We start from the raw sequence: 115,343 nt of genomic DNA on the forward strand, positions 1-115,343 counted from the left end.
AAAGCAAAACAGTATTATTATCTCCAAAAGAACAGTAATACATAAGGGCATCAGGGTTGTTTTCAATCTGATTTGCCATATATTTTACAATTCCTTGAGAATCGTCAGAATTTACAGTCTGTAATGATGTAATCATAGTTTGAAGAAAAGTTTCCTGCTTGTTTACCCATCCATAAATGATTTCAGCATTTTTGTCTGCTGTGGAAATGGTATTATCCCTGGAATCTTCAAACACCTGATTTCTAAAGGTGTTCATATTAAACACCTCAGACAGTACCACCAGGATAATTATTACTAATCCCATTAAAATTGAAAGCTTCAAGCTAAGAGAACCTTTCGCTTTTATATTTCCTTTTTTAGAATTGGAATCTGACATCTTTGTTTACCTCCTTAAAACCTCTATTTTATATATTTTGTCAGTTGATTATTTTTCACGTTATTATTCTGAAAATTTTATCGGTTCAAATATCGTTTTTATAAAACAAAATTAGTAAAAAATAAATATATGACAAAAGTAATTGCTGTAATATTTTGTTATTGTTAACAAAAATACAGGTAAAAGATTTTAAAAATGTAATTAGTTAGATAAAAACACATTAAATATAAAAATGTCACAAAATCCAGTAAAATAAAGAAAAAATGGTAAAGAAACCTTCTAAAAAGTATTGACTTTTTTTTGCGTGATGGTTAGAATAGACTTACCGAAAGAAATGAGACGAAGTTTCATGAATACGGGAGGTGATATTTTTGTTTAAAACCACTGTGAATGTGGAAGGTATGCAATGTGGAATGTGTGAAGCTCATGTAAATGATGCTATTAGAAAAGCATTCCCTCAGGCGAAAAAAGTAAAGTCGTCATGCAAAAACAAAATAGCCACTTTTTTAACACCTTATGAGGTGAAAACCATTGATGTTAAAAGATGTATAGCTTCCAGCGGATATGATTTTATATCTTCCTCTACAGAAGCCCTTAAAGAAGAAAAAAAGTCATTTTTTTCGTTTTTTTTAGGGCGAAAGTTAGAATAATCTAACTGCTGTTTTAAAATATGATATAACAAACCTTTGTAATAATAAGATAAAGAGGTTTATTAATAAAGAAAAATGAAAAGGAGAAATTATGAGTATCAGAATCGCACTTATAGGAAATCCTAACTGCGGTAAGACCACCATGTTCAATGCTTTTACCGGAGCAAATCAATATGTTGGAAACTGGCCGGGAGTTACGGTAGAGAAAAAGGAAGGAAAATTAAAAGGTGACAAAGATGTAATAATCACTGACCTTCCGGGTATTTATTCATTGTCACCATATACTCTTGAGGAGGTTGTCAGCAGGGATTATCTCGTTGATGAAAAGCCGGATGCCATTATAAATCTGGTAGATGCTACAAACCTTGAGCGTAACCTTTATCTTACAACTCAGATTGCAGAACTTGGTATACCTATGGTTATTGCATTAAATCTTATTGATGTTTCAAAAAAACGAGGAGATGTAATTAACATAGAAAAACTTGGTCATGCAATTGGAGCTAAAATTGTTGAAACTTCTGCACTTAAAGAAGAGGGTCTTGATAAATTGGTTGCAGAAGCCGTTTCCCTTGCTAAAAAGGGGGGGAGTGTTACACCTGCCAAGGTTTTGGATCCTGTAATTGAAGATGCTATCAAAAAAGTTGATAAAATTCTTCCTGAGGATGTAGTAGATAGGACCATGCGCAGATGGTATGAAATAAAACTTCTTGAAAGAGATTCCAAAATTGCTGACAAAATTAAATTAACAGCAAGTGTTAAAAACAATATAGAAGATATTACAAAAGAATTGGAAAAAGATTTTGATAATGATGTTGAAAGCATTATTACAAACGCAAGATACGATTACATCGTAGATGTAATTAAGGGAACATTTAAAAGAGCAGGAGATAAGACTACTCTTTCAGATAAAATCGACAGCATTGTTACAAACCGTGTTTTAGGTATTCCGATTTTTGCCGGTATAATGTTTATAGTTTATTATATTGCAGTTTCAAGTATTGGAACTATCGTTACTGACTGGACGAATGATACTTTGTTTGGAGAGATTATTCAGCCAGGTGTTGAAGGATGGTTAAATGGCTTAGGCGCAAATGAGAATATTGTAGACCTCGTAGTAAACGGTATTATTGGAGGAGTTGGTTCAGTATTAGGATTTGTTCCTCAGATGGCAATTCTTTTCTTATTGCTTTCTATCCTTGAAGATATTGGATATATGGCAAGAGTTGCATTTATCATGGACCGTATCTTTAGACATTTTGGATTATCAGGAAAGTCATTTATTCCACTTCTTGTTTCTTCAGGATGCGGTGTTCCTGGTATCATGTCTACAAAAACCATTGAAAATGATAATGACAGAAGATTAACCATTATAACAGCAACTTATGTTCCTTGTGGCGCAAAACTTCCGGTTATTGCACTTTTTGCCGGTGTAATTGGAGCAAAAGCCGGAGCATGGTGGCTTGCACCTTTAATGTATTTCATTGGTGTTTTAGCCGTATTAATTACAGCTATTATTCTTAAAAAGACAAAACCTTTCCATGGAGAAGCAGCTCCTTTTGTAATGGAACTTCCACAGTACCATTTACCGGCACCAAAGACTATTTTGATGCATGTTTGGGAAAGACTTTGGGGATACATTAAGAAAGTTGGAACTGTACTTTGGATTGCCTGCATGGTAATGTGGTTCCTTTCAACCTACGGAATTGGCGATAATGGATTTGGAATGGTTGATACAGAGCAAAGCTTCATGGCGATTTTAGGTAACCTTTTGGCATGGATGTTTATCCCACTTGGCTTTGGAAACTGGCAGGCAGTTGCAGCTACTATTTCCGGATTTGTGGCAAAAGAATCAATTGTTTCAACAATGTCAATTCTTTCAATGGCAGGTCAGGATTTGATAGATGATGTTGAAACTTCAAAGGCTTTATGGGAAGGTGTTAGAAACACAATGTTCCCGACAGCCGGTACAGCAGGACTTGTAGCAGCATTTTCATTTTTAACCTTCAACTTGCTTAACTCACCTTGTCTTGCAGCTATTTCAACTCTTGCAAAAGAGATGAACAGCAAAAAATGGACATTTGGAGCTCTTGTGATTCAAAATATTAATGCTTACCTTATAACATTGATGATTTATCAGTTTACTATGCTTATTCTTTGTGGAAGCTTCGGTATTGGTACAATTGCAGCTGGAATTGTATTAGTAGGATATCTCTACGGAATATTCAGACCGGATCCATACAAAAATATGGTAAGAGCGACAAAGCGTTCTGTTGCATAAGTTAAAAAAGATTTTAAAGGATGTGAATTTCCATGACTAATGCAAACACTTTTAATTCCATGATAATTGTACTTTTGATGTTTATGTTTCTTTATTTTCTTGCACTTGGAGTATATGAAACAATAAAAATCATACAAAAAAGAAAATATCGTAAGGCATTAAAATCAGACGGTGTTGAATCTTCTTGTAATGATAAAGACAAAAACATCATGTAAAGTAAAATGGAGGTAAAAATTTATGATTGATATATTAATACTTTTTGTTTTAGCAATATTTGCCTTGATTTCTATCAGGAAAATCATGATAGATAAAAAGAATGGTTGTGCAGGTTGTGGGGGTTTATGTAGTAGTGGAAGTTGTCCTTCTTACAAGGTTCCTAAGGAGGTTAAGGATTTCCACAAAAAATATAAAGAATCTAATATTTAGTCGATATTATTCCTTATTATATATATTCAAAAGAAGGGCGGACTCCCATAAGAGTTCGCCTTTCTTTGTATGTAAATATATTTTTGCCTATACAGAATCAAAATGTAGTAAAAGGAATGTATTTTCGCTATATTGTGTTGGTTTACGCGCCAGGTTATTTTTAATATAATAATGTACTAGATTATGAGTTAAAAAAGGAGTGTAACAATGAATAAAAAATTTAATTACGGCTATGTAATGGTAGCATTAGCTTTTTTAATAGCTTTTATTGGAAACTATATGCAATATCAGATGACACCATTATCAGCTACTATTATTAAGCAGTATGGACTGACATCTGCGCAGTTTTCAAGTCTCTTTACTTCACCGATGATACCGGGAATATTATTCAGTCTTATTTCAGGTATTTTATGTGACAAATTTGGTGTTCGTATCTGCCTTGCTGCAACCAGTGTAATAGGTGCTGTTGCACTTATTTGCAGAGTATTTATCACATCATATTCCGGACTTATGGCAATTATGATAATTGCAGGTATCGGGGTAACTTTCTTAAATTCAAATATGGCAAAAATCTTAGGCGGATGGTTCAAGCCTGAAGATACCGGTAAAATGTTAGGTTATATCTTAGTTGGTTCATCTGTGGCTACAGGTATTGCTACAGGTACTACAGCACTTTTCCCAAGTGTTAAAGCAGCTTACACTTTTGCAGCTGTTTTATATGTAGTTATCGCTGCTTTATGGATAATATTTGCAAAAAATGGAAATCCGGAAATTTTAGAAGCTCAAAAGAAAGCTGAAAAGACTTCTGTACTTGCTGACCTTAAGATAGTAATGGGAAATGTTAATGTATGGAAAGTTGGTATTTGTAATATGTTCTTAATGGGAGCATTGGTTACAATAAGTTCATTTTTACCACTTGCTTTACAAAATGAAAAGGGAATGAGCGTTGCTTCATCAGGTCTTATTACTTCAATTATTCTTTTTTCAGGAGTTTTAGGTATGATTTTAGGACCTATCGTGGCAGATAAAATCGGAAACTTCAAAATTCTTGTTTTTGTTGCTGAAACTATCGCAGCAGTAGGTTGTGCATTTGCATGGCTTTTACCTGTTGGACCTCTTATGTATGTTGCAATGTGTATAACTGGTTGTTGTATTAATGCTGCTTTACCGGTAATTACATCTATTCCTATTCAGTTAGATGGAATCGGTCCTAAATATGCCGGAACAGCTGGTGGTGTAGTTGCTACCATACAGCTTCTTGGATGTGTTGTAATTCCTACATATGTTATTGCTAATATTGCCGGTTCAAATTATTCACTTATTTTAATGTTAGGCGGTGTTAGTGCATTGATTTCAGCACTTGCTGTATTTACATTACCTAGATTAAAAAGAAACTAGAATTTAAAATTTAAATAAAAGGCAGAATTGTATATTTATGATTCTGTCTTTTTTATTGTTAAAGCAAATATTGATTCAGGTAAAAATTTTTAAGGACACAGAAAATTCAGACATATTTTTTACAATGATGCTATAATTAAAATCAGAAAGCTATGTTTGGAAAGGATGGTTATAATGCTTAGACTAAAAATACTTGTAGTGGATGATGAGGCAAGAATGAGAAAACTTGTAAAGGATTTTTTTGTTAAAAAAAATTATAATGTTTTAGAGGCCTCAGATGGTGTCGAAGCTTTAGATATATTTTTTGAAAATCAGGACATTGCTCTGGTTTTACTTGATGTGATGATGCCAAGAATGGATGGCTGGCAGGCTTGCCGTGAAATAAGGCAGTACTCAAAAGTACCTATTATAATGCTGACTGCAAGAGGTGAAGAGCAGGATGAGCTTTTAGGTTTTGAATTAGGAGTAGATGAGTATATTTCAAAACCTTTTAGTCCTAAGATTTTGGTTGCAAGGGCAGAGGCTCTTTTAAAAAGAAGTAATATGATTACTGAAGAAAATGCCCTTTTGACGGCGGGCAGTATTGAATTAGACAAAACAGCCCATGAAGTCAAAGTAGACGGAAAAAGAATTGAGCTTAGCTATAAGGAATTTGAATTATTGGCATATTTTATGGAAAATTCAGGTATAGCCCTTTCAAGGGAGGTTATTTTAAATAATGTATGGAATTTTGATTACTACGGAGATGCCAGAACCATAGATACTCATGTTAAAAAGCTAAGAAACAAACTTGGTGAACGAGGAAATTATATTAAAACTATATGGGGAATGGGGTATAAATTTGAAGCAGAATAATTTAAAGGAAAAGATATACAGGTATGCTCATTCTATAAAGGTTCAAATGGTTCTTTCTTTTATGGTGATACTGTTTTTTGCCATTATTTTATGCACTGTTGTAAACAGTGCTTTTTTGGAAAAATATTACATTTATGTTAAGGAGGATAAACTGGTTTCTTCCTATGAAAAGGTAGTTCGTATAGTAAGTAATGGAGATATTTCGGATTCTGAATACGATGATGATGTAGATGAGATATGCACCAGTGGAAATCTGTCAATGCTTGTTGTATCTTCTTCTATGAATGTCATAAGAACTTCTGCTGCCAATACAAAATCATTAATAGGGCAGTTTACCTATACCCTAAAAGCTTATTATGCCAATGGTCAATCAGATAAGGAATATTTTGTGGCAAAGATAAAGGATGCAAATTCCGGAGTGGAGTATCTTATATTGTTTTCAACCATTTCCGAAGATACTTATCTGTTTTTAAGTTCACCGATACAAAGTATTAGAGAAAGTGTGCAGCTTTCCAATAAATTTCTTAAATACACTTGTCTTGTAGCACTTATATTATCAGGTATCCTGATTATAATAATTTCAAGAAAAATTACAACGCCTATACTGGAGATAACTGAGATTTCAAAGCGTATGACAAAGTTGGATTTTGAGGCAAAGTACACCTCCGGAGGAAAAAACGAAATTAGTATTCTTGGAGAAAATATTAATAAATTATCAGAAACTCTGGAAACCACAATCTCGGAATTAAAAACTGCAAATAACGAGCTTGAAAGAGACATTGAGAAGAAGGAAAAAATTGATTCCATGAGAAAGGAATTTTTATCAAATGTTTCCCATGAATTAAAGACTCCTATAGCTTTAATTCAAGGCTATGCCGAAGGTCTTAAGGAATGTGTTAACAACGACGATGAAAGCAAAGACTTTTATTGTGATGTAATTATGGACGAGGCCGGAAAGATGAATAACATGGTTAGAAAGCTTTTGACCTTAAACCAGTTGGAATTCGGAAATGATGTAGTTTCAATGGAACGCTTTGATATAATTGAGTTAATAAAAGGCGTGATTATGTCGACAGAAATATTAAGAAGAGATAATGGTATAGAATTAATATTTAATGAAAAAGAGCCGATATATGTTTGGGCAGATGAATTTAAAACTGAAGAAGTTGTGACAAACTTTTTGAGTAATGCCATAAATCATGCAAAATATCAAAAGGTCATAGAAATCAAAGCTATTGTAAAAGAGGATGGCGTGAGGATTTCCGTGTTCAATACGGGGGATAATATTCCAAAAGAAGACTTGGATAGAATATGGGATAAATTTTATAAGGTTGATAAAGCCCGTACCAGGGAATACGGTGGAAGCGGCATTGGTCTTTCCATAGTTAAAGCGATAATGGATTCTTTTCATAAGGATTTTGGCGTGATTAACTATGAAAACGGAGTAGAGTTTTACTTTGAGTTAGATTGCAGTGTTTAGTTTTATATGCTTTTTTCCATTTTTTTTACAAAATGATTTTGCCTTTAAAGTTTGGGAGACGATAAAATGAAAAAAATATGTTTGGCGATATGTCTTTTAGTTATTGTTTCATTAACGGGATGTGGTCCCTTTGGAGAATTAACTGAATTGACAGAAGATGAGGAACAGGCTATTGTTACTTATTGTTCTGACACTGTTTTAAAGCATACAAGATCTAATAAGGCTGTTATTTATGGTAGAGATACTATTGCAGCCTATGTTGCAAAAAAGAATGCTTTAGAGGAGTCAAAAAAACTTAGAGAAGAAAAGCTGAACAATAAAAAAGAAGAGGATGTCAGTCCTGATGAATCATCAGAAAAGGATTCAGGTTCAAAGGGTGATAACACAAAAGACAATACCGATAAAGATAAGGAAGAAAAAACAAATAAACTGGAAGAAATATTAGGATTATCTAATATTGAAATAAAATATAATGAATATGAAGTTGCTGATTCTTATACTTCAGAAGTCTTTACTCTTAACCCGAGTGAAGGAACGCTTTTGGTAATACTTAAGTTTACATTGGCAAATAATACTGCTGATGATATTGCTGTAAACCTGGCATCAAAACAGGCATCGTATAATTTAACGGTAAATGGAAATATCACAAAAGATGCGCTATTAAGTATCCTACCAAATGACCTAATAACCTTTAATACAACTATTTCGGCTAATGCAACATCAGCCGGAGAACTGGTATTTGAAATACCGGAGGATACAGCAAAAGCTATTAAGGATATATCGTTATCAGTAAGCGTAAATGGAAAGAGTAGCAAGGTCAAATTAGATTAAATGTTGCATATTATTATGTTTAACTTACTTCAAGGAGGATGGTACGATGGATACTAATATATTATTGGAGAATGGTACTAATGAGTTAGAGGTACTGGAATTTACACTAGGAGAAAATCATTATGGAATTAATGTTGCAAAAATAAGAGAAATACTTTCTTATCATCCTGTAACACCGGTTCCAAATGCAGACCCTTGCATAGAAGGAATATTCATGCCAAGGGAAACTATGATTTCTGTTATTAACTTAAAAAGATGTATAGGACTTGAGGAAGATGAATCCGAAGGTTTGTTTATTATTACTAATTTTAATAAATTAAATATTGCATTTCATGTAGACACTGTTATTGGAATTCACAGAGTATCCTGGGCAGAGATTATTGAGCCGGATGCCACTATTAATAATGCCGGAGCAGGTGTTTCAACAGGTGTAATAAAAATCAATGATAAACTTATTGTTATTCTTGATTTTGAAAAAATTGTTACAGATATTTCACCTGAAACCGGACTTAAAGTTACGGATATGGATAATCTTCCTACGGACAGAGAGCCAAGAGACAGAAGTAAGTCACCTATTATTATTGCAGAGGATTCACCGCTTCTTAGTAAACTTATTACAGATTGTATCAAAAAGGCCGGCTATACCAATATCATTGTTAAACCAAACGGTCAGGAAGCCTGGGATACATTATGTGACTTCAGGGATGAAGGAACATTGGATGAAAAAGTTCATCTTATTATAACTGATATTGAGATGCCTATTATGGATGGTCACAGACTTACAAAACTTTGTAAAGAAGATGATGATATTAAGCATATTCCATTGGTAATTTTCTCATCTTTAGTTAATGATGAGATGAGACGAAAGGGTGAGCAATTAGGTGCAGATGCTCAGCTGACAAAACCGGAAATCGGTAAATTGGTTGATGCTATAGATGAGCTTATAGAGAAAAAAGAAAGAGAAAAAGCAGAAAGATAGATGGCAGGTGTCAAAAATAAAAAAATAGGGAGGTGAGCTTTTGGCAGACGATACAGAAAAATATCTGGACGATCTTTTGTCAGACTTAGGTGATGGCGCAGATGACAGTTTGGATAATATCTTTGGCGACAAGGCTTCTGAAGATGAGTTTCTAAAAGAATTTGAAGCCTCAATAGATGAAGAGGATTTAGAAGATGACTCTTTTGCCAATGATGATTTAGACTCTCTTGTGTCAGATTTAGGACTGGATGAAGATGTTCCGGAATTAGAAGATGATTTATCGGCAAAAGCTTCTGAAGATTTTGATGAACCTGCTGATGTAATAGAAAAAGGACCTGAATTGGATATTCCACCTGTGGAAGATGAATTGACCGATTCTATTGAGCCTTTACCGGGGCTTGATGAGGGAATGCTGGGAGAAGGAGATTTGTTTTCAGACATTATGGATGATGAACCTATTCCGGATGATCTTCCTTCTGAAGAAGCGGATTTGGGAGATTCTGATATTTCAGGGGGAGAAGACCTGACGTCAAGTGATTTAGAGCTTCCTTTAGAGGACATGGAAAGCGACGACCTGTCTGATGCAGGAAGTCTGGAAGACTTGCTGGGGGATTCTATGGACATATCTTTAGATGATTCAGATTCTGATGTAGCAACTGCTGCTGAAGAGATAGAAGTTACAGATGACTTATCAGATAAAAGCGTAACAGATTTGCTTGAAGATATGGGGGATGGAGAATTGTCAGATATGTTAAAAAATGATGAGAATGATATTCCCATTACAGATATGGAAGAAAGTGATCTTAGCTTATTTGAAGGCTTAGACAGGGATTTGGACGGAGATCTTAAAGGTGAAGATATTGGTCCGGTTAATCTGGAATTAGGAGTCGGACAGACAGATGAACTGCCTGATTTAGATGAAGTTGCAGCGTCAGACGGAGAGGCAGCTTCAGATTCTAAAGATGATGAAGAACCTAAAGGACTTCTTGCAAAAATTCTTTCTATATTTAAAAAGAAAGATGATGGCGAAGGAGAAGGGGATAAAAAAGGTAAAAAAGAAAAGCCTAAAAAAGAAAAGAAAGAGAAGCCTAAAAAGGAAAAGAAAGATAAAAAAGACAAAAAGGATAAAAAAGAGAAAAAGGAGAAGAAAGAAAAGCCTAAAAAAGAGAAAAAACCAAAGAAGGAAAAGCCAAAGAAGCCGGAAGAGCCAGAAGAAATTCTTCCACCTATTCCTAAGATAAAAATCTTTTTGGTAGTAGTTTTAGGCGCTTCCCTTACAGGTCTCTTTCTGTTTTGTATGAATATGTTCGGATATATGTTTAAGATTTCCCAGACAAAAGCATATTATGAACAGCAAAAATATACACAAGCCTTAGCAAGACTTGGCGGTGAAGAAGTAAAAGAGGAGGACCAGGAGTTATATGATAGAATCAGACTGATGGCTCTTATTACCAGAGAATATGATTCATATAAATCCTACAAGAAAGTTAAACTCCACGCTGAAGCTTTAGATGCCGCATTAAGAGTTGTAAAAAGATACGACAAATACTATGAGGATGCAAAGAAGCTGGGACTTTCGAGTAATTATGCAGAATTATTAAAAACAATTGAAACTTGCCTTTTAGACGATTATAATGTTTCTATAGATAAAGCAAGAGAGATTTTAGCTATTGAAGATATGGAAGATTATTCAGTAGAAGTTTATAAAATTTCAGATGCTATCTATGGAAAAGATGAAGATTGATTTAAAAGGATGAGAAAGATGATAGCAATAATTGATTATGATGCAGGAAACATTAAAAGCGTTGAGAAAGCTATTGAGTTTTTAGGAAAGGAAGCAATAGTAACTAAAGACGAAAAAGAAATATTAAAAGCTGACAAGATTATACTCCCAGGGGTGGGTTCCTTTGGGGATGCCATGGGAAAACTTAAGGAGTATGAACTTGACAGCATCATAAAAGAAGCTGTGAACCAGGATATACCTTTTTTAGGTATATGCCTTGGCTTGCAGCTTTTGTTTGCCTCTAGTGATGAATCTAAAGGTATTGAGGGACTTGGTCTTTTAAAAGGCAGAATTAAAGCTATTCCGGCAAGGGATGATTTAAAAATTCCTCATATAGGATGGAATTCTTTAGAACTTTCTAATGATGGAAAATTGTTTAAAGGAATTGATAACGAATCCTATGTTTATTTCGTTCATTCATTTTATCTTAAGGCAGAGGATGAAGCAATAGTAAAAGCATCTACGGAATATGGAGTAAAAATACATGCATCGGTAGAAAAAGATAATATTTTTGCCTGCCAATTTCACCCGGAAAAAAGCGGACAGGTAGGATTAAATATTTTGAAGAATTTCATTGAATTAAAATAAAATATTTAAAAAGACAAATATGAGGAGAGAAGAAATATGCATACAAAAAGAATAATTCCATGCCTTGATGTAAACGATGGACGTGTGGTAAAGGGAATAAATTTTGTTAATTTAAAAGATGCAGGTGATCCTGTTGAAGTTGCAGCTGCTTATGATAAAGCCGGAGCAGATGAGCTTGTTTTTTTGGATATAACAGCATCGAGTGATAAAAGATCTACAGTGGCAGAACTTGTCCGAGCAGTGGCAAAACAGGTATTTATACCATTTACAGTAGGTGGTGGTATCAGGACAGTTGAAGATTTTAAAACGATTTTAAGAGAAGGAGCAGACAAAATATCCATAAATTCTGCAGCTATTAACAGACCGGAACTTATAGCTGAAGCTGCTGATAAATTTGGCAGTCAATGTGTAGTTGTAGCTATTGATGCCAAAAGAAGAGCAGATGGCTCAGGCTGGAATATATATAAAAACGGTGGAAGGATAGATGTTGGAATAGATGCTCTGGAATGGGCAAAAAAGGTAACTGATTTAGGGGCTGGTGAAATACTTTTAACCAGCATGGACTGTGATGGTACCAAAGCCGGATATGATATTGAACTTACAAAAGCTGTTTCAGAATTGGTATCAGTTCCAGTTATTGCATCAGGAGGAGCAGGAAATTGTCAGCATTTTTATGACGCCTTAATCACTGGAAAAGCAGATGCCGCACTTGCAGCATCCTTGTTTCATTACAAAGAACTGGAAATAAAGGAAGTGAAAAAATATCTTAAAGACAGGAATGTGTCTGTAAGGTTTTAATTTGTATATAAAAATTTGAAAAGAGGAAAAATATAATGGAAAAAACTTCAAATGATTGGTTTTCTCAAATCAGTGAAGAATTTAATAAACCCTATTATCAAAAACTTTATTCATTTGTTAAGGAAGAATATGCCACGCAGGTTATCTATCCTCCTGCAAATGAAGTATTTTCAGCCTTGGAGCTGACAAAGCCGGAAGATGTAAAGGTGGTTATATTGGGGCAAGATCCCTATCATAATGAAAATCAGGCTCATGGTCTAAGCTTTTCTGTTAAACCTGGGCAGGATATTCCACCATCTTTGAAAAACATTTATAAAGAATTACATGAGGAATTGGGCTGTTATATACCAAATAACGGTTATCTTGTAAAGTGGGCCAAACAAGGGGTTTTGTTATTAAATACAGTATTGACGGTAAGGGCTCATCTGGCAAATTCTCATCAGCACAAAGGCTGGGAGGAATTCACAGATGCAATTATTGAAAAAGTAAATCAGCAAGACAGAAGTCTGGTATATATGCTTTGGGGAAGCCCTGCCAGAAAAAAAGCTGCTATGTTAAATAATCCAAAACATTTGGTTTTAGAAGCATCACATCCCAGTCCATTGTCTGCCCACAGAGGCTTTTTTGGTTGTGGTCATTTTGCAAAAGCTAATGAATTTTTAAAAGAAAATGGCATTGAACCAATAGATTGGCAGATAGAAAATATATAAAAAATTACAATAATATGTAAGCGATTTTATAAGATTTCCTGAAATACAATAATAATATAAGGAATTATTGATACAATTAGTACAATTAGCACGAAAGACCTGTTTTAGTTTGTGAATCATGCATGTTGAAGTGAGTTTATGCATTTAGTATAGTCTTTTTATAGTAAATTTATGGGTATTAAAAATAAATAATCAGCTTAGCTAGTAATATTTTGGGGAAAATTACTAAATAAGCTGAAATGAAGATTAGTCACTTTAAGGAGGGGTATGACAATGGCTATGACTAAAAGAGAAAATGCAATGGCTATTTATAATGGGGAGCAACCGGACTTTTACGGGGATTTTATGGAGGCAATGGCTCTTATTCCTGATCCGATTCTTCTTAGCGATTTAGTACCACAAGATGGCGAAGAACATCTGGATTCATGGGGAACAACATATATCTGGCAACCAGGGGCGCCGGGAGCGCATCCACATGTTACAAATGAAAACGCTGTTATAAAAGATATTACAAAGTGGGAAGAACAGCTTAAGGTTCCGTCTGTTAAGGGACTTGACTGGACAATGGCTGAAAATATGGCAAATGAAGTAAACAGAGATGAAATGTTTGTAGGCTTTTTGTGTGGGGGAGGTTTATTCGAACGTTCTCATCATCTTATGGGCATGATGAATGCTTTCTATAATTACATGGATTATCCAGACGAAATGAAAGCTATGCTTACAGTAATCAAAGATTACAAAATAGAAGTATTAAAGGAAACAGCTGCCCATATACACCCTGATGTTGTATTTTTCCATGATGACTGGGGTTCAAAACAAAATCTTTTCCTTCCACCTGATGTATGGAGAGATATTATAAAACCGTTACATGCTGAAATAGTGCAGACAGCCCATGACTTAGGAATGATATTTATGCATCATGCTGATTGTATCTGCCAGCCTGTAGTAGAAGATATGGTAGAAATTGGCATTGACATTTGGCAGGGAGTTATTGCTCAAAATGACATTCCTTATATTCAGGAAGTTACAAAGGGTAAACTGGCCATGGTAGGAGGAATTGACGGTCCCAAGATTGATGTGGAAAATATAACTGAGGAAGAAATTAGAGCAGAAGTTAGAAGAGCAATAGATACATATTGCCCAGCTGGAAGATTCTTCCCTTCAATTCCTAATGGAATATGCTTTAGAGAATGGAATAATGAGATATTCTTGGATGAATTGCATAAATATGGACGCATTTATGCACAAGAACATCCAATCAACAAAGCTGTAAACTAGAATAAAACGAAATCTAATTAATTTATAAATGTCTAAACTCAAAAAAAGAACTTCCGGCTCGCAGAAGTTCTTTTTTATTGAATTAGTTGTTTTCACTAATATAGGTATCTTGAATATTCTTTTTTGCTGTAGAAAGCATAAGTTTAATTCTGTTTAACTGGTTTACCTCGCTGGCACCCGGATCGTAGTCAATGGCAACAATATTTGACATAGGATACATGCTTCGGATTTTTTTAATAACTCCCTTTCCAACAACATGGTTAGGAAGGCAGGCAAAAGGCTGGGTACAAACAATGTTTCCGGCACCTTCATGGATTAATTCCAGCATTTCTCCGGTTAGGAACCAGCCTTCACCGGTTTGATTTCCAGTAGAAACTATTTTTCTTGCTGCTTTTGCAGTATCCTGAATTCTTGCAGGAGGAGTAAAGCGTTTACTTTTTTCAAATTCTTTTCTGGCTGCGCTTCTAAGCCCCTCTAAGAATTTAATCCCAAGATTTGCATATGCGGCAGATGAAAACTTAAAACCTAAATATTTGGCTTTAAAATTCTGATTATAAAAGCTGTACAGTAAAAAGTCAGTCAAATCTGGGACAACAGCTTCTGCACCTTCTCTTTCCAAAAGGTCAACCAGGTGGTTGTTGGCAATTGGTGAGAATTTTACAAGTATTTCTCCTACGATACCAACTCTTGGTTTAACCATATCTTCGTAAATTGGTAAGGTATCAAAAGAGTGAATTATGCTTCTGCAAATCCTGTTATATTGCAAATGGGACAATACTTTTTTGGAACTGATGAATTTTTTACAAACTTCAGCCCATTTTCTGTATAATTTGTCAGCGGAACCCTTAACCTTTTCGTAAGGACGAACTCTATAGAGACAACGCATGAATATATCTCCAAAAACAAGACCGTAAAGAGCTTTTTGTAAAACGGTAGGAGTAATCTTAAAACCAGGATTAGCCTCAAGACCGCTTAAATTTAAGGAAATAACCGGAATATCCGGATATCCTGCCTTGGCTATGGCTCTTCTGATAAATCCTATATAGTTTGAAGCACGGCATCCACCACCGGTCTGGGAAATAATAATGGCGGTTCTTTCAAGGTCATATTTTCCTGAAAGAATGGCATCCATTATTTGTCCTACAACTATAAGAGAAGGATAGCAGGCATCATTGTTTACATATTTAAGTCCTGTATTGATAGAAGAGCGGTTGTCATTTGTCAATAGCTCAACATTATAGCCACTACTGTTTAATCCTGTTGCAATAAGCTCAAAATGTATAGGTGACATTTGAGGACAAAGTATAGTGTAGTTTTTCTTCATATCCTTTGTAAAAATTACCCTTTTATAAGCAGATGAAACAGGATGGCATTTAATATTTTTTCTTTCCCTGACTTTAATAGCTGAAAGAAGTGAACGGATTCTGATTCTTGCAGCACCTAAGTTATTTACTTCATCAATTTTTAAGCAGGTATAAATCTTACCGGATTTTGATAAAATATCATTTACCTGGTCAGTGGTAACTGCATCCAAACCGCAACCAAAAGAATTTAACTGTATAAGATCTAAGTTATCCTGAGTTTTAACATAATTGGCTGCTGCATATAACCTTGAATGATACATCCACTGGTCTAAAACAATTAGAGGTCTTTCAACCGGTGCAAGGTGACTTACGCTGTCTTCTGTTAAAACAGCAAGACCAAAAGAATTAATCATTTCAGGTATTCCATGGTTAATTTCCGGGTCAATATGGTAAGGTCTTCCTGCAAGAACAATACCTCTTATATTTTTGTCTTTTAAATATTGAAGGGTTTCTTCACCTTTATTACGAATATCATTTCTGGCTTTTTCAAGTTCTGTCCATGCCTTTGATACCGCATTTTTAATGTCTTCGGAAGGAATGTGATTAAATACCTTAACAAGTCTTTCATAAATGGTTGTTTGTGATGTAAACGCAATAAAAGGATTTAAAAATTTAACCTTACCTGAAGTAATTGATTCCACATTATTTTTAATATTTTCAGAATATGATGTAACAATCGGACAATTATAATGATTATTAGCATTTTTAAATTCAGTTCTTTCATATGGAATGCTTGGATAAAAAATGAAGTCAACATTTTTAGAAATAAGCCATTCTATATGTCCGTGAGCAAGTTTTGCCGGATAACATTCTGATTCACTAGGGATACTTTCAATACCTTTTTCGTATATTTTATGGCTGGAAACAGGTGAAAGAACAACTTTATAACCTAAATCCGTAAAAAAAGTAAACCAGAAAGGATAATTATCATACATGTTTAAGACTCTTGGAAGTCCCACAGTTCCCCTATAGGCCTGGTCTGTGTTAAGAGCCTTGTAATTAAAATATCTTTTTCTTTTATATTCAAAAAGGTTTGGAAGTTTGTTTTTATTTTTTTCTTCTCCAAGACCTCTTTCACAGCGGTTTCCGGTAATAAAGGAACGATTGCCGGAGAATTTATTTACGGTCAAAAGACAATTATTTGTACATTTTCCACAATGTTTAAGCTCTGTTGTATATTTTAATTTTTCAATATCTTCCAATGATAAAATAGTTGTAAAAGGTTCGTCTTCGTATCTTTCTTTTGCCACAAGAGCAGCGCCAAAAGCTCCCATGATTCCTGAAATATCAGGTCTTGTAGCATGAACTCCTGCGATTTCTTCAAAAGTTCTAAGAATTCCGTCATTATAAAAAGTACCACCCTGAACTACAATTTTTTCACCAAGATCCTTAGGGTCGGTAAGTTTAATTACTTTAAAAAGGGCGTTTTTAATAACAGAATAGGCAAGCCCTGCTGAAATATCAGCGACTGATGCTCCTTCTTTTTGCGCCTGTTTAACTTTTGAATTCATAAATACGGTACAACGGGTACCAAGGTCAATAGGATGCTTTGCAAATAATGCTTCTTTTGCAAAATCTTTAACTGAAAAATTAAGGGATTTAGCAAAAGTTTCAATGAAAGAACCACATCCTGATGAGCAGGCTTCGTTAAGTAAAACACTGTCAACAACATGATTTTTGATTTTAATGCATTTCATGTCCTGACCGCCAATGTCTAAAATACAGTCTACTTCCGGTTCAAAAAATGAAGCAGCATAATAATGAGATACTGTTTCAACTTCACCTTGTTCCAATAAAAGAGCTTCCTTAATAAGAGCTTCTCCATAACCGGTTGAACAGGAATGAACTATTTTAGCCTTTTTTGGTAAAAGTGAATATATTTCTTTTAATGATTTTAAAGCAGTAAGAAGGGGGCTTCCGTTATTATTGCTGTAAAATGAATATAATAATGAACCGTCCTGAGCAATAAGGGCAGTTTTAGTAGTGGTAGAACCAGCGTCTATACCTAAGAAGCAATTTCCTTCATAGGTGGAGATATCACCTTTTTTTATTTCAGCATTAGAATGATTAATTAAAAATTCCTTATATTCGTCTTCTGATTTAAATAAAGGATTAAGTCTTTCAACTTCAAACTCCATCTTAATAGGTGTAGCCAACCGGTTTTTCAATTCTGATAAATTTACGAAACTTTCTTTATCGTAATTTAAAGCACATCCTATGGCTGCAAAAAGATGCGAATTTTCAGGGATAATGGCATGCTCATCATCCAGTTTTAAAGTTCTTATAAAACAATTTCTAAGTTCTGAAAGAAAGTGAAGAGGACCGCCTAAGAAAGCAACATGTCCTCTGATAGGTTTTCCGCAGGCAAGTCCACTTATGGTTTGATTAACAACAGCCTGGAAAATAGATGCAGACAAATCCTGTCTGGTTGCTCCCTCATTTATAAGAGGTTGAATATCAGTTTTTGCAAAAACCCCACAACGGGCTGCAATAGGATATATATCTTTATAATCTTTAGCGTATTCATTGAGGCCGGCGGCATCTGTTTGAATAAGAGAAGCCATCTGGTCAATAAAAGAGCCTGTACCTCCGGCACAGATTCCGTTCATACGCTGATCTATGTTTTTTCCCTGGAAATAAATAATCTTGGCATCTTCGCCCCCTAATTCAATGGCAACATCAGTCTGGGGAGCGTAATGTTTTAACGCTGTGGATACAGCTACAACTTCTTGTACGAAAGGGATTCCAAGATATTTGGAAAGGGTCAATCCCCCTGAACCTGTAATAACAGGGTGAACTAACATATCGTTTGTTTTATTTAAAGCTTTTGCAAGCAGGTCTGCAAGAGTTTCCTGTATATTTGCAAAATGTCTTTGATAATCAGAAAATAAAACATTTTTTTCTCCGTCAAGCAAAGCAACTTTTATAGTTGTTGAGCCGATATCGATTCCTAGAGTATTTATATTTTTGAGATTCATCTCCAACCTCCTGTTTAATTATTTGCTATAAAAAATTATAGACAAAACCGATAGTCTATTATACGACAAACTTATTTTAAATACAAATGAAATAAAATGAGAATTGATTGACAAATATATCTATTGTTTATATAATTTCTCAGTATAAGTTTACAAACAATTTAAAAAATTTTATTTAAAATCTTTACAAATCATTGATTTTAAAGGCTTTTAAAGGTAAACTAAATAAGAAATTTTTTATTAAGGAGGATAAGAATGGACTTTATTAGTAAAATGGAAAGAAAATTTGGAAGATTTGCCATTCCTAATCTTACAGCCTGGTTAATTGGTGTGTATGCTGTGGGATATCTTATATATTATTTAGCTAATCCACTTTTATATTATCTGTATCTTGAACCTTATATGATATTTCATTACGGTCAGGTATGGCGTCTTGTAACCTGGATATTTACGCCACCTTCCGCATCGAATATTTTTGTGGTTTTGATTATGATGTTATTTTACTATTCTATAGGAACTAATCTTGAAAACACCTGGGGTGCTTTCAGGTACAATTTATATCTGATAGGTGGTATGCTCTTTACTTTAATTGGAGCTATTGTGATGTATTTTGCCCTGGGACAGCCGGTTTTACTTGGAGGATATTTCAGCACTTATTACATTAATACGTCAATATTTTTGGCCTTTGCAGTATTATATCCAAATATGCAGGTTCTTCTATATTTTATCATTCCGATAAAAATTAAATGGCTTGCATATCTTTATGGAGCGTATCTTATATACGATATAATAACTGCAAATATTGTTGGAAAGGTAGCTATTGTTGTTTCTATGCTAAACTTTTTGATTTTCTTCCTTTTGGTACTTAAAAGAAAAAAATCAGGAATTTACGGTAATTATAAAAGCTATAACTCCCAAAGAGCCAGACGGGATTTTAAAAGGGATTTCAATAAAAGATTTAACGAAGGTTCATTTGGTGGAAATACAGGCTCATTTAATCGTGGAAGACAACAGGTTACTAAGCATAAGTGTGCCATTTGTGGACGAACAGAAAATGACGGTGATGAATTAGAATTTAGATTTTGTTCAAAATGTAATGGTAATTACGAATACTGTCAGGATCATTTGTTTACTCATGTGCACAGGAAATAGAAAAGGTAAGGTTATGAATTATAAAAAAGTCAAGTTGATTATTATGGGGGTTATGATAGGATTGTCTCTTACATCTTGTCAAAAAGATAACGGTTCAAACAGTAGTAGCAAATCAGCAAGTGATATTGTTTCAGATACAAAGCAGGATTTGTCAGATGATAGCTCATCATTATCACAAAATGAGGAGGATAAGATTGACCCTAAATTGTTGGAGGATAGAGAGGTAGATGTTTCTACATTATCCATACAAAATTACGGGAGTTTTCTGGTAGTAAATGATACCGCCTACGAATATTACAGCTATAACGACGAAATAACAGGGAATTTTGCTGCAAATATAAACAGGGCAGTGGCTCTTGCACCAAATTCTAAAGTGTATTCAATAATAGTTCCTACCAATTACGAAATTTCTTTATACAAAAATGTAAAGGAGATGTATCCTTCTTACAATCAGAAGGAGGCTATAGAAAGTATTTATAGCCGTCAAAACGCCGGTTCTATAAACATTGATATTGTGGATACATTAAAAGCTCACAGGGACGAATATATTTATTACAGGACTGACCATCATTGGACCAGTCTTGGGGCTTTTTATGCCTACCAAAAATTTGCAAAAGAAAAAGGAATTAAATACAATTCACTGGATTCTTTTGAAGAAGTACAGTTTCCAGGTTTTTTAGGAAGCTTTTATACGGAATCAAAATCAAGTGCATTATCGGCAAATTCTGATGTCGTTTATGCATATAAACCAAATTCTACTAATGAATTGGAATTTTATGACGAAAATGGTAATGTGACAAATTGGAATATAATAGAAGATGTTTCAAATTGGAACGCAGGTTCTAAATATAACACATTTATTTCCGGAGATAATCCTTTAGTTAAAATTACAAATCCAACTTTATCAGATAATAGCAGTATAGTTGTTATCAAAGAATCTTATGGAAATGCTTTGGTGCCGTTTTTAGTTGATCACTATCAGCATGTATATGTTATTGACTATAGGTACTATAAGAATTCGTTTTCTTCATTTTTATCAGAATATCCGGTGGATGATGTGTTATTTGTGAATTATTTATCAGCATCCCTGTCATCCTCTAACGTATCTAGAATGCAAAACTTTTTACGCTAGTGATAATTTGTTTTGCATTTTGCACTAAAAAAATGAAATTGACTTATATATTTAAAAAAATATGTGGTTGTTTTTAATAAAAACATTGACTTTTGTATTAATTTAAAGTTATACTTTATTAAGTTAAAGTGCGACATTGATAAAAAATGACTGAGAAACTATTGATTTTTGTATCATATATACATATTATATATGGCAGGGCTAGTTATAAGATGAATTTTTTTATTCAATTTAACCACATTTATTAAAAATCATTAATTTTTAATGTAATTAGCAAGGAGGAACAATTAGTATGGCTAGAAAAATGTCGACCATGGATGGAAATCATGCTGCAGCTCATGCATCTTACGCTTTTACAGATGTTGCAGCTATTTATCCAATTACACCATCATCAGTTATGGCTGAAGCTACTGACGAGTGGGCAACTCAGGGAAGAAAAAACATTTTTGGGCAGACAGTACAAGTTACTGAGATGCAATCTGAGGCAGGAGCAGCAGGTACAGTGCATGGTTCACTTACAGCCGGAGCACTTACAACAACATATACTGCTTCACAGGGTCTTCTTCTTATGATCCCGAATCTTTACAAAGTTGCCGGTGAAGGTTTACCGGGTGTATTTAATGTTTCAGCGAGAACATTAGCATCACATGCATTATGTATTTTTGGTGATCATTCTGACGTATATGCATGTAGACAGACAGGATGCGCAATGCTTTGCGAATCCAGCGTACAGGAAGTTATGGATCTTACTCCGGTTGCACATCTTAGTGCTATTAAGGGAAAACTTCCATTTATCAACTTCTTTGACGGTTTCCGTACTTCTCACGAAATTCAAAAAATTGAAACATGGGATTATGAAGATTTAAAAGATATGGCAGATATGGATGCTATCGACGAGTTTAGAAGAAATGCTTTAAATCCAAATCATCCATGTGAGTTAGGTTCTGCTCAGAATCCGGATATCTTCTTCCAGACAAGAGAGGCCTGCAATGGTAAGTACAATAACATTACAGAAGTTGTTCAGATGTATATGGACAAGGTCAATGAAAAAATAGGAACAGATTATAAGTTATTTAACTATTACGGAGCTGCGGATGCTGAACATGTTATCGTTGCTATGGGTTCAGTATGTGAAACAATTGAAGAGGTTATAGATTATATGACAGCTGCCGGAGAAAAAGTCGGTCTTGTTAAAGTAAGACTCTACAGACCATTCTCAGCTGAAGCTTTGGTTAAGGCTATTCCTGATTCATGTAAGAAAATTACAGTTCTTGACCGTTCAAAAGAGCCTGGAGCAATTGGAGAACCACTTTATCTTGATGTAGTTGCCGCTCTTAATAAAACAAAATTTGACGGAGTTGAGATTTTTAGAGGAAGATATGGTCTTGGTTCTAAAGATACAACACCTGCTCAGATATATTCAGTATACAAAAACACAGAAAAGAAAGAGTTTACAATCGGTATCGTAGACGATGTAACAAATCTTTCTCTTGATATTATTGAAAATATTAATACAGCTTCCGAAAATACAGTAAGCTGTAAATTCTGGGGACTTGGAGCAGATGGTACAGTTGGTGCAAACAAGAACTCCATCAAGATTATTGGTAACAACACTGACATGTATGCTCAGGCATATTTTGATTATGATTCAAAGAAGTCAGGTGGTGTAACTATTTCACATCTTAGATTTGGAAAAGAGCCTATTCGTTCAACCTACCTGATTTCAATGGCAAACTTTGTTGCTTGTCATAACCCTGCATATATTACAAAATATGATATGGTACAAGATATTGTTGACGGAGGTAAATTCTTATTAAACTGCTCCTGGAACAGTGAAGAGTTAGAAAAGAATCTTCCAGGAAGAGTTAAAAAATATATCGCAGAACACAATATTGAATTATATACAATTGACGGTATCAAGATTGGTAAAGAAATCGGTCTTGGAGGACGTATCAATACAGTACTTCAGTCAGCTTTCTTTAAGCTTGCAGGTATTATTCCTGAGGCTGATGCTATTAAATATATGAAAGAAGCTGCAAAAGCTACTTATGGTCGTAAAGGTGATAACATCGTTCAAATGAACTATGATGCTATAGACAGAGGAGCACAAGATGTTGTTAAAGTTGATGTTCCTGCGTCCTGGAAAGATGCTGTTGATGATGCAGCAGCTTCAGAAAAACCATTAGAAGGAAAACCGGAAGTATTGGCATTTGTTAATACAATTCAAAAAGCGGTTAATTCACAGTCAGGTAACAAGCTTAAAGTTTCAGAAGTAGCTGCTTATGAAGACGGACACACTCCATCAGGTACAGCTGCATACGAAAAGCGTGGTGTTGCAGTAGATATTCCTGTATGGGATTCAGAAAACTGTATCCAGTGTAATTATTGTTCTTATGTATGTCCTCATGCAGTTATCAGACCTGTTGCTCTTACAGAAGATGAAGTTAAAGCAGCTCCTGAAGGAATGAAGACAATACCTCTTACAGGACTTAAAGATAAATATCAGTTTACCATGACAGTATCTGCATACGATTGTACAGGATGCGGTTCTTGCGTAAATGTATGTCCTGGTAAGAAAGGAAACAAAGCCCTTTCAATGCAGTCTTTTGCTGAAAACGAAGGTTCTCAGGCAATTTATGATTACGCTGTTAAACTTCCTAAGAAGGCAGATGTATTTGAGAAATTCAAAATTGATTCAGTTAAGGGTAGTCAGTTTAGACAGCCACTTCTTGAGTTCTCAGGAGCTTGTGCAGGTTGTGGTGAGACACCTTATGTTAAATTACTTACTCAGTTATTTGGAGATAGAATGTATATAGCAAATGCTACAGGTTGTTCATCAATCTGGGGTAACTCATCACCTTCTACTCCTTATACAACTACTCCGGAAGGAAAAGGTCCTGCATGGTCTAATTCACTTTTTGAAGATGCAGCAGAATTTGGTTATGGTATGTTCTTGGCTCAAAGAGCTTTAAGAGATAGTCTTAAAATAAAAGTAGAGGCTATTGCCGATAAGACATCTAATGGTGATGTTAAAGCAGCAGCTAAAGAATACATCGATACATTCGGCATTGGTATCACAAACGGTGATGCTACAGACAAGCTTGTTGCAGCTTTAGAGGCAGAAGGAAGTCAGGAAGCAAAAGAAATCATTAAAGATAAAGACTTCTTAGCTAAGAAATCTCAATGGATCTTTGGTGGTGACGGATGGGCTTACGACATCGGATTTGGTGGTGTTGACCATGTACTTGCCAGTGGACAGGATATTAACATCCTTGTACTTGATACCGAAGTATATTCCAATACAGGTGGACAGTCTTCTAAATCCACTCCGACAGGTGCTATTGCTCAGTTTGCTGCTGCCGGTAAAGAAGTTAAGAAGAAAAATCTTGCTGAAATAGCAATGAGTTATGGATATATTTATGTAGCACAGGTTGCCATGGGTTCTGATTACAATCAATGTGTTAAGGCTATGGCAGAAGCAGAAGCTTATCCTGGCCCATCACTTGTAATTTGCTATGCTCCATGTATTAATCATGGTATCAAGATTGGAATGTCTAAAGCTCAGACAGAAGAGAAGAATGCCGTTGAAGCAGGTTATTGGCATTTATTCAGATTCAATCCTGAACTTGTTGATAAGGGAGAAGCTGGATTCATCCTTGATTCCAAGGCACCTACAGGAGATTATAAGGCATTTTTGAATGGTGAAGTTCGTTACAATTCACTTGTAAGAGCTAATCCGGAAAGAGCTGAAAAACTCTTCGATAAGTCAGAGAAAGAAGCTAGAGATAAATATTCTCATCTTGTTAAACTTGTTGATTTTTACGGAAAAACCGAATAATTCAATAGATAGTAATTATTTCAATTAAAAATTTGGGACAAAGTTCAGGTTTTGGGCTTTGTCCCACTTTTAGTGGAAATATTTCTTTATATTAAATTTGTAAAAAAAATCAAAACATGCGTTTGTTTTATTGATTTTTACAGGTCTCAATGTTATAGTGTTATAAGTTGCGAATATTGTACAAATAATTTACTAAGTGGTGAAATACTTCCTTTGTGGAATGGTATAAAAATGATAATCGACTTAACCTTAGTAAAAATTTAATTATGTGATATAACCATATATTGGAAATAAATTTAAGGTAAAAAAGGAAAATGAATTGATGGAGGTTCTAAATGCAAACTATGATTTCAGAGCAATATGAAGTAGTAAAAGTTGAAAAATTAGCAGATATTAATTCTAAAGGATATCTGTTAAAGCATAAAAAAAGTGGAGCCAGAATACAGATTATTTCAAATGATGATGAGAATAAAACATTTTATATCTGTTTCAGAACGCCACCTGAAAACAGTTGCGGAACTACACACATTATCGAGCATTCTGTTTTGTGTGGCTCAGAAAAATTCCCTGCAAAAGACCCTTTTGTTGAATTGGTAAAGGGTTCCTTAAATACTTTTTTAAATGCAATGACCTATTCAGATAAAACAGTATATCCTGTTGCAAGCTGTAACGATAAAGATTTTCAAAATCTTTGTGATGTATACTTAGACGCAGTTCTAAATCCGAATATCTCTAAAAGACCGGAAATATTCAAACAGGAGGGATGGCATTATGAGCTAAATTCTAAAGATGAACCTCTTGCTGTTACAGGTGTAGTTTACAATGAGATGAAAGGTGCTTTTTCATCTCCGGAAGGAGTATTAGACAGGGAAATACTTAATTCTCTTTTCCCGGACACTGCCTACTGTTACGAATCAGGAGGAAATCCTGAAGAAATTCCAAATCTTACATACGAAATGTTTTTGGATTATTATAAAAAATATTATCATCCATCTAACAGTTACATTTATCTTTATGGTGATATGGATATAAATGAAAAGCTTGAGTGGCTTGATAAAGAATATCTTTCCAAGTATGACATGACCGAAATTGATTCTGAAGTCAAAATTCAAAAAGCTTTTTCACAAACAAGAGAAGTAGTAAAGGAATATTCCATTTCTCAAGACGAAAATGAAAATGATAATACATTTCTTTCATATAATAAAGTAATTGATTATAATTCTGACAGAGAATTGGAACTTGCCTTTTCAATCCTTGAATATGCCCTTGTATCATCTCCGGGAGCCGTTATAAAAAAAGCTTTACTTGATGCCAAAATCGGTAAAGATATAATAGGAAGCTTTGAAAATGGAATAATTCAACCTTATTTTTCCATTGTTGCAAAAAATTCTGAAGAGTCAAAAAAGGAAGAATTTATCAGGATAATAGAAGATGTTTTGAAAGACCAGATTAAAAACGGTATTAACAAGAAAGCACTTTTAGCAGGAATAAACATTACTGAATTCAGTTACAGAGAGGGTGATTTCGGTAATTTCCCTAAAGGCTTGATTTATGGTTTAAATAATCTTGAAACCTGGCTTTATGATGATAATCAGGCTTTTGAAAGAGTATGTGAAGGAAAATTATTTGATTCTTTAAGACAAAAAATAGACAGTGGTTATTTTGAAAAAATTGTAGAAAAATATATTTTAAATAATAATCATTCTTCAATTGTTATTGTAAAACCGGTAAAGGGTCTTACTGCTAAAAACGATGCCTTGTTTAGTGAAAAACTTGCTACTTATAAAGCTACATTAAGTGATGAGGAATTGGAAAGACTAGTAGAAGATACCAAGGCATTAAAGAAATATCAGGAAGAACCATCTACTAAAGAAGAATTAGAAAGTATACCAATGCTTTCTATAGATGACATTAAAAAAGAAATAAATCCTTTAAATAATGTCGAATTAAACATTGAAAACACAAAAGTTTTATGGCACGATATGTTTTCCAATAAAATTAATTACATTAAGTTTTTATTTAATGCCGGAAATATTAAAACACAGCATATACCATACCTTTCAATTTTAAAGAATATTCTTTGCTCAGTTGATACAAAAAATCACGATTACTCTCAACTTTCAAATGATATTCATATAAATACCGGTGGTATCGGCTGTGCTATAAATATTTTTTCTGATGTTAAACAAAAGGATGATTTCAGCGTTTATTTTGACTTTAAAACAAAGGTATTATATGAAAAAACAGATTTTGCAATTAAGACCATTGCAGAGATTATCTCAGGTTCAAAATTTGATAATAAAAAAAGAATTTACGAAATAATAGCTGAGATAAAATCTCACTTACAGACATCCCTTTTGGCCTCCGGTCATATTTATGCCATTGAAAGAGCAAGTTCATACTATTCAAAAACCATGAAATTCCATGAGCTTATCAGCGGAATTGAGTATTATCGCTTAATTGATGACTTAGAGAAAAATTTTGACGATAGATATGATGAACTGGTTTCAATTCTTAATGAATTAATTGTTACAATTTTCAGAAAAGAAAATCTAATGGTAAGTATTACCTGCGATGAAGAAGGTTTAAATATTTTTAAAGAAAATTATAATGAATTACTGTCTTCATTATTTACTGAAAACGTTGAAAACCAAGGCTTTGAGCTTGATTGTCAAAAGAAAAATGAAGGATTTAAATCCTCTTCTAAGGTATCCTATGTGGTAAGATGTGGAAACTTTAGAAATTCTGGTTTTGATTATACAGGCTCCTTAAGAGTATTAAAGGTTATTTTAAGTTATGATTACTTATGGCTGAATATTCGTGTTAAAGGCGGTGCCTACGGTTGTATGAGTGGATTTTCAAGAACGGGAGATATATATTTTGCAACCTATAGAGACCCGAATATTAAAGAATCCAATGAAATATTTGATAAAATGCCTGAATATCTTGAAAAATTCGATGTTGATGAAAGAGATATGACAAAGTACATCATCGGGGCAATAAGCAGTTTGGATACTCCACTTAATCCTTGTGCAAAAGGTGAGCGTTCTTTTGGTTCATATATGATGAACATAAGCGAAGAAGATTTACAGGCAGAAAGAAATCAGGTTTTAAATACCAAAAAAGAAGATATCAGAAATTTAAAAGAGATGATAGAAAAAGCTCTTTTGGAAAATTATCTTTGTGTCGTTGGAAACGAAGAAAAAATAGAAAAAGAAAAAGATTTATTTGATAATGTTTTGAATTTAATGTAATAAAAAATACTCTAAAACATCAGTTTATTATTAAATACTAAGGAGGAAAAATGGACTCAAACAAGAAGTCGGGATTTGTAACATTAATAGGGCGTCCTAATGTAGGAAAATCTACTTTGATGAATAAAATAATAGGACAAAAAATAGCCATAACATCAAACAAGCCACAAACCACAAGAAACAGAATTCAAACAGTTTATACCTGTGATGAAGGTCAGATTATTTTTGTTGACACCCCTGGAATACATAAAGCCAAGAACAAATTAGGGGATTACATGGTTAATGCGGCCAAAAAATCATTTAATGAAGTTGATGTAATTTTATGGCTTGTAGAGCCTTCGGACTTTATCGGAGCAGGTGAAAAAAGCATTACTGAAGATTTATCAAAGGTAAAAGTGCCGGTAATACTCGTAATAAACAAGATGGATACAATTGTTTATAATGAAGTCTTAAAATATATTGATACCTACAGAAAAATTTATGATTTCGCAGAGATAATACCGGTTTCAGCTAAAAAGGGTGATGGTATAGATGATTTAATTTCAACTGTTTTTAAATATCTTCCATACGGCCCTATGTTTTATGATGAGGAAACGGTAACAGACCAGCCTGTTAAACAGATTGCGGCGGAAATGATTAGAGAAAAAGCCCTTCATAGACTATCAGAAGAGATACCCCATGGTATCGCAGTAGTTATTGAATCAATGAAAGAAACCAAGAAAAGCGTTGAAATTGAAGCTACGATAATCTGTGAGAGAGACTCTCATAAAGGTATTATCATTGGAAAACAGGGCTCCATGCTAAAACGAATAGGCATTGATTCAAGAAAAGATATCGAACATATGCTGGAAAAACATGTTAATTTAAAGCTGTGGGTTAAAGTGAAAAAAGATTGGAGAGACTCAGATTTTCTTATTAAAAATTTCGGTTATGATAAGAAAGAGCTGGATTAAAAGTGGACAATAAAATTACTTTGAAAGGCATGATTATAAAGGTATCTCCTGTAGGAGAAAAAGGGAAAAGGCTGGTGCTTTTGACATTGGAAAACGGTAAAGTCACAGTGTTTGCCAATAATGCAAAAAAAGCAGGCAGTAGCCTTTTAGCCGCCACGAATCCTTTTGTTTTTGGTAGTTTTGAAGTATATCAGGGCAAAAATTCTTATACACTTTTAAAAGCAGATATTGATGATTATTTTCTTGAAATAAGTGAAAATCTGGACAGGACCTATTACGGTTTTTATTTCCTTGAAATTTGTGACTATTATTGCAAAGAAAACAATGATGAAACAGAAGTACTGAAACTTTTGTATCAGTCTATTAAAGCATTATGTACGGATAAGATTGAATACAAATTAATAAGAAGAATTTTTGAATTGAAATTACTGGTACTAAATGGAGAATATCCCAATGTATTTTCCTGTGTAGAATGCGGAACAAAAGAAAATCTTCTTGCATTTTCCATAAGAAAAGACGGTTGTATTTGTAAAGAATGTGCAAAACTGTATGGAGAAGACAGCAAACTTCTGGAAGCTACCATATATACAATGCAGTTTATTGTATGTCAGTCTATTGCTAAATTGTATACTTTCAGGGTTAGCGAGCAGGTATTATTACAGTTAGAAAAAATTATGGATCAGTATTTGAGAAAATATATAAATTATGAAAAGCTTAACTCTTATCGTTTTCTTTCCTGATGATTAATCTTTGCATAATACTACTAAAAGGTGTATACTTACAAAAGTATGTTTAGGAATTTAAAATGGCTTTATATATGCCAAAACGAAGGAGGATTTTTAATGAAACGCTTATTGAGTTTGTGTTTTGTTTTTTTAATGACACTTTCTTTAGTGGCCTGTTCACCAAAAAACTATGATAAAAGTACATTGGTTATAGGAGAAAAAGGGCAACTTACCGAGGCTGTTATAGAAGAGTTTGATGAAAAACAGCTAAGTAGTGATGATCTTAAAACTTATATTGATGAAGAAATTAAAGCATATAATGACAATACCGGAGAAGAACGTATTAAAATTGAAAGTTTTAAAGTAGAGGATAATATCGCTAAAGTATATTTAAAATACGATTCTGTGAAAGATTATGCAGCTTTTAATAATGTTACTCTTTATGCAGGGACTGTAAAGGAAGCGCTTATAGCTGATAAGAATTTTGATGATGTAACATTTAAAAGTGTAAAAGAAAAGAAGCAATCCGGCTCATATAAATATGAAGATATAGAAGATGAGGTAAGTGAGTTAAATGTTTGTATTGTTGATGAGTGTACAAATGTTGAACTTCCTGGCGAAATTGTTTATATTTCAAATGAAAATGTCAAGGTGACAGATGATAAGAATGTCACTATCAAAGAAAATATTCAATCAGAATCATCTAATGATGAAACACCGGATGAATCAAATAAAGATGAGAATAAAACAAATATATCTGATGAAATCTTAAGTCTAAAACTTAAGTCACCGGTTATCATTTTTTATAAATAATATTGTTTAGTAATTTGGAGGGCAAAATGGAAAAAACATTAGAAAAAATAGTAGCATTAGCTAAATCGAGAGGATTTGTTTACCCTGGTTCTGAAATCTACGGAGGACTTGCAAATACATGGGATTACGGAAATCTTGGTGTAGAATTAAAAAATAATGTAAAAAAAGCATGGTGGCAGAAATTTATTGTAGAAAGTCAATATAATGTAGGAGTAGATTGTGCCATACTTATGAACCCTCAGACATGGGTTGCTTCAGGACATTTAAAAGGATTTTCAGATCCTTTACTTGATTGTAAAGATTGTCACGAAAGATTTCGTGCCGATAAGATGATAGAAGATTTTAATGAGGCTAATAACATTGAAATGGAAGGCAGTGTTGACGGTTGGAGTAATGAACAAATGGTATCATACATTAACGAACATAACATTGCATGTCCATCATGTGGCAGTCATAACTTTACTGATATAAGACAATTTAATCTTATGTTTAAGACATTCCAGGGTGTAACTGAAGATGCAAAAAACACAGTTTATTTAAGACCGGAGACAGCTCAGGGTATCTTTGTAAACTTTAAAAATGTTCAAAGAACTTCCAGAAAAAAAATTCCTTTTGGTATAGGTCAAATTGGTAAATCTTTCAGAAATGAAATCACTCCGGGTAACTTTACATTTAGAACAAGAGAATTTGAACAGATGGAGCTGGAATTTTTCTGTGAACCTGATACAGACCTTGAGTGGTTTGATTATTGGAAAAAATTCTGTATAAAGTGGCTTCAGGATTTGGGAATCAAACCTGATGAAATGCGTTCAAGAGACCATTCTAAAGAAGAACTTTCATTTTATTCAAAAGCTACAAGTGACCTTGAGTTTTTATTCCCATTTGGTTGGGGAGAACTTTGGGGTATTGCAGATAGAACAGATTATGACCTTACAAAACATCAGGAGACTTCAGGTGAAGATCTTACATATTTTGATGATGTTAAGAAAGAAAAATATATACCATATGTAATTGAACCATCACTTGGTGCAGACAGAGTGGTACTTGCTTTCCTTTGCAGTGCATACGATGAAGAAGAATTAGAAGGTGGAGATGTAAGAACCGTACTTCATTTCCATCCGGTTTTAGCACCTGTTAAAATTGGTGTCCTTCCACTATCAAAAAAATTAAATGATGGTGCTTTTGCAGTTTATGAAAAACTTGTAAAGAAATATAATTGTGAGTTTGATGATAGAGGAAACATAGGAAAACGTTACAGAAGACAGGATGAAATAGGAACTCCGTTTTGTGTAACCTATGATTTTGATTCTGAAGAAGACCATGCAGTAACTGTTAGAGACAGGGATACTATGGAGCAGGTTCGTGTTAAAATAGACGAACTTGATGCCTATTTCGCAGATAAATTTACATTCTAAACCTGTTGTATTCTTGTGAGAGATTGGAGGCTATAACATGATTCAAACATCAATCTTTTCAGGCTTTTTAGGAGCCGGAAAAACAACTTTAATTAAAAAACTTATAAAAGAAGCATATGTAGGTGAAAAAGTAGTACTTATTGAAAATGAATTTGGTGAAATAGGTATTGATGGCGGATTTTTAAAGGATGCCGGTGTAGAAATTACAGAAATGAACTCTGGCTGTATTTGCTGTTCTCTTGTTGGGGATTTTGGAGAAGCCCTATTAAAAGTATCAGAGCAGTTTCATCCGGATAGAATTGTTATAGAGCCGTCAGGAGTTGGAAAACTTTCTGATGTTATGAATGCTGTAAATAATGTAAGTCAAAAAGCTGGAATCGAGCTCACAAGTGCTGTTGCTGTGGTAGATGCAAAAAAAGTGAAAATGTATCTTAAGAATTTTGGTGAATTTTATTCTGACCAGGTGGAACATGCCACAGCTGTTGTATTTAGCAGAACACAATTATTAGATGATAAAAAACTCAAAGAAGTAGTTGATATGCTTAGAGATTTAAATAAGGAAGCAGAATTTATCACAACTAACTGGGAAGATCTCGATGGAAAGGTTATTTTAAATGGAATAGAGCATAAAGATGATTTGATGAAGGAAATGCTAGAGGAAGCAATAAAGGCTCATCATGACCATGAACATCATGACCACAATCACGAGCATCATCATCACGATCATGATCATTGTGACCACGATCACGAGCATCATCACGATCATGATCATTGTGACCATGACCACAAACATCATCACGATCATGACCATTGTGACCATGACCACGAACATCATCATGATCATCACCATGCTGACGATGTATTTACTAGCATTGGAAAAGAAACTACGAATAAATATTCAAAAGAAAAACTTAAGGAAATTCTTGAGGAATTGTCTAAAGAAGACAATAAAGTTGGTACAATTTTAAGAGCAAAAGGTATTGTTGCTTCTACTGATGGAGAATGGTTGCATTTTGACCTTGTTCCTGGGGAATATGAAGTCAGAACAGGCAGCGCTGATTATACAGGCAGAATTTGTGTTATTGGTGTAGATATTGATGAGAATAAAATCTCAGAAATATTTGATTTGAAATAAAGGTGTGATTTAATGGAAATACCAATTTATATGTTTACCGGTTTTTTAGAAAGCGGTAAAAGTAGTTTTATTAAAGAGACGATGGCAGATGAGGATTTTGCTGGTGGCAGAAAAATTCTTCTGATTCTTTGTGAAGAAGGAGAAGTAGAATTTGAAGAAGATTTTTTGAAAGAATGTAATGCCGCAGTTGAGGTGATTTCTCATTCAGATGAACTAACCACAAAGTTTTTTATAGATGCTGCAAATAAGCATAAACCTGAATTTATAATTATAGAATATAATGGAGTCTGGAATCTGGACGACATATTAAACCTTCCACTTCCAAGCCAGTTTGTATGGGCCGAGATTTTATCAACTATTGATGCCTCTACTTTTGAGGGATATGTTGCCAATATGAGACAGATGATAATAAATCAGGTCAGGGAGTCAGATGTAGTAATATTTAATAGATGTACTGAGGGTACTCCAAAAGGAAGTTACAGAAGAGTTATCAAAGCTGTAAATATGCGTTCTCAAATAATATATGAGACTGTTGATGGACAAATTGACGATGCTGCGGACGAGGAACTTCCTTATGATATAAATTCAGACAAGATTGATATACTAGATGAAGATTACGGCATATGGTATCTTGACGGGATGGAAAATCCTGATGTATATGATGGGAAAAGCGTGACTTTTACGGCTATTGCTTATAAATCTCCTAAATTAACTAAAAATGAGTTTGTGCCTGGAAGGTTTGTTATGGCTTGCTGTGAAGAGGATATTGCTTTTTATGGATTTATTTGCAAATATGACGGTCAGGTTGAATTCGAAGATAAAGAATGGGTTAAGGTGACGGCAGATATATCTGTTGAAAGTCGAAAAGAATATAGAGGCAAAGGGCTTGTTCTTAATTTGAAAAAACTTGAAAAGACTGAGAAGCCAGAGCAGGATTTATTATTCTTTGGATAAAATTATTGGAGATTATAAAAAATGGAAACGATTAAAATCAAATATTTTTCTGATGAAATAGAAAAACTAAGATATATTGAGAACAAATCAGACTGGATTGATCTTAGATGTGCAAAGGACATGACAGTAAAAAAAGGAGAATTTGTTCTTATACCTTTAGGAGTTGCCATGGAGTTACCTAAGGGGTATGAAGCGTTGGTAGTACCTAGAAGTTCTACTTTTAAAAATTTTGGATTTTTACAGGTAAATTCAATGGGAGTAATTGATGAGACTTACTGTGGTGATGACGATCAATGGTTTTTACCGGTATTTGCTACAAGAGATACTCAGGTTAAAGTAAACGATAGAATTTGTCAGTTTAGAATAGTTAAACATCAGCCAACCATTGAATTTAAAGAAACAAATGAGTTGACCGGACAAAACCGAGGAGGTTTCGGAACAACCGGAGTGAATTAATAAGTAGTAGAAGAGGTCGTTAAGCATTAAGCCTAACGACCTTTTTTTATAAACATTAATACTATTGCAAGATACATTATTTACATAATTCAGTTACTATCTGATTTATAATCTTTCCGTCTGCTTTGCCCTTTAAATCAGCCATTACTGCTTTCATAATAGAACCCTTATTTTTGCTGGCTACTAAATCTGAAAAGTTCTTTTCAATGTATTCTTTTACTTCATTTTCACCCATCATTGCAGGAGCGTATTCTTTAATAATATCAAAACGCGCTTGGTATTCCTCTAAAAGATCTGTTCTTGATGCTGGACAGGTATCGACTTGTTCTTTAGCGGTTTTAAGCTCTTTTATTAGTACTTCATCTACCAGGTCATCAGTGATATTATCTCTGACTCCCTTATCGATAGCAGCCTTTTTAACAGCTGAAATCATGGCTGAAATACCTTCTTTTCTTACTTTATCGCGTGCTTTCATTGCCGCAACCATGTCTTTTTGTAATTTCTCGAAATTCATTATGATTATCTATGATGCAGACTGTAGAGACTACATCTTTCTCCTTTCTGTAGTATAAAAATATATACTTATTTTTAAGCGATTTTTGACAAAAATATAATAAACAAACAATTACACTAATTATCCGTTTGAGGATATTTATTGTCAAAAAAAAATCCAATATCCATTAATCATTATAATCATTTTGTGATAATAATTAAAGGGGAAATAATTTGTATATTTAAAATATTAAAAGTTTATTGCTGTAAACCTATGTAATTTTTAAAGAAATAACGATACATATTTCAAGAATAAATATATTATAATGATTGGATATTAATGTTAATAGTAGATTTAATTCTATTATTAAAATTTCTAAAACAATACCGTTTTTTTATTTGTAAAGTTAAAAAATGTTTTTTTGATAAGGTTTTTAAAAATTATAATTAAATTTAACTATTTACAGATTTTAAAGATGGTTGTAGAATGTAATAACAAGGGTTACATAACTTGGGATAAATGCTTTAAAGATAAAGAGGATATTTAAAGCATCCTATGGATATAGGTGAGTATGTAATTCCACGAACAAAGGGTTTGGATTACTGGTTTATGTGTGTTGTTGTCAAAGTTTTTTATTTTGGCAATGTGTTTTACAGGGAGATAGTAGGTTTAATGGATGATGAAAAACTAAGCTTTGTGCTTGAGAACAACAGGATGTCGATTTACGATTGTGACTTTAGCGATTTAAAAGTGAAAAGAATATCAAATTGTTTTGATTATGATTTTACTTTTTTAGAATATTTTTTAAGCAGTAACCTAAGTTTATTTAAGAAACTGAAGTTTTTGGATAATGAAAAAATAGAAATATTTAATCGTGTAGTGAATGCCATAAAAAAAGGTGAATCAGACATCGAGGTGTATACAGATTTGTTGACAAATGATGCAGGTATCAGATATTCAAAAGTCTGTATACATTTTGAGTATCTTCATAATAGGTTAAAAAACCTGATACTTATTATTACGGATATTAATGAAATTTTAAGACAGCAAACACCGGAAACGGTCAAAAGAAAAAAAGCCTTTCTTAATGGTGATGAGAAGATTTCAGAATATGTGACTAACAGTGAATTTTTCTCTAAAATAAGTCATGATATTAAAACACCGTTAAATGGTATCATGGGAATGGCTCAGATTGCACTTAGTCAGGAGATGGATGAACAAAAAGACAGGTGCATTGAAAAGGTAATTGAAGTTGGAAACTGCATTGTAAAGTTATTAGATGATGCATTAGAGGTGAATTCCATAGAAAAAGGTCAGACTAATCTGAAAAAGGAAGAATATTCTTTAAATCAATTGTATTCTTATATTCGAAAGACTGTTGGAATAAGTCTGGTTAATAAGAATATTGATTTTGAAATTCAGGATAATGATCCAGAATTACTTATGAATGTGGACAGAACAAGATTTAATATGTTATTTAAAAATTTAATGGGTCATATTTCTGACTTTTGTAAAGAGGGAAGTAATATTACCATTAAGCGAACAGAAAACACTAACAAAAATGGTTGTGTTTATCTTAATTTGGATTTGATATGTTCTGATCTTGATGTTGATTGTGATTTTGATAGTGGCTTTTTAGAAAGTATGGAAAGAGCCTGTTATAAGAATGATTGTGAAGATCAAGGCAACATTCTTGATCTTGTTTTGGCAAAAAAATTATTAAGATTGTTAAATGGTGAAATAAAATTAAATAAGTCAAAAGACACAGTAAAGAGAATTAGCATTAGTTTACCGGTTGATTTAGAGGATACTTCTAAAGATTTGTATGTGGATTCATGGAAAGATTATTTTTCGGGACAACATTTTTTGGTTTGTGAGGATAATGAAATTAATTCCGAAATAATGGAAATTTTCCTAAAAGAAAATGGCATAGAAGTTGATATTGCAAAAAATGGAGTCGAGGCCATTGAAAAATTTACAAATTCATCTCCGTATTTTTACGATACGATTTTGATGGATATAAGAATGCCTAAAATGGATGGTTTAGAGGCTGCCAAAAGAATCAGAAGTTCGGAAAGAGGAGATGCAAAAATGGTTCCTATTATTGCCATGACGGCTAATTCTTTTGACGGTGATATAGAAATGTCGAAATATGCCGGAATGAATGCACATTTGTCTAAACCTGTTGATTTTAAGAAATTATTTAAGACAATTAAGAATATTGTATAATGTAACATTAAAAATGACTACCGAAAACCTACGCTTTCGGTAGTTTTTTTGTCTAAAAAACAGATATGAGAAATTGTAGGATTAGATAGCAGTTTTCTTTGACATAAAAAGAAATTATGCCGATATAGATTAGGGAGGGTTCGTGATAGTATTAATTAATAAATATATTTTTGTACAAAAAGTTAAAACAGGTGGAAAGATGAATAAGAAAAATATTATTAAACAATGTTTATTTATATTGATATGTATCATAACTGCATTTTGCATTAATAACAATGAAGCATCAGCTTCCCAGTCGGGTATAGCAAAAAGTAAGAAGGGTATTTCGGAATATATAAAAAGAAGTATTCAGGCAGACGCGGATTATCTGACTTCTGCTTCAAGAAGTGTGACAAGTGATTCAAATATCATATATATTAATTCAACTAAAAAAGTCGGAATCAGAGTAAATGAAATCAGGTTTATCAGGTTAAAAGGTAAGTATAAAAAAGTAAAATATACAACTACAAACAGCAGTATTGTAGGTGTAAATTCAAAAGGAAAATTAAGGGCAAAACGACCGGGAAGAGTTACTATAAAGGTCAAAGCAGGAAAAAAAGTATTTAAGTGTGTCATTTATTCATATTGCTCTCAACTAAATTATGCTATTTTAACTGGAAGTTACTCTAATTTAGGTTCTAAAGACAAAAAGATAGCCCGTAAGGTTCATACAATTATTAATAAAAAAATAGATAAATCCTGGAGTAAAATAAGAAAAGTCAGATATATACATGATTATTTAATAAACAATTGTGAGTATGATTATGATAATTATTTAAAAGGAACATTGCCGTCAAGTTCCTATACTGCAGAAGGAGTATTTTTGAAAAAAAGGGCTGTGTGTTCGGGATACGCCAATGCATTTAAACTTTTTATGGACGGACTTGGAATAGAAAATAATCTGATTTTTTCAGCAGCACATGAATGGAATCAGATTAAATTGTATGGTATTTGGTGTCATATAGATTGTAGCTGGGATGATCCTGTTTGGACGGACAAAAGTGCAGAAAGCCGCATTAGTCAGGGGTATCTTTATTATTTACAATATAAGTATTTTATGGTGGATGATTCTATACTTAAAACAGATAATACAGGGGCACATACCTTTAACACCTCCAGATTTAAAAAATGCCGTAACAAAAAATTTCAATATTATGCATTTAATATGCATTTGGGCATGCCGTTTTGCGATGGTCAGGACTATGCTTTTAATAATATTGTTGGTAAGATTAATTCGGGAAAAAGGAAAATTAACATACTTTTAAGACAGGACTTAGATCCCGGAAAGCTAGTAAATGATCTGTGTTGGAGATATGGTGGTAAAATCTCTTATTTTTACAATGCTAGAGTTGGAAATTATTATATTTTTTCAATTTCCCTTAGTTGACCTTTATTGTACAAAGAATTAAAATATATTCAGTATATTAACGATTGCGAAAGAATCTAATGAAGCACACAAAGGAGGATAATTACATATGACTCTTTCTGAATTTTATGACCTGGTTAATAATCATTTGGTATACCTTGATGGTGCCACAGGAACACAATTATACAAAAATAATATGCCTAAAAAGGTATGTGTTGAAAAATGGGTAATGGATAACAGCGATGTTATGAAAAAAATACAAAGGGATTATAAAAATGCCGGAAGTGAGATAGTTTATGCTCCTACATTTGGAGCAAACAGAGCTTTTTTAAAGTCTCATGGATTTGCCGATGAGGTTGATGCCTTAAATAAAGGTCTTGTTAAGATTACGAAAGAAGCCATAGGTGACGGTGTATTGGTGGCGGGTGACCTTACCATGACAGGTATAGGTCTGGAGCCAATGGGTGATGCAGAATTAGAAGAACTTATAGAAGTATATAAAGAACAGATAAAAAGTCTTGTGGAGGCTGGAGTGGATTTGTTAATTGTGGAAACAATGATTTCAGTTGCGGAATGCAGAGCTGCCGTAATTGCTGCAAAAGAGGTAACTGACCTTCCTGTAATGGTTACATTAACTTTTGGAAAAAATAATAAAACACTCTACGGTTCTGATCCGGAAGCAGCAGTAGCAGTTTTACAGGCCTTAGGAGCAGCTGCCATAGGTATAAACTGTTCAGCAGGTCCAAAGGAAATCAAGGGACTTGTGGAAAGGATGCGCAAAGTTGCAACTATACCGCTTATTGTAAAACCTAATGCCGGAATGCCTAAATATGACGAAGATGGCAATGCTTTTTATGATCAGCCGATTGAAGAATATGTGGCAGATATGAAGGATATTGTTAATGCCGGAGCTGACATTATAGGCGGATGCTGTGGTACAGATGAAAGATATATTAAAGCATTAAAGGATTCCATAGGCAGTGATAAACCACATCATACCAATTATTGTGTTGATCAGGATTTTATCAGAGACAAGAATTATTCTACAGAAAGATGTCTTGTAAAAATGGAAAATCTTAATTCTTCTTCGTTTAAAATTCTACAAAAAGATTATAAAAATCCTACAAAAGAGGAAATTCATGATGCAGTCATCGATTCTATAGATGAATTATTATGCACTGATTTTACAGATACTGAGTTTTTAGAGCAAATATTAAGGCTTAATCCTGGAAGAGCTGTATTTTTATCCAAGGGAGAAGAAATCAGTCCGGAGATTTATAGCTTGTTGAAAAAATATGGCACTTTAGTATATTAATGTGTTGACAAATTAACTCAGTGTGATAAAATATGAAAAATCATATGGAAAAGGAATGACTTAATGATGAGAAAAATAGTTTTATCTATTTTGGTTGAAAATACATCCGGTGTGTTAAGCAGAGTTTCTGGTTTGTTTTCCCGCCGTGGATATAATATCGATAGCTTTTCGGCTGGAGTTACCGCAGATTCAAGAATTACAAGAATGACCATTGTTACAAGTGGTGATGAAGAAATATTAGAACAGATTGAAAAACAGGTTGAAAAACTCGAAGAAGTATTATCTGTTACGAAATTAGATTATATGGATTCGGTTTTTAGAGAATTAGCTCTTGTAAAGGTTAGATCTGATGTTAATTCAAGAAGGGATATATTTGCTATTGCAGATATATTTAGAGCAAAGATTATTGATGTAGGAAATGATAGTGTAACTATTGAAATTACCGGTACACAGGATAAGCTGGAAGCTTTTTTATCTCTTATGAAATCCCATGAAATATTAGAGCTTGCAAGAACAGGATTAACAGCTCTTTCAAGAGGCTCAGAAAATGTTCTGGAAGTTATACCTCTTCTTAACAAACGTTATGAATAAGTCGGCTATTGGTTATTATAAATAGTAACCATTTTTATAAAAATTATTACACAGGAGGAAATTAAAATGGCAGCAAAAATTTTTTATCAGGAAGACTGTAATCTTTCAATGCTTGAAGGAAAGAAGATTGCCGTAATCGGGTACGGTAGTCAGGGACATGCTCAGGCGCTTAATGCAAAGGATTCCGGATGTGATGTCATTATCGGACTTTATGAAGGAAGTAAATCATGGGCTAAAGCAGAAGCTCAGGGTTTTAAGGTATATACCGCAGCAGAGGCTGCAAAACAGGCGGACGTTATAATGATTCTTATCAATGATGAGAAACAGGCAGCTATGTACAAAGAATCCATAGAGCCAAATCTTGAACCTGGAAATATGCTTATGTTCTCACATGGATTTGCAATTCATTTTAATCAGATTATTCCGCCTAAGGATGTAGACGTAACAATGATTGCACCTAAAGGACCAGGACATACAGTTCGTAGCGAATATCAGGCAGGAAAAGGTGTTCCTTGTTTAGTTGCTGTAGCTCAGGATGCAACCGGAAAGGCTCAAGAAAGAGCACTTGCATGGGCATTGGCAATCGGTGGAGCAAGAGCCGGAGTACTTGAAACTACCTTCAGAACAGAAACAGAAACAGACCTCTTTGGTGAGCAGGCTGTATTATGTGGTGGTGTTTGTGCCCTTATGCAGGCAGGATTTGAAACTCTTGTAGAAGCAGGATATGATCCTAGAAATGCATATTTTGAATGTGTACATGAGATGAAATTAATCGTTGATCTTATTTATCAATCAGGTTTTGCAGGAATGAGATATTCTATTTCAAATACAGCAGAATATGGCGATTATATCACAGGTCCAAAGATTGTAACAGAAGATACAAAGAAAGCTATGAGAGAAATTCTTAAAAATATTCAGGATGGTTCATTTGCGAAAGACTTCCTTTTGGATATGTCACCGGCTGGCGGTCAGGCTCATTTCAAAGCCATGAGAAAACTTGCTGCTGAGCATCCTGCAGAAAAGATTGGAGAAGAGATTCGTTCCCTTTACAGTTGGAATGATGAAGCAAAGCTTATTAACAACTAAAATAAATATTTTATATATAAATTTGACCCTGCAGTGTTTTGCGGGGTCTTTTTAAAATGATTATCTTGGGTAGGAATTATTGTGATAGAAAGTAATGAATTTTGAGGAAGATTTACTTTGATTTATTGATGAGTTATAAGCAAAACCTATCCACCTTTTGTGAATTGGTATGTCAAGTGGTAATTGGATAAGAGTTTTTTCTGCAAGTTCTGTTTTAACAAATTCTTTAATTACACAGGATATACCCATTCCGATTTTTGCAAATTCAATTAAAAGCTCCATATTGGATACTTCAATGAGTTCATCTGTGGAGATATTATTATATACCAGATAATCGTCAATATATTGTCTTGTCATGTTGTTTTTATCAAGGAGCATTAAAGTGCTTTCCTTGAAAATATTACCCTTTAATCCTCTGATTTTAAGATTTTCTATATAAGCTCTGGAGGCAACAAAAATATCTTCTATTTCCTCTAAAGGAGTAAAAACTATATTATCTTTTCCACAGGGTTTTCCAATGAGTCCTACATCTATTGTCCCTTCCTCTAACATTTTTAAAGTGTCATTTGTAGATTGACAGGATATGGAAATTGTAATATGAGGATTTTCTTTAATAAAATTTTTCAAATAATTAAGCATAATATATTTACAAAGAGTGGAACTTACCCCAAGTCTAAGTGTTCCAATACCCATGGTATTTATTTTTTTTATCCTTTCTTCTCCGGCTGTAATATCCGAAAAGGCTGAATTAATGTATTGATATAAAACTTCGCCTTCTTCTGTTAAAGAAACGCCTCTAGAATTTCTGATAAATAATTTTGTATCCAGATTTTCTTCTAATTTTGATATGGCCTTACTTATAGCAGGCTGACTTGAATAAAGCTCTCTGGCGGCATGAGAAATATTGCCACTTTTTGCAACAGCTAAAAATGCATTATATAAAGATAAGTTGCTTTCCATAGACATTAATATGACAAAATAGTCATAATTCCTTTCTTTATGCTGATATATTTAAAAGTTATATCAGACATAATTATTATGTATTTCAATTATACCATTAATTGTGTTAGTATAAAAGCACGGATAAATTATTCATTTAAACAGTACTTAATGCATAATAACCAATAGCCGAATAATAAAATGCATAGGTACTGTTTTAATGATAGAAAAAGATTTGTCGGAAAAAAGTAACTATGATTGGCATATTATTAAATTGATTAATAATAAGCTGATTAAAATTAGGAGGACGATAACATGGGAATGACAATGACTCAGAAAATCCTTGCAGCACATTCTGGTTTAGACAAGGTTAAAGCAGGAGATTTAATAGAAGCCAGGCTTGATTTGGTCTTAGGAAACGATATTACTTCACCTGTTGCCATAAATGTAATGTCAGGAATGGATGTTAAGGATGTTTTTGATAAGGACAAGATTGCTCTTGTAATGGATCATTTTATTCCAAATAAGGATATCAAATCCGCTGAGCATTGCAAATGTGTGCGAGAATTTGCAAGAAAGCATGATATCACAAATTATTTTGATGTGGGACAGATGGGGATTGAGCATGCTTTACTTCCGGAAAAAGGTCTGGTAGTAGCAGGAAATGTAGTAATCGGTGCTGATTCACATACCTGCACTTATGGCGCTTTAGGTGCATTTTCCACAGGTGTCGGAAGTACGGATATGGCAGCTGGTATGGCAACAGGAAAAGCATGGTTTAAGGTTCCTTCAGCGTTAAAGATTGTACTTAAAAATAAACCGGCTGAATGGATAAGCGGAAAGGATGTAATTTTACATCTTATAGGTAAAATTGGAGTAGATGGAGCTTTATATAAATCCCTGGAATTTGTTGGAGATGGGATAAAACATCTTTCGATTGACGATAGATTCAGTATTTCCAACATGGCCATAGAAGCAGGTGCGAAAAACGGTATTTTTCCGGTGGATGATATAGCTGCTCAATACATGAAAGAGCATTCAGATAAAGAATATACCGTCTACGAAGCTGATGAGGATGCTGTATATGATGAGACAATTGAGATAGATCTTTCAACATTAAAACCAACTGTTTCTTTTCCTCATTTACCTGAAAATACCAAAACTATAGACAATGTAGGTGAAATTAAAATTGATCAGGCGGTTATTGGTTCATGTACCAATGGACATATAACAGACCTTAGAATAGCTGCTCAGATACTTAAAGGTAAAAAAGTGGCAAAGGATGTCAGATGTATTATAATACCGGCAACTCAGGAAATATACCTTCAGGCTATAAAAGAAGGTTTGGCTGAAATATTTATTACAGCCGGCGCAGTAATGAGTACGCCAACCTGTGGTCCTTGCCTTGGAGGGTATATGGGAATTTTAGCAGCCGGAGAAAGATGCATTTCTACCACAAACAGAAATTTTGTCGGAAGAATGGGGCATGTTGACTCGGAAGTTTATCTTTCAAGCCCTGCTGTAGCGGCAGCAAGTGCTGTTACGGGCTTTATTACAGACCCGGCTTCATTATAATAGTAGGAGGCAGTGAATATGAAAGCACATGGAAATGTTTTTAAATATAAAGATAATGTAGATACAGATGTTATTATCCCTGCCAGATATCTTAATTCTTCCAAAGCAGAAGAACTTGCCCTTCATTGTATGGAGGATATAGATAAGTATTTTGTTAAAAATGTGAAAAAAGGCGATATTATGGTTGCTGGAAAGAATTTTGGCTGTGGTTCCTCTAGAGAACATGCACCTATTGCAATAAAAGCCAGTGGAATAAGTTGCGTAATCGCAGAAACTTTTGCCAGAATTTTTTATAGAAATGCCATAAATATCGGACTTGCAATAATTGAATGTCCTGATGCAGCCAAAGAAATCGAAGCAGGGGATGAGGTTGAAGTGGACTTTGACAGTGGTATAATTTACGATATCACAAAAGATAAGAAATATCAGGGACAGGCCTTTCCTGAGTTTATGCAAAAAATAATTAAGGCTGAAGGACTTGTTAATTATATAAACACAAGTGCTTCCTAAAAAATAGCATAATGAATGGATTAATTAGCCTCTATTTTTTCAAATTTATATATACACAACAGAAGCGAAAGCTTCAAAATTAACAGCTTCACCTATTGGTGGAGCTGTTTTTCTTGACTATGCATAATTTTATAAAAATCGAATATTTGTTTGCAATTTGACGATTATTGTTTTATAATATATTTATAATTTTTATATTATTTTTAATGTGGTGTTATTATTTAAACATTTGTCAAAATATCAGTGTATATAACTTCTTAAGATAAGTTGTGAAAGCAGTTTTTGAAGTTAGTACTTTTACAGAATAAGCAGTTTGCTTATATATATTATTTATTAAAAGCTAAAGGAGTAGGAAATGAGATTTTTTCACATATCTGATTTGCATATTGGATTAAAATTAATGAACCGTGACTTAAGAAAAGATCAGGAATATATATTGGAAACTATTGTTGAAAAAGCAATAGAAAAAAAACCGGATGCTGTACTTATAGCAGGTGATATTTATGATAAGGCAGTGCCTTCATCTGAAGCTGTTGATGTATTTGATAATTTTATTTCAAACCTGTCTAAAGCTTTGCCAAATGCAAAAATCATGATGATAAGCGGAAACCATGACAGTGCCAGCAGAATTAATGTTTTCAGAAATATTTTAAGTTCAAACAATATTTATATGATAGGAATTCCCCCTAGATTTGAGGACGAATATATAGAAAAAGTATCATTAAGTGATGAATACGGAAAAGTGAATTTTTATTTATTACCATTTGTAAAGCCATCTATGGTGAAAGAAATAGTGGGAGTAGACGAAAACGGAAATAATCTTTCTTATGATGAAACCTTACACAGATTAATTAAAAGGGAAAAAATTGACTGCTCAGACAGAAATGTTCTTGTTAGTCATCAATTCTATCTTCCTAAAGGAAAATCAGCAGGAGATATAGAAAGATCAGATTCAGAAATAAAAACAGTTGGAAATATAGACCAGGTTAATGCTGATATATTAGAAATATTTGATTATGCTGCATTAGGTCATATCCATAAAAAAATGAAAGTAGGATATGATAATTATCTATACAGTGGAACGCCTATTGCAACCTCAGTCAGCGAGTCAGGACAAGAAAAAAGCATAACCTATGTAAATATGGGAGAAAAAGGAGATATTAAAATAGAGAATATTCCTTTAATTCCTCTTAGAAATGTAAAAATAATTACAGGAGAATTGGAAAAGGTTTTGCAAGAAGCATGTGAAGATTATGTAACCATTGTACTTACAGATAAGAAAGATTTGGATGTTATAGATATGCAGGACAGATTAAGAGCTGCTTTTCCAAACCTTTTGGAAATTAGAAGGACCAGTATTAGAAAAGCGGATTATAGGATTAATATGGATGAAAAAGAAGAATTAGATGCATATAATTTGTGTAATTTATTTTTAAGTGACCTAGACGAAGAAGAACAGATTATTTTAAAAGAAGTTATAAATGAATTGGAATTATAGTAATTTTTTATTGTGTCCTTATTACGGGATAGAAAATCTTTTAATAGTTATTGGAGGAAATTAGAAGCGTGAGACCTATTAAATTAACATTACAGGCTTTTGGCTCATATGGAAAAAAGACAGTTATAGATTTTACAAAGCCAAACCAGAATCTTTTTCTGGTAACAGGAGATACAGGCTCCGGAAAAACCACTATTTTTGATGCAATAGTTTTTGCATTATATGGAGAAGCCTGTTCTATGAACAATAAAAAAGACGGAGCAGAACTTCAAAGTCATTTTATTGATTTAAATACAAAACCTTGTGTAACATTGGAGTTTTCGGAGTTTCAAGGTGGAGAAGATTTAATATACACAGTAACAAGAGTACCAAGACATGTCAGACCTTTTAAGCGAGGAGAAGGTTTTAAAGACGAAAAAGAGACGGTTTCTCTTATAATGCCTGACGGCAGTGAATTTTCACAAAATACCAAAGAAACAGACGAAAAATTATCAGAAATTGTTGGTCTTACCAAGGGGCAGTTTATGCAGGTGGCTATGATAGCTCAAGGTGAGTTTATGGAGCTTTTAAGAGCTGATTCCAATAAGAAAAAAGAAATATTCAGAAAACTTTTTGGAACAGAAACATATCAGAATATTGTTGATGTGTTAAATAAAAGATGCAAGGAAAAACGAACTGCTATTACAAATCTTAAAACAGTTTGTCAAACAGAAGTTGCTCATATAACCATACCCGAAAATAGGGAGAATTCAGAAAGATTAATAGAGCTAAAAGATGATATTTTAAAAGCTGATAATATTAATTTTTTCAGTATTGAGGAGCTTTTAAAGGAATTAAAGATATTATGTAACGAACTGTGCAATGAAAAAGAAATTCTTTCAAAAGAGTATTCTCAAAAAAGTAAATTGCGTGATGAAAAAAGAGATGAACATAATAATGCGGCGACTCTCCTTGGCTTTTTTGAACAATTGGAAAAAGCTAAAAAGGATATAATAGAGTGTCAGAATAAAGAAAATGAAATGGCAGATAAAGCCCTTTTGGTTAAAAATATAAATGATGCTTATGAAGTTGAAGCAGTGTATAAATTATTTGATAGTGCATCTAAAACCCTTAAAGTTAAACAAATAGAGTTAAATGATATCAATGAACAATTACCTTATCTAAAAAGAAATGCACAAAATGCTGAAGTTAATGAAAAAGAAGCAAAAAAATTTAAAGAAATTCAAGATGAACACTATGCGAAACTGGAAGTTGAAATAAAAAAAGAACTTGAAATTTATCAACAAATAAATATTCTTAAAGAAGAAATTGAGGGTAAAAAAGAAGAATTATTAAAAGCACAAAATGCAGCAGAGGATATAGAAAAGGTAATAAAAGAATTTGATGAAAATGTAAAGGAATGGCAGGAAAAATCAAATGAATTAAAAGATGTAAATGTTGCCCTTGAACGCTGGAAAAATGACAAGAAAGAAGAAGAAATCTTAGAAAAAGAATTAAGTGAGATTAAGATTTTACATAGAACAATTACAGATTTAAACGAAACCGCAAAGCTTAAAGAAAAAGAGTTTTTAATTGCCAATAAAAACTATACACAAAAGCGTGATGAATATGAAAACAAACAGATGATTTATTATGCATCTCAGGCCGGTATTCTTGCAAGTAAGCTTATAGAAGGAGAACCTTGCCCTGTTTGCGGTTCTACAAATCATCCCTCACCTTGTAAGTTAAATGATATGAATAAAGACATTACACAGGATATTTTGGAAATACTATCAAAGGAAGTAGATGATTTAAATAAAATAAGAGAGGAAAAATCCGGAGATTCCAAAAGAACAATTGATAGATTAGAATCTGACGAAAAGCTTTTTAACGATAAGATTAACAAGCTTTTTGATCGTATGAGAAACTCTATTAAAACAGTGAAAGTTCCTTTTTTACCATCTATAGACGGGGCAATAGAATGTTTGATAGACTGGGAAGCAATCAATAAAGCAGAAGGAAAGAAAATACAAAATGATTTGGAAACACTTTCAAAACTGGAAAAATCTCTTTCAAGTGCTGAAAATAAAAAAGAGGAGTTAAATAAACAGTTTAAAGAAGCTCAAAACAGGAAAATAGCGGTTAATACCGAGTTTGAAAAATCCAATGCAACTTTGTTAAATCTTGAAAAAAATAAAAAGTATAAATCTGAAGAAGTTGCAAAAGACAAGCTTGCTAATGCCAAAGAAACAAAAGAATACAACGATGCAACTTATGAAGCAGCACTTCTAAACTTGAAAAAAGCTCAGCCTGAATATGATAAATGTAAGGCACTCAAAGAACAATATGAAAAGGAAATTCCTAAACTTATTACGGAATTGGAAGAAAAAGAACTATCTTATAAGAAAATTCTTGAAGAGAGAAATATTACAGAGTCAGAATGGAAAGACATTAAGAAAAAACATTTTAAAAACGAGGTAGATTCGTTAAATAAAACGATAGATGAATACAATAATAAAAAAGCAACAGCCAATGGAATAAAAGAAACAGCTTTAAAAAATATTAATAACAGAAAAAAACCAGATTTGGAAAAACTCCTAACAGAAAAAGAAGAAGCTCAAAAGAGATTTGATGATGTTAAAGAGAAACTTGAAAGTATAAAAAATATTTATCAAGTTGATATGGAAAGTTATGATAAACTTGCTTCTAAGGTTGAAGAAAGCGGGAAAATTGTAAAAGAATATACAAAACTGGATAGTCTTTACAACAGACTTTCCGGAAAAGTTTCCGGAGCCAGAATGGATATTGAAACCTTTGTTCAAAGGTATTATTTAAAAAGAATCTTAAATAGTGCAAATATCCGTTTTGAAGATATGTCAGCAGGACAGTTTGAACTAAGAATGGTGGATGAAGAAAAGGCCGGCGAAGGAAAAAACAAAGGCTTGGATCTTATCGTTTATTCAAATATTACAGGAAAAGAAAGAGCTGTTAATACCCTTTCAGGCGGAGAATCCTTTATGGCTGCCTTATCTTTGGCACTTGGTATGGCAGATCAGATTCAGGAGAATACATCCTCAATTAATTTAGATATTATGTTCATTGACGAAGGCTTTGGCTCTTTAGATGACCATTCCAGAAACCAGGCAGTTAAAGTCTTGAAAAACATGGCAGGAGGTTCTAAACTTATTGGAATTATTTCCCATGTGTCAGAATTAAAACAGGAAATAGAAGATAAGCTTCTGGTAAGTAAAAACGAAGAAGGTAGTCATGTTAGATGGGATATATCTTAACATTCAGTAAGTGGATTTTACTTTCTATAACTAATTGATAATATTTTTCATTTAATCGGGAATATTTTTTACATAATAAAGTACTGTAGTATAATATTTTTACTATTGCTTTTAACAAAAAGACATAAATTTCTGATTGATTAATAGATATACGGATATATATTATATGACTATACAATAGGGAGAAAAGATTATGTTTAACATTCATTTAAAGGGAAAATTTCGTAGTGAAGAAGATTTGAAAGAGGGAAGAGAACTTCCTTATAATGCCATTATGTATGATGAGGGTGATAATATTTGGGAAGTGTTCTTTACAGGATTTATTTGTGGCATACCGGTTTTTGCATTGATGCTTGCAATTATAGTGTTCAGATTTAAAACATTGAATTTTTTCTTGCATTTTAATATAGAAACAATGATTGTATTTACTGTTACCTTAATAATTAATTACCTATTGCAATATGTTCATGAAATAATACACGCATTTTTTTATCCTAAAGAAAGCGAAAAAGAAATTTGGAAATATCCAGAACAAGGTGCCTGGTTTATTTATTGTGATGCTTTGATGAACAGGAACAGATTTATTGCAATGTGCCTTGCACCGGCTATTATTCTTGGTATTATTCCATTTATAATATGGATATTTATTGCGAACTATTTGCCGTCACTTTACAATATTTGTTTTGTATTTTCCTGCGTGTTGCTAGTTCTGGGGGCTATAGGGGATTTTGGAAATGTATATAATACCCTGACACAGGTACCTAAAAAGGCAAAAGTAATGAATTATGGATTACATTCATTTTGGATATTAGATTAGTATAATAAAAACAGGTCAGAAAGTATGATAGACTATCTGACCTGTTAATTTATAATAAAAATGATGAAGTTAAATATCTAAATTGTCATCTAAAGCTTCAGCCGGTATTTTTACATGCTCTCCTCCATATACATATGCAGGACGCATAATCTTTGAATTATTACTTAATTCTTCTAATCTATGGGCACTCCAACCTGAAATTCTTGAAATAGCAAAAATAGGAGTATATAGCTGTGTTGGAAGGCCCAACATTTTATAAACAAATCCACTGTAAAAGTCTACATTGGCACAAACACCCTTAAACATTTTTCTCTTGCTTGAAATAATTTTTGGAGCAAGTTTTTCAACCAGTCTATAAAGGGCAAACTCTTTTTCACATCCCTTTTCCTTAGATAGTTTTTCGGTATATTCCCTAAAAATAAGTGCTCTCGGGTCTGACAGAGAATATACGGCATGTCCCATACCATATATAAGACCGGCTTTATCAAAAGCTTTTTTATCAAGAATATTTGTTAAATATTCACCTACTTCATCTTCATCTGTCCAGTCCTTAACTGTGTTTTCCATATCTTCAAACATTTTAATTACTTTAAGATTGGCACCACCGTGTCTTGGACCTTTAAGAGATCCTAAAGCAGCGGCAATGACTGAATATGTATCTGAACCTGAGGAACTTATAAGTCTTGTGGTAAAGGTAGAGTTATTACCACCACCATGTTCCATATGAAGTATTAAAGCGATGTCTAAAATCTTTGCTTCAAGCTGAGTAAATTTGGAATCAGGCCTAAGGATTCTTAAAATATTTTCAGCTGTAGATAATTCAGGTGACGGAGAGTGAATAAACAAACTGTTTCCGTCGTGATAGTGACTATAAGCCTGGTATCCATATACAGAAAGTAAAGGAAAAAGGCTTATAAGTTCCAGACATTGACGAAGTACATTAGGAATTGAAATATCGTCTGAATTATCATCATAGGAATAAAGGGTAAGTACACTTCTTGCCAGAGTATTCATCATATCTCGACTCGGAGCTTTCATAATAATATCTCTTACAAAGCTGGTAGGAAGAGTACGATAATTGGCCAGCATCTCCGAGAAATCCTTAACATCCTTTTTACTTGGATATTTACCAAATAGAAGAAGGTATGTAGCTGTTTCAAAACCAAAATTGTTATTTTCTCCAATAGATTCAACTATATCTTCAACATCAATACCTCTATAATAGAGTTTTCCATGGGTAGGAATTCTCATATTATCAACTTCTTTTACTGCATTAACATCTGAAACATCAGTAATGCCGACTTTAACACCCGCACCATTTAAGTCACGGAGTCCACGTTTTACATCGTATTTTGCATATAATTCAGGATCTATCTGGTTTGATTTGGTTACCAGATTAGATAATTGTATAAGTTCCGGGGTTATTTCATAAAAACTTGTAGAATACATTGATTACCTCCGTTTGTTCTTAATTTTTATTCTTTTTTAAACCTTCTTTAACTGTCAATAATTGAAGTATATAAAATCAACATAATAAAATAATTAGAAATCATGGGATAAAAACAGGATTACTTACAATCTAAAGTATAAATATGCATTTATTGAAAATTCTATTATTTTATCTGAAGTTCTAATTTATCATATTAATGATAGATTTATACAGTGATATAAATAAAGTAATGATAATAAACACAATAAAAAAAATCAAATCTTTTCTTTTGAGAACGCATATTGCGGATAAATTTTATCAATATCGTAGTATAAATCCAGAAATATTAAAAAAGATAATTAATTATCAATTTTCATTTTAACATGAAACCCTTCCGTTAGACAATAGAAGAGTGAGTTTTTATTAATTTTTATGAATAATTTATAATTTAAGTAAAGCTAAAAATAAAGAATATAAAAATCATACAAAAATCTAATTAACTTGCTCAAATATATTATTATATGTTAATATATACTCGGCAAATATCGAGTGATAAAAATGATTTTTAGAACTCGTTTTCAAGCAAATTAAACAAAATAATCACGTTTTGTATTTATTTTAATGAAAGGAAAAACTGTATAATAATTATTTCATTCAATAAAATTGTTTAAAAATTCATAGGATTTTTGAAATTAGATTATTATTAGTTACTAATTATTATGCAGCAGGGTAGAAAAGAATATGTCTACAAAAGCTTATTACAAGAGAAGCGAAATAGGACCAGGCAAGGTTGGATTTTCTAAGACCCGATCAATTATTGAAGGAGCGTTCTACGGAAACAATGTAGTTAAGGTTAATACCTTAAAAGAAGCTTATCAGCTTGCAAAAGAGTCTCCGGGAACTATTGTTACGGATATGCCTGTATACAGGGGAGAAGAGTTTGGTTTGGAAAAAGATGCAAAAGTTCTTCTTTTTAATGATGGCTCTGTAACGGGAAGATGTGCAGCAGCTCGTCGCATCACAGGAGAACCGGGAGTAGATACGGACAACCTTGACAAGAAGGTAATGGATGCTGTTTACGATACCCGTTATGAAACACTTTATCATGCAGAAGTGTTTATTGGTTTACATCCTGAATTTATGGTGAAGGCACATTTGCTTATTCCTGAAGGAGAAGAAAACATATTGTATTCCTGGATGTTAAATTTCCAGTATATGTCAGATGAATATGTGAAAATGTATAAATCTTCAAAAGAAATCGAAAATGAACCAGATATTTATATATTCTCTGATCCACAGTGGAGTCATCCGGATCATCCTCTTGGACTTACATATTTTAATACAGATCAAAACTGCGCAGCTCTTTTGGGAATGAGATATTTCGGAGAACATAAAAAAGGAACGCTTACCATTGCTTGGGCTATTGCCAACAGACATGGCTATGCATCATGCCACGGTGGACAAAAAGAATATACACTCGATGACGGAAGCAAATATGTTGCAAGTGTGTTTGGATTATCCGGATCAGGTAAATCTACATTAACTCATGCAAAACATGGTGGAAAGTATTCCGTAACAGTGTTACATGATGATGCTTTTGTTATAAATACTCAGACCGGCTCATCCATCGCTTTAGAGCCGACATATTTTGACAAAACAGCAGATTATCCTGTTGATTGTGAGGATAATAAATATCTTCTTACGGTTCAAAACTGTTCAGCTACTTTGGATGAAGATGGAAAAGTAGTTATAGTTACAGAAGATATCAGAAACGGTAATGGTAGAGCTATTAAATCAAAATTATGGTCACCAAACAGGGTGGATAGAATAGATGCTCCGGTAAATGCAATATTCTGGATTATGAAAGATCCTACAATACCACCGGTTGTTAAATTAAAAGGAGCTTCTTTGGCTTCAGTTATGGGGGCAACATTAGCTACTAAGCGTTCTTCAGCTGAGAGACTTGCTCCGGGAGTAGATCCTGATGCATTGGTAGTTGAGCCATATGCAAACCCATTTAGAACCTACCCATTGGTTAATGATTATAATAAATTTAAAACTCTTGTAGCTGATAGAAATGTAGATTGTTATATTATCAATACCGGTGATTTTATGGGTAAAAAAATACCTAAAGAAGTTACCATTGGCATTTTAGAATCAATAGTAGAAAAGAAGGCTGATTTTAAACAGTGGGGACCTTTCTCAGAAATTGAATTTGCAGAAATTGAAGGATTTATTCCTGATATGGAAAATGCTGATTATATTAAAACACTTAAAGCAAGAATGAAAGACAGAGTTGATTTTGTTAAATCAAGAGATACATTCAAGGAAGGATATGATAAGCTTCCGGCTGATGCTTTAGAAGCAATAGAAAAAATCCTTTCAGAGTTAAATTAACTGATTTTATATGGAGATAAAAAAATTAATAAAAATTTTAAAAGCTTTTAACAATAATTGCATGTTTTTTGTTTAAGTTGCATTGAAAAAAATGACTTATTGTTTTATAATGAATAAAATCAATAATGTGCCTGGGGTGTTCGACATAACTGCTATTTTGAACCTACAAATTTTATTCGGGATGCCTACTATTGCTGTTAGGAAGTCAAGCCTTGTAGTTGACCGTTCTGGTAGACTGAGGAACAGTTGCGGTGACCCACCTAGCTGTGGCTAGGCGTCAAAATTGCAGGGAACGGCATTTTGGGTATGTAAAAGCAGCTTAACAGGCTGCTTTTTTCATAGGGGATGTTAGAGTAAAACTTATTTATCTTTATATTGATAATTTTTTCTTGAATTGTTTACGTTAATGTGTTAAAATACAGGAAAATTTGAAGTTTATAAATATTTTATAAATGTTGAGAAGACGTTTAGTAGACATTTTTGCTACTTACAGAGAGAAGAGGTTATTAGCTGAAAGCCTTTTTAAGAAAAGAAAAATGTTGAATTTCCCGTTGGAACAGCTTATCTGAATTTTCTTTATTTTTTGAAATATTAAGATAAGACGTATGGATGCGTTAAATCCTTTAAGAGCCGGATTTTATTCGGAAATTGGGTGGTACCGCGGATATTAGCTTCGTCCCTTTGGGGATGGAGCTTTTTTATTACATTGTTTTTAACAGCATATAGGATAATACCTGTTATATACTTGAAATTTAATTTCGGAGGTTTTAAATGAAGGAAAAATTAGAACAGATTAAAGAAGAAGCTTTTAAGCAGATTGCTGAATCTAAAGAGCTTTCAAAACTTAACGATGTAAGAGTAAATTTTCTTGGAAAAAAAGGTGAACTTACAGCAGTTTTAAAGGGTATGAAGAATGTTTCTGCAGAAGACAGACCAAAGATAGGTCAGTTGGTTAACGAAACGAGAAGTATTATTGAAACAAAGTTAGAAGAGACAAAAAAAGCGTTAGAAGAAGCAGAATTAGAGTTACGACTTAAAAGAGAAACCATAGATGTTACATTACCGGCAAGTAAGCCAATTACCGGACATGCTCACCCAAATCAGGTTGTTTTAGAAGAAGTGGAAGATATTTTTAGAAGCATGGGATATGAAGTGTGTGATGGTCCGGAAATAGAATACGATTATTACAATTTCGAAGCTTTAAATATTCCTGCCAATCATCCGGCAAAGGATGAACAAGATACATTCTACATTAATAAAGATATTCTTTTAAGGACTCAGACTTCACCGGTTCAGGTAAGAGTAATGGAAAAAGGAAAGTTACCAATTAAAATGATTGCTCCTGGTAGGGTGTTCAGATCTGACGAAGTAGATGCCACTCATTCTCCTTCTTTCCATCAGATTGAAGGAATGGTTATTGATAAAGGAATAACCTTTGCTGATCTTAAAGGAACTTTATTAGAGTTTTCAAAAAGACTTTTTGGACCGGAAACTAAAATAAAGCTTCGTCCTCATCATTTTCCGTTTACAGAACCTAGTGCAGAGGTTGATGTTTCCTGCTTCAAATGTGGAGGAAAAGGATGCCGTTTCTGTAAAGGTGAAGGCTGGATTGAGATTTTAGGTTGTGGAATGGTACATCCAAGAGTATTAGAGATGAGTGGAATTGATCCTGAGGAATATTCAGGATTTGCCTTTGGTGTAGGTCTTGAGAGAATTACACTTTTAAAATATGAAATTGATGATATGAGACTTTTATATGAAAATGATATAAGATTTTTAAATCAGTTTTAATTATTTAAGACTATATCTTATGAGATTTGCAAGGAGGATAAATAAGTAGATGATTACATCATATAAATGGATAAAAGATCTTGTTCCCGGATTAGAGGCTACTCCAAAGGATTATGTAGATGCCATGACACTTTCGGGTTCAAAAGTTGAAGGGTTTAAAAATTTAGATGAAGATCTTGAAAATATAGTTATAGGAAAAGTATTAAAAATCGAAAAGCATCCTGATGCGGACAAGCTTGTTATATGTCAGGTTGACATAGGAAAAGATGAAGCAATACAAATCGTAACAGGTGCTCCAAATGTAGTAGAAGGATGTATAGTTCCTGTTGTTTTAGACGGCGGAAGAGTTGCCGGAGGACATGATGGAAAGATTACACCTGGTGGAGTAAAGATTAAAAAGGGTAAATTAAGAGGAGTTGAATCCAATGGAATGATGTGTTCCATACAGGAATTGGGTTCCACTACAGATATGTATCCTGATGCTTGTGAAGATGGTTTATATATTTTACCAGAGGATGCTCCTATAGGTGATAGTGCTCCTAAATATTTGGGACTTGATGATACTATAGTAGAATATGAAATAACATCAAACAGGGTAGACTGTTTTAGCGTAATAGGAATTGCCAGAGAGGCAGCTGCCACATTCAATAAAGAATTAAAAGCACCGGTAGTTAAAGAAACAGGAAACAGCGAAGATGTAAATGACTACATTAAGGTTCAAATTCAGGATAAGGATTTATGCAGAAGATATACAGCAAGAGTAGTTAAAAATATAAAAATTGCTCCGTCACCTGTATGGATGCAAAGAAGACTGGCTGCCCAGGGTATAAGACCTATTAATAATATTGTAGACATTACAAACTATGTAATGGAGGAGTTTGGTCAGCCAATGCATGCCTATGACCTCAATACCATTGAAGATAGACAGATAATCGTAAAAAGAGCCGAAAATGGTGATACATTTACAACTCTTGATGGACAGGAAAGAAAACTAGATGATACTGTGCTTATGATTTGCGATGGTAAAAAACCGGTTGGTATTGCTGGAATCATGGGTGGAGAAAATTCAATGATTACAGATGATGTTAAGGAAATGCTTTTTGAAGCAGCTTGTTTTGACGGTACAAATATCAGGCTTTCCAGTAAAAAAGTCGGATTAAGAACAGATGCATCATCAAAATTTGAGAAAGGCCTTGACCCGAATTTAGCTATTTTAGCTATTAATCGTGCCTGCCAGTTAATAGAAGAATTAGGAGCAGGAGAAGTAATTGGTGGAGTTGTAGATGTTTACCCTGATAAAAAAGAGGGAAACAGAGTAAAATTTGACGCAGATAAGATTAATAAACTTCTTGGAACAGATATTTCAAAAGAAACAATGCTTTCTTACTTTGATAAACTCGAATTAGGTTTTGACGAAAATACAAGCGAAGTAATAGTTCCATCCTGGAGACAGGATCTTTTATGTCAGGCAGATATAGCAGAGGAAGTAGCAAGATTTTTCGGATATGCAAATATTCCATCATCAATACCTGGAAATTCAGCTATGAGCGAAGCTGTTCCTTTATATCAGAAAGTTAAAAAAATAGCTGGAAAGGTAGCACGTATAAACGGATTCTCCCAGGGAATGACCTATTCTTTTGAAAGTCCAAAAGTTTTTGATAAACTGCTTATTCCTGAGGATTCAGATTATAGAAAAGCAATAGTGATTTCCAATCCTTTAGGAGAGGATTTTTCCATTATGAGAACGATTTCTTTAAATGGAATGCTTAATTCACTTTCCTTAAACTATAACAGAAGAAATGAAAATGTAAGACTTTACGAGCTTGGAAATATATATATAGCAGATAAACTTCCACTTGTAAAAAATCTTCCTGATGAAAGAATGCAATTTACTTTAGGTATGTATGGACAGGGTGATTTCTTTGTGATGAAATCGGTTGTAGAAGAATTTTTCCATACCTTAGGTTTAAAGAAAAAGACCATATATTTGCCGGATGCCGACCTTCCGTTCCTTCATCCTGGTAGAAAAGCAGCTATTCAGTATAACGGTAAAAACCTTGGTTTTATAGGAGAAGTACATCCAAAGGTTCTTTCAAATTATGAAATAAAAGACAGAGCCTATGTTGCTGTAATTGACCTTAAAACAATTGAAGAATTTGTTGATTTTGATGTTAAATATGTGGGCGTACCAAAATATCCTGCTGTTACAAGAGATATAAGTCTTGTAGTTCCAAAGGAAATCTATGCAGGAGAAATAGAAGATATTATTGAATCAAAAGGCGGAAAGATGTTAGAATCATACGCATTATTTGATATATATGAGGGAGCACAGATTAAGGCAGGTTTTAAATCACTTGCTTATACTTTGACTTTCAGGTCATCTGAAAATACTCTTAAAGACGATGATATCGCTCCGGCAATGAAAAAAATTATCACTTCATTGGAAGAAAAAAATATTGAATTAAGAAAATAATAAAAATTTATAGTCGTAAGGGACTTTTTAATAAAAGAATTTGTTAAGGAGTCCTGACTATTTTAACCTTGACGATTTGACGGTTTAAAGTTATACACTAATAACAATTTAAAACGTTGTATCAATAAAACATAAAAATAACACAATGGTAAAAAAGGAAGGAGTAAACAAATGAAGAAAAAATTATTATTATTAACCTTATGTGTAACTATGGCACTTTCGTTAGTAGCTTGTACAAGCTCATCATCAGATTCAAAAGATAAGGCAACAAGTAATAAAGAAACAGCTAAAGATGATGATGCTTCTGAAAATACTTATAAAATTGGTATTTGTCAGTTGGTTCAGCATGAAGCATTAGATGCTGCAACAAAGGGATTTGAAGATGCCTTAAAAGAAAAACTTGGTGACCGAGTTACCTTTGATGAACAAAATGCTCAGGGTGATTCCGCAACATGTTCAACAATTGTCAACTCTTTTGTATCTGACGGAGTTGATTTGATTTTAGCAAATGCAACAGCACCACTTCAGACTGCTGCAGCAGCTACATCTGATATACCAATTCTTGGAACCAGTATTACAGATTATGCAACAGCCCTTGATATTAAGGACTGGAAAGGTGTTACCGGAAAAAATATTTCAGGAACAAGTGACCTTGCACCTTTATCAGATCAGGCACAAATGTTAAAAGAATTATTTCCGGATGCAAAAAATGTAGGACTTTTATATTGTTCAGCAGAAGCAAATTCTGAATATCAGGTAGAAGTAATTACAAAAGAGCTGGAAGATTTAGGATATAAGTGTCAGCCATATTCTTTCACAGATTCAAATGACATAGCTACAGTAGCAAAAAATGCAGTAGACAGTTCAGATGTTATTTACATACCAACAGATAACACAGCAGCTTCAAATACACAGGTAATTAACAATATTGCTCAGGAAGCAAAAGTTCCTATCATTGCCGGAGAAGAGGGTATTTGCAAAGGATGTGGTATAGCGACACTTTCAATCAGTTATTATGACCTTGGTTATCAAACAGGTATAATGGCTTATGATGTATTGGAAAACAATGAAGATGTATCAAAAATGGAAGTTCAAACTGCATCAGAAGTAACAAAAGAATACAATCCTGACATTGCAAAAACTCTTGGAATAGATATTCCTGATGAGTATAAAGCTTTAGATATGTCAGAATAGACATAAAATAAGCCTTCGCTTTAATATATGATTTGGATGAATTGGAGGATTAACTTTGGCAACTTTAATAAATGCAATGCCTGGAGCCATAGCCCAGGGACTTATTTGGGGTATTATGGCAATAGGTGTCTATCTTACATTTAAGATACTAGATGTTGCAGATTTGACTGTAGACGGCACCATGAGTCTTGGTGGAGCTGTTTGTGTAGTAGCTGTAATGAATGGACAAAACATCTGGGTAGCTATGGCTCTAGCTGTAATTGCAGGCATGCTTGCCGGTTTTGTAACCGGAATATTTAATACATTCATGGGAATACCTGTCCTTTTAGCAAGTATTCTTACTCAGTTAGGTCTGTATTCTATCAATTTAAAAATATTAGGAAAAGCAAATCAGGCCTTAAGTGTAGACAATTATGACCTACTGGTATCTCTTAGATATATAAAAGATGTTCCTTTCATAAAAAATACAATTTTTGTTGTTTCTGTTTTAATTATTGCAATAATTGCAATTTTATATTGGTTTTTTGGGACAGAAAGAGGATGCTCCATCCGGGCTACAGGGTGTAACCCGGAAATGAGTAGAGCACAGGGAATAAATACTAAGTTAAATACCATACTTGGATTAATGATATCTAATGGTTTAGTAGGCTTAGCTAGTGCTTTATATGCACAGTACCAGGGATTTGCTGATGTGAATTCTGGAAGAGGGGCTATTGTAATTGGGCTGGCAGCTGTTATAATAGGAGGTGTAATATTTGACAGAATTTTCCATAACTTCGCCTTAAAGCTGTTTGCAGTGGGGCTTGGTGCCATTATTTACTATGTGGTATTACAGGTTGTAATCTGGAGAGGATTTGACACAGACCTTTTAAAACTTCTGTCTTCTTTAGTAGTGGCGGTATTTCTTGCCTTTCCATATTGGAAAAAGAAGTACTTTAAGAAAACAATCACTAAGAAGGGAGTAGCAGATGCTTAAGGTAAGTAATATTCATAAAACATTTAATATTGGAACAATAAATGAAAAAACCGCTTTAAATGGACTGTCTTTACAGTTAAATGAAGGGGATTTTGTTACAGTTATTGGTGGTAATGGCGCTGGAAAGTCTACATTATTAAACGCAATTGCTGGCGTATGGGAGGTAGATTCTGGTAAAATAGAAATCGACAATGCAGATGTCACAAAAATGCCTGAACATAAAAGAGCAAGATTTCTGGGAAGAGTATTTCAGGATCCCATGATGGGAACAGCTGCTACTCTTGGAATAGATGAAAATCTTGCTTTGGCTTCAAGAAGGGGTAAACCTAGAGGCTTAAGAAGCGGTATAACAAGAAAAGAAAGAGAAAAATACAAAGAACTCTTAAAAGTTCTTGATTTAGGTCTGGAGGATAGAATAACCTCTAAAGTAGGTCTTTTATCAGGCGGTCAAAGACAGGCCGTTACCTTGTTGATGGCTACTCTTCAAAAACCCAGGTTGTTGCTTTTAGATGAGCACACAGCTGCTTTAGACCCTAAAACTGCTGAAAAAGTATTACAAACTACAAATATGATGGTGGAAAAAGATCATCTTACAACTCTTATGATAACTCATAATATGCATGACGCTATTGCAAATGGAAACAGGCTTATCATGTTAAATTCAGGTAAGGTAATACTTGATATATCAGGCGAGGAGAAAAAGAAACTGACTGTAGATGATTTATTAGAAAAATTTGCTATAGCCAGCGGAGAAGAATTTACTAGTGACAGAGCTTTATTGTCGTAATGAATTGAGATTTAGATTACTTTATCGGATTTGATTAACTTATCTGATGTTTATCATGGAACATATCCGTTTCAGAGTTCTTGCTTGTAATTTAAATCCAAACATAGTGATTATGATTTATATATTAATCGCTAAATATATTTTTAGGAGAAAAAGAGAAAATGAAAAAAACGTTAAAGAAAACATTATTAGTATTGGTAGCTGTATTTGGCTTATTTGCCGCTTTATCAATTACATCAAATGCAAAAACCGTTAACAAAGGTAGTTTAACATCAGGAAAAAGAGTAAATGTTATTGATTATAACAGTTATTATCAGAATGAAAATTATAAAAATGAATACAAATATAAGATAACTGTTAAAAAAGCAGGTATAGCAACTTTTAGTGGATGCTCAAACGCCAGTTTTTACGGAAACCTTTGTAATTCAAAAGGTGTTGCTTTAAGTACCTATAGTCATAATATTTCAAATACTTATGGTGGAAAACTTCAGTATGCTGTTAAAAAGGGTACTTACTATTTTAAATTTAAAGTAAGCTCATTTAATCAGGGATATGCAAGTATTGGGTATGTTTTTTCAACAGGATCTATAAGTAACAAAAAAACAATTACAAACTACTCCCAGGATAGAAATCAATATTTCTATTATAAATTTAAAGCTAGTACAACAGGAGTAGTTACATTTACTGCAAAATCAATTGATGGTAGTGATAGTGCTTATATGTATACTGCGTTAACAAATGCAAAGAAAATACGTATAACAGATGAAGATTATTCATCAACAACCGGTAAATATTCATATGACAGATCAGCAACATATGGCGTTAAAAAAGGTGTAACTTATTACTTAAGAGTAAAAGCATCATCACCTGTTAAAATAGCATGTGTAAATAAATCTGTTAAGAGTAATTGTGGAAGTAAATTTTCACAGGCTAAATCTGTAAAATCAGGAAAATATACAAATGGTACTTTCATTTTAGGTAATAAAGAAACCGACTGGTATAAATTTTCAACATCAAAGAATACTATCAAATTTAAATTTGATGGAGATTTTTCAGGAAAGCTTATCTTTACAATATATAATTCTAATGGAGATGCAGTTACCTATGACAGAACAATATATGGTGATAGTTTAGATTATGCCTATAAATATTCTTCTGTAAAGAAAGGTACATACTACATCAGAGTAAGAAGAGCATCTTCTTCAACTACAGGATTATATAAAATGAGAGTGGATTACTAATCACTTTAGGCTTGTTTCCAAAATGAGTTTTGCCCCCTTGTTAATTCAAGGGGGTATTTTAATGCCTTTTTTAAAAATAAGAAATTTTTAATATTAGTAATAATTGACAATTATAATTAATTATCTTAGTATAGAAAGTTGTACTAAAAAAGCTTTCGATGAATTTGAAAATGTGGATGAAAATAATCTGTATTAGAAGTTTTGTAATAGAAAAGAAAGGAAAGGAAATGGAAGTAAAAGATTTTGATTATGAATTGCCGGAAGAATTGATAGCACAGGATCCCCTTGAGGATCGTTCTTCAAGCAGACTCATGGTATTAAGTAAAGATAATGGCGAAATTGCTCATAGGCATTTTTATGATATATGTAATTATTTAAAGGCAGGTGACTGTCTTGTTATAAATAATACAAAGGTCATTCCGGCAAGGATTTTCGGAGTCAAAGAAGGCAGTGGTGCTCATCTTGAATTTTTGCTTTTAAAAAGAGGAGAAAATGATTGCTGGGAAACACTTGTTAAACCTGGAAAAAAGGCAAAAATCGGTACCAAAATAGTATTTGGAGACGGTAGCTTAAAAGGTGAAATAGTTGATATAATTGAAGAAGGAAACAGAATAATAAAGTTTGAATATGACGGTATTTTTGAAGAAATTCTTGATAAACTGGGACAAATGCCGCTTCCACCTTATATTACCCATAAGCTTAAAGATAAAAACAGATACCAGACTGTATATGCAAAATATGATGGTTCAGCAGCCGCTCCTACAGCCGGACTTCATTTCACAAAGGAATTGATTGAAAAAATTAAAAATATGGGCGTAGAAGTTGCGGAGGTTACACTCCATGTAGGACTTGGTACATTCAGACCTGTAAAAGTTGATAATGTATTAGAACATCATATGCATTCAGAGTTTTATCAAATCAATCAGTCTGAAGCAGATAAAATTAATAAGGCAAAAAGAAATGGTGGCAGAATAATCGCTGTAGGAACAACCAGTACAAGAACCTTGGAATCTGCTGCCGATGAAAATGGCTTTTTAACGGAAAAAAGCGGCTGGACAGATATTTTTATTTATCCAGGATATAATTTTAAGATTATAGATTGTCTTATTACTAATTTCCATCTTCCTAAATCTACATTAGTTATGCTAGTATCAGCATTAGCAGGAAGAGAACAGGTTTTAAAGGCATATGGTGAGGCCGTTAAAGAAAAATACAGGTTTTTCTCTTTTGGTGATGCAATGTTTATTACAAATGACATGTCAGAAAAGAAATTAGACAATTAGAAAATAAAGAAGAGGTATTTTATGGCAGGTAAAAATGTTTTTTTATTTGGAGGTCAGGGTAGTGCTGTCTATCAGATGGGACTTGAATTATATAATGAATATGAAGATTTCAAAAGAATAATGGATGAATTTGAGGATATTTATCAAAAAGAGATGGGGTTTTCATTATTAAATGAAATCTTTAAAAAAGAAAACAAGAAACCTTTGGATGATATAACATTTACCCATCCGGGTATATTTGCCGTAGAATACGCCTTGTTTAGTTGCCTTTCTAAAAAGATTTATCCGGATTTATTACTGGGTTCAAGTCTGGGAGAGTTTTCTTCTATGGCTGCATCCGGGATTATTTCAAAAGAAGAAGGCTTTTTGTCTGTGATTGAACAGGCAAGACTTATAAAGAATAGTCATATTAAAGGTGAACTAATATCTGTTTTCCTAAAAAAAAGAGATTTTCTTAAATTAGAAGATGAAATAGATGCAGAAATTGTTGCAAATAATTGTAGTAAAATTCTGATTTTAGCGACTCTAAACTCTAATGAGAAAAAAGTAAAAGAATTTATAACAAACAATAAGATGATGATTTTTGAAACCAATGTTCATTTCCCTTTTCATTCAAGTTACATTGACTCCATGAAGGAACAATTTACAGATAAGATTTCTAAAAAATTGTCACTAAAGCCCGGTAATATACCAATATTATCTTGCTCAAAAGAGTGTCAAACTTTAGAATATAAAAGGGAGGACATCTGGAATATAATTAGAAATCCAATGAATTTACCCCAAATTATAGAAAATAATATTGAAAAAAGTGATTTGATATTGGATTTAAGTCCGAATTCCATGATGGAAGTGTTTGTAAAAGATATACTGGGAAGAGATACACGCATTAAAGGTATCTGTAAAATTGCTGGAAGCAGTTTAAAAAGATTAGAAGATATATTGAATATTTATCAAAAGGAATTTTGTTAAAGGAGGATTTTATGTTAGATAAGATTGACTTTTTCATTGGAAATGATAATGATGGATATATGAGCATAAATGTCAGAGTTTATGAATTTAATATTATGTATACGGTTGAACATTCCAAAAAAGGGGTTTTAACAAATACTAAAACCATTTCAGCCGGTCCAAGAACAGAAAATATTTTAAAATCATTTAATAATTTAAATGTTGATAAATGGCTTAACAACTACGAACATTTTGTATTAAAGAGGACAAAATGGCAATTAAAATATAAAAAAAAGAATGGCGTGGAATATTTGAAAAAAGGTATAAATGCATATCCTGATGATTTTGCAGAATTATTGGACTGGTTTAATGAACTTGCCCCTGAAGCAAACTTTTCCAGGTAATTTTTTATAAAAATTACAAATTTTTGACAAATATGTTCATATAGTTCATAATATACAAGGAATGCCCACAAAAGGCAGGATTAAAATAAAAGGAGTTTAACGCTTAATGGCAATGAGTGAAAAGACCATTAATATCCGTGAGGATTTATTAAAAAATGTTTTTGGTGAACTTGACAGCAATATTCGTAAAATAGAAAGAAGTTTAAATGTAAATATTGTTATTCGTGATGAAGGCGTAAAGATAATGGGTGAAGCTAATCTTGTAGAAAAGGCTTCAAGGATAATTGAAAGACTTTCTGAGCTTGCTTTAAGGGGAAATATCATTAACGAGCAGAATGTTGATTATGCCATTGCTCTTTCCATGGATGATAATGAGAATGCAATAGTTGAAATTGATAAAGATCTTATTTGCCATACCTTAGCAGGAAAACCCATTAAGCCAAAGACTTTGGGACAAAAAACTTATGTTGATGCCATTAGAGATAATATGATAACTTTTGGAATAGGACCTGCCGGAACCGGAAAGACCTATCTTGCGATGGCTATGGCTATCACAGCTTTTAAAAAAGACGAAGTCAGTCGTATTATTCTTACAAGACCGGCCATTGAAGCAGGAGAGAAGCTTGGATTTTTACCGGGTGACCTCCAAAGTAAGATTGATCCATATTTAAGACCTTTATATGATGCCTTATATGAAATTATGGGTGCAGACAGTTTTATTAGAAATTCGGAAAGAGGTCTTATAGAAGTGGCTCCTTTGGCTTATATGAGAGGAAGAACCTTAGATAATTCTTTTATTATTTTAGATGAAGCTCAAAATACTACACCTTCTCAGATGAAGATGTTTCTAACCAGAATAGGTTTTGGTTCGAAGGTAGTAATTACCGGAGATTCAACGCAAAAAGACCTTGCACCTGGAACCAAATCAGGACTTGAAATAGCAGAAAGAGTATTAAAAAAAATAGATGGTATCAGTTTTTGTAAATTGTCATCTAAAGATGTTGTTAGACATCCTTTGGTTCAAAAAATAGTAAAAGCCTATGAAAATTACGAGAAGCTCCAGAAAAAATAGCTTTGGAGGGTGTTATGGAGGCAGAAAAGACATTTTATTTAAAATGGCGGTTTTATATAGCCGGTATATATCTGCTGAATATTATGCTGGCTTTTTTTATAAGTTACAATAGGTCTACCGGAATCGTTAAGGGGATAATAATTGCTGGTTTTATACTTATTGTGACCTCTTGTATTTTAATATTTGCAATATCAGACAGTAATGAGAAATATTATATAGATGAAAGACTTGTCAAAATACGGATAATTTTTGCTGTAGATGTTTTTACAGTGTTGTGCTTGTGCATTTTTATATATTTTAGGCCGTTTTTAGCACCTTTAGCTATTATCGGAATTGCATATACAGCAGTAATAAACGTGAATTGTGGTGTTTTGATAAATCTTTTAGTACTTGGTTTTTATTATGTACTTACGGGATTTGATAATATTTACCTGTTTTTTTATATCCTGTCAGCCGTTGTTTGCTGTACCCTTATTAATACCTTTAAGAGTGCAGGCGAATGGGTTATGTCTTTGTCGGGGATAGTTCTAACACATTTTTCCATAATATTTCTTATTAATGTTTACAATGAAGATGATGTTTTTAAAAATGTGGGAGAGTATTTGATTTTTAATTTATTTATAATATTAGCATTTGAATTTTTGGCAGTGTTTTTTGTACAAAAATATGATGAGATATACTTAAACCGTTATTATGAAAGAATATTATCTCCGAAATCTGAGATTCTTGAAAAGTTCAGGGATTTATATGGTTATGAATATGAAATGTGTGTGAAAGCGGGGGATTTTGGAGAAAAAGTAGCAAAAAAGTTTAACTTGGATGTAAGATTTTGCAAGGCAGTAGGTTACTATTCCAGAATAGGAATTTTAGAAGGCGAAACTAATTTGGCGGAAAATAATGTAAAAGTAGCCAGAAGTCATAAAATAGGTGAAAAACTTACAGAAGCGATTTTTCAGGTAGCGGATGGAGAATATTCACCTGAAACCATGGAGGGAGCAGTTATTTTACTTGCAAATTCATGTATTGATGAAATGAAGAACAGTGAAACAAAATTCGGAAAGATGAGTATGAGCAGGGAAATAGTTATTCAGCAGGTATTTAATAAAGTTCTTTCAAAAGGGTTGTTGGATAATTGCAATATGAGTATGCCTACTTATCTTGCTTTAAAAGAGTATTTTGCCAATGAAAGTGAGTTATTATGAGTCTAAGCATAGAAAAAGAAGTAGATTTGGATCTGGAAATAGATTATGAAGATATTGCAAAACTTGTAATAGAAAAGGCCCTGGATTATGAAAATTGTCCTTATGAATCTGAGATAAATCTTATTTTGACTGATGATGAGGGAATAAGAGTTATTAACAAAGAATACAGAAATATAGACAGGGCAACAGATGTATTATCATTTCCAATGGTGGATTATGAGTTTCCGTCGGATTTCTCAAAACTTGAGGATTACACGGATGATTATTTTAATCCTGAAACTGGGGAGTTAGTCCTTGGTGATATTATTATTTCGATACCCAAGGTGTATGAGCAGGCTGAAAATTATGGACATTCTATAAAAAGGGAATTTGCTTTTCTGGTTTGTCATAGCATGCTGCACCTATTTGGATATGACCATATGGAAGAAAGTGAGGCTTCCATCATGGAAAAAAAACAGGCTGATATTCTTGAACAGCTTGGAATCACAAGATAATTTTATATGCTTTAAAGGCAAAAAGTGTCATTTATAGTATGAAGGTGTTTGACACAATTATTTACAGGAGGATTATGAAATGAGAAAACTATTAATGCTTATGTGTGTTACAGCTTTAGGTGCGAGCATGCTCTTTGGTTGTGGCAAAAATGAGGAGAAAGAAAAAGTAACTTCAACAAAGAAAGTTGAAAAAGTAGAAGAAGAGCCGGTAAAAGTGGAAGAAACCAAAGAGGGCATGGCCAGAAGTTATCTTACAGGTGAATGGGTTGATGAAAAGCTCATGGAAACAAGACCTGTTGCAGTTATGTTAAATAACATTAAGCAAGGATGTCCACAAAGTGGAATTGCCAATGCCGGAGTAGTTTATGAAGCACCTGTAGAAGGTGGTATTACAAGACTCATGGGTATATTTGAAGATTATGAAGGTCTCGATAAAATTGGTTCTATCAGAAGCTGTAGAACGTATTATCTGTATTATGCACTTGAATTTGATGCTATTTATGTTCACTGCGGTCAGGCAAAATTTGCCTTGGATTTACTGGGACAGGACTTTGTAAATGATTTGGATAGTTTAAAAGCTGAAGCTTCTACTGTATTCTTTAAAACAACTGACAGAGTTGCGCCTCATAATACATATGCAAGTGGGGCTAGTATTCTTGCTGGTATTGATTACAAAAATTATGATCGTTCATTTAGTAAGGATTATGAAGGACATTATTTATTTAATAAAGATGATGAAAAAGACATTGAATTGACAAATGGCGAGGATGCCGTAATTGTTAAACCTGGTTATGTAAATAATTTTCCGTATTTTGAATACAATGCAGATGAAGGTCTTTATTACAGATATCAGTTTGATGATAAGCAGATTGATGAAAGAACTAATGAACAATTAAAAGTTAAAAACATTCTTTTCCAGTACAGTGGTATTTCCTACTATGATAATACACAGTATCTCAATATTGATACAACTTCTGGCGGAGCAGGAAAGTATATTACAGACGGAAAAGCCATTGATATTACATGGAAAAAAGACAGCGAATATGGTGTAACCCATTATTATAATGAAGATGGTGAAGAAATTCAGTTAAACCAGGGAAAGACATGGGTTTGCATTATAGATAAAGACGCTTTAAGCAGAGTTGAAATTGCAGCTGCTGCTTCCTAATGGAGAAAATGGAAAAAATCTGAGGTGTTAATTTACTATGTCAACTAATTCCAAAAACCGTGCCAACGCGTTTTTAGTGCAGGGCTCAATCCTTGCAGTAGCTTCTATTCTTAGCCGTCTTATTGGACTGGTTTATAGAGTAGTATTAACTAGAATACTGGGAGATACAGGAAATGATTATTATTCTGCGGCATTTTCCCTTTATAATATATTTCTTCTCATATCTTCCTACAGTTTACCACTTGCTGTTTCAAAACTTGTTTCAGCAAGTGTGGCTAAAAAAGAAATAAAAAATTCAGTAAGAATATTTAAGGCTGCACTTATTTTTTCTTTTGTCACAGGAAGTATAGTAGCATGCATATGTTTTTTTGGAGCAGATTTTTTAACGAATAATATAATGAAAACTCCAATGAGTTATTATGCTTTAAAAGTACTTGCACCTACTCTTTTAATTGTGGCTGTTGCCGGGGTTATAAGAGGCTATTTTCAAGGTCAGGGTACTATGATACCAACTGCAACATCTCAAATCATTGAACAGTTGGTAAATGCTGCCATAAGTATTATTGCTGCGATATATTTGTCTGCATACGGGCTTAAAATTGGTACGGTTTTGGGAAATAAGGAGCAATATCGTGCTGCTTTTGGGGCTGCAGGAAGCACTTTGGGTACATCAATGGGTGCTTTGGCTTCAATTGTTTTCTTATTTTTCCTTTTATTTGTTTTTTCAAAAAATTTAAGGGTTAGCAGAAAAAGAAGACAAAGCAGTCGATTAGATTCATATTCAAGCATCTATAAAATGATTTTATTAACCGTAGTCCCTGTAATTATGAGTACTACGATATATAATATTAATGATTTTCTTGATCAGCCTATTTATAAATCAATTATGTATGCACTAGGTGAGGCAGAAGAACATATAAGTTCAAACTGGGGAATTTATAATGGAAAATACATGGTTTTAACCACTGTTCCCATAACAATTGCCTCCGCTTTGTCATCTTCTGTTATTCCAAGTCTTACTGCCGCGGTCAATTTGGACGATAAACAACTTGTAAAACAAAAAATTGGGGTTTCTATCAGGTTTATAATGGTAGTGGCTTTGCCATGTGCAGTTGGAATGGGTGTATTGGCTTCACCACTTTTAAGACTATTATTTGATGAAAGCAGGCCATTACCGGCTATAATGCTTCAAATGGGAGCTGTATCTATTGTATTTTATTCACTTTCAACAGTTACCAACGGAATTTTACAAGGCATAAATAAAATGATGGTTCCCGTCAGAAATGCTGCTATAGCACTTTTGTGTCATGTTATATTTTTGTGCATTTTCTTGTTTATATTTAAATTTGATATTTATTCGGTGATACTTTCAATGATTATATTTTCCTTTGTTATGTGTCTTCTTAACTCAATTGAAGTTAAAAGGGCAACAAGATATAGACAGGAAATAAAAAAGACTTTCATAATACCCGGAATTTCATCCCTGATTATGGGTATTATTACTTTCTTTGTGTATAAAGGTATATATATGGTTATTAAGGTAAATATTATCGCAACAATTGTTGCTATTTTTGTAGCAATGGTTGTTTATGCGGTATGCCTCTTAAAACTTAAGGGCTTTACAAGGGAAGAACTGTTAGATATTCCAAAGGGAAGAACCATAGTCAAGCTTGCAACAAAGTTTCATTTACTAACTGATTAGTACAGGAGAAATAAGGGTTAATGGACAAAAGCAAAACCAAAGTTATAGTTCTTGGCGGTGGAGCCGCAGGTTTGGTAGCTGCTATTTCAGCTGCCAGAGCAGGAGCTGAAGTTACAATAATTGAACACAAAGACAGGGTTGGAAAGAAGATATTATCAACCGGTAATGGTCGTTGTAATATGACAAACATTAACCAGGGAGTCGAACACTATTTTGGTGAAAATCCTGATTTTGTAAGAGGGGCATTTGAAAATCTGGATGCCTTTCATACCGTTCAGTTTTTTAATGAGCTGGGTATTCTTACAAAAAACAGAAACGGTTATATTTATCCTAATTCTGATCAGGCTTCTTCTGTTTTGGATGTATTAAGGATGGAGATTAACAGACTTAGTGTAAATGTTATCTGTAAAGTTACAATTAACAAAATTGTAAAACAGGGTGCAGGTTTTACTCTTACCGGATTTGGATTTTCCTATTATTGTGATAATTTGATTATTGCAACAGGTTCAAAAGCGGTTCCTTCCACGGGTTCAGATGGAAGCGGTTACAATTTTGCCTTAAAATTTGGTCATAGAATTGTACCGGTAGTACCTGGGTTAGTGGCTCTTAAATCTCCGCAGACTTTCTTTAAAAGTATAGCTGGAGTTAGAACTGATGCTATAGTAAAATTATATGTAAATTCTACATTAGAGAGAACTGAAAAAGGAGAAATTCAACTTACAAATTATGGAATTTCAGGCATTCCTGTAATGTGTCTTAGTCGTTTTGCAGCTATTGCCTTAAATGACAAAAGCAAAGTAAGGTGTGTTATTAATTTCCTTCCTAATTTTAATACTTCAACTCTTACAAAAATGCTGGTTAAAAGAAGAAGCGAAGCTCGTTTGAAAACCTGTGAAGAATTCATGATAGGTCTTTTAAACAAAAAACTTACAAATGTAATATTAAAACTTGCAAATATAGACCTTGGTAAGAAAGCAAAGTATCTTTCTGATTCAGATTTAAGTCGTCTTGCAGATTTAATTTGTAGTTTTGAAGTAAAAATAAATGATACCAACTCCTTTGATAATGCCCAGGTTTGTGCCGGAGGCGTTGATACAAACGAAATTGACCCATATACCATGGAATCCAAAAAAGTAAAAGGTTTATATTTCGCAGGTGAAATTATTGATATAGATGGAACCTGTGGAGGTTATAATTTACAATGGGCATGGTCATCAGGGTATACAGCAGGTGTAAATGCTGCCATAAAAAAAGTGATTTTTAATTTAGGAGAAAGACGAAAATGATTAGGATTAGCTCTTTAAAGATACCTGTTGAAAATAATAGTAAGAATGCCATTGTAAAAAAATGTGCAAGAAATTTAAAAATAAAAGAAGATGACATACAAGATATAAGTTTAGTTAAAAAGTCTATTGATGCAAGAGATAAAGAAAATTGTCTTTATGTATATACCATAGATGTAAAAATAAAAAACAGGCAAAAAGAAGAATCATTGGTAAAAAAATTAAAAAAAAATAATATTGTCCTGGCGAAAGCTACCTGCTATAAACTACCTTCTAATGGCTCAAATCCTTTAAAATCAAGGCCTGTGATAGTTGGCAGCGGTCCGGCAGGACTTTTTTGTGCTTTAATGCTTTCAAAGGCAGGTTTTTCTCCCATTGTATTAGAAAGAGGAAAGGATGTAGATGAAAGAAGCAGAGATGTAGAACTTTTATTTGAAAAAGGGATACTAAATACCAGATCAAATGTTTCTTTTGGCGAGGGCGGTGCAGGTACATTTTCTGATGGGAAATTAAATACCATGGTTAAAGATAAATTCGGAAGGAATCGTTTTGTTTTAGAAGAATTTGTAAAACATGGGGCAAAAAAAGAAATTCTTTATGATAACAAACCTCACCTTGGAACAGATGTATTAAAAGATGTTGTAAAAGGTATTCGTCAGGAGATAATTTCACTGGGAGGAGAGTTTTATTTTTCCAATACATTACTGGATTTTAAGGAAAAAAACGGTCAAATAACTACAGCTGTTATAGAAATGAATAATGGACAGATTGAGGAACTTGATTGCCAGGTTTTGGTTTTAGCACTGGGGCATTCGGCAAGAGATACATTTGAGATGTTAAAAAACAGGGGACTGAATATGGAAAAGAAAGCCTTTGCCGTTGGAGTCAGAATTGAACATCCTGCAATAATGATAAACGAATCAATGTATGGCAAAAAAAATGCAAAAATATTACCTACTGCAAGTTATAAATTAACCTATAACAGCAATGGAAGAGGAGTTTATTCGTTTTGTATGTGTCCAGGAGGATATGTTGTAAATGCCTCAACGGAAGAAGGAAGAATATGTGTCAATGGAATGAGTTATTCTAAAAGAGATGGTGAGAATTCTAATTCTGCATTGGTTGTCACCGTAAAAGAAGATGATTTTAAGGGTAATGATGTTTTAGCAGGCATGTATTTTCAAAGAGAACTTGAAGAAAAAGCTTTTACGGAAGGTAATGGAAAAATTCCCCTTCAAACCCTTAAAGATTTTAAGAATAATGAGAAAACAACTGTTTTAGGAGAAGTAAAGCCATCTGTAAAAGGTGGATATTCTTTTGCAAATCTAAGAAATGTGTTACCTGAATTTATTTGTCAGCTTTTATGTGAAGGAATTTCAGATTTTGATAAGCATATAAAAGGCTATGGCAGGGAAGATGCATTACTTTCAGCTGTAGAAAGCAGAACTTCATCCCCTGTTAGAATTTTAAGAGATGGTGATTTTGAAAGCAACATTAAAGGCATATATCCTTGTGGAGAAGGTGCTGGTTATGCTGGAGGTATAACTTCAGCAGCAATGGATGGAATAAAGACAGCAGAAGCTATTATTAAAAAGTATTATCCAGTTTAGATATAATTTGATTATCCCCGTTTACAGCTAATAAACAGGGATAATCATTTTTTATTAAAATAATTCAATTATTTTTTTGTTTCCTTTATGGATTATTTCATCGGCTTTATCTCCCAGTATTTTCTTTAAATAGTCAACTTCAGATAATAAGCCATTTTTGTGAGGTACATTAACAGACCCGGCATCGCTTCCACTGGCAATATAACAGCCGGAATTTGCAGCTTTTCTAATATTGTTTTCTTGAAGTTTCAGTATTTTTAATATTACATTTTTATCAAAATCTTTAATGTTTTCAACGGCTTTAACCGGTGTCAGAGTAGGAACCCAGACAATTTCGGTTTTTGATAGCAATTCTATACATTCATCATCCATGAAAAATCCATGTTCTATTGAGGAAACGCCGGCCTTAATGGCTGCCTTGATTTTGTCTTTGCCATTGCAATGAGCCATGACATTTAGGCCTTTTTTATGAGCTATATTTACCATGTTTTTTAACTCTTCTTCAGAAATGTGATATTCAGAAATTTTCCCATATTCGTTATAATCCATAATTCCTGAAATCATTACTTTTATAAAATCAGCTCCATTATTATAGGCATTATTCACCAGATTTTTGTAATCCTTCATGTTTTCAAAGGATTTTCCAAGTATTGAACCGTAATAACCCTTTTTATGTATTGCAAAGACAGGAGATTTGTATGTAAGACTGATTTTTTTTGAAATATCTTTAGCGATTATACTTGCTCCCCACTTGTCTCCACCTTCTCTAAAATATTCAATGCCTGCTTCCTTGTAGGCAATTATATTTTGATATATTGCATCTTCATTACATTTATCTTTATGAGTTTCTAAAGCCAGTTTATAATTAATTCCATTTAAGGCAATATGTCCGTGACATTCACAGTACATTTTTCTTCCTCCATTTTGTTGATTATTGTCAGATTATAAAGAAAATTATAATCAAGAAGACATATATTTTCAATGTTTTTACCCTTTTATTTAAGGTTGAATAGTTTTTTGAAATACTCTATAATCATGGTTGAATGTTAATCAGGAATTTAGAAAGGAAGGCAAAGAATTGGCTGAATTATCACCAATGATGCAAAATTATTTACGTACAAAGTCAGAATACAGTGATTGTATTCTTTTTTACCGTTTAGGGGACTTTTACGAAATGTTTTTCGATGATGCCATTACTGCATCAAAGGAATTAGAGATAACTTTAACAGGAAAAAACTGTGGACTTGAAGAAAGAGCACCAATGTGTGGCGTTCCTCATCATGCGGTTGATTCATATTTGAATAAATTAGTATCAAAGGGTTACAAAGTTGCTATTTGTGAGCAGTTAGAAGACCCTAAAACTACAAAAGGTATTGTTAAAAGAGATGTAATAAGAGTTGTAACTCCCGGCACAAATCTCAGCATGGAAGCCTTAGATGAGAAAAAAAATAATTATATAATGTGTATTGCAAAAGTTGGAGATATTTTCGGTATTGCTACCTGTGATGTTTCTACGGGAGATTTTTTTGTTACCAGCACAGATTCTTTAAATAAGGTTTTGGATGAAATTACCAAGTTTTCACCAGCAGAATTAGTAGCTAATGATGCACTTATAATTAGTGGAATTGATTTTAGTGATTTGAAATTCAGGCTTGGAGTAATGGTTTATCCCTTAAAACCTGAATTTTTTGATGAAGAAAGATGTCAGAAAGTGATAGATGAGCATTTTGAAAATAACAATCTTTTAAAATCAGAAAATAATGATGCTCAGATGCTTATTTTATCCGGTGGAGGTCTTTTGCTTTATCTTTTAGATACTCAAAAGACTTCTCTTACACATATTACAAAAATAATTGAGTACAATACTAATGCTTTTATGGTTTTAGATACATCTACCAGAAGAAATCTTGAACTGACTGAAACCTTAAGGGAAAAACAAAAGCATGGTACTTTGCTGTGGGTTTTGGATAAAACAAAAACAGCCATGGGAGCCAGACTTTTAAGAAGTTATATAGAACAGCCCCTTATAAAAAAATCAGAGATTGAACATAGATTGGATGCCATTGATGAATTTAATAACAGACCTATAGACAGAGATGAAATAAGAGAATATTTAAACAGAATCTATGATCTTGAAAGACTTATCAGTAGGATTTGCTATTATAATGCATCTCCAAGGGATTTGATAGCTTTTGCCAATTCATTGTCCATGCTTGAACCTATTAAAGTTCTTTTAAAAGATTTTAATTCTGATTTTGTAAAAGAAATTTTTGAGCATTTAGATCCGTTAAAGGATATTAAAGAACTTGTTGAAAATGCAATCGTTCCTGAACCTCCTATTTCAGTAAAAGAGGGAGGTATTATTAAAGACGGTTATAATGAAATGGTTGATGAATATAAAAGAGCCAAAACCGATGGTAAAAAATGGCTCTTGGATATTGAGGAAAAAGAGAAAGAAAAGACCGGAATTAAAAGCCTGAAAATTAAATATAATAAAGTATTCGGATATTATATTGAGGTGACAAATACTTATAAAGATATGGTGCCTGAGGAGTATATCAGAAAGCAGACACTTACTAACGCTGAAAGATTTATTACACCGGAACTTAAAGAGTTAGAAGATAAAATATTAGGTGCTCAGGAGAAGTTATATTCTCTAGAATATGAATTATTCAGCGATATTAGAAAGAAAATAGCGAAAGAAGTTGTAAGGGTACAAAATACTGCAAGAGCTGTGGCAAGGCTTGATGTTTTTGCCTCATTGTCTTATGTTGCCATGAAAAATGATTATGTAAGACCAAAAATCTCAAATGATGGAGAAATTGACATAAAAAACGGCCGTCATCCGGTTGTTGAACAAATGACAAAATCAGGAGTATTTGTTTCTAATGATACTTATTTGAATAATAAGGAAAATCGTCTTGCTATCATTACAGGTCCTAATATGGCAGGTAAGTCCACCTATATGAGACAAGTATCTCTTATAGTTTTGATGGCTCAAATTGGAAGCTTTGTTCCTGCTCAAAAGGCGAAAATTGCTATTGTTGACAGAATATTTACAAGGGTTGGTGCATCAGATGATTTAGCCAGTGGGCAGTCGACTTTTATGGTTGAAATGAATGAAGTAGCAGAAATCCTCAATAATGCCACGAAGAAAAGCCTTCTTATTCTGGATGAAATCGGAAGGGGAACCAGTACTTATGACGGACTTAGTATAGCCTGGGCTGTTGCAGAATATATTGCTGATGATAAAAAACTTGGAGCAAAAACACTTTTTGCAACCCATTATCATGAGCTTACAGAATTAGAAGGAAGACTCCCTAATGTGAATAATTATTGCATAGCAGTAAAAGAACAGGGAGATGACATAATCTTTTTAAGAAAGATAATTAAAGGTGGAGCTGATAAGAGTTATGGAATACAGGTTGCCAAATTAGCCGGTATTCCCAAAGTTGTAATTGACAGAGCAAAAGAAATTTCAAAAGCACTTACTGAAAATGACTTGAATAAAGATATGACGGATAATATTTCTCTGGAGGCTCTTGAAAATAATGAAAATTACCAACAGCTTTCTTTATTTGAGGAGGAAAAATCGTCAGAAATGAAAGTGGCAGATAAAATTCGTGAATTGGATTTATTTTCCTTAACGCCCATTGATGCCATTAATTTATTGAATGATTTAAAAAAGGAACTTTCGTAAAAACAGACAAATTTCAGGTTTCCACTTTAATTAAACAGGAGAAGATATATGGGAATAATTCAATTAGATAAATTTACAATTGATAAAATTGCAGCAGGAGAAGTTATAGAAAGACCTTCTTCTGTTGTTAAGGAGCTGGTAGAAAACTCAATAGATGCCGGTTCCGGCGCTATTACCATAGAAATAAAAAACGGCGGGATAGACCTTATTAGAATCACGGATAATGGCTGTGGCATAGAAAAAGATGAGGTTGAAAAGGCTTTTTTACGCCATGCTACCAGTAAAATAAAAGATGCCACAGATTTATTTGACCTGAATTATCTGGGATTTAGAGGTGAAGCCTTAGCCAGTATCTGTGCCATTTCAAAAGTCGAATTAATTACCAAAACGGCTATGGAAATGATAGGGGTAAGATATGTAAATGAAGGTGGAGAAATAATCCAACATGAGGAAATCGGGGCTCCGGAGGGTACTACTTTTATTATCAGAGACATATTTTTTAATACTCCGGTTAGAAAAAAATTTTTGAAATCTCCTCAGACTGAAGCGTCCTATATTAGTGCAATTGTTGAAAGACTGGCACTTTCAAATCCAGATATATCCTTTAAGCTTATAGTCAATGGCAATACAAAACTTCATACTTTTGGTAATGGGAATCTTAAAGATGTTATTTATAACATTTATGGTAGAGATATTGCGAAAAACCTTTATGAAGTTAATTTTTCTTTAGAACATTACAGTCTTACAGGATATGTGGGAAAACCTGCTATTACAAGGGGGAACAGAAATTTTGAAAACTATTTTATAAATGGAAGATATGTTAAAAACAGCATTATATCAAAGGCCATAGAAGATGCTTATAAGCCCTTTATTATGCAACATAAATATCCATTTACAGCAATGTTATTTGAGATAGACGGAAATTATGTAGATGTTAATGTTCATCCTTCCAAATTAGAAGTACGATTTTTTGAAGGCTCTTTTCTTTATGATGAAATTTATAAAGCAATTTCTTCAAGCCTGACTCAAAAAAATCTTATTCCAGAAGTATCCTTTAAGAATAAGGAAATCAGAGAAGAAAAAGAATTTGTAAAATCACCGGAACCTTTTGAAAAAAACCGTATATCCATGATTCAAAAAGAAAGAAAACAAAACTTGGATATAATAAAGGAAGCGGAGAAAAATGATAAGAATATCCTTCTTGAAATAGGAAAAGAATTAGTAAATAATAATACACAACCCTATAATTTTATTAAGAACTCTGATAATTTAGATAATAATAAAATTTTTAATTCGGACAATGTTTTAACAAAAGAAGAGAATAAACTTTTTGAAAGTACTTATGATAAACCGTATGTTAAAGTTGAAACAGATGAAGTAAAGGTAGAAAAAAAGGAAAATGCCTTAGATGTTGAATTATCAAATGCGGTGCTTGATGAAAAGATAATTAAAGCAGCTAAACAGGAGGAAATTGTTGATTTTCTTAATGAAAACAATAATAATGATATCGAACAGGCTAAATTAAGTACAAAAGGTTTGGTAAAAATTGTGGGACAGATTTTTCAAACCTATTGGATAATACAATATAAAGATGAAATGCTGATTATTGATCAGCATGCAGCCCACGAAAAAGTTCTATATGAAGAAATGATGAAAAAATATAATAATAACGAAGTGATGTCTTCTCCTTTGCTGATTCCTGAAATGCTTTCTTTAACAAGTACAGAAGAGGAAGTATTGATTAATAATATGGATTCTTTTAAAGAATTAGGGTATGAAATTGAACCTTTAGGAGATAGAGAATTTGCAGTTAAAGCCGTACCTTTTAATCTTTTGGGGATAAATACTAGGGAGATGTTTTTTGACATTCTAGCCGGTTTATCTGATGAGATATCACCTAAAGATACAAGTGTACTTATTACGGAAAAACTTGCTTCCATGTCTTGTAAAGCAGCAGTAAAAGGGAATACAGAGTTATCAACAATGGAACTGACGGCATTATTTGAAAAGATGTTGGCTTTGGATAATCCATATAATTGCCCACACGGGAGACCTACAATGATATCCATGACAAAATACGAAATTGAGAAGAAATTTAAAAGGATTGTATGATATGAAAAAACCTCTTGTAATATTAACCGGCCCGACGGCAGTAGGAAAAACAGCCCTTTCTATAGAGCTGGCAAAAAAAATAAATGCAAGTATTATATCTGCTGATTCAATGCAGGTTTACAAGGAAATGAACATTGGCACAGATAAGATAAAACCTGAAAATATGGGAGGTATAAAGCATTATCTGGTAGATGAATACGAACCGGAATTTAACTTCAGTGTGTCAGTGTTTAAAGATAGAGCCAATGAATGCATCGAAGAAATATATTCTGAAGGTAAAATCCCACTTATTGTTGGGGGAACCGGATTTTATATTCAGGCAGTATTGAAAAATGTTGATTTTACGGAAACCAATGAATCATTAGAATATAGAGCTTATCTTCAAAAATTAGAAGATAATGAAAAAGGCTGTCTTCATAATATGCTTAAAAAAATAGATGAAGAAGCTGCAGTTTCAATACATCCTAATAATGTAAAAAGAATAATAAGAGCATTGGAATATAATCATTTTACCGGTCAATTGATTTCTGAACATAATAAAAGGGAAAAAGACAGGGAGTCTCCTTATAATTATGCATATTTTTGTCTAAATGATGAGAGGCACCTTTTGTATGAAAGAATAGAAAAAAGAATAGATGAAATGATAGAGGAAGGCCTTGTTGAAGAAGTAAAAGCTTTGAAAAATAGAGGATTAAATAAAGAATTTACATCTATGAAGGGTCTTGGATATAAAGAAATTCTCGATTATCTGGATGGCGAAACCACATTGGAGGAAGCTTTTATTTTGCTAAAAAAAAGCACGAGACATTTCGCAAAAAGACAGCTTACATGGTTTAATCATGAAAAAGATGTAATTATGGTTAATAAGAATGAATATAATTATGACAATAATAAAATATTAGAATATATAACAGGAATTTTAAAAGAGAAAAATATTATTTAGAAAGGATTATTTTGATGAATAAGGAAAATCTTTTGGAAGAAATGTATAAAGAAGGGGGAATTAGAAAGGAAATTCTTGATTTATCAAACCAGATAGAAGATTCTTTGAAGGATAGATTTAAAAAAATTGATGAAACCGCTGAGTATAATCAATTAAAAGTACTTTATGCAATGCAAAAAAATAAAGTTTCAGCTCAATGTTTCAACACCGCAACAGGATACGGTTATGATGACGAGGGTAGAGATATATTAGAAAAAGTATATGCCGACTGTTTTAAAACAGAAGATGCACTGGTGCGTCCTCAGATTACCTGTGGTACACATGCTCTTTCCATAGCTTTAGCGGGAAATCTTCGCCCGGGAGACGAACTGTTATCACCTGTTGGAAAGCCATATGATACCTTAGAGGAAGTAATAGGAATCAGAAAATCAAAGGGTTCTTTAGCTGAGTATGGCATTAGTTACAAAGGCGTTGATTTGCTGGAAAACGGAGATTTCGATTACGATGGAATAAAAAAAGCTATCAATGAAAAAACAAAACTGGTAACTATTCAGCGTTCCAAAGGATATGCCACAAGACCAACTCTTTAAGTAGAAAAAATTGGTGAATTAATTGCATTCATAAAAAACATCAAATCTGATATTATATGTATGGTAGACAACTGTTATGGAGAATTTGTGGAAAAAATCGAACCATCTGAGGTGTGCGCTGATATGATAGTAGGTTCTCTTATAAAAAATCCGGGAGGAGGACTGGCTCCTATTGGAGGTTATATAGCAGGAAAAGCCGAATATGTTGAAAACTGTGCCTGCAGACTTAATTCGCCAGGATTAGGAAGAGAAGTGGGAGCTTCTTTAGGAGTTATGAGATCATTTTTTCAGGGATTTTTCATGGCACCTGTGGTTACGGCAGGAGCATTAAAAGGAGCAATCTTTGCTGCACACATGTTTGAAAAACTTGGCTTTGAAACATATCCGTCAGCAGACACAAAAAGACATGACATTATTCAGGCTGTTACTTTAAGAAGTGAAAAAGCCCTAAAAGCATTTTGCACCGGAATTCAGGCAGCAGCACCTGTTGACAGTTATGTTACTCCTGAACCTTGGGATATGCCTGGTTATGATGATAAAGTAATAATGGCTGCAGGAGCATTTATTCAGGGTTCTTCCATTGAATTAAGTGCAGATGGTCCTTCAAGAGAACCTTATAATGTTTATTTTCAGGGTGGACTTACCTGGTACCATGCAAAATTTGGTATACTAAAGGCAATAGAAGAAATGACAAAAGCAGGTATAATAAGCCTTTAAAACTAATTATTTCTATACAATTTTTTAATAATATGTTAAAATATTTCTGATATGGTTAATTTTGTCTGGCAATTTTACTGAGTTATTCAGTGAATTCCTTTTTCAAGAATGTGGAGAAATCTGGGATTGGAGACTAAATGACTGGACGATTAACAATTAAAGAATTACCAAATTCTGAAAAACCTTACGAAAAGTGCATTAATAAAGGGGTTGAATATCTGTCAGATGCGGAACTTCTGGCAGTTATTTTACGAACAGGGACTGTTGGTGCAATGTCTACAGACATTGCACAAAAAGTTCTTTCGAAAATTAAACCGGAAAACAATTTGCGTTATCTTGATAAGTTATCCCGCAAAGAACTGTTGTCCATAAAGGGGATAGGTCAGGTAAAGGCATTGCAGATAATGTGCTTATGTGAAATTGCAAAAAGAATCAATATTTCAAAAGCCCTTGAAAAAATCAGCTTGAATTCCCCTAAAAGTATAGCTGATTATTATATGCCAAGGATGTCTTTTTTAACACAGGAAGAGCTTATAGTGGCAATGTTTGACAATGGCAATCATTTTATTGATAGCGCTTGTGTTTTTAAAGGAACAGTAAATTCTTCGCTGGTTTCGCCTAGAGAGATATTTATTGAAGCCTTGAAAAAAGAAGCGGTAAAGATTGTACTTTTGCATAATCATCCCGGTTCTATAATGCTTCCTAGCAGGGAGGATTTAGAATTTACAAATAAAATGGTTAAAATCGGCGATTTATTAGGCTTAAAAGTTATTGACCATATTATAATAGGTGATGGTTCATATTACAGTTTTCTGGAAAAAGGCTTATTGTAGGGTAAAAATTGTTCAACTGAAGTGGTTGAACACTGAATTTAGAAGGGAGCACAATATGTCAAATACTATATTTGGTATAGATTTAGGTACAAACAATATTAAGATCTTTAATCAATCTGATAAAAAAATTCTCAATGAGAAAAATGTAATTGCAATTATTAATAAAAATCAGCTTTTTGCTTATGGGGATGCAGCTTATGAAATGCATGAAAAAGCTCCGGGAAATATTTTAGTTACATTTCCTGTTCATTTTGGTGTTATAGCTGATTATAAAAATATGCAAATTTTACTTATTGAGTTTTTGAAAAAAGCTTCAAAGACAAAGCTTAAAAATGCTGAATTTATAATTGCAGTTCCGACAGATATTACGGAAGTTGAAAAGAAAGCATTTCATGATATAGTTAAAAGCTGTGGAATCAAATGTAAAGATGTACTTATCGCTGAAAAACCAGTTGCCGATGCCATTGGAATCGGTTTAGACATAAAATCAGCAACAGGTACTCTTGTAGTAGATATGGGGGCTGATACAACAGAGATATCAGTACTTTCTCTTGGCGGTATAGTATTAAGTCAGCTTATTCATCTTGGGGGCAATAAACTGGATGAATCAGTTATTTCATACATCAAAAAAACTCATGGAATTGACATTGGTAAAAAGACAGCCTGTGCTCTTAAAGAAACCATTGGTTCAGCGATAAAACTGGACGAACCTGAAACCATGGTGGCTTATGGAAGGGATATTGTTACAGGCCTTCCAATAGAAATTACAATTGATTCAGATTTAGTATATGAAGCTATCAAAGAAAATCTTAATTCTATAGTTAATAATATAAAAATTATTCTTGAAAGAACTCCACCGGAACTTTCAGCAGATATTATAAATCACGGTGTATATCTTACAGGCGGTGGATCACTTATTAAAAATATTGATGTATTACTTGAACAGGAACTTAAGATTAAAGTCAACACCTGTGAAACACCTAGTGAATCTGTAGTTAAAGGACTTATGCAAATGGCAACGGACTCAAAATACCGTCCTTTAGCCTATACTATGAAAGTAAAAATATATAATTAATAATAAAGCCGGCATTTGGAGGAAAAAATGAAGAAAAAATCAAAATTCAATCTGCCTGGAAAATATGTATTGCTGGCTTTAACCGTTTTATGTCTGACTCTTATAGTTATTACTTACAAATTTGATATTTCTTCGACACCTTTACAGACTGTATCAGGATATATCTTTATTCCAGTACAAAGAGGTATAAATAATCTGGGATTGTGGTTTTCAGATAAAGCAGATAATTTAAATGACATTAAAGCCTTACAGGAAGAAAATGATAAATTAAAATCCAAGATAGAAGAGCTTACCACACAAAATTCACTTCTTGAGTCAGAACATTATGAGTATAAAAGACTTTTGAAACTTTATGATCTTGGTGAACAATATGCCAATTATGATAAAGTTGCCGCCAGAGTTATAGGAAAAGATTCTGGAAACTGGTTTAGTACTTTTATTATAGACCGTGGAAGCGATAATGGATTAAAAGAAAACATGAATGTCATTTCTGATGGCGGTCTTGTAGGAATAATTACAAAAGTCGGCAAAAATTGGGCGACAGTAAAAAGCATTATAGATGACACAAGTAATGTCTCAGCCATGGATTTAAAGACATCTGATACTTGTGTTATAGAAGGTGGACTTGAACAAATGAACAAAAATCAGGACATGATTTTTACAAAAATGCATGATTCTGATTCAAATTCACAGATAAGTGATCAGATTGTTACATCAAACATAAGTGATAAATATTTACCTGGTATTCTTATTGGTTATATTACATCCATAAAAGATGATGATAACGGACTTACCAAGACAGGAACTATAACTCCGGTTGTGGATTTTGAGCATATGCAGGAAGTTTTAGTCATTACGGCTCTTAAATAAGGAGGCAAACTTTGAAAAAATTTTTAATATTTTTTTTAACTGTATTTGTATGTTTTGCCTTACAGTGTACAGTATTTAAAGCCTTGAGCTTTGCAAATATTTCTCCTGACCTTTTACTTATTATTACATCATGTGTTGGATTTATGAAAGGTAAAAAGCAGGGGATGTATGCTGGATTATTATGCGGAATTATTGTAGATATATTCTTTGGAAATGTATTTGGCTTTTATTCACTTTTGTACATGTACATTGGTTATGTAAATGGATTTTTTAACAAAATTTTTTATCCGGAAGATATTAAACTTCCAATGATACTTATCGGAGCCAGTGACTTATCATATAATTTTTTGATTTACTTTTTCCTGTTTTTGTTTAGAGGAAGAACAGATTTTGTATTTTATTTATTACATACAATAATCCCAAGCTTTATTTATACGATTTTAGTAACCATTATTCTTTACAGGATTTTGCTTCGCATAAATGAATATCTTGAGAATTCAGAAAGAAGGAGCAACAGTAAATTTGTTTAAACGAATTATTAATAATATAAAAGATTTTGTAAATGAACATATATTATCAAGAACTCTGGTTTTAGTTATCACCATATTGGCAATTTTTGCAATAATTACTTCAAGACTTTTTGTTCTTCAGATAGTAGAAGGAGCTAATTATCTTGAAAATTTTACTTTGACTATAAAAAGAGAAATAACTATTGCCGGAACCAGAGGAAAAATTTATGACAGAAATGGTGAATTGTTGGCTTATAATGAGCTTTCTTATGATGTGACCATAGAGGATAACGGAACATATTCCACCAGAAAAGAAAAAAATGAAGCTATAAATAAAACTATTTCAGATTTAATAGATATCGTAGAAAAAAACGGTGATAAGGTGGTCAGCGATTTTAATATAGGCGTTGACGAAGGTGGAAATTACAAATTTCTGGTAGATGGAACAAAATTGTTACGTTTTTTAGCGGATATTTTCGGTCATAAATATACAGATGATTTAAAATATAACGAAGATTTGGGATATGATGAAGCAAAGGCAAGTGCTAAAGATGTTGTGAAATATCTATCATCCAGTGCAATTTATGGGATTTCTGATAAATATGACAAAGTTAAGACAATTAAGATAATAACAGTAAGGTTCGCTCTTGCTCAAAATGCTTATCAAAAATATATCTCTACCACAGTGGCTAATCAGGTTAGCGATGCTACAGTAGCAGCAGTAATGGAACATATAGATGAACTGGTTGGCGTAAATATAGAAGAAAATACTATTCGAAAATATAATGATTCCGTATGTCTATCAAGTATTTTGGGCTATACAGGAGTTATTTCAGATGAAGAAATGGAAAAGCTGAATAAAGATGAGAAAAAATACGACTCAACAGATATAGTTGGTAAAGCAGGCATAGAGCAGGTTATGGATTCTTATCTTCAGGGAAGCAAAGGTAGTGAAACTTTATATGTTGACAATGTAGGTAAAGTAATAAAAGAAGCTGATTTTGTTCCTTCTTCATCGGGAAATGATGTATATCTTACAATTGATAAAGATTTACAGGCAAAAGTATATAAGATGATAGAGGAACAGCTCGCAGGAATTATTTGCAGTAAATTAATTAATGTTAAAAATTACAATGTTGAAAATGTTGCAAAAGCCAGCGAAATAAAAATTCCTATGGATGATGTATATTTTGCCTTGATAAACAATAATATTATAGATATTAATCATTTTACGGCTAATGATGCCTCAGAAAATGAGAAAGCAATTTTATCAGCCTATGAAGTTGCTAAAGCTGCAGCGGTTTCAAACCTTACCGGAATTATAAATGATTCCTCAGGTTCTAAACCTTATAATACTTATACAAAAGAAATACAAGCATATTGCGATTATATTCAGACATCTTTAAATGCTGCAGGTGTTATTGTTACTTCAAATTTCAAGGACGATGAAACATTTGATAAATGGACTAAAGGAAACATCAGTCTTTATGAGTTTTTGAGTTATGCTATCTCCAGTGGAAATCTTGATTCCACTCAGATTGAAACATCGGTTAAGTATTCTGATTCAGCAGAAGTATACCAGTCACTTGTTGAATACATTACAAAGCATATATTTGAAAGTGACGGATTTTCTAAAATCGTATACGATTATATGATAAAAAACGATGCCATATCAGATTCACAATTATGTCTAATACTTTTTGACCAGGGAATTATACAGGATACAGGCTCAGAAGCTGAAAGCCTTTCAAACGGCAGTGTAAGTGCATATAATTTTATGTATAATAAAATAAAAACACTTGTTATAACACCTGCAATGTTGGCTTTGGATCCTTGTTCAGCTTCATGTGTTGTTACAGATGTAAATTCCGGAGAAGTATTGGCGATGGTTTCGTATCCCGGATATGATAATAACCGCCTTGCCAATACAGTAGATGCTAATTATTATTCAGCACTTACAAAGGATAAATCATTACCTTTGTTTAATCATGCAACACAGGAAAAAACGGCTCCCGGTTCAACCTATAAGATGATAACCGCCACAGCCGGCCTGACAGAAGGATATGTTACTACCGGTACTACCTTTACATGTACAGGAATATTTAATGCCATTTCTCCTCCGGCTAAATGCTGGAAATATCCATCTGCACATGGTGCATTAAATGTATCACAGGCGATTCAACATTCCTGTAACTATTATTTTAATGAATTAGGCTATATGTTTGGACAGTCAAATGGATCTTATGATTCAGACCTTGGTTTGTCAGTTTTGAAAAAATATGCTTCAATGTACGGTTTAAATGCGAAATCCGGAGTAGAGATTCCAGAGAGTGATCCGGAGATTTCAGATAAAGATTCTGTAAGGTCAGCTATAGGACAAGGTAGTAACAACTATACTACAGTGCAGTTGGCAAGATATGTAACAACCGTAGCAAATAGCGGAACCTGTTACAATTTAAGTCTTCTTGATAAAGTTACAGACAGTGAAGGAAATACAATTGAAGATTTTACTCCTGCAGTTTATAATACACTCGATGAAGTAAACGCTAGTACATGGGATGCCATACATACAGGTATGCATGCAGTTATTGGCGATTTGGATGCCTTTAAGAATACAACTACGGATGCCGCTGGAAAAACCGGTACTGCCGAAGAAGTTTCAACAAGAGGAAATCATGCATTATTTGTGTCATATGCTCCATATGATTCTCCTCAAATAGCTTTGGCGACACGAATACCATACGGCTATTCATCCGGTAATGCTGCTGAAATAGGAAGTGAAGTAATCAGGTATTATTTTAAAGAAGAAGGCTATGAGAATATAATTGATGGCATGGCCAACAGTTCAGGTCAGGTAGTGGGAGATTAAAAAAAATAGGAGGAATGAAAATGTCAGAAAATCCAATAATTATTAAAAGTAATCCTTATGGAATTTCTGTTGTTATGGATGAGACGCTTCCCTTTGAGGAATTTAAAGAAAAATTAATTGAAAAATTCAATAGTTCAGAAAAGTTTTTTAAAAATGCAGATTTAGCTCTAGGCTTTGAAGGTAAAAAACTTTCTTCTAAAGAGGTAGAAGAGATATTAGCTGAAATCAAAGAAAAAACAAAAATAAATGTTGTTTCGATTATAGATAATGATCTAGAAAAAAGAGCACTTTTTAAAAGAAGTGTGGAAATATCCGGAAAAGATTATATTAATTCAAATGCGGAAATAATTACCGGACAGATTCGTTCCGGACAGGTTTGCAGCAGTGAAAAAAGTCTTGTGGTTATCGGAGATGTAAACCCCGGTGCGGTAATCGAGGCTAAAGGAAATATAATAGTTATTGGCTCTTTAAAAGGTAAGGCATTTGCCGGTTGTAATGGCGATGAAGAAGCATTTGTAATTGCATTAAATATGCAACCGGTTCAAATTAAAATTGGTAATGTTATAGCCAGAAGTTCGGATTCCTCGGATTCAAATGAATACGGGGCAATGAGAGCTTTTGTTGAAGATAATAGAATATGCATAGAAATGTTGAATAAAAAATAACATATTAACTTGGGAGGAAAGAATAAAATGAGTGAAGTAATTGTAGTAACATCCGGAAAAGGTGGAGTTGGAAAAACAACTACCACAGCAAACGTTGGTACTGGTCTCGCAAAACTAGGCTATAAAGTGGTTCTTATTGATACAGATATAGGACTTAGAAATCTTGATGTTGTAATGGGACTTGAAAATCGCATTGTTTACAATCTTGTAGATGTTATTGAAGGACAATGCAGACTCCAGCAGGCACTTATTAAAGATAAAAGAAATGAAAATTTATATCTTTTACCTTCAGCACAGACCAGAGATAAGACTTCAGTTTCTCCGGAGCAGATTAATGCTCTTGTTGAAGAACTTAGAAAAGACTTTGACTTCATATTTTTAGATTGCCCTGCCGGAATAGAACAGGGATTTAAAAATGCTATTGCTGGTGCCGAAAGAGCATTGATTGTTACAAATCCGGAAGTTTCAGCAATTAGAGATGCAGATAGAATTATTGGTCTTTTAGAAGCAAATGGTATTAAAAAGATTGATCTTATCGTAAACAGAATTAAAATGGAAATGGTTGAAGAAGGAAATATGTTATCTATTGATGATGTTGTGGAACTTCTTGCAATAAATGTTATTGGAATTGTTCCGGATGACAAGAATATTGTTATATCTACAAATAAAGGTGAACCACTTGTTGGTAATGATACTCTTCCGGGAAAAGCCTACGAAAACATTTGTCATAGAATAGTTGGAGAAGAAATTCCTTTTCTTGATCTTTCTGTTAATAAAGGCTTTTTTGCTAAGATTGGCAGTCTGTTCAAGAGAAACTAGTAGGAAGGAGTAAAAAAATGAGTTTGTTTGATGTAGTATTTAAGAAAAAAAGTTCAGCAGAGGATGCAAAAAACCGTTTAAAATTTTTGTTGGTTTCTGATAGAACTGACTGCTCTCCAGAGATTATGGAAGCCATAAAAAACGATATAATAGCTGTTATTTCTAAATATATGGATATTGACAGTGATGGTCTTGACATTCAGATTACTCAGACAGAGTCAGAGACCAGTGATGGAACTGTACCGGCTTTATATGCAAATATACCAATCAGAGATATGAAACATGGTTCAACAAAATAAAAAATAACAGGGAGTTTAAATTATTTTTTTTGGAGGATTTATGCGGATTCGATATAATATCAGGTATTATCGTTTTTCTTTGGTAGTACTTGCAGTCGTTTTGTCTTGCATCGGTATTGTCCTTGTAGGAAGTGCCGAGGCAGACCTTGAGAGTCGACAGATGATTGGTCTTTTAGGTGGACTTTTCGTTATGGTGGTTGCATCAGTCGTTGACTATAATTACATATTGAATTTTTCCTGGATAATTTATGTTTTCAATATTATTTTGTTGATTTCAGTACGTTTTCTTGGTAGAACAGTAGGTGGTTCCCAGCGATGGATTAGCATTGCCGGAATCCAATTTCAGCCATCAGAGCTATCTAAGCTATTAATTATTTTGTTTTTTGCAAAGTTTTTTCAAGAGCATATAGAAGAAGTCAATACCTTAAAATTTATTATTCTTTCTTCTGTTTTGATGGCTATACCTACAGCTTTGATATTGTTACAGCCTGATTTGTCTACGACAATTGTTGTAGCTTTATTGTTTTGTGTATTGTATTTTATATCAGGATTATCTATAAAAATTATACTTGGTGTTCTTGCTCTTTTGATACCTGGTGGAATCATCTTTTTTATTAATATTCTAAATGGTAACCTTAAACCTATTTTAGGATACCAGTATAATAGAATAATATCCTGGTTAAGACCTGAAGAATATACGGATTTGTCATATCAACAGACAAATTCAATAACCGCTATAGGTTCAGGGATGCTTTTTGGGAAGGGATTAAATAACAATCTTATTTCTTCAGTAAAAAACGGAAACTTTTTATCGGAGTCCCAGACAGATTTTATATTTGCTGTTGCAGGAGAAGAATTGGGATTTGTTGGATGTATGGTTATAATTGGGTTACTTATTCTCATAGCTTTCGAATGCTTTTGGATAGCACGAAATGCAAATGATATTTCAGGGAAGCTGATTTGCTGTGGAGTAGGTAGCTGGATTTCATTTCAAGGTGGAATTAATATTTGTGTTGCAACAAGACTTTTACCAAATACAGGTTTACCGTTACCATTTGTAAGTTATGGACTAACATCGTTAATGACCCTGTTTTTGGCTATAGGTGTGGTTTTGAACGTTGGTTTGCAACGAAATACTTATGCCAGGCATGAAACAATACGATAATTTTATTATAAATATATACTGAAGGAGGGATAAGAGTGAATATTGGTCTACTCGCTCACGATACAAAAAAGAAATTAATACAGAATTTCTGCATTGCTTATAGAGGAATACTTTCAAAAAATGATTTGTTTGCCACAGGCACAACAGGAGTATTGATTGAAGAGGTTACAAACCTGACGGTACATAAATACCTTGCAGGTCCCTTAGGGGGATCACAGCAAATGGGAGCAGAGATTTCAAGTAATCATATGGATTTAGTGATTTTTTTGAGGGATCCTGATGCATTAAAACAAAATGAAAAAGATTTGGATTATATTTTAAAACTTTGTGATAAGCACAGTATTCCGGTAGCCACAAATGTTGCTACTGCTGAGCTTTTGATTAAATCACTTGATAGAGGAGATTTAGAGTGGCGTGAAATGTATAAATAAAAAGATTTTATGTATTATAATGCTTATTATTATATCAGCTTTTTCGATAACAGGCTGTTCATCGAAAAAACTTGTTAAAGCATATACATCCGCTGATGCTGCAAATATTGTAAAGGATAATGATTTAAATTTACTTTCGACAGGTTTATGTGTAACAGGACAGGAAGATATATTGTCTGATGAAGTCGATGCTGATTATTCTGCTGCGTCAGCCTTATTTGATATTACAAATACAAATACTGTTTATGCCAGGAATATATATGAAAAACTGTATCCGGCCAGTACAACAAAAGTATTAACAGCATTGGTAGCTTTAAAATATGGTAAGTTAGACGATGAAATTACAGTAAGCGAAAATGCATTGAATCTTGAAGCAGGAGCCAGTTTATGTGGATTATCCACGGGAGACAAAATAACATTGAAAGATGCCCTTTACGGACTTTTACTTGCCTCAGGAAACGATGCTGGTGTTGCCATAGCCGAGCATATTTCAGGAAGTATAGCTGATTTTTCCGCTTTAATGAACAAAGAGGCTAAGGGTTTAGGTGCTATTTCATCAAATTTTATTAATCCACATGGCTTACATGATAATAATCATTATACTACGGTTTATGATATGTATATTATTTTCAATGAAGCTATAAAGAATAAAGATTTTCTGGATATAATAGCTACAAAAGAATATGTTGCTGAAGTAATTCATAGTGATTCATCTAGTGAAAAAATCACATTTTCTGCTACAAATTATTATTATCTTGGTTATTCGGAAGCACCTGAAGGAGTAACAGTATTAGGAGGAAAGACCGGAACAACAGATGAAGCAGGAAGTTGCCTTGTTCTTCTTACTCAAAAAGGTGATAATAAATACATTTCAATAGTCTATAAAGCGATAGATAAAGCATCACTTTATAAACAGATGAATCAATTATTAAGTTTGGAATAGGAGTCTTTTTAGACTCCTTAATTTTTAATTTTGGACAAATGAGAAAGTAATCATGAACGAAAAAGAAATATATTATCATTATTCAGACTATTTAAAAGAAAAATACAATACAAAAGTTTATAAATTGCCTGTTAATCTTCCGGTAGGCTGTCCTAATAGAAAAGACAGTCAGGGATGTATTTTTTGTGCTCCTGTTGGAACCGGCTTTGAATCTTTGGAAGAGAATATCAGCGTAAAAAATCAATTAATAAAAAACAGAGATTATATAGGTAAAAGATATAAAGCCAAAAAATTTATAGCGTATTTTCAAAACTATACAAATACTTACTTGCCTTTTGAACAATTTAAAACATATATTAATGAAGCTATGGAAGTAGAAGATATAGTAGAAATATCCATATCTACAAGACCTGATTGTATAAGTAAGAAAATACTGGATTTTTTGTTGGAAGTACATAATAAGGGGTATGAAATAAACATTGAATTAGGCCTTCAAAGCGTTAATTATAAAACCTTGCAATTAATAAACAGAGGTCATGGATTAGGAGAATTTATTAGTGCAGTATTAAATATAAAAAAATATCCCTTTACAATATGTACGCATATGATATTAAATCTTCCCTATGATGATATTACCGATGTAATTGAAGGGGCAAATGTTTTATCATCATTACCTGTTGATATCATAAAATTACATTCTCTTTACATAGCTAAAAATACAATATTGTGTGAACAATATGAAAATGGTAAAATACATTTATGCTCAAAAGATGAATATATAAACAGATTGGGAGAGTTTTTAAGTCGTTTGCGTCCGAATATTTGCATAGAAAGACTGTTTGCCAGAGCACCTGAGAGAGATGTGGTATTTGCTAATTGGAACAGTAGTTGGTGGAAACTAAAAGATGAATTTGTCTCTTATATGTGCGAAAACCAACTAAAACAGGGATGTAATTACGAAATATTAAATGAAAAAGCTTTAAAAAAGGCGGGTTTTTAAGTGATAGATGATAATAGAAGAATCAGAAAAAAAAGAAAAAATAGAAAAAAAATCAGTAATGTAAAAAGACCCTTAAAAATTGATTTGGGAGTTGTACTTTTTTCATTAATTGTAATATACTTTCTTTCATTTGGAGTATTAAGATATTTTAATACAAATCATATAAGCGTTTATGAAGTTACAAAAAGCACAATCTCTGGAAACGCTAAATATTCGGCTTTTGCCATAAGGAAAGAAACCGTTTATAATGCTTTAGATGAGGGAAAGATAGATTTTTGTATTAGAGATTGTGAGAGAGTTGCTGCTGGAGAACCGGTTTATACTCTTGATAAAACAGGAGAGCTATCCAAGTTACTGACTTCTTTAACTACAGAAGATACAAGTCTTTCTGACGATTCACTTAAGTCTTTGGAGTCAGATATAGCATCTTTGAAAGACAATTATTCACCGGATAATTTTGGCCAGATATATGATTTTAAAAATGCTATTGAAAGAAATATATTGTCAGAAATTAATTCAGATAAACTCACCGAACTTATAAAAACAAATGGTTTAAAAGAAGGTGATTATTCAATTGCCAGAACAACAGACAGTGGGATCATTGTTTTGTCAACAGATGGTTATGAAGGTGTAACAGTAGATTCCTTCAACGAAGATATGTTAAATCAAGACAATCTTAAACCAAACAATTTAAAATCAAATGATAAAGTTGCGAAAGATTCACCTGTTTATAAACTTGTTACTTCAGAAAAGTGGAATCTTGTTATTAAAATTGAAAAAGACTTGGCTGAAAAATTGAAAGATTATTCAGCTATTCAAATAAGATTTACTGAGGATAATGTTACTACCTGGGTTAATTATTCTATTAAAACCAGTGGTGACAAAAACTATATGATTTTTTCGTTGTCCAATTCAGCCATTAGATATGCCTATGAAAGATTTGTGAATATAGAACTTGTCTTATCAAGTATTTCTGAACTTACTTCTTCGGGCTTGAAAATTCCAAATTCAGCCATTATTAAAGGGGATTTCTATAAAATACCTGCTGATTTTTATACAAATGGAGATAATGGAACACAAAAAGGTTTCTTATTAAAAACATATAATAAAGACAAAGAAACAGTGGAATTCATCACACCAGATATATACTATTATGACGAAGACAAAGATGGCAAAAGTTATTATTATCTTAGTGCTCAGGATTTTGAAGCCGGTACTGTATTTATAAAAAATTCAGGTCAGGAAGGCTCAGGGGATGGCAGTTCAGAAATTAACGAATATACTTTGTCAAGTTCTGTGCAGCTTCCAGGAGTTTATAATGTTGATAAGGGGTATGCTGATTTCAGGGTAATAAAAGTAGTTTCATCTACAAATGATTACAGTATAGTTGAATCAGGCACTACATATGGTCTTTCAATATATGATCATATTGCTTTAAATGCCTCAATAATGCAGGCTAATCAAATGATAAATTAAAATAAAAAGATATATTTAAGGAGAGAAAAATGGTAAAGGAAAACTTAAAGGAAGTTATTTCCAGGGTAGAGGCTGCTTGTAAGCGCAGTGGAAGAAAACCTGAAGATGTAACACTAATTGCTGTTAGTAAAACAAAGCCTATAGAGATGATAGAAGAAGCATATTCAGCCGGAACCAGAGAATTTGGTGAAAACAAGCCACAGGAAATGAAAGAAAAATACGAAGTGCTTCCAAAAGATATTAATTGGCATATGATAGGAACATTACAAAGAAATAAGGTAAAATATGTAGTTCCAAGAGCAAGCCTGATACATTCAGTTGATTCTCTTAAGCTGGCAGAAGAAATAGACAAAGAAGCCAAAAAAATAAATAAAGTAATGCCTGTTCTTATTGAGGTAAATGTTGCAAAAGAAGATACAAAAGCAGGCATTTACACAGAAGAGTTGATGTCTTTGATAGAAGATGTTTCAAGACTTGAAAATGTTCAGATTAAAGGACTTATGACTATAGCTCCTTATGTAGAAAATCAGGAAGAAAACAGAGAGATATTTCGCACTTTAAAACAATTATCGGTTGACATAGCAGAAAAAAACATTGATAATGTTATCATGCAGATTTTGTCAATGGGGATGACAAATGATTATGAAGTTGCTATAGAAGAGGGTGCTACCATGGTTAGAGTTGGTACAGGCATCTTTGGTGAAAGAAATTATGGAAACTTATCCTAAAAAATAAAGATTGGAGTGTAAAAATGAGTGTATTTGATAAATTGCTGACAGGCATGGGTTTAAGAGATGACGGATATGATGATGATGATTATGAAGAAGATGACTTTGAAGAATATGAAGAAGAAAAACCTAGAAAAAAACCATTCTCAAAAGAAGACAGTCAGATAGAGGATTTCTCCAAGGCATCAAAAAACAGTAAAATCAGACAAATGCCTAGAAGATCAAACATGACAGTTTGTGTTTTAAAACCTTCTTCAGTTGAAGATGCACATGAGGTTACAGATACATTACTTTCTAACAGAACTGTAGTGTTGAATTTAGAAGGATTAGATGTTGAGATAGCTCAAAGAATCATTGACTTTACATCTGGTTCTTGTTATGCAATAAAAGGAAACCTTCAAAAAGTGTCAAATTATATTTTTATAATCACACCTTCAAATATTGATATTTCTGGAGATTATCCGGAAGATTTAATCGGAGCCTTAGCTGTTCCACCTATAAATCATGAATAATAATTATACGATAAATCATTTTAATGACCTTGTAGTAAGAGCAGGCAAGGTTAATAATGTAGTATATACAGATTTTTTAAATCTTAATGAACAGTTATATTTTCAAAATCTCCCTAATAATAGTGATGTAATATGCATTTTATGGGGAGGTTTTGATTTATCACTAAGGAAAATGGCGGCCATTATTCCCAGGGATTATTTATATGATAGTAATGTTAATATTGACTTTCCTTTTTCTTTAGTCAAAATTGAGCCTGTAAATCATAAATTTTCAGATAAACTAAGTCATAGAGATTATTTGGGTGCTCTTACTTCTACAGGTGTCGACCGTTCCATGTTTGGTGATATTATTGTGGAAGAGGAACAGGCTTATTATTTATGTTCCAATAAAGTATTGGACTATGTGTTAAGTTCTATTGAATCAATAAAAAGAACCAATGTCGTTTCAAAAATAGTAAGCTCGGATATTCTATTCGAATTGAAGAAAGAGGAATGTATTTTTAATATATATCCTTATCATAAAGAAATAAGCCAAAAAATTAAATTTAAAGAGATTAATGCTACTGTATCTTCATTTAGATTAGATAAGCTGGTTAGCCTTGCTTGTAAAGTATCCAGAGCAGAAGCTGTTTCCATCATTAACCAAAAGAGGGTATTTATAAATGACGAAACAGTCACTAAAAATGACTATATATTACCTGATAATTGTGTTATGACTGTCAGAGGTTATGGCAAATTTAATATAATATTATCTTTTGAAAAAAATTCTAAGGATAAATATCATTTAAAATTATTAAAATATATTTAGGAGTTTAAGGAAAAATGTTAGATTATATAACTGTAGATAGTAATAAATTTACACCTTACAATATAGTTTTTGATAAAAGTTATGATGATTTAGAGAATCAGAACATATTTAATGACAAAAGTAACAGAAGGATTTGCATTGTATCAGACACCAATGTTGCTCCTATATACATGGAAGTTGTTAAAAGAATTCTTTTAAAAAAATTTAAAGCAGTTACATCAATAGTAATTACAGCAGGTGAAGAACACAAAACACTGGAAACAGTAAATAAAATATACAAACATCTTATAGAAAACAGTTATGACAGAAATGATATGTTAGCTGCTTTAGGTGGTGGCGTCGTTGGTGATATAACAGGCTTTTGTGCTGCAACATATCTTAGAGGGATAAAATTTATTCAGCTTCCTACAACACTTCTTTCTCAGGTGGACAGCAGTGTCGGTGGAAAAACAGGGGTTGATTTTGAACAATATAAGAACATGATTGGCGCATTTTATCAACCGGCTTTAGTTTATATAAATATAAAAACTCTGGATACTCTTGAAAATGAACAATATATTTCAGGTATGGGAGAGGTATTAAAATATGGTCTAATTAAAGACAGGGAATTCTTTGACTGGCTAGATAAAAATCATAGCCTTATAAATGATAAAAATGAAGATATTCTTATTCCTATGATAAAACATTGCTGCGAAATAAAACGAGATGTAGTACAAAGGGATCCAAAAGAAAAAGGCGAAAGAGCACTTTTAAATTTTGGTCATACTATTGGTCATGCAATAGAAAAACTAATGGATTTTAAGCTGTTTCATGGACAATGTGTTAGTCTTGGAATGATAGCAGCATCCTATGTGTCTTTATGCAGAAATCTTATTTCGGACAATGATTTTAATCTCATAGTAAATGTACAAAAAAAGTTTAATATGTTGACTGAATTTGATAAGTTATCTGTTGAAAATATCATAGAAGCTACAAAGCATGACAAAAAAATGGATTCAGGTCAAATCAGATTTATACTTCTAAAAAAAATCGGAGATGCTTATGTAGATGATACCGTAAATAATAGTGAAATGGAAAATGGAATTAATATTCTTAGATAAATATTTAAATTAGGAGAAAATAAATGTATAAAAATAAAAAAAATAAGTATATATATGGATTTTTGTTACTTATTTTCTTATTGGCAATAGATTTTTTTACAAAATATCTTGCAGATAAGTTTTTAAAAGGTAAGGAACCCATTATTATTTTTAAAGATGCATTAGAATTGTACTATCTTGAAAACACAGGAGCTGCATTTGGAATAATGGCAGGAAAGCAGATGTTTTTTGTTATTGTCTCGATTTTGATTCTTATTGGAATTATTTATATATATGTAAAAATTCCATTAGAACAACGCTTTAATATATTAAATTATCTATGCATATTTGTAATGGCAGGAGCAATAGGAAATCTGGTTAACAGGATAATGCTAAACTATGTAATAGATTTCATTTATTTTTCACTGATAAGATTTCCTGTATTTAATGTTGCTGACATTTATGTAACATTAGCAATAACGATACTTATAATAGTCTTGTTACTTGTATTTGACGAAAATGACCTTTCATTTTTGAAGCCTAAAAAAAAGGAAGATTAGAATGAACATTTATGATTATGTAGTCAGTGATGAAATGGATGGAGAAAGACTTGATGTCTATTTATCATTATTATTGGAAGATAAAAGCAGAAGCTATATACAAAAGCTCATAAAGTCAGGAAATGTTAGCGTTATTAGAAGTGATAAACCTATATTAAAGATAAAAAACTCTTGTATTCTTTCAGAAAATGATAAAGTACAAGTAGAAGTGCCGGATATTACCATGCCCACCATTGAAGCTGAAAATATAGATTTAGATATAATATATGAAGATGATGATATTTTAATCGTCAACAAACCAAAAGAAATGGTAGTTCATCCAGCAGCAGGACATTATACCCATACATTAGTTAACGGATTGTTATATCATTGTAAAAATCTATCAGGTATTAACGGTGTTATGCGTCCGGGAATCGTACATAGAATTGATATGAATACTACGGGAGCGTTGATTGTATGTAAAAATGACTACTCTCATAAATTTATTGCAGAACAGTTGGCAAAACATTCAATAACACGAAAATACGAAGGTATTGTTCACGGAGTTTTTGACAATGAAGCTGGAACGGTGGAAGGTGCTATTGGTCGTGACAAAAACGATAGAAAAAAAATGGCAATAGATTTAAAAAACGGAAAACCGGCTATTACGCATTATAAAGTTATTAAAAACTACAAAAATCATGCACATTTGGAGTTTCAGCTGGAAACAGGAAGAACTCACCAGATAAGAGTTCATATGAAAAGTATTAATCATCCCCTATTAGGTGATGATATATACGGTTCCGGTAAATCTAAAATTAAAAATCTGAAAGGACAGTGTCTTCATGCAAGAATAATAGGCTTTATTCATCCCACTACAGGGAAATATGTCGAATTTGAAGCACCTTTACCTAAATATTTTATAGATATTTTAGAAAAATCAAGCCTATAAATGCTATTGTTTCGTGGATAATTTTTTTTACTTGTAATATAATAATAAGGTAGTGGTATTTGTTTAATAATTTTTAGACAAATTATAGAATAAAATATTATACGACAGGGGTGAATGATTATGAATTCTATAATAACTATAGGCAGGCAGTACGGAAGTCAGGGACATGCTATAGGTGAAAAACTTGCGAAAGAGCTAGGTATTCCTTTTTATGACAAAGAAATATTAGCTAAAGCTTCAAAAGAAAGCGGTATTTGTCAGGAATTATTCGAGCAAAATGATGAAAGGGCTTCTTCAAGTTTTTTCTATTCTTTGGTTATGGACAATTCATATCTTGGGTATGGTGCTAATTCCAATTGGGAAATGCATTTAGGTCAGAAAATTTTTCTTGCTCAGTTTGATTCTATTAAAGATATTGCAACTAAGGGAGCATGCGTAATAGTTGGAAGATGTTCTGATTATGTTCTTGAAGGTTATGATAATCTTGTCAGTGTTTTTATTCATGCAGATCTTGAGTACAGAACAAAAGTTGTTATGGAAAGAGAAGGTTTAAGTGAAAAGAAAGCACTTGAACATGTAATGAGAACTGATAAAGAAAGAAGAAGTTATTATAACTATTATACAAATAACAGATGGGGTGATTTAAATAATTATCATCTTACTATTGACAGCAGTATAGCCGGTATTGACGGATGTGTGGATATTATTAAAGAATTTGTGAATGTAAAAGAAAATAAAAACGAATGATTTACGAACCTGTAAACAAGGAAAGGAAGATAAATATTGTATAACATAGGAATATGTGATGATCAGATAATTTGTGCTGAAACTTTCGAAATTTCAGTAATGAAAATCATGAAAAGTTTTGATATTGAGTATAGGACTTTTATTTATACCAGCAGTAATGAAATGATTGCTGATTTAAAATCCGGTAAGACTACATTGGATATATTATTTTTAGATATTATTATGAATAAAGAGGATCATAATGGAGTAGAAACTGCTAACATTATAAGAAAATTCAATGATGATCTTACTATAGTTTTTGTAAGCAGTACAGATGAATTTACTTTAGAGGGTTATTCCGTAAGGGCGTTACAGTATTTATTAAAACCTGTTAATGAAGAGAAACTTCATGATCTTTTAGAATATGATTTAAGAGACAGAATAAGTGAGAATACTACATCTAAAAACTATATTTATTTTAAAGTAAAAGAATCAACCAGAAAAGTGAATTATAAAGATATTGTATATATAGAAACCTATGGAAGGGGAATTAAGGTTGTATTAAAAAATGACGACTTCATTTCATCCTATAAGATATCCCAGGTACTTGAAATGTTGACACCGACTTTTTTTATACAATGCCATCAAAGCTATATCGTAAATACCAATTATATTTCAGAAATAAAACATCTTGAAATCATTACAAATACTGAGGATTCAATACCAGTAAGCCGCTCTCACTGGAAAGAAGTTAAACAGATATTTACCTAGTCTTTCTGTATTATTACTCAAATGTTAAATGAGACGTTTTAAGTGTCAAATATGAAATAATAATTATTTTAGTTTTTTAATATGATATTATAAATTCAGGTTAAATGAGACACAAAAAACATGGTGGAGGAGTTATACAGAATGATGATTTCAACTGAATCACTTGACGAAGTAATAAAGAGCTCCTATGAAGGAGATAATGATGGATTTGGTTATTTAATAAAGAATTTGAAAGCTGTTTGTAATTCATTCGGCGATGAACTTTCTGAAAAGATTACACAGTTTCTTTCAGAAGAATACGGTATTACGAATGATCGTCAGTTAAGGCTTGCGAGCCTTGATGTAGAGGTCGATTTAGCAGAATTTATTAATTCTCAGACCGTTTAAATTAGGTTATTATATTTAACATTTCTTTCTTCATATTTTCTAAAAAGGGCTATACATTTTGTATAGTCTCTTTTTGTTGAAGAAAGTCAATATCAGGCTGAATGATATGACTTTACAATAATTATTTTAAATGTTAATATATCTCAAAGAAAAAAATTTTGAACAAAATAGCAGATAGTGGATTTTCTATGTCCACTTAATAATTCAGGAGGAAAAATGACAAGCAAACAAAGAGCATATTTGAATAAACTTGCTGCAAATGAAAAAGCAGTTTTAAGCGTTGGTAAAGAAGGTGTTACACCTGAGTTTATAAATGCATTGGATGAAGTTTTAGAAAAAAGAGAACTTGTTAAAATAACATTTCAAAAAAACAGTCCATATCAATCAAAGGATATGGCTCAGACTATTGCTGAAAGAACAAACTCAGAAATAGTTTCATCATTAGGAAGAAAGTTAGTTTTCTTTAGAGTATCTAAAACAAACAACAAAATAATAATATAAAGAAAAGTGAGAAGTTAATATGAATGGGGAAGTAGAGGAGAAAATAGGTATTCTTGGTGGAACATTTAATCCAATTCATCTTGGTCATATGCTGATTGCAGAAAATGCATATGATCAATTTCATTTAGATAAGGTGATATTTTTACCATCAGGTAATCCACCACACAAAAAAAATATTGGATATATCAGTGCTAAAGACAGAGCCAATATGGTTTCATTATCAATAAAAAACAGAAAAGAATTTGAGCTTTCTTATGAAGAAATTGACAGAGAAGGCACTACATATACATCTGACACTATGGAAAGAATGACAAAAGAACATCCAAATGTCAGATACTATTTCATTTTAGGGGCAGATTCGTTATTTACCTTTGATAAATGGCATAGACCTGACATTATATGTAAATGCTGTACAATTCTTGTTTCCTGCAGGGAAGAGCTAAAACTTAGAGCAGTAGATGAAAGAATTAAATATTTAAAAGAAAAGTTTAATGCAGATGTTCATAGATTGACTCTTCCCGGATTTGATGTATCATCAAAACTGATCAGAATGAGAGTTGGATTAAATAGAAGCATTAAATATCTGGTAAATGAAGATGTAGAAGAATATATAAAAAAACAACATTTGTATGAAAACATTGATTTAAATACATTAGAACCAAATTCTTATGAAATAGAGTATAGAGGATAAAAATGTCAGCTATTGATTTTTCCAACATAGAAAAGAAATTAAATGATAATCTGGATGAAAACAGATACAATCACACTTTAGGTGTTGCATATACATCTGCCTGTCTTGCCATGAGGTATGATTATGACATAAAGAAAGCCAGGTTAGCAGGTTTGCTACATGACTGTGCTAAGTGCTTAAGTCATGAAGAAAGGATAGAATTGTGTAAAAATGAAAATGTAGATATTTCAGAAGCGGAATATCAAAATCCTTCTTTATTACATGCAAAAGCCGGTGCTATAGTGGCTGTTAAAGAATATAATGTGGATGATGATGAGATTTTATCTGCCATAAGATGTCATACTACTGGAAAGCCGAATATGTCTTTATTAGATAAGATAATATATATTGCGGATTTTATCGAGCCAACTAGAAGAGAAATAAGCTGCCTTCCAGATATAAGAAAAATGGCATTTATTGATTTGGACAAGACATTGGTAATGATTCTTGAAAATTCATTAGAATATTTAAAGTCAATGGGCTGTATTATAGACATAGAAACACAAAAAACATATGATTTTTATAAAATGAAATAAAATCAGGAGGATTAGAATGACAGATTCATTAGAAATAGTCAAAATTGCAGTAAAAGCATTAGATGAAAAAAAAGCCGTAGACATAAAAGTCCTGGACATATCAGATATAAGTATAATTGCAGATTATTTCATTATTACAAATGCAGATAATATTCGTCAGGTGAATGCATTAACAGACATAGTGGAAGAGCAATTATCCAAAAATAAAATACCTATTAAACAAATAGAAGGTTTAAATTCTGATTGGGTACTGATTGATTGCCATGATGTAATAATAAATGTATTCCTGCCTGAAACAAGAGAATTTTACGGACTTGAACATATTTGGCAGGATGGAAAAGATATAGATATAGAATCTTTATTAGAAACTTCAAATTAAATATAATAATTAGAAAAACTGCACTTTAAATCCTTAGGATAAAAAGTGCAGTTTTAATTTTCTATTTGTCCATTATTCTAAAGACACCAAATACTTTTCCCAAAATTTTAACATCATCAACAATGATTGGTTCTAATTCAGGATTTTCCGGTTGTAAGCGAAAATGAGTTTTTTCTTTATAAAAAGTCTTAATTGTAGCACTATCGTCAATAAGAGCTGCAACTATATCGCCATTATCGGCATTTTCCTGATGTTTAACCATAACGAAATCCCCATCAAAAATACCGGCATTAATCATGCTGTTTCCCTTTACTTTGAGCATAAAACAGTGGTTCTTAGGGATATATTCAGCAGGAAATGGAAAATAACTGTCAATATTTTGTACTGCAAGAATAGGCTCGCCTGCTGCAACAGTACCTACCACAGGAATATTAACAACTTCTCTTCTTACAACATTAAAGTTATCATCTATAATTTCTATAGCCCTTGGTTTACTTGGATCTTTACGGATATAACCATTTTTTTCAAGGGATTCTAAATGTGCATGTACAGATGAAGTTGACTTTAAATTAACTGCTTCACATATTTCCCTGACTGAAGGCGGATATCCTTTGTTTAATATTTCATTTTTCATAAATTCTAAAATCTCGGATTGTTTAGTTGATATTTTTCCGTATGACATATTATTACCTGCTAATAATATAGCTTTTCCTTTCATTTTTTCATAAATATTCTGGAAAATGACGATTTTACTTCTATTCGCCATTCTGACATCCGGGAGTGTGACCCTATTTTGTAGTATTACGAGTATTATCACATCTATAAACAAGTAAAGTATAACATATATATTTTTAAATTACAAACTGATATTCGCAAAAATTTGTTCTGAAAATGATTGACAAACAAATGTTTATCTAATAAAATAGAACATATCATCGGAAAACATGTTCGGAATGTGTGTTTAGTAATAGTATTAAAGGAAGTAAACTTTTAATTCACATCAAAATTAACAGAAGGGAAGTACAAAATTATGAAAGAAATAAAATTAAAAAGAACTATTTATGTTACAATCTGTCTTATATGCTGCTGTATAATCCTGCTTTTCTTTTGCAATAGTAAATTTAAAGATGGTAATTTACAGGGACAAGCTGTCAAATATTATAAAACGATTCAGATCCATAACAATGACAGCCTTTGGAGTATAGCGTGTCAATATGCTCCGGATGGGAATTATGAGGCATATATAGAAGAAGTATCTACTATAAATCATTTAAGTACAGATGTTTTATATATAGGATGTTATTTGACGATTCCTGTATATAATAATTAGCTCTAAACATACTGAGTTAAAAAAACATTAATAATAATATATTATAATCCAGGGAATATACATCAAGAAAATTGTTTATCAATATTTGTAAATAAAATTTTATATCATACTTTTGCATTAAATTTTTAACAGTGATTCGCTAAAAACCTTTAAATTCAAGTCTTTAAAAATATATGAATATTCAGACAATGAAATGTATATCGGACGATAGTAGAAAAACAATAATATTTATTTTAAAAAAACTGAAAAAACACTTGACAACCTTTTTTTATGGCAGTATAATAAGCACATAAATAAAGCAAATGATTTTTAGCAGACATTTAATTAAAGAAAGGGTGATTCCAATGGGAAGATAGTTAACGAATTTTACTTTATTACTTTTACCGGATGAATTTTAAAAGATTTATATTTTATTATTAGTGATTGTTTTGTAAATCGAGAGTAGGATTTGAAAGTAAGGTTCGTATATAATATTTTGTACTAATAGATTTTAAAGTTGTAGTCATGAGTTTTGAAGATATGGTGATAAAAGCAGCTACCTTTTCATAGACGAGACGATAGGCGAAGAATTAAAGAAATAGTGGATTGTAGAAAGGGAATGAGTAAAGATAATATAAGATAATAGTTCGTGAGATGTGATTTTATCTTTATAAGTGTATAGAAGAGGATAGGTAGTTTGTAGTTTATTAGCATATGAGGATTGATTTGATAAGATTAATCATATAGATTTATAAATTTTCCAACTTTACACCGTTTAGGTTCGTTAGTATAGATGTTATTTTGATGAAATTTACAGAAAGGAAGGTATAGACCGCCAGAAACGTAATATATGAGAATAGTTATAATTGAATATTTTATGAAATAATAGTCCTCGGATTTTTTGTAAAGAAAGAAGATTTGAGGGCTATATTTCTGCTTGATTTTTTGCATTATATGTTGTTTTTCCCAATAAGATTTTCAACTGCTTCTAAAAGCTCGTTTTTCTGGATGGGTTTTATTAGATAATCTGAAGCATTATTATTCATTATTTCTACCAGGGTATTTTTTTTTGAAGACCCAGTCATCATAATAACAGGTATATTTTTAAATTTTGCTTTACTTCTGATAAGTATAAGAGTGTCAAGTCCATTCATTCTAGGCATACCGTAGTCTAAAATAATCAAATCAGGTGTATGATAAACAAGATAACTTAAAACCTGTTGTCCGGATGATACTGCTGATGTTTTATATTTTGTTTTTAAATGCATTTGAATAATGTCTAATGTTATTAAATCATCATCTGCAATGAGAATTCTTTTTTTACTTGTATAATTCTCAATAAAGTCATATTTTTCTTCAATAGTAGCTGAACTAGGCAAGAAATCATTACAAAGTTTTGTAAGGGAATTTAGTACAAATTCTTTTTTATTAGTTACGGTGTACATTATAAGGGGTACGTTGGCCAGTAATGGGTTCCATTTTACAGCTCTAAAGCTTTTATTTAATTCTTCTTCGTCAAGTTCATCCGTAACAAAGATAATATCAGGAACATAATTTCTAAAGTCTTCATCTTTAATTAAGCCATCTATGTGAATTGATAAAACATCATATTTTTCTTCAAGCTCCAAATGAAGTTTTTTGGTTACACTTGCGGATTTTCCTATAATTAAAATAATATTATTCATTATTTTTCTCCTTTTTAGCTATATACAAAAATCAATTAAAAGTATTACCTTAAAATCAAATTACTGTTATTTACACATTATTTTCTTTCAATAATTCTCTGATAATCATGATTGCTTCTTTAAATTCATAGGTTTCCAGACAATGAATACAATCGGTAATAGCTAATTTTTCATCATCTGTCAAATTGGTATATATGAATTTTAATATTCTTATTGCTTTATCCTGTTCAAATCGGTTTATAACCTTAATAATATTTAAGAAAATAGCCTTACTTGAAGTAATAGACATCCTTAAAAAGTTGTGTTCCTGTTCTTGAACATTATCAGTATCCATATTTTTTGTCAGATAATTCAATACCTCCAAAACAAAGGGATAGTTAGAATACTTTTTAATGGCATTTCCGATTCTAATTACAATAGTTATGTAATAATTAATTAATTCAGCACTACTTTCATCTATAAGTTCAAAATTAGAGTTACTATAAGCTTCTTCAAAATTTTCACACATCTTGGATAATTTTAAAGCACCTATCAGGGAGGAAGCACTTTTTAAGGAAGTAATGTAAAAGTACAAATGATCATAATCTTTTTCTTTAAAATAACGACTTAGTCGCAAATAATATAGCTTACTGTATTTTATATAAATAGAAAGTGCCTTGATTAAATCATCGAATTTATTGTCGACATTTCTGCTTGCAACCATCAAGTCCAATCCTTTTATTTTTAGATCAATCGGTGCTTTAACTTTATCGTAAAGGTTTAACTCTTTGTATACAAGCTTATAAGCAGGTAAATGTTTTCTTAATACGCTGACTATTTTACTTTCATTCATTTTTAATCCTAAAAATCCTGAGAAATATTTTCCATAATTTCCTCTTTTTAATTCAAGACCTTTAAGATTGTATACCATTTTTATAATTGGTACTGTTTTAAAATATCTGCCTTTTAACGTTCTTATTAATTTCGCAGTTTCATTAGCGTCTATATTATCCAGATTGTCACATACAAAAATAATGTCATACCTGTTGTCATTAAGCTTTTTTATTGTCATATAGGTATCAGAAACAACGTCTACATTCATTTTGTAAGATTTGATAAATTTCATGAAATCAAAAATTACATCTTCATCACTACTAACCAGCAGACAGCTTGTATCAAGAAGCATAAATTCATCACTGTTACCATTGATAATGTTAGGTATAACTTCCCCGTCCAGTTTTCCATCCCAAAAATTTCCCTGAACTATATATTGAGGTACATTAAAAACAAAAGTAGAACCGACATTAAATTTACTTTTAACATTAATATCGCCACCCATCATCTTGGCTAATTGTTTTGCAATGGTAAGTCCAAGTCCGCTACCGTTAGAAGTATAGGTAGTGTGGTAGTCTAATTTTTCAAAATCATTAAAAATAATATTCAAATCAGAATCCTTAATACCTATTCCAGTATCAGTTATAGAAAAATATAGCATGACATTATTTCTGTCTATGATTTCGCTATAGATTTTAAAAATAACAGAGCCTTCTGGAGTAAATTTAATAGCATTACTTAAAAGATTTATTAGAATTTGCTTAATATGTGCATAATCTCCGGAAAGTCTAACAGGTATATTTTCACCTAAATCCACATAAAACTGGATATTTTTTTTGCTAAGCGCAGCCATGGTTACACTATATACTTCCTTAAAGAGATTTGAGACTTCATATATAGTATTGGTAATGTTGAAATTACCGGCTTCAATTTTAGTAACATCCGATAATTCATTAATAATTCCCAATAAAGCTTCGGAATAGTTTTTTATATTCTCTGCATATTTTGCAACCCTGGGATTGATGGCTTCCTTCATAATCAGCTCTGAAAATCCAATTATTGTGCTGACAGGTTTATCCAGTTCATTGCCCATTTTAGCTAAAAACCAGGTTTTATCCTGATTTGCATTTTCATGTTGTATTTTGGAAATATTTATGGCAATTACTTCTGAGATTTTTACAAGGGATTTTAATGTATTTTTTTTCCATTTATAATTTGATTCATATTTTATAAATACAGCAATACTATTTACTTTACCATTTTCATATAAGGGGGTATAACATGCACTTGGTTCTTCGTCTAAATACAAGGCCTTTTTCAAAGGTATAATATCCTCTGTTATTTTTTCCGTTGTAATATATTCCTGGGGTCCGATGAGGCTGAAAAACCTTGACACGGCATTGTCTGTCAAATATTCTTCAAAATTTTTTGTGTCAAAAAAATCATTGTTTAAAGACCAACTATACATAATCCTGTTTCTAAGCTGGCTAATACCTATTCCGAATATTATAATGCTGTCAAAATTTAAATTTCTTCCGATTCTGGCTATTAAAACATTTAATGCACTTTGAAGATCTTCAGCCCTCTCTAAGAGTTTAAAAGCAAATCTGTAAATATCAAGATCTCCTGCAAGATAGGCTCTTTCTAGTTCATATCCACTACGGTCTTTCAAAGGAAAATTATATTTGGCAATATAGTTTTTCCCTTTTAAAACAGAGTAGGAGATATAAGGAATGTCATCATTTTCATGTAGGTAATCAAAAATATAATCAAGTTTATTAATTAAATCTACAAAATCTGTGCTTTCATTAGTGAAATGGTAGGCAACCTTTGCAGACAAATGAATGCTTTCATTTTCACCGGTATAAATTTTTTCAATCGATTTAATTATAGTCCTGGCAATGGCAGAAGCATTAATATCCTCACAATCTTTAATAAGAATAGCAAATTCAAGTCCTGAAATTCTAATAGAAATATTTTTATCACTTTCAATGGAATTTATTATATCAGCAACTTCCATTAAAAGTGCATCACCGTATATATAACCATATTTGTCATTTAATGGTTTTAAATTTAGGATTTCAATCAGAAAAAAACTAAAGTATTCCTTTCTGGCCTTATACTTTAAGTAATCATTGACAATCATGGCACCGGTTTGACTGTTGTTCAACCTGGTAATCGCATCTTTCTTTTTCTTGATTTTATTAGCTTCTGACATAATTTAATTACCTCGTTAGTTTTAACTGAAACCAGAACTTTGTTCCCTTACCCAGAGTACTTTCAACGCCATATTCAGCATTATGTAATTCCAGAATATCCTTAACTATAGATAATCCTAAACCTCCGGTTCCTTTAATAGAGCGTTTATGAGTTTTGTCAACTTTATAATATCTTTGCCATACATTGTTCAAGTCTTCAGGTGCAATTCCAAATCCTGTATCAATTATTTCGATTAAAACATGATCGTCATTAACTATTTGATTAATAGTAACGATTTTATCTTCACCTGTATAATTAATAGCATTATTAACAAGATTGTATATTACCTGAAAAAGCTTAAATTCATCACCATAAATAAATACATGTTCATCATGATTAAAAATAATTTTAAAACCATCCTGTTCAATCAGCTTATTGTATCTGGCAAGTGCTCTGGAAATGCTGGCTGTAAGGTCATATTCATCAGCTTCAAGCTGCATAACTCCTGTTTGAAGCTTTGAAATATCCAATAGGTCATTTACCAGATTTGTCAGTCGTGTGGCTTCATCTATGATTACCTGAACATTTTCGGGAGTGTTTTCACCCGGCAAATCTCTCATAACTTCTGCATATCCAATAATCATTGTTAAAGGAGTCCTTAAATCGTGTGAAACATTGGCAATTAGTTCCTTTTGAAAACTTTCAGTTTTATTTAATTCAGTAGTAGCATAGTTTAATGTATCTGAAAGTTCAGCGATTTCAAGATAACTGTTTCCATCAAATGCAACATTTAGATGACCTTTTGCAAGTTCTTTTGCCGAATCATTAATTTTAATAATTGGTTTTGATATCTTTTTTGACATAATGAAGGCAATAATAAGTGATAGCAGTACCATTATTATGGAAATATACATCAGCTGTACCTGCAGGGTATTTTTTGTGGCATCCACGGGAGTGATAATGGAATTAAGCATCAACATACATTTTTCATTATTAATAGTAACCTCTTTGAAAATAATTACACTTTCAGCTTTTTTTCTTCTACTTATTGAGTCGTCATATTTTGAATCATTTTTATCAAAAAAAGAATTAATATTTTCAGATTCTGAACTCAAAGCGCTATTGGAAGAAGCGGAAGAGTTATTAGTGTTATTATCTGAATTTGAATTCTGAAAGGAAGTAGATGAATCTTTATACAAAAACGCAGGCATATCCGGAAATGTAAGATTGTTATAACCTTCAAAGGTAACTTCAAGGCTACCATTATTATTTTCGACTTCCTGTTTATATTTTAGAAAAGTCGAATAATCCATTTTATGAATAGAACAATTTGGTAAATAATCAGCCGAATATATTTTGACAAAATTCATCTTGGTAACCAGTATGCATATGTCAAAACTGGATGCAAGCTCAGAAATTTCATATTCGGCATCATCATCATTCAAATCTTTCTCAGCCATATTTGCTGCCTTGGTCAATTCGTTTCTCTTAATATTTTTATAAAAGCTGTTTAGGTAAACAATTTGAAATAACCATAATACAACAAGTAAAATAAAGGTAAAACTAAGCAAATACATAAACAGCTTCCACTTTACGCTGATTTTTTCAAGCTTCAAATCTATAACCAACTCCTCTTAACGTGACAACAAATTTTCTATAAGGGCCAAGGCTGCTTCTTAAAAGTTTTATATGGGTGTCTAAAGTTCTATCATCACCATAATAGTCATATCCCCATACTTCAGTAATGAGTTTTTCCCTTGTAAGAGCTATGTTTTTATTTTTTACTAAAAAAAACAGCAAATCATATTCCTTTGGAGACATCTCTATTCTTTCTCCGTCAATATAAACCATTCTACCGGTAAAATCTATTTTAAGACCCTCTTTCTCGAATATAATTCTTTCTTCAGTAGAGGAAGTAGCATGGCTTTTTGAAGTTCTATTTAAAACAGCCCTTACTCTAAGCATTAATTCTCTTGGAGAAAAAGGCTTTACAACATAATCATCAATTCCAAGTTCAAAACCGTGAATTTTATCATATTCTTCGCCTCTTGCTGAAAGCATAATTACCGGAATATCCTTAAATTTTCTTATTTCAGAGCAGGTTGAAAATCCATCCAATTCAGGCATCATTACATCTAAAATCAGAAGGTCAAAATCCTGTTCCTTACATAACTTAATTGCTTCCATACCGTTTTCAGCTTCAATAATGTTATGGCCATCAAATTCGGCATATTTTTTTATTACTTCTCTTATTTTTTCTTCATCGTCAACTATTAGTATTTTACTCATTTTCCACGTTCTCCTTTATTTATATAAGTTTATGATATGTCGATATATCATCTAAGGCAGAGAATAAATTAATTATACAACCTAATTATCTTATGATTATATATTATATTATCGAAAAATATTTGTATTTTTTTTAATTTTCTTGTGAAAATAGTGATTTATTTTTGAAAAAATCCGATTAAAATTAGTGAAGGAGTGTTTAATTTTAAATTTATATTTGATTTACTGTTGTTTAATGGTAAATTAATATACAATATTGATAAAATGAGAAAAAACTCTTATAATAATTGGGTATATATTTCTTATGTCTAAAATTTAGGAGAGAAAATAAAAATTTATTTAAGGAGTGTCGCTAATGAGTAAAATTCTAGTTTGTGATGATTCTATACTCGCGAGAAGTCAATTAAAAGACATTATTAAGGATTACGATCCTGAGTGTGAAGTAATAGAGGCGAACAATGGACAGTTAGCAGTTGAGTTATTTAAAGAGCATAAACCGGATGTTGTATTTTTGGATATAGTTATGCCTGTAAAGGACGGGATTTCTGCAGTAAGAGAAATGCGCGAAACCGATACAAAGGCTAAGATTATCATGGCCTCGTCAGTTGGTAACCAGAAACATTTAAAGGAGGCAATTTCGGCAGGAGCTAATGATTTTGTCCAAAAACCTTTAGAAGAAGAGAAAGTTCGAGAGATTCTTAATTTGGAGCTGAAGGGAGGAGAATAATGTATACTCAATTTTTTGGAAATTATCTTCTCAACAAAAAGCTAATAACCAGAGAACAGCTTTTAAAGGCTATGGAAGAGCAGACAAAAACCCATATTAAATTAGGGACATTAGCAATATATCAAGGCTATATGACTGCTAGCGAAGTAGAGAATGTTCATATTCTTCAAACTCATGAAGACCGTAGATTTGGTGAAGTTGCAATTGAAGAGGGGTATCTTACCCCGGAACAAGTTGAGCTTCTTTGTAGTGCCCAAAAACCTGATTATCTTTATTTTGGACAATCTTTGATTAATGCCGGGGTATTTACAACTACAGAGTTTGAGAGCTTATTGGAGCAATATAAAGAAGAGTATGAGATTGGTCAATTAAATGTAAATGATAATCAAAGAGAACAGGTAATTGATTTGGTTACAAATTTTTATAGATTTGACGACCTTGAAAATACCGATAAATGCATCAATTATTTGATATTATTTTTTAACAATCTTATTAGATTTATAGGTGGTGATTTTACACCTTTAAGTGCAGAAATTATTGATGATTATTCTTCACAGTGTTTATGTTCCCAAAGCATGGAAGGTGATTTTTCCATGTATACAGCTATTGACATGGATGAAGAAACAACATTAGAATTTGCTTCTCGTTACACAAATAAAAAGATTGTTGATTTTAATGAATATGTTACAGCATCTGTTGAAGATTTTCTTAATCTTCACAATGGTCTGTTTTTAGTAAACATGTCCAATGAATTTGCTTTGGAACTTAATCTTGATCCTTTGGAATCAAAAGAAAATGTCTGGGTAAATATCCCGAACAAAACCTTATATTTTATACCGATTTTGTTCCCTTTTGGTTCTGTAAATGTTATCATTGCTATCTAATTGGAAATTAAATTGATGTAAATAATTAAAAAAACCCCGTCAGAATACGAATAACAATATTCCGGCGGGGTTTTATAGTGAATTTATAATGTAATTATAATCCTAAATATTTTTCTACTTCGTTTTGCATTTCATCAACTTCACAAACAGTTTTATGAATTACTTTGGCATTTCTGATTTCATTAATTGCATCAGGAATTTTAACTTTGCTGACTTTTTCAAGTTCATCAATAAGTGAAAAGTCTTCTAAAGAATCATATTTTTCATCAATAGCCTTCATTACATCTCTTGAAAACTTGTAAGGGCTGGCTGTAGAAGCAATAAGAGTAGGTGTATCATCCTTTGTCTCATTTTTATATTTTTCATATACACCATAAGCAACAGCAGTATGAGTATCTAAAACATATGATGCTTTTTCATATAATTCCTTAATTGCTTTGGCAGTTTCTTCCTGTGAAGTATAATTACCATAAAAATCTGCCAAACCTTCTTTCATAGCCGGAGTAATATCATATTTGCCATCTTTAGCAAGACTATTCATTAATGCGGTATTTTTATCTGCATCATAGCCAGCTATTTCATATATAAGTCTCTCAAGATTACTTGAAATCAAAATATCCATGGAAGGAGATGAGGTCAGATAAAACTCTCTGTTTTTATCATAAGTACCGCTTGTAAAGAAATCAAACAATACCTTATTTTCGTTTGAAGCACAAATAAGTTTATTTACAGGAAGTCCCATTTTTTTTGCGTAATAAGCTGCCAAAATATTTCCAAAATTTCCTGTTGGTACTGTAATATTGACTTTATCACCAGCCTTGATAGCTCCATTTTTAATAAGTTTTGAATATGAATAAATGTAATATACAATTTGTGGAACAAGACGACCAATATTAATTGAATTTGCAGAAGAAAACTGAAATCCTTTTTCATTCATTCGGGTTTTAAGCTCCTTATTGTTAAACATATTTTTAACACCTGTCTGAGCCTGGTCGAAGTTTCCATTTATACCAATAACAAAGGTGTTGTCACCTTTTTGTGTAACCATTTGTTTCTTTTGGACAGGGCTTACTCCGTCCTTAGGATAAAATACTATTATCTTTGTTCCCGGAACATCTGCAAAACCTGCCAATGCTGCCTTTCCTGTATCACCCGATGTTGCTGTAAGGATAACTATTTCATTTTTAATATTATTTTTCTTTGCAGAAACTGTCATTAAATATGGAAGGATTGAAAGAGCCATATCTTTAAATGCAATTGTTTTACCATGGAAGAGTTCAATGATATAGGTTCCTTCTACTTTTTTTACAGGAACAATCTCTTCGGTATCAAATTTTGAATCGTATGCATTATTTATACAATACTCCAATTCATCTTTTGTAAAATCAGTTAAAAATTTTGATAATACAAGATATGCTACTTCTTGATATTTCATTTTAGCAATTTCATTAAAATCCATATCTAGAGCAGGAATGGTTTCAGGAATATAAAGTCCTCCGTTTTCAGCAAGACCGTTTAATATAGCCTTGGAAGCAGTAACTTTTTCCGTAGCACTTCTGGTGCTTTTGTAAAGTAAATCCATTTTCTAAATCCTCTTTTCTTTATTGTTATCCCCACAATCGTGGTCATGGTTCTATAATTTAGCGTATTATAGCACACCTAAATTATATTAACAAGCTTTCACAAAGTAAAGTGGCAAATTTACCGAAATAAAGACCGAAATTCGGAAAAATTTTTTTTATTTTACTAAAAATGACGGATTTTTTATTATTAGCTAATAAATGAATTTATTTATTTTGAAAAAGATTATTTTTTAATATAATTTACAAATTCTTTATTAATCACCTGTGAAAAAGCTTTCGATATTTAATGTAGGAGAAGAGAAAAACTATTTTAAGAACTAGGAGTGATATAGATGAAAAATTTTCCAGGCGTTTATGAAACAATAAAGAAAAACGGTGAAAAGTATTACAGAGCATCTTTAACTTTTAGA

At 32.5% G+C, this 115,343-nt stretch carries 97 protein-coding genes, 1 other RNA gene, 1 pseudogene and 1 other annotated feature (2 of these 100 cut by a window edge); of the genes and pseudogenes, 87 read left to right on the top strand and 12 right to left on the bottom strand.

The features are described from left to right. On the bottom strand, positions 1-376 hold the 5' portion of the coding sequence (locus BM153_RS00495; protein WP_092869820.1) for a methyl-accepting chemotaxis protein. Its footprint begins 1,601 nt before the window's first position; 376 of the gene's 1,977 nt are visible here — the first part of the coding sequence; its start codon is at positions 374-376; its stop codon lies off the left edge, out of view. A gap of 371 nt (positions 377-747) precedes the next feature. Here BM153_RS00495 and BM153_RS00500 point away from each other — a divergent pair, with 371 nt between their 5' ends. The 14 genes from BM153_RS00500 to BM153_RS00565 all read left to right on the top strand — a co-directional run bounded on the left by BM153_RS00500 (position 748) and on the right by BM153_RS00565 (position 14,430). Continuing rightward, entirely contained in the window at positions 748-1,026 is a 279-nt protein-coding gene (locus BM153_RS00500) for a heavy-metal-associated domain-containing protein (protein ID WP_092869821.1), read from the top strand. 91 nt (positions 1,027-1,117) lie between these two features. Further along, positions 1,118-3,304: a ferrous iron transport protein B gene (feoB, locus tag BM153_RS00505; RefSeq protein ID WP_092869822.1), complete on the top strand. Its 2,187-nt coding sequence runs from the start codon at positions 1,118-1,120 to the stop codon at positions 3,302-3,304. Positions 3,305-3,336: 32 nt separating this feature from the next. Beyond that, positions 3,337-3,519: a hypothetical protein gene (locus tag BM153_RS00510; protein WP_092869823.1), complete on the top strand. Its 183-nt coding sequence runs from the start codon at positions 3,337-3,339 to the stop codon at positions 3,517-3,519. Positions 3,520-3,541: 22 nt separating this feature from the next. Beyond that, complete coding sequence (locus BM153_RS00515) at positions 3,542-3,730, top strand: FeoB-associated Cys-rich membrane protein (protein ID WP_092869824.1); 189 nt, start codon at positions 3,542-3,544, stop codon at positions 3,728-3,730. Between the two features lie 207 nt (positions 3,731-3,937). After that, the gene (locus tag BM153_RS00520) at positions 3,938-5,128 is read left to right on the top strand and encodes an MFS transporter (protein ID WP_092869825.1); all 1,191 of its coding nucleotides are present in this window, start codon (positions 3,938-3,940) and stop codon (positions 5,126-5,128) included. A 174-nt stretch (positions 5,129-5,302) separates the two neighbouring features. Beyond that, positions 5,303-5,983, top strand: a complete 681-nt coding sequence (locus tag BM153_RS00525) for a response regulator transcription factor (protein ID WP_092869826.1) — start codon at positions 5,303-5,305, stop codon at positions 5,981-5,983. Next, entirely contained in the window at positions 5,970-7,463 is a 1,494-nt protein-coding gene (locus BM153_RS00530; RefSeq protein ID WP_330391943.1) for a HAMP domain-containing sensor histidine kinase, read from the top strand. Before BM153_RS00525 ends, BM153_RS00530 begins: the two co-directional genes overlap by 14 nt. 66 nt (positions 7,464-7,529) lie before the next feature. Next, positions 7,530-8,294 carry a DUF4352 domain-containing protein gene (locus tag BM153_RS00535; RefSeq protein ID WP_092869827.1) on the top strand — a complete coding sequence of 255 codons (765 nt, stop codon included), beginning with the start codon at positions 7,530-7,532 and terminating at the stop codon, positions 8,292-8,294. Positions 8,295-8,340: 46 nt separating this feature from the next. Continuing rightward, positions 8,341-9,273, top strand: a complete 933-nt coding sequence (locus BM153_RS00540) for a chemotaxis protein (protein WP_092869828.1) — start codon at positions 8,341-8,343, stop codon at positions 9,271-9,273. A 40-nt stretch (positions 9,274-9,313) separates the two neighbouring features. Further along, positions 9,314-11,017, top strand: coding sequence for a hypothetical protein (locus tag BM153_RS13460; protein WP_143088252.1), 1,704 nt, complete (start codon positions 9,314-9,316; stop codon positions 11,015-11,017). Between the two features lie 18 nt (positions 11,018-11,035). Beyond that, complete coding sequence (hisH, locus tag BM153_RS00550; RefSeq protein ID WP_092869829.1) at positions 11,036-11,644, top strand: imidazole glycerol phosphate synthase subunit HisH; 609 nt, start codon at positions 11,036-11,038, stop codon at positions 11,642-11,644. 36 nt (positions 11,645-11,680) lie between these two features. Further along, positions 11,681-12,442, top strand: a complete 762-nt coding sequence (hisF, locus tag BM153_RS00555; RefSeq protein WP_092869830.1) for an imidazole glycerol phosphate synthase subunit HisF — start codon at positions 11,681-11,683, stop codon at positions 12,440-12,442. A 35-nt stretch (positions 12,443-12,477) separates the two neighbouring features. Next, positions 12,478-13,152, top strand: a complete 675-nt coding sequence (gene ung / locus BM153_RS00560; protein ID WP_092869831.1) for a uracil-DNA glycosylase — start codon at positions 12,478-12,480, stop codon at positions 13,150-13,152. A 273-nt stretch (positions 13,153-13,425) separates the two neighbouring features. Then, the gene (locus BM153_RS00565) at positions 13,426-14,430 is read left to right on the top strand and encodes a uroporphyrinogen decarboxylase/cobalamine-independent methonine synthase family protein (protein WP_242949044.1); all 1,005 of its coding nucleotides are present in this window, start codon (positions 13,426-13,428) and stop codon (positions 14,428-14,430) included. 82 nt (positions 14,431-14,512) lie between these two features. Here the strand turns inward: BM153_RS00565 and BM153_RS00570 are convergent, their stop codons facing one another. Next, positions 14,513-18,772 (bottom strand): 2-hydroxyacyl-CoA dehydratase, encoded by a 4,260-nt coding sequence (locus tag BM153_RS00570; RefSeq protein ID WP_092869832.1) that lies wholly within the window; start codon positions 18,770-18,772, stop codon positions 14,513-14,515. Between the two features lie 255 nt (positions 18,773-19,027). Here BM153_RS00570 and BM153_RS00575 point away from each other — a divergent pair, with 255 nt between their 5' ends. The 11 genes from BM153_RS00575 to BM153_RS00625 all read left to right on the top strand — a co-directional run bounded on the left by BM153_RS00575 (position 19,028) and on the right by BM153_RS00625 (position 34,599). Then, on the top strand, positions 19,028-19,924 hold the full coding sequence (locus tag BM153_RS00575; protein ID WP_092869833.1) for a rhomboid family protein: 897 nt from the start codon (positions 19,028-19,030) through the stop codon (positions 19,922-19,924). A 13-nt stretch (positions 19,925-19,937) separates the two neighbouring features. Further along, positions 19,938-21,056 (top strand): DHHW family protein, encoded by a 1,119-nt coding sequence (locus BM153_RS00580; protein ID WP_177205518.1) that lies wholly within the window; start codon positions 19,938-19,940, stop codon positions 21,054-21,056. 292 nt (positions 21,057-21,348) lie between these two features. Then, positions 21,349-24,894 (top strand): pyruvate:ferredoxin (flavodoxin) oxidoreductase, encoded by a 3,546-nt coding sequence (nifJ, locus tag BM153_RS00585; protein WP_092869835.1) that lies wholly within the window; start codon positions 21,349-21,351, stop codon positions 24,892-24,894. A 335-nt stretch (positions 24,895-25,229) separates the two neighbouring features. Continuing rightward, positions 25,230-28,148 carry an insulinase family protein gene (locus BM153_RS00590; protein ID WP_092869836.1) on the top strand — a complete coding sequence of 973 codons (2,919 nt, stop codon included), beginning with the start codon at positions 25,230-25,232 and terminating at the stop codon, positions 28,146-28,148. Positions 28,149-28,198: 50 nt separating this feature from the next. Then, on the top strand, positions 28,199-29,101 hold the full coding sequence (gene era, locus BM153_RS00595) for a GTPase Era (RefSeq protein WP_092869837.1): 903 nt from the start codon (positions 28,199-28,201) through the stop codon (positions 29,099-29,101). 2 nt (positions 29,102-29,103) lie between these two features. Further along, positions 29,104-29,841 (top strand): DNA repair protein RecO, encoded by a 738-nt coding sequence (gene recO, locus BM153_RS00600; RefSeq protein ID WP_092869838.1) that lies wholly within the window; start codon positions 29,104-29,106, stop codon positions 29,839-29,841. A gap of 102 nt (positions 29,842-29,943) precedes the next feature. After that, positions 29,944-30,639 carry a hypothetical protein gene (locus BM153_RS00605; protein WP_092869839.1) on the top strand — a complete coding sequence of 232 codons (696 nt, stop codon included), beginning with the start codon at positions 29,944-29,946 and terminating at the stop codon, positions 30,637-30,639. Between the two features lie 26 nt (positions 30,640-30,665). Beyond that, the gene (locus BM153_RS00610) at positions 30,666-32,054 is read left to right on the top strand and encodes a glycine--tRNA ligase (protein ID WP_092869840.1); all 1,389 of its coding nucleotides are present in this window, start codon (positions 30,666-30,668) and stop codon (positions 32,052-32,054) included. Positions 32,055-32,091: 37 nt separating this feature from the next. Continuing rightward, positions 32,092-33,189 (top strand): CobW family GTP-binding protein, encoded by a 1,098-nt coding sequence (locus BM153_RS00615; protein ID WP_092869841.1) that lies wholly within the window; start codon positions 32,092-32,094, stop codon positions 33,187-33,189. 12 nt (positions 33,190-33,201) lie between these two features. Then, complete coding sequence (locus tag BM153_RS00620) at positions 33,202-34,143, top strand: TIGR03943 family putative permease subunit (protein WP_092869842.1); 942 nt, start codon at positions 33,202-33,204, stop codon at positions 34,141-34,143. 21 nt (positions 34,144-34,164) lie between these two features. Next, positions 34,165-34,599, top strand: a complete 435-nt coding sequence (locus BM153_RS00625) for a dUTP diphosphatase (RefSeq protein ID WP_092869843.1) — start codon at positions 34,165-34,167, stop codon at positions 34,597-34,599. Positions 34,600-34,675: 76 nt separating this feature from the next. On the opposite strand, the gene BM153_RS00630 is transcribed toward BM153_RS00625, so the two are convergent. Further along, a complete protein-coding gene (locus BM153_RS00630; protein ID WP_092869844.1) occupies positions 34,676-35,113 on the bottom strand; it encodes a GatB/YqeY domain-containing protein in 438 nt (145 codons plus the stop codon). A 534-nt stretch (positions 35,114-35,647) separates the two neighbouring features. Between BM153_RS00630 and BM153_RS00635 the strand changes: the two genes are divergently transcribed. The 5 genes from BM153_RS00635 to ilvC all read left to right on the top strand — a co-directional run bounded on the left by BM153_RS00635 (position 35,648) and on the right by ilvC (position 41,718). Further along, positions 35,648-37,321 carry a response regulator gene (locus tag BM153_RS00635; protein WP_092869845.1) on the top strand — a complete coding sequence of 558 codons (1,674 nt, stop codon included), beginning with the start codon at positions 35,648-35,650 and terminating at the stop codon, positions 37,319-37,321. 142 nt (positions 37,322-37,463) lie between these two features. Then, a complete protein-coding gene (locus BM153_RS00640) occupies positions 37,464-38,747 on the top strand; it encodes a transglutaminase domain-containing protein (RefSeq protein ID WP_092869846.1) in 1,284 nt (427 codons plus the stop codon). 88 nt (positions 38,748-38,835) lie between these two features. Then, positions 38,836-40,041 (top strand): homocysteine S-methyltransferase family protein, encoded by a 1,206-nt coding sequence (locus BM153_RS00645; RefSeq protein WP_092869847.1) that lies wholly within the window; start codon positions 38,836-38,838, stop codon positions 40,039-40,041. A 66-nt stretch (positions 40,042-40,107) separates the two neighbouring features. Then, positions 40,108-40,632 carry an acetolactate synthase small subunit gene (ilvN, locus tag BM153_RS00650; RefSeq protein ID WP_092869848.1) on the top strand — a complete coding sequence of 175 codons (525 nt, stop codon included), beginning with the start codon at positions 40,108-40,110 and terminating at the stop codon, positions 40,630-40,632. Between the two features lie 66 nt (positions 40,633-40,698). Beyond that, a complete protein-coding gene (ilvC, locus tag BM153_RS00655; protein ID WP_092869849.1) occupies positions 40,699-41,718 on the top strand; it encodes a ketol-acid reductoisomerase in 1,020 nt (339 codons plus the stop codon). Positions 41,719-41,778: 60 nt separating this feature from the next. Here ilvC and BM153_RS00660 read toward each other — a convergent pair whose 3' ends face one another. Beyond that, on the bottom strand, positions 41,779-42,678 hold the full coding sequence (locus tag BM153_RS00660; protein ID WP_092869952.1) for a LysR family transcriptional regulator: 900 nt from the start codon (positions 42,676-42,678) through the stop codon (positions 41,779-41,781). Positions 42,679-42,972: 294 nt separating this feature from the next. Here BM153_RS00660 and leuC point away from each other — a divergent pair, with 294 nt between their 5' ends. The 5 genes from leuC to BM153_RS00685 all read left to right on the top strand — a co-directional run bounded on the left by leuC (position 42,973) and on the right by BM153_RS00685 (position 50,326). Beyond that, positions 42,973-44,232, top strand: a complete 1,260-nt coding sequence (leuC, locus tag BM153_RS00665; RefSeq protein WP_092869850.1) for a 3-isopropylmalate dehydratase large subunit — start codon at positions 42,973-42,975, stop codon at positions 44,230-44,232. A gap of 18 nt (positions 44,233-44,250) precedes the next feature. Next, the gene (gene leuD / locus BM153_RS00670; protein ID WP_092869851.1) at positions 44,251-44,742 is read left to right on the top strand and encodes a 3-isopropylmalate dehydratase small subunit; all 492 of its coding nucleotides are present in this window, start codon (positions 44,251-44,253) and stop codon (positions 44,740-44,742) included. 355 nt (positions 44,743-45,097) lie between these two features. Continuing rightward, entirely contained in the window at positions 45,098-46,240 is a 1,143-nt protein-coding gene (locus tag BM153_RS00675; protein WP_092869852.1) for an exonuclease SbcCD subunit D, read from the top strand. A 68-nt stretch (positions 46,241-46,308) separates the two neighbouring features. After that, positions 46,309-49,509, top strand: coding sequence for an SbcC/MukB-like Walker B domain-containing protein (locus BM153_RS00680; RefSeq protein ID WP_177205519.1), 3,201 nt, complete (start codon positions 46,309-46,311; stop codon positions 49,507-49,509). A gap of 193 nt (positions 49,510-49,702) precedes the next feature. After that, positions 49,703-50,326, top strand: coding sequence for a DUF3267 domain-containing protein (locus BM153_RS00685; protein WP_092869854.1), 624 nt, complete (start codon positions 49,703-49,705; stop codon positions 50,324-50,326). Positions 50,327-50,395: 69 nt separating this feature from the next. Here BM153_RS00685 and BM153_RS00690 read toward each other — a convergent pair whose 3' ends face one another. Then, positions 50,396-51,775 (bottom strand): citrate/2-methylcitrate synthase, encoded by a 1,380-nt coding sequence (locus tag BM153_RS00690; RefSeq protein WP_092869855.1) that lies wholly within the window; start codon positions 51,773-51,775, stop codon positions 50,396-50,398. A 721-nt stretch (positions 51,776-52,496) separates the two neighbouring features. On the opposite strand from BM153_RS00690, the gene BM153_RS00695 reads away from it, so the two are divergent. From BM153_RS00695 to BM153_RS00780, 18 genes are all read left to right on the top strand, one after another. Continuing rightward, a complete protein-coding gene (locus tag BM153_RS00695) occupies positions 52,497-54,152 on the top strand; it encodes a phosphoenolpyruvate carboxykinase (ATP) (RefSeq protein ID WP_092869856.1) in 1,656 nt (551 codons plus the stop codon). A gap of 125 nt (positions 54,153-54,277) precedes the next feature. Next, positions 54,278-54,463: non-coding RNA, 6S RNA (gene ssrS, locus BM153_RS00700), on the top strand. 137 nt (positions 54,464-54,600) lie between these two features. Next, positions 54,601-54,836 (top strand) — a binding site (T-box leader). Between the two features lie 87 nt (positions 54,837-54,923). Next, positions 54,924-55,943 carry a phenylalanine--tRNA ligase subunit alpha gene (locus BM153_RS00705; RefSeq protein ID WP_092869857.1) on the top strand — a complete coding sequence of 340 codons (1,020 nt, stop codon included), beginning with the start codon at positions 54,924-54,926 and terminating at the stop codon, positions 55,941-55,943. 49 nt (positions 55,944-55,992) lie between these two features. Next, a complete protein-coding gene (pheT, locus tag BM153_RS00710; RefSeq protein ID WP_092869858.1) occupies positions 55,993-58,416 on the top strand; it encodes a phenylalanine--tRNA ligase subunit beta in 2,424 nt (807 codons plus the stop codon). Positions 58,417-58,587: 171 nt separating this feature from the next. Then, positions 58,588-59,610 (top strand): ABC transporter substrate-binding protein, encoded by a 1,023-nt coding sequence (locus BM153_RS00715; RefSeq protein WP_092869859.1) that lies wholly within the window; start codon positions 58,588-58,590, stop codon positions 59,608-59,610. Positions 59,611-59,686: 76 nt separating this feature from the next. Then, a complete protein-coding gene (locus tag BM153_RS00720) occupies positions 59,687-60,586 on the top strand; it encodes an ABC transporter permease (protein WP_092869953.1) in 900 nt (299 codons plus the stop codon). Next, positions 60,579-61,373 (top strand): ABC transporter ATP-binding protein, encoded by a 795-nt coding sequence (locus BM153_RS00725; RefSeq protein ID WP_092869860.1) that lies wholly within the window; start codon positions 60,579-60,581, stop codon positions 61,371-61,373. Before BM153_RS00720 ends, BM153_RS00725 begins: the two co-directional genes overlap by 8 nt. A 161-nt stretch (positions 61,374-61,534) precedes the next feature. Then, entirely contained in the window at positions 61,535-62,614 is a 1,080-nt protein-coding gene (locus BM153_RS00730) for a hypothetical protein (protein WP_092869861.1), read from the top strand. A gap of 227 nt (positions 62,615-62,841) precedes the next feature. After that, positions 62,842-63,897, top strand: coding sequence for a tRNA preQ1(34) S-adenosylmethionine ribosyltransferase-isomerase QueA (gene queA / locus BM153_RS00735; protein ID WP_092869954.1), 1,056 nt, complete (start codon positions 62,842-62,844; stop codon positions 63,895-63,897). Positions 63,898-63,918: 21 nt separating this feature from the next. After that, positions 63,919-64,866 (top strand): acyltransferase domain-containing protein, encoded by a 948-nt coding sequence (locus BM153_RS00740; protein WP_092869862.1) that lies wholly within the window; start codon positions 63,919-63,921, stop codon positions 64,864-64,866. An 11-nt stretch (positions 64,867-64,877) separates the two neighbouring features. Beyond that, on the top strand, positions 64,878-65,249 hold the full coding sequence (locus tag BM153_RS00745; RefSeq protein WP_092869863.1) for a hypothetical protein: 372 nt from the start codon (positions 64,878-64,880) through the stop codon (positions 65,247-65,249). A 106-nt stretch (positions 65,250-65,355) separates the two neighbouring features. Next, positions 65,356-66,321, top strand: a complete 966-nt coding sequence (locus BM153_RS00750) for a PhoH family protein (protein ID WP_092869864.1) — start codon at positions 65,356-65,358, stop codon at positions 66,319-66,321. 14 nt (positions 66,322-66,335) lie between these two features. After that, a complete protein-coding gene (locus BM153_RS00755; RefSeq protein WP_092869865.1) occupies positions 66,336-67,523 on the top strand; it encodes a hypothetical protein in 1,188 nt (395 codons plus the stop codon). After that, on the top strand, positions 67,520-68,017 hold the full coding sequence (gene ybeY / locus BM153_RS00760; protein ID WP_092869866.1) for an rRNA maturation RNase YbeY: 498 nt from the start codon (positions 67,520-67,522) through the stop codon (positions 68,015-68,017). The genes BM153_RS00755 and ybeY overlap by 4 nt, the downstream gene beginning before the upstream one ends. A 79-nt stretch (positions 68,018-68,096) precedes the next feature. Next, the gene (locus BM153_RS00765) at positions 68,097-69,185 is read left to right on the top strand and encodes a DUF3048 domain-containing protein (protein WP_092869867.1); all 1,089 of its coding nucleotides are present in this window, start codon (positions 68,097-68,099) and stop codon (positions 69,183-69,185) included. Positions 69,186-69,222: 37 nt separating this feature from the next. Then, positions 69,223-70,887, top strand: coding sequence for a putative polysaccharide biosynthesis protein (locus tag BM153_RS00770; protein ID WP_092869868.1), 1,665 nt, complete (start codon positions 69,223-69,225; stop codon positions 70,885-70,887). Positions 70,888-70,907: 20 nt separating this feature from the next. Beyond that, on the top strand, positions 70,908-72,173 hold the full coding sequence (locus BM153_RS00775) for a BaiN/RdsA family NAD(P)/FAD-dependent oxidoreductase (protein WP_092869869.1): 1,266 nt from the start codon (positions 70,908-70,910) through the stop codon (positions 72,171-72,173). Continuing rightward, entirely contained in the window at positions 72,170-73,780 is a 1,611-nt protein-coding gene (locus BM153_RS00780; RefSeq protein WP_092869870.1) for an NAD(P)/FAD-dependent oxidoreductase, read from the top strand. The genes BM153_RS00775 and BM153_RS00780 overlap by 4 nt, the downstream gene beginning before the upstream one ends. 54 nt (positions 73,781-73,834) lie before the next feature. Here BM153_RS00780 and BM153_RS00785 read toward each other — a convergent pair whose 3' ends face one another. Beyond that, positions 73,835-74,689 carry an amidohydrolase family protein gene (locus tag BM153_RS00785; protein ID WP_092869871.1) on the bottom strand — a complete coding sequence of 285 codons (855 nt, stop codon included), beginning with the start codon at positions 74,687-74,689 and terminating at the stop codon, positions 73,835-73,837. A 169-nt stretch (positions 74,690-74,858) separates the two neighbouring features. On the opposite strand from BM153_RS00785, the gene mutS reads away from it, so the two are divergent. The 30 genes and pseudogenes from mutS to rsfS all read left to right on the top strand — a co-directional run bounded on the left by mutS (position 74,859) and on the right by rsfS (position 103,444). Further along, a complete protein-coding gene (mutS, locus tag BM153_RS00790) occupies positions 74,859-77,480 on the top strand; it encodes a DNA mismatch repair protein MutS (protein WP_330391951.1) in 2,622 nt (873 codons plus the stop codon). Positions 77,481-77,528: 48 nt separating this feature from the next. Further along, on the top strand, positions 77,529-79,592 hold the full coding sequence (gene mutL / locus BM153_RS00795) for a DNA mismatch repair endonuclease MutL (protein WP_092869872.1): 2,064 nt from the start codon (positions 77,529-77,531) through the stop codon (positions 79,590-79,592). A 1-nt stretch (position 79,593) separates the two neighbouring features. Continuing rightward, positions 79,594-80,535, top strand: a complete 942-nt coding sequence (miaA, locus tag BM153_RS00800; protein ID WP_092869956.1) for a tRNA (adenosine(37)-N6)-dimethylallyltransferase MiaA — start codon at positions 79,594-79,596, stop codon at positions 80,533-80,535. Between the two features lie 14 nt (positions 80,536-80,549). Next, positions 80,550-81,842 (top strand): annotated as a pseudogene (locus tag BM153_RS00805) (methionine gamma-lyase family protein). A 137-nt stretch (positions 81,843-81,979) separates the two neighbouring features. Further along, entirely contained in the window at positions 81,980-82,675 is a 696-nt protein-coding gene (gene radC / locus BM153_RS00810; RefSeq protein ID WP_092869873.1) for a RadC family protein, read from the top strand. 55 nt (positions 82,676-82,730) lie between these two features. Further along, positions 82,731-83,750 carry a rod shape-determining protein gene (mreB, locus tag BM153_RS00815; RefSeq protein WP_092869874.1) on the top strand — a complete coding sequence of 340 codons (1,020 nt, stop codon included), beginning with the start codon at positions 82,731-82,733 and terminating at the stop codon, positions 83,748-83,750. A gap of 27 nt (positions 83,751-83,777) precedes the next feature. After that, positions 83,778-84,620 (top strand): rod shape-determining protein MreC, encoded by an 843-nt coding sequence (gene mreC / locus BM153_RS00820; protein ID WP_092869875.1) that lies wholly within the window; start codon positions 83,778-83,780, stop codon positions 84,618-84,620. 11 nt (positions 84,621-84,631) lie between these two features. Continuing rightward, the gene (gene mreD / locus BM153_RS00825) at positions 84,632-85,150 is read left to right on the top strand and encodes a rod shape-determining protein MreD (protein WP_092869876.1); all 519 of its coding nucleotides are present in this window, start codon (positions 84,632-84,634) and stop codon (positions 85,148-85,150) included. Then, on the top strand, positions 85,143-87,998 hold the full coding sequence (locus tag BM153_RS00830) for a penicillin-binding transpeptidase domain-containing protein (protein WP_177205520.1): 2,856 nt from the start codon (positions 85,143-85,145) through the stop codon (positions 87,996-87,998). The genes mreD and BM153_RS00830 overlap by 8 nt, the downstream gene beginning before the upstream one ends. Before the next feature lie 20 nt (positions 87,999-88,018). Then, positions 88,019-88,663, top strand: a complete 645-nt coding sequence (gene minC, locus BM153_RS00835) for a septum site-determining protein MinC (RefSeq protein ID WP_177205521.1) — start codon at positions 88,019-88,021, stop codon at positions 88,661-88,663. Positions 88,664-88,690: 27 nt separating this feature from the next. After that, positions 88,691-89,482: a septum site-determining protein MinD gene (gene minD / locus BM153_RS00840; protein ID WP_092869879.1), complete on the top strand. Its 792-nt coding sequence runs from the start codon at positions 88,691-88,693 to the stop codon at positions 89,480-89,482. A 17-nt stretch (positions 89,483-89,499) separates the two neighbouring features. Then, entirely contained in the window at positions 89,500-89,781 is a 282-nt protein-coding gene (minE, locus tag BM153_RS00845) for a cell division topological specificity factor MinE (protein WP_092869880.1), read from the top strand. 40 nt (positions 89,782-89,821) lie between these two features. After that, positions 89,822-90,946 carry an FtsW/RodA/SpoVE family cell cycle protein gene (locus BM153_RS00850; RefSeq protein WP_092869881.1) on the top strand — a complete coding sequence of 375 codons (1,125 nt, stop codon included), beginning with the start codon at positions 89,822-89,824 and terminating at the stop codon, positions 90,944-90,946. A 35-nt stretch (positions 90,947-90,981) separates the two neighbouring features. After that, positions 90,982-91,377, top strand: coding sequence for a methylglyoxal synthase (locus BM153_RS00855; RefSeq protein ID WP_092869882.1), 396 nt, complete (start codon positions 90,982-90,984; stop codon positions 91,375-91,377). Further along, a complete protein-coding gene (locus tag BM153_RS00860; protein WP_092869883.1) occupies positions 91,361-92,320 on the top strand; it encodes a D-alanyl-D-alanine carboxypeptidase family protein in 960 nt (319 codons plus the stop codon). The genes BM153_RS00855 and BM153_RS00860 overlap by 17 nt, the downstream gene beginning before the upstream one ends. Positions 92,321-92,372: 52 nt before the next feature. Beyond that, the gene (locus BM153_RS00865; RefSeq protein ID WP_092869884.1) at positions 92,373-93,320 is read left to right on the top strand and encodes a tRNA modification radical SAM protein MnmL/YtqA; all 948 of its coding nucleotides are present in this window, start codon (positions 92,373-92,375) and stop codon (positions 93,318-93,320) included. Then, positions 93,321-94,796, top strand: coding sequence for a biotin/lipoyl attachment domain-containing protein (locus BM153_RS00870; protein ID WP_092869885.1), 1,476 nt, complete (start codon positions 93,321-93,323; stop codon positions 94,794-94,796). A 29-nt stretch (positions 94,797-94,825) separates the two neighbouring features. Next, positions 94,826-95,524 carry a YggS family pyridoxal phosphate-dependent enzyme gene (locus tag BM153_RS00875; protein WP_092869886.1) on the top strand — a complete coding sequence of 233 codons (699 nt, stop codon included), beginning with the start codon at positions 94,826-94,828 and terminating at the stop codon, positions 95,522-95,524. Positions 95,525-95,547: 23 nt separating this feature from the next. Next, positions 95,548-96,036 carry a cell division protein SepF gene (locus BM153_RS00880; RefSeq protein WP_092869887.1) on the top strand — a complete coding sequence of 163 codons (489 nt, stop codon included), beginning with the start codon at positions 95,548-95,550 and terminating at the stop codon, positions 96,034-96,036. Next, entirely contained in the window at positions 96,029-96,844 is an 816-nt protein-coding gene (locus BM153_RS00885) for a YlmH/Sll1252 family protein (protein ID WP_092869888.1), read from the top strand. The genes BM153_RS00880 and BM153_RS00885 overlap by 8 nt, the downstream gene beginning before the upstream one ends. Positions 96,845-96,858: 14 nt before the next feature. Next, on the top strand, positions 96,859-97,944 hold the full coding sequence (aroB, locus tag BM153_RS00890; RefSeq protein ID WP_092869889.1) for a 3-dehydroquinate synthase: 1,086 nt from the start codon (positions 96,859-96,861) through the stop codon (positions 97,942-97,944). A gap of 23 nt (positions 97,945-97,967) precedes the next feature. Beyond that, a complete protein-coding gene (gene lspA, locus BM153_RS00895) occupies positions 97,968-98,483 on the top strand; it encodes a signal peptidase II (protein ID WP_092869890.1) in 516 nt (171 codons plus the stop codon). 1 nt (position 98,484) lies between these two features. Then, positions 98,485-99,414: an RluA family pseudouridine synthase gene (locus tag BM153_RS00900; RefSeq protein WP_092869891.1), complete on the top strand. Its 930-nt coding sequence runs from the start codon at positions 98,485-98,487 to the stop codon at positions 99,412-99,414. 114 nt (positions 99,415-99,528) lie between these two features. Next, positions 99,529-100,161, top strand: coding sequence for a cytidylate kinase-like family protein (locus BM153_RS00905; protein ID WP_092869892.1), 633 nt, complete (start codon positions 99,529-99,531; stop codon positions 100,159-100,161). A gap of 36 nt (positions 100,162-100,197) precedes the next feature. Continuing rightward, complete coding sequence (locus tag BM153_RS00910; RefSeq protein WP_092869893.1) at positions 100,198-100,911, top strand: LytR/AlgR family response regulator transcription factor; 714 nt, start codon at positions 100,198-100,200, stop codon at positions 100,909-100,911. Between the two features lie 141 nt (positions 100,912-101,052). Then, positions 101,053-101,298, top strand: coding sequence for a hypothetical protein (locus BM153_RS00915; RefSeq protein ID WP_092869894.1), 246 nt, complete (start codon positions 101,053-101,055; stop codon positions 101,296-101,298). 216 nt (positions 101,299-101,514) lie between these two features. Next, positions 101,515-101,799, top strand: coding sequence for a YhbY family RNA-binding protein (locus tag BM153_RS00920; protein WP_092869895.1), 285 nt, complete (start codon positions 101,515-101,517; stop codon positions 101,797-101,799). Positions 101,800-101,818: 19 nt separating this feature from the next. Further along, positions 101,819-102,490 carry a nicotinate-nucleotide adenylyltransferase gene (gene nadD / locus BM153_RS00925; protein ID WP_092869896.1) on the top strand — a complete coding sequence of 224 codons (672 nt, stop codon included), beginning with the start codon at positions 101,819-101,821 and terminating at the stop codon, positions 102,488-102,490. Positions 102,491-102,492: 2 nt separating this feature from the next. Beyond that, positions 102,493-103,065 carry a bis(5'-nucleosyl)-tetraphosphatase (symmetrical) YqeK gene (yqeK, locus tag BM153_RS00930; protein ID WP_092869897.1) on the top strand — a complete coding sequence of 191 codons (573 nt, stop codon included), beginning with the start codon at positions 102,493-102,495 and terminating at the stop codon, positions 103,063-103,065. 16 nt (positions 103,066-103,081) lie between these two features. Next, on the top strand, positions 103,082-103,444 hold the full coding sequence (rsfS, locus tag BM153_RS00935) for a ribosome silencing factor (protein ID WP_092869898.1): 363 nt from the start codon (positions 103,082-103,084) through the stop codon (positions 103,442-103,444). Positions 103,445-103,505: 61 nt separating this feature from the next. On the opposite strand, the gene lexA is transcribed toward rsfS, so the two are convergent. Beyond that, positions 103,506-104,126 carry a transcriptional repressor LexA gene (gene lexA, locus BM153_RS00940; RefSeq protein WP_092869957.1) on the bottom strand — a complete coding sequence of 207 codons (621 nt, stop codon included), beginning with the start codon at positions 104,124-104,126 and terminating at the stop codon, positions 103,506-103,508. Between the two features lie 348 nt (positions 104,127-104,474). On the opposite strand from lexA, the gene BM153_RS00945 reads away from it, so the two are divergent. Beyond that, positions 104,475-104,774 carry a hypothetical protein gene (locus tag BM153_RS00945; RefSeq protein WP_092869899.1) on the top strand — a complete coding sequence of 100 codons (300 nt, stop codon included), beginning with the start codon at positions 104,475-104,477 and terminating at the stop codon, positions 104,772-104,774. Between the two features lie 929 nt (positions 104,775-105,703). Here the strand turns inward: BM153_RS00945 and BM153_RS00950 are convergent. The 4 genes from BM153_RS00950 to BM153_RS00965 form a co-directional block, all read right to left on the bottom strand. Further along, entirely contained in the window at positions 105,704-106,438 is a 735-nt protein-coding gene (locus tag BM153_RS00950; RefSeq protein WP_092869900.1) for a response regulator, read from the bottom strand. Positions 106,439-106,508: 70 nt separating this feature from the next. Beyond that, complete coding sequence (locus BM153_RS00955) at positions 106,509-109,469, bottom strand: ATP-binding protein (RefSeq protein WP_092869901.1); 2,961 nt, start codon at positions 109,467-109,469, stop codon at positions 106,509-106,511. A 7-nt stretch (positions 109,470-109,476) separates the two neighbouring features. Next, positions 109,477-111,066: a sensor histidine kinase gene (locus BM153_RS00960; RefSeq protein WP_242949045.1), complete on the bottom strand. Its 1,590-nt coding sequence runs from the start codon at positions 111,064-111,066 to the stop codon at positions 109,477-109,479. Beyond that, the gene (locus tag BM153_RS00965) at positions 111,056-111,739 is read right to left on the bottom strand and encodes a response regulator transcription factor (RefSeq protein WP_092869902.1); all 684 of its coding nucleotides are present in this window, start codon (positions 111,737-111,739) and stop codon (positions 111,056-111,058) included. Before BM153_RS00965 ends, BM153_RS00960 begins: the two co-directional genes overlap by 11 nt. Before the next feature lie 355 nt (positions 111,740-112,094). On the opposite strand from BM153_RS00965, the gene BM153_RS00970 reads away from it, so the two are divergent. Together BM153_RS00970 and BM153_RS00975 are read left to right on the top strand one after the other, a co-directional pair. After that, on the top strand, positions 112,095-112,466 hold the full coding sequence (locus BM153_RS00970; RefSeq protein WP_092869903.1) for a response regulator: 372 nt from the start codon (positions 112,095-112,097) through the stop codon (positions 112,464-112,466). Next, on the top strand, positions 112,466-113,350 hold the full coding sequence (locus BM153_RS00975) for a cyclic di-GMP-binding domain-containing protein, MshE-related (RefSeq protein WP_092869904.1): 885 nt from the start codon (positions 112,466-112,468) through the stop codon (positions 113,348-113,350). The genes BM153_RS00970 and BM153_RS00975 overlap by 1 nt, the downstream gene beginning before the upstream one ends. Positions 113,351-113,444: 94 nt before the next feature. On the opposite strand, the gene thrC is transcribed toward BM153_RS00975, so the two are convergent. Beyond that, positions 113,445-114,932, bottom strand: a complete 1,488-nt coding sequence (thrC, locus tag BM153_RS00980) for a threonine synthase (RefSeq protein WP_092869905.1) — start codon at positions 114,930-114,932, stop codon at positions 113,445-113,447. A gap of 333 nt (positions 114,933-115,265) precedes the next feature. Here thrC and BM153_RS00985 point away from each other — a divergent pair, with 333 nt between their 5' ends. Further along, positions 115,266-115,343, top strand: partial view of a hypothetical protein gene (locus BM153_RS00985; protein ID WP_092869906.1) — the start only. It continues 753 nt past the right edge of the window; the window shows 78 of its 831 coding nt (coding positions 1-78); the start codon lies at positions 115,266-115,268; its stop codon lies beyond the right edge, outside the window.

Origin of the sequence: Acetitomaculum ruminis DSM 5522 (assembly GCF_900112085.1) — a bacterium.
Lineage (GTDB): Bacteria > Bacillota > Clostridia > Lachnospirales > Lachnospiraceae > Acetitomaculum > Acetitomaculum ruminis.

Excerpts from the sequence above, each read along its gene's own strand:
- feoB (WP_092869822.1), top strand. The coding sequence starts at position 1,118 with ATGAGTATCAGAATCGCACTTATAGGAAATCCTAACTGCGGTAAGACC.
- BM153_RS00510 (WP_092869823.1), top strand. The coding sequence starts at position 3,337 with ATGACTAATGCAAACACTTTTAATTCCATGATAATTGTACTTTTGATG.
- BM153_RS00515 (WP_092869824.1), top strand. The coding sequence starts at position 3,542 with ATGATTGATATATTAATACTTTTTGTTTTAGCAATATTTGCCTTGATT.
- BM153_RS00520 (WP_092869825.1), top strand. The coding sequence starts at position 3,938 with ATGAATAAAAAATTTAATTACGGCTATGTAATGGTAGCATTAGCTTTT.
- BM153_RS00525 (WP_092869826.1), top strand. The coding sequence starts at position 5,303 with ATGCTTAGACTAAAAATACTTGTAGTGGATGATGAGGCAAGAATGAGA.
- BM153_RS00535 (WP_092869827.1), top strand. The coding sequence starts at position 7,530 with ATGAAAAAAATATGTTTGGCGATATGTCTTTTAGTTATTGTTTCATTA.
- BM153_RS00540 (WP_092869828.1), top strand. The coding sequence starts at position 8,341 with ATGGATACTAATATATTATTGGAGAATGGTACTAATGAGTTAGAGGTA.
- hisH (WP_092869829.1), top strand. The coding sequence starts at position 11,036 with ATGATAGCAATAATTGATTATGATGCAGGAAACATTAAAAGCGTTGAG.
- hisF (WP_092869830.1), top strand. The coding sequence starts at position 11,681 with ATGCATACAAAAAGAATAATTCCATGCCTTGATGTAAACGATGGACGT.
- ung (WP_092869831.1), top strand. The coding sequence starts at position 12,478 with ATGGAAAAAACTTCAAATGATTGGTTTTCTCAAATCAGTGAAGAATTT.
- BM153_RS00565 (WP_242949044.1), top strand. The coding sequence starts at position 13,426 with ATGGCTATGACTAAAAGAGAAAATGCAATGGCTATTTATAATGGGGAG.
- BM153_RS00570 (WP_092869832.1), bottom strand. The coding sequence starts at position 18,772 with ATGAATCTCAAAAATATAAATACTCTAGGAATCGATATCGGCTCAACA.
- BM153_RS00575 (WP_092869833.1), top strand. The coding sequence starts at position 19,028 with ATGGACTTTATTAGTAAAATGGAAAGAAAATTTGGAAGATTTGCCATT.
- BM153_RS00580 (WP_177205518.1), top strand. The coding sequence starts at position 19,938 with ATGAATTATAAAAAAGTCAAGTTGATTATTATGGGGGTTATGATAGGA.
- nifJ (WP_092869835.1), top strand. The coding sequence starts at position 21,349 with ATGGCTAGAAAAATGTCGACCATGGATGGAAATCATGCTGCAGCTCAT.
- BM153_RS00590 (WP_092869836.1), top strand. The coding sequence starts at position 25,230 with ATGCAAACTATGATTTCAGAGCAATATGAAGTAGTAAAAGTTGAAAAA.
- era (WP_092869837.1), top strand. The coding sequence starts at position 28,199 with ATGGACTCAAACAAGAAGTCGGGATTTGTAACATTAATAGGGCGTCCT.
- BM153_RS00605 (WP_092869839.1), top strand. The coding sequence starts at position 29,944 with ATGAAACGCTTATTGAGTTTGTGTTTTGTTTTTTTAATGACACTTTCT.
- BM153_RS00610 (WP_092869840.1), top strand. The coding sequence starts at position 30,666 with ATGGAAAAAACATTAGAAAAAATAGTAGCATTAGCTAAATCGAGAGGA.
- BM153_RS00615 (WP_092869841.1), top strand. The coding sequence starts at position 32,092 with ATGATTCAAACATCAATCTTTTCAGGCTTTTTAGGAGCCGGAAAAACA.
- BM153_RS00620 (WP_092869842.1), top strand. The coding sequence starts at position 33,202 with ATGGAAATACCAATTTATATGTTTACCGGTTTTTTAGAAAGCGGTAAA.
- BM153_RS00625 (WP_092869843.1), top strand. The coding sequence starts at position 34,165 with ATGGAAACGATTAAAATCAAATATTTTTCTGATGAAATAGAAAAACTA.
- BM153_RS00630 (WP_092869844.1), bottom strand. The coding sequence starts at position 35,113 with ATGAATTTCGAGAAATTACAAAAAGACATGGTTGCGGCAATGAAAGCA.
- BM153_RS00635 (WP_092869845.1), top strand. The coding sequence starts at position 35,648 with ATGGATATAGGTGAGTATGTAATTCCACGAACAAAGGGTTTGGATTAC.
- BM153_RS00645 (WP_092869847.1), top strand. The coding sequence starts at position 38,836 with ATGACTCTTTCTGAATTTTATGACCTGGTTAATAATCATTTGGTATAC.
- ilvN (WP_092869848.1), top strand. The coding sequence starts at position 40,108 with ATGAGAAAAATAGTTTTATCTATTTTGGTTGAAAATACATCCGGTGTG.
- ilvC (WP_092869849.1), top strand. The coding sequence starts at position 40,699 with ATGGCAGCAAAAATTTTTTATCAGGAAGACTGTAATCTTTCAATGCTT.
- BM153_RS00660 (WP_092869952.1), bottom strand. The coding sequence starts at position 42,678 with ATGGAAAGCAACTTATCTTTATATAATGCATTTTTAGCTGTTGCAAAA.
- leuC (WP_092869850.1), top strand. The coding sequence starts at position 42,973 with ATGGGAATGACAATGACTCAGAAAATCCTTGCAGCACATTCTGGTTTA.
- leuD (WP_092869851.1), top strand. The coding sequence starts at position 44,251 with ATGAAAGCACATGGAAATGTTTTTAAATATAAAGATAATGTAGATACA.
- BM153_RS00675 (WP_092869852.1), top strand. The coding sequence starts at position 45,098 with ATGAGATTTTTTCACATATCTGATTTGCATATTGGATTAAAATTAATG.
- BM153_RS00685 (WP_092869854.1), top strand. The coding sequence starts at position 49,703 with ATGTTTAACATTCATTTAAAGGGAAAATTTCGTAGTGAAGAAGATTTG.
- BM153_RS00690 (WP_092869855.1), bottom strand. The coding sequence starts at position 51,775 with ATGTATTCTACAAGTTTTTATGAAATAACCCCGGAACTTATACAATTA.
- BM153_RS00695 (WP_092869856.1), top strand. The coding sequence starts at position 52,497 with ATGTCTACAAAAGCTTATTACAAGAGAAGCGAAATAGGACCAGGCAAG.
- BM153_RS00705 (WP_092869857.1), top strand. The coding sequence starts at position 54,924 with ATGAAGGAAAAATTAGAACAGATTAAAGAAGAAGCTTTTAAGCAGATT.
- pheT (WP_092869858.1), top strand. The coding sequence starts at position 55,993 with ATGATTACATCATATAAATGGATAAAAGATCTTGTTCCCGGATTAGAG.
- BM153_RS00715 (WP_092869859.1), top strand. The coding sequence starts at position 58,588 with ATGAAGAAAAAATTATTATTATTAACCTTATGTGTAACTATGGCACTT.
- BM153_RS00720 (WP_092869953.1), top strand. The coding sequence starts at position 59,687 with ATGCCTGGAGCCATAGCCCAGGGACTTATTTGGGGTATTATGGCAATA.
- BM153_RS00725 (WP_092869860.1), top strand. The coding sequence starts at position 60,579 with ATGCTTAAGGTAAGTAATATTCATAAAACATTTAATATTGGAACAATA.
- BM153_RS00730 (WP_092869861.1), top strand. The coding sequence starts at position 61,535 with ATGAAAAAAACGTTAAAGAAAACATTATTAGTATTGGTAGCTGTATTT.
- queA (WP_092869954.1), top strand. The coding sequence starts at position 62,842 with ATGGAAGTAAAAGATTTTGATTATGAATTGCCGGAAGAATTGATAGCA.
- BM153_RS00740 (WP_092869862.1), top strand. The coding sequence starts at position 63,919 with ATGGCAGGTAAAAATGTTTTTTTATTTGGAGGTCAGGGTAGTGCTGTC.
- BM153_RS00745 (WP_092869863.1), top strand. The coding sequence starts at position 64,878 with ATGTTAGATAAGATTGACTTTTTCATTGGAAATGATAATGATGGATAT.
- BM153_RS00750 (WP_092869864.1), top strand. The coding sequence starts at position 65,356 with ATGGCAATGAGTGAAAAGACCATTAATATCCGTGAGGATTTATTAAAA.
- BM153_RS00755 (WP_092869865.1), top strand. The coding sequence starts at position 66,336 with ATGGAGGCAGAAAAGACATTTTATTTAAAATGGCGGTTTTATATAGCC.
- ybeY (WP_092869866.1), top strand. The coding sequence starts at position 67,520 with ATGAGTCTAAGCATAGAAAAAGAAGTAGATTTGGATCTGGAAATAGAT.
- BM153_RS00765 (WP_092869867.1), top strand. The coding sequence starts at position 68,097 with ATGAGAAAACTATTAATGCTTATGTGTGTTACAGCTTTAGGTGCGAGC.
- BM153_RS00770 (WP_092869868.1), top strand. The coding sequence starts at position 69,223 with ATGTCAACTAATTCCAAAAACCGTGCCAACGCGTTTTTAGTGCAGGGC.
- BM153_RS00775 (WP_092869869.1), top strand. The coding sequence starts at position 70,908 with ATGGACAAAAGCAAAACCAAAGTTATAGTTCTTGGCGGTGGAGCCGCA.
- BM153_RS00780 (WP_092869870.1), top strand. The coding sequence starts at position 72,170 with ATGATTAGGATTAGCTCTTTAAAGATACCTGTTGAAAATAATAGTAAG.
- BM153_RS00785 (WP_092869871.1), bottom strand. The coding sequence starts at position 74,689 with ATGTACTGTGAATGTCACGGACATATTGCCTTAAATGGAATTAATTAT.
- mutL (WP_092869872.1), top strand. The coding sequence starts at position 77,529 with ATGGGAATAATTCAATTAGATAAATTTACAATTGATAAAATTGCAGCA.
- miaA (WP_092869956.1), top strand. The coding sequence starts at position 79,594 with ATGAAAAAACCTCTTGTAATATTAACCGGCCCGACGGCAGTAGGAAAA.
- radC (WP_092869873.1), top strand. The coding sequence starts at position 81,980 with ATGACTGGACGATTAACAATTAAAGAATTACCAAATTCTGAAAAACCT.
- mreB (WP_092869874.1), top strand. The coding sequence starts at position 82,731 with ATGTCAAATACTATATTTGGTATAGATTTAGGTACAAACAATATTAAG.
- mreC (WP_092869875.1), top strand. The coding sequence starts at position 83,778 with ATGAAGAAAAAATCAAAATTCAATCTGCCTGGAAAATATGTATTGCTG.
- minC (WP_177205521.1), top strand. The coding sequence starts at position 88,019 with ATGTCAGAAAATCCAATAATTATTAAAAGTAATCCTTATGGAATTTCT.
- minD (WP_092869879.1), top strand. The coding sequence starts at position 88,691 with ATGAGTGAAGTAATTGTAGTAACATCCGGAAAAGGTGGAGTTGGAAAA.
- minE (WP_092869880.1), top strand. The coding sequence starts at position 89,500 with ATGAGTTTGTTTGATGTAGTATTTAAGAAAAAAAGTTCAGCAGAGGAT.
- BM153_RS00850 (WP_092869881.1), top strand. The coding sequence starts at position 89,822 with ATGCGGATTCGATATAATATCAGGTATTATCGTTTTTCTTTGGTAGTA.
- BM153_RS00865 (WP_092869884.1), top strand. The coding sequence starts at position 92,373 with ATGAACGAAAAAGAAATATATTATCATTATTCAGACTATTTAAAAGAA.
- BM153_RS00875 (WP_092869886.1), top strand. The coding sequence starts at position 94,826 with ATGGTAAAGGAAAACTTAAAGGAAGTTATTTCCAGGGTAGAGGCTGCT.
- BM153_RS00880 (WP_092869887.1), top strand. The coding sequence starts at position 95,548 with ATGAGTGTATTTGATAAATTGCTGACAGGCATGGGTTTAAGAGATGAC.
- BM153_RS00885 (WP_092869888.1), top strand. The coding sequence starts at position 96,029 with ATGAATAATAATTATACGATAAATCATTTTAATGACCTTGTAGTAAGA.
- aroB (WP_092869889.1), top strand. The coding sequence starts at position 96,859 with ATGTTAGATTATATAACTGTAGATAGTAATAAATTTACACCTTACAAT.
- lspA (WP_092869890.1), top strand. The coding sequence starts at position 97,968 with ATGTATAAAAATAAAAAAAATAAGTATATATATGGATTTTTGTTACTT.
- BM153_RS00900 (WP_092869891.1), top strand. The coding sequence starts at position 98,485 with ATGAACATTTATGATTATGTAGTCAGTGATGAAATGGATGGAGAAAGA.
- BM153_RS00905 (WP_092869892.1), top strand. The coding sequence starts at position 99,529 with ATGATTATGAATTCTATAATAACTATAGGCAGGCAGTACGGAAGTCAG.
- BM153_RS00915 (WP_092869894.1), top strand. The coding sequence starts at position 101,053 with ATGATGATTTCAACTGAATCACTTGACGAAGTAATAAAGAGCTCCTAT.
- BM153_RS00920 (WP_092869895.1), top strand. The coding sequence starts at position 101,515 with ATGACAAGCAAACAAAGAGCATATTTGAATAAACTTGCTGCAAATGAA.
- nadD (WP_092869896.1), top strand. The coding sequence starts at position 101,819 with ATGAATGGGGAAGTAGAGGAGAAAATAGGTATTCTTGGTGGAACATTT.
- yqeK (WP_092869897.1), top strand. The coding sequence starts at position 102,493 with ATGTCAGCTATTGATTTTTCCAACATAGAAAAGAAATTAAATGATAAT.
- rsfS (WP_092869898.1), top strand. The coding sequence starts at position 103,082 with ATGACAGATTCATTAGAAATAGTCAAAATTGCAGTAAAAGCATTAGAT.
- lexA (WP_092869957.1), bottom strand. The coding sequence starts at position 104,126 with ATGTCATACGGAAAAATATCAACTAAACAATCCGAGATTTTAGAATTT.
- BM153_RS00945 (WP_092869899.1), top strand. The coding sequence starts at position 104,475 with ATGAAAGAAATAAAATTAAAAAGAACTATTTATGTTACAATCTGTCTT.
- BM153_RS00950 (WP_092869900.1), bottom strand. The coding sequence starts at position 106,438 with ATGAATAATATTATTTTAATTATAGGAAAATCCGCAAGTGTAACCAAA.
- BM153_RS00955 (WP_092869901.1), bottom strand. The coding sequence starts at position 109,469 with ATGTCAGAAGCTAATAAAATCAAGAAAAAGAAAGATGCGATTACCAGG.
- BM153_RS00965 (WP_092869902.1), bottom strand. The coding sequence starts at position 111,739 with ATGAGTAAAATACTAATAGTTGACGATGAAGAAAAAATAAGAGAAGTA.
- BM153_RS00970 (WP_092869903.1), top strand. The coding sequence starts at position 112,095 with ATGAGTAAAATTCTAGTTTGTGATGATTCTATACTCGCGAGAAGTCAA.
- BM153_RS00975 (WP_092869904.1), top strand. The coding sequence starts at position 112,466 with ATGTATACTCAATTTTTTGGAAATTATCTTCTCAACAAAAAGCTAATA.
- thrC (WP_092869905.1), bottom strand. The coding sequence starts at position 114,932 with ATGGATTTACTTTACAAAAGCACCAGAAGTGCTACGGAAAAAGTTACT.